General features: G+C 55.6%; 103 protein-coding genes and 10 pseudogenes (1 of these 113 running past the window's edge). 60 read left to right on the forward strand and 53 right to left on the reverse strand.

Annotated features, from left to right (window positions below; all coding sequences use genetic code 11):
- Positions 1–81 precede the first annotated feature (81 nt).
- From repA to repC, 3 genes are all read left to right on the forward strand, one after another.
- The gene (gene repA, locus AVI_RS25695) at positions 82–1,296 is read left to right on the forward strand and encodes a plasmid partitioning protein RepA (RefSeq protein WP_041699912.1); all 1,215 of its coding nucleotides are present in this window, start codon (positions 82–84) and stop codon (positions 1,294–1,296) included.
- Positions 1,293–2,306 carry a plasmid partitioning protein RepB gene (gene repB, locus AVI_RS25700; RefSeq protein ID WP_015918195.1) on the forward strand — a complete coding sequence of 338 codons (1,014 nt, stop codon included), beginning with the start codon at positions 1,293–1,295 and terminating at the stop codon, positions 2,304–2,306. Before repA ends, repB begins: the two co-directional genes overlap by 4 nt.
- 163 nt (positions 2,307–2,469) lie before the next feature.
- The gene (gene repC / locus AVI_RS25705; RefSeq protein ID WP_015918196.1) at positions 2,470–3,684 is read left to right on the forward strand and encodes a plasmid replication protein RepC; all 1,215 of its coding nucleotides are present in this window, start codon (positions 2,470–2,472) and stop codon (positions 3,682–3,684) included.
- Between the two features lie 318 nt (positions 3,685–4,002).
- Here repC and AVI_RS25710 read toward each other — a convergent pair whose 3' ends face one another.
- Entirely contained in the window at positions 4,003–5,256 is a 1,254-nt protein-coding gene (locus AVI_RS25710; protein WP_015918197.1) for a flavin-containing monooxygenase, read from the reverse strand.
- Between the two features lie 550 nt (positions 5,257–5,806).
- On the opposite strand from AVI_RS25710, the gene AVI_RS25715 reads away from it, so the two are divergent.
- Positions 5,807–7,513 (forward strand): tetratricopeptide repeat-containing diguanylate cyclase, encoded by a 1,707-nt coding sequence (locus tag AVI_RS25715; protein WP_015918198.1) that lies wholly within the window; start codon positions 5,807–5,809, stop codon positions 7,511–7,513.
- Between the two features lie 441 nt (positions 7,514–7,954).
- Here AVI_RS25715 and AVI_RS25720 read toward each other — a convergent pair whose 3' ends face one another.
- The 4 genes and pseudogenes from AVI_RS25720 to AVI_RS25740 form a co-directional block, all read right to left on the reverse strand.
- Entirely contained in the window at positions 7,955–9,118 is a 1,164-nt protein-coding gene (locus AVI_RS25720; protein ID WP_015918199.1) for a site-specific integrase, read from the reverse strand.
- 1,018 nt (positions 9,119–10,136) lie between these two features.
- Positions 10,137–10,887: pseudogene (locus AVI_RS30075) on the reverse strand (IS6 family transposase).
- A gap of 305 nt (positions 10,888–11,192) precedes the next feature.
- On the reverse strand, positions 11,193–11,807 hold the full coding sequence (locus tag AVI_RS25735; protein ID WP_041699654.1) for a helix-turn-helix domain-containing protein: 615 nt from the start codon (positions 11,805–11,807) through the stop codon (positions 11,193–11,195).
- A gap of 128 nt (positions 11,808–11,935) precedes the next feature.
- Positions 11,936–12,985, reverse strand: coding sequence for an Ldh family oxidoreductase (locus tag AVI_RS25740; RefSeq protein WP_015918201.1), 1,050 nt, complete (start codon positions 12,983–12,985; stop codon positions 11,936–11,938).
- A gap of 315 nt (positions 12,986–13,300) precedes the next feature.
- Between AVI_RS25740 and AVI_RS25745 the strand changes: the two genes are divergently transcribed.
- The 8 genes from AVI_RS25745 (at position 13,301) to AVI_RS25780 (ending at position 23,708) form a co-directional block, all read left to right on the forward strand.
- Positions 13,301–14,869, forward strand: coding sequence for an ABC transporter substrate-binding protein (locus AVI_RS25745; RefSeq protein WP_234618197.1), 1,569 nt, complete (start codon positions 13,301–13,303; stop codon positions 14,867–14,869).
- A gap of 117 nt (positions 14,870–14,986) precedes the next feature.
- The gene (locus tag AVI_RS25750; RefSeq protein WP_015918203.1) at positions 14,987–17,008 is read left to right on the forward strand and encodes a hydantoinase/oxoprolinase family protein; all 2,022 of its coding nucleotides are present in this window, start codon (positions 14,987–14,989) and stop codon (positions 17,006–17,008) included.
- Between the two features lie 2 nt (positions 17,009–17,010).
- Positions 17,011–18,726, forward strand: coding sequence for a hydantoinase B/oxoprolinase family protein (locus AVI_RS25755; RefSeq protein ID WP_015918204.1), 1,716 nt, complete (start codon positions 17,011–17,013; stop codon positions 18,724–18,726).
- A 95-nt stretch (positions 18,727–18,821) separates the two neighbouring features.
- On the forward strand, positions 18,822–19,625 hold the full coding sequence (locus AVI_RS25760; RefSeq protein WP_234618196.1) for an ABC transporter permease: 804 nt from the start codon (positions 18,822–18,824) through the stop codon (positions 19,623–19,625).
- Between the two features lie 2 nt (positions 19,626–19,627).
- Positions 19,628–20,629 carry an ABC transporter permease gene (locus tag AVI_RS25765; protein WP_015918206.1) on the forward strand — a complete coding sequence of 334 codons (1,002 nt, stop codon included), beginning with the start codon at positions 19,628–19,630 and terminating at the stop codon, positions 20,627–20,629.
- Positions 20,630–20,631: 2 nt separating this feature from the next.
- Positions 20,632–21,648, forward strand: coding sequence for an ABC transporter ATP-binding protein (locus AVI_RS25770; RefSeq protein ID WP_015918207.1), 1,017 nt, complete (start codon positions 20,632–20,634; stop codon positions 21,646–21,648).
- Complete coding sequence (locus AVI_RS25775; protein ID WP_015918208.1) at positions 21,645–22,625, forward strand: ABC transporter ATP-binding protein; 981 nt, start codon at positions 21,645–21,647, stop codon at positions 22,623–22,625. Before AVI_RS25770 ends, AVI_RS25775 begins: the two co-directional genes overlap by 4 nt.
- 54 nt (positions 22,626–22,679) lie before the next feature.
- Positions 22,680–23,708: a trans-3-hydroxy-L-proline dehydratase gene (locus tag AVI_RS25780; RefSeq protein WP_015918209.1), complete on the forward strand. Its 1,029-nt coding sequence runs from the start codon at positions 22,680–22,682 to the stop codon at positions 23,706–23,708.
- Between the two features lie 138 nt (positions 23,709–23,846).
- Here the strand turns inward: AVI_RS25780 and AVI_RS25785 are convergent.
- The 6 genes and pseudogenes from AVI_RS25785 to AVI_RS25810 form a co-directional block, all read right to left on the reverse strand.
- Positions 23,847–24,564: pseudogene (locus AVI_RS25785) on the reverse strand (IS6 family transposase).
- A 152-nt stretch (positions 24,565–24,716) separates the two neighbouring features.
- The gene (locus AVI_RS25790; RefSeq protein ID WP_015918210.1) at positions 24,717–25,697 is read right to left on the reverse strand and encodes an ABC transporter ATP-binding protein; all 981 of its coding nucleotides are present in this window, start codon (positions 25,695–25,697) and stop codon (positions 24,717–24,719) included.
- On the reverse strand, positions 25,694–26,662 hold the full coding sequence (locus AVI_RS25795; protein WP_015918211.1) for an oligopeptide/dipeptide ABC transporter ATP-binding protein: 969 nt from the start codon (positions 26,660–26,662) through the stop codon (positions 25,694–25,696). Before AVI_RS25795 ends, AVI_RS25790 begins: the two co-directional genes overlap by 4 nt.
- A 1-nt stretch (position 26,663) precedes the next feature.
- Complete coding sequence (locus tag AVI_RS25800) at positions 26,664–27,590, reverse strand: ABC transporter permease subunit (protein WP_015918212.1); 927 nt, start codon at positions 27,588–27,590, stop codon at positions 26,664–26,666.
- Positions 27,591–27,594: 4 nt separating this feature from the next.
- A complete protein-coding gene (oppB, locus tag AVI_RS25805; protein ID WP_015918213.1) occupies positions 27,595–28,518 on the reverse strand; it encodes an oligopeptide ABC transporter permease OppB in 924 nt (307 codons plus the stop codon).
- Between the two features lie 53 nt (positions 28,519–28,571).
- Positions 28,572–30,185: a peptide ABC transporter substrate-binding protein gene (locus AVI_RS25810; protein WP_015918214.1), complete on the reverse strand. Its 1,614-nt coding sequence runs from the start codon at positions 30,183–30,185 to the stop codon at positions 28,572–28,574.
- Positions 30,186–30,521: 336 nt separating this feature from the next.
- On the opposite strand from AVI_RS25810, the gene AVI_RS25815 reads away from it, so the two are divergent.
- Together AVI_RS25815 and AVI_RS25820 are read left to right on the forward strand one after the other, a co-directional pair.
- Positions 30,522–31,193, forward strand: coding sequence for a TetR/AcrR family transcriptional regulator (locus tag AVI_RS25815; RefSeq protein ID WP_139192544.1), 672 nt, complete (start codon positions 30,522–30,524; stop codon positions 31,191–31,193).
- A gap of 218 nt (positions 31,194–31,411) precedes the next feature.
- Positions 31,412–31,669 carry a hypothetical protein gene (locus tag AVI_RS25820; protein WP_041699663.1) on the forward strand — a complete coding sequence of 86 codons (258 nt, stop codon included), beginning with the start codon at positions 31,412–31,414 and terminating at the stop codon, positions 31,667–31,669.
- Between the two features lie 158 nt (positions 31,670–31,827).
- Here AVI_RS25820 and AVI_RS25825 read toward each other — a convergent pair whose 3' ends face one another.
- Positions 31,828–33,282, reverse strand: a complete 1,455-nt coding sequence (locus AVI_RS25825) for an ATP-binding protein (protein ID WP_015918217.1) — start codon at positions 33,280–33,282, stop codon at positions 31,828–31,830.
- 497 nt (positions 33,283–33,779) lie between these two features.
- Here AVI_RS25825 and AVI_RS25830 point away from each other — a divergent pair, with 497 nt between their 5' ends.
- The 3 genes from AVI_RS25830 (at position 33,780) to AVI_RS25840 (ending at position 37,509) form a co-directional block, all read left to right on the forward strand.
- Positions 33,780–35,495 (forward strand): ParB N-terminal domain-containing protein, encoded by a 1,716-nt coding sequence (locus AVI_RS25830; protein ID WP_015918218.1) that lies wholly within the window; start codon positions 33,780–33,782, stop codon positions 35,493–35,495.
- A gap of 81 nt (positions 35,496–35,576) precedes the next feature.
- A complete protein-coding gene (locus AVI_RS25835; protein WP_015918219.1) occupies positions 35,577–36,239 on the forward strand; it encodes a DUF7007 domain-containing protein in 663 nt (220 codons plus the stop codon).
- A gap of 685 nt (positions 36,240–36,924) precedes the next feature.
- Positions 36,925–37,509 carry a hypothetical protein gene (locus tag AVI_RS25840; RefSeq protein WP_041699922.1) on the forward strand — a complete coding sequence of 195 codons (585 nt, stop codon included), beginning with the start codon at positions 36,925–36,927 and terminating at the stop codon, positions 37,507–37,509.
- A 95-nt stretch (positions 37,510–37,604) separates the two neighbouring features.
- Here the strand turns inward: AVI_RS25840 and AVI_RS25845 are convergent, their stop codons facing one another.
- On the reverse strand, positions 37,605–38,432 hold the full coding sequence (locus AVI_RS25845; protein ID WP_015918221.1) for an oxidoreductase: 828 nt from the start codon (positions 38,430–38,432) through the stop codon (positions 37,605–37,607).
- 81 nt (positions 38,433–38,513) lie between these two features.
- On the opposite strand from AVI_RS25845, the gene AVI_RS25850 reads away from it, so the two are divergent.
- Positions 38,514–39,440 (forward strand): AraC family transcriptional regulator, encoded by a 927-nt coding sequence (locus AVI_RS25850; RefSeq protein WP_041699925.1) that lies wholly within the window; start codon positions 38,514–38,516, stop codon positions 39,438–39,440.
- Positions 39,441–39,857: 417 nt separating this feature from the next.
- Positions 39,858–40,169: a DUF736 domain-containing protein gene (locus AVI_RS25860; RefSeq protein WP_041699667.1), complete on the forward strand. Its 312-nt coding sequence runs from the start codon at positions 39,858–39,860 to the stop codon at positions 40,167–40,169.
- Positions 40,170–40,212: 43 nt separating this feature from the next.
- Here the strand turns inward: AVI_RS25860 and AVI_RS25865 are convergent, their stop codons facing one another.
- A complete protein-coding gene (locus tag AVI_RS25865; protein ID WP_015918224.1) occupies positions 40,213–40,491 on the reverse strand; it encodes an HU family DNA-binding protein in 279 nt (92 codons plus the stop codon).
- 100 nt (positions 40,492–40,591) lie between these two features.
- Between AVI_RS25865 and tnpA the strand changes: the two genes are divergently transcribed.
- From tnpA to tnpC, 3 genes are read left to right on the forward strand one after another with little or no spacing between them, the layout of a single operon-like run.
- Positions 40,592–41,044: an IS66-like element accessory protein TnpA gene (gene tnpA, locus AVI_RS25870; RefSeq protein WP_015914914.1), complete on the forward strand. Its 453-nt coding sequence runs from the start codon at positions 40,592–40,594 to the stop codon at positions 41,042–41,044.
- Positions 41,041–41,394, forward strand: coding sequence for an IS66 family insertion sequence element accessory protein TnpB (gene tnpB / locus AVI_RS25875; RefSeq protein WP_012650519.1), 354 nt, complete (start codon positions 41,041–41,043; stop codon positions 41,392–41,394). Before tnpA ends, tnpB begins: the two co-directional genes overlap by 4 nt.
- A gap of 45 nt (positions 41,395–41,439) precedes the next feature.
- Entirely contained in the window at positions 41,440–43,098 is a 1,659-nt protein-coding gene (tnpC, locus tag AVI_RS25880; protein ID WP_015914915.1) for an IS66 family transposase, read from the forward strand.
- Here tnpC and AVI_RS25885 read toward each other — a convergent pair.
- The 10 genes from AVI_RS25885 to AVI_RS25930 all read right to left on the reverse strand — a co-directional run bounded on the left by AVI_RS25885 (position 43,079) and on the right by AVI_RS25930 (position 52,498).
- Entirely contained in the window at positions 43,079–43,312 is a 234-nt protein-coding gene (locus AVI_RS25885) for a DUF6429 family protein (protein ID WP_012650518.1), read from the reverse strand. The genes tnpC and AVI_RS25885 overlap by 20 nt on opposite strands.
- 138 nt (positions 43,313–43,450) lie before the next feature.
- Entirely contained in the window at positions 43,451–43,663 is a 213-nt protein-coding gene (locus AVI_RS25890) for a WGR domain-containing protein (protein WP_015918225.1), read from the reverse strand.
- 268 nt (positions 43,664–43,931) lie between these two features.
- Positions 43,932–44,414 carry an AP2 domain-containing protein gene (locus tag AVI_RS25895; RefSeq protein WP_234689705.1) on the reverse strand — a complete coding sequence of 161 codons (483 nt, stop codon included), beginning with the start codon at positions 44,412–44,414 and terminating at the stop codon, positions 43,932–43,934.
- A gap of 145 nt (positions 44,415–44,559) precedes the next feature.
- Complete coding sequence (locus AVI_RS25900; protein WP_143050348.1) at positions 44,560–44,985, reverse strand: hypothetical protein; 426 nt, start codon at positions 44,983–44,985, stop codon at positions 44,560–44,562.
- Between the two features lie 52 nt (positions 44,986–45,037).
- The gene (locus AVI_RS25905) at positions 45,038–46,090 is read right to left on the reverse strand and encodes a hypothetical protein (RefSeq protein ID WP_015918228.1); all 1,053 of its coding nucleotides are present in this window, start codon (positions 46,088–46,090) and stop codon (positions 45,038–45,040) included.
- A gap of 4 nt (positions 46,091–46,094) precedes the next feature.
- Positions 46,095–47,153: a hypothetical protein gene (locus AVI_RS25910; RefSeq protein WP_015918229.1), complete on the reverse strand. Its 1,059-nt coding sequence runs from the start codon at positions 47,151–47,153 to the stop codon at positions 46,095–46,097.
- A gap of 8 nt (positions 47,154–47,161) precedes the next feature.
- Complete coding sequence (locus AVI_RS29380; RefSeq protein ID WP_015918230.1) at positions 47,162–48,556, reverse strand: DUF4150 domain-containing protein; 1,395 nt, start codon at positions 48,554–48,556, stop codon at positions 47,162–47,164.
- Entirely contained in the window at positions 48,553–49,623 is a 1,071-nt protein-coding gene (locus AVI_RS25920; protein ID WP_015918231.1) for a DUF2169 family type VI secretion system accessory protein, read from the reverse strand. The genes AVI_RS29380 and AVI_RS25920 overlap by 4 nt, the downstream gene beginning before the upstream one ends.
- A 10-nt stretch (positions 49,624–49,633) precedes the next feature.
- The gene (tssI, locus tag AVI_RS25925) at positions 49,634–51,859 is read right to left on the reverse strand and encodes a type VI secretion system tip protein TssI/VgrG (protein ID WP_015918232.1); all 2,226 of its coding nucleotides are present in this window, start codon (positions 51,857–51,859) and stop codon (positions 49,634–49,636) included.
- Between the two features lie 381 nt (positions 51,860–52,240).
- Positions 52,241–52,498: a WGR domain-containing protein gene (locus tag AVI_RS25930; protein ID WP_041699669.1), complete on the reverse strand. Its 258-nt coding sequence runs from the start codon at positions 52,496–52,498 to the stop codon at positions 52,241–52,243.
- Positions 52,499–52,855: 357 nt separating this feature from the next.
- Between AVI_RS25930 and AVI_RS30810 the strand changes: the two genes are divergently transcribed.
- Positions 52,856–53,065, forward strand: a complete 210-nt coding sequence (locus AVI_RS30810; RefSeq protein ID WP_041699674.1) for a hypothetical protein — start codon at positions 52,856–52,858, stop codon at positions 53,063–53,065.
- Between the two features lie 282 nt (positions 53,066–53,347).
- Here the strand turns inward: AVI_RS30810 and traG are convergent, their stop codons facing one another.
- Genes traG through traC form a run of 3 tightly spaced genes read right to left on the reverse strand, consistent with a single transcriptional unit; the run spans position 53,348 to position 55,818 of the window.
- Complete coding sequence (gene traG / locus AVI_RS25945) at positions 53,348–55,315, reverse strand: Ti-type conjugative transfer system protein TraG (protein WP_015918235.1); 1,968 nt, start codon at positions 55,313–55,315, stop codon at positions 53,348–53,350.
- A complete protein-coding gene (gene traD, locus AVI_RS25950; protein ID WP_041699677.1) occupies positions 55,302–55,517 on the reverse strand; it encodes a type IV conjugative transfer system coupling protein TraD in 216 nt (71 codons plus the stop codon). The genes traG and traD overlap by 14 nt, the downstream gene beginning before the upstream one ends.
- Positions 55,518–55,521: 4 nt before the next feature.
- On the reverse strand, positions 55,522–55,818 hold the full coding sequence (gene traC / locus AVI_RS25955) for a conjugal transfer protein TraC (protein WP_015918237.1): 297 nt from the start codon (positions 55,816–55,818) through the stop codon (positions 55,522–55,524).
- A 255-nt stretch (positions 55,819–56,073) separates the two neighbouring features.
- On the opposite strand from traC, the gene traA reads away from it, so the two are divergent.
- The 7 genes from traA (at position 56,074) to AVI_RS25995 (ending at position 65,404) form a co-directional block, all read left to right on the forward strand.
- Positions 56,074–59,376, forward strand: a complete 3,303-nt coding sequence (gene traA / locus AVI_RS25960) for a Ti-type conjugative transfer relaxase TraA (protein WP_015918238.1) — start codon at positions 56,074–56,076, stop codon at positions 59,374–59,376.
- On the forward strand, positions 59,373–59,903 hold the full coding sequence (gene traF, locus AVI_RS25965) for a conjugative transfer signal peptidase TraF (protein ID WP_041699929.1): 531 nt from the start codon (positions 59,373–59,375) through the stop codon (positions 59,901–59,903). Before traA ends, traF begins: the two co-directional genes overlap by 4 nt.
- On the forward strand, positions 59,824–61,059 hold the full coding sequence (locus tag AVI_RS25970; RefSeq protein ID WP_080517083.1) for a conjugal transfer protein TraB: 1,236 nt from the start codon (positions 59,824–59,826) through the stop codon (positions 61,057–61,059). Before traF ends, AVI_RS25970 begins: the two co-directional genes overlap by 80 nt.
- A gap of 11 nt (positions 61,060–61,070) precedes the next feature.
- Complete coding sequence (locus tag AVI_RS25975) at positions 61,071–61,721, forward strand: TraH family protein (RefSeq protein ID WP_015918241.1); 651 nt, start codon at positions 61,071–61,073, stop codon at positions 61,719–61,721.
- 764 nt (positions 61,722–62,485) lie between these two features.
- The gene (locus AVI_RS25980) at positions 62,486–63,337 is read left to right on the forward strand and encodes an AraC family transcriptional regulator (protein ID WP_015918242.1); all 852 of its coding nucleotides are present in this window, start codon (positions 62,486–62,488) and stop codon (positions 63,335–63,337) included.
- Between the two features lie 153 nt (positions 63,338–63,490).
- The gene (locus tag AVI_RS25985) at positions 63,491–64,354 is read left to right on the forward strand and encodes a DMT family transporter (protein WP_049777508.1); all 864 of its coding nucleotides are present in this window, start codon (positions 63,491–63,493) and stop codon (positions 64,352–64,354) included.
- A gap of 633 nt (positions 64,355–64,987) precedes the next feature.
- Positions 64,988–65,404, forward strand: coding sequence for a helix-turn-helix domain-containing protein (locus AVI_RS25995; RefSeq protein ID WP_015918244.1), 417 nt, complete (start codon positions 64,988–64,990; stop codon positions 65,402–65,404).
- A gap of 118 nt (positions 65,405–65,522) precedes the next feature.
- Here the strand turns inward: AVI_RS25995 and AVI_RS26000 are convergent, their stop codons facing one another.
- From AVI_RS26000 to AVI_RS26020, 5 genes are all read right to left on the reverse strand, one after another.
- Positions 65,523–66,239 (reverse strand): IS6 family transposase, encoded by a 717-nt coding sequence (locus AVI_RS26000; protein WP_015918245.1) that lies wholly within the window; start codon positions 66,237–66,239, stop codon positions 65,523–65,525.
- Between the two features lie 327 nt (positions 66,240–66,566).
- The gene (locus AVI_RS26005) at positions 66,567–67,739 is read right to left on the reverse strand and encodes an MFS transporter (protein WP_139192305.1); all 1,173 of its coding nucleotides are present in this window, start codon (positions 67,737–67,739) and stop codon (positions 66,567–66,569) included.
- Positions 67,729–68,835: a zinc-dependent alcohol dehydrogenase gene (locus AVI_RS26010; protein WP_139192304.1), complete on the reverse strand. Its 1,107-nt coding sequence runs from the start codon at positions 68,833–68,835 to the stop codon at positions 67,729–67,731. Before AVI_RS26010 ends, AVI_RS26005 begins: the two co-directional genes overlap by 11 nt.
- Before the next feature lie 401 nt (positions 68,836–69,236).
- Positions 69,237–69,911 carry an RraA family protein gene (locus AVI_RS26015; RefSeq protein WP_015918248.1) on the reverse strand — a complete coding sequence of 225 codons (675 nt, stop codon included), beginning with the start codon at positions 69,909–69,911 and terminating at the stop codon, positions 69,237–69,239.
- A 30-nt stretch (positions 69,912–69,941) separates the two neighbouring features.
- Positions 69,942–70,964, reverse strand: coding sequence for a hydroxyacid dehydrogenase (locus AVI_RS26020; RefSeq protein WP_234627039.1), 1,023 nt, complete (start codon positions 70,962–70,964; stop codon positions 69,942–69,944).
- A gap of 131 nt (positions 70,965–71,095) precedes the next feature.
- Here AVI_RS26020 and AVI_RS26025 point away from each other — a divergent pair, with 131 nt between their 5' ends.
- From AVI_RS26025 to AVI_RS26045, 5 genes are all read left to right on the forward strand, one after another.
- A complete protein-coding gene (locus tag AVI_RS26025) occupies positions 71,096–71,791 on the forward strand; it encodes an IclR family transcriptional regulator (RefSeq protein ID WP_015918250.1) in 696 nt (231 codons plus the stop codon).
- A 51-nt stretch (positions 71,792–71,842) separates the two neighbouring features.
- Entirely contained in the window at positions 71,843–72,802 is a 960-nt protein-coding gene (locus AVI_RS26030; RefSeq protein ID WP_015918251.1) for a tripartite tricarboxylate transporter substrate binding protein, read from the forward strand.
- The gene (locus AVI_RS26035) at positions 72,799–73,260 is read left to right on the forward strand and encodes a tripartite tricarboxylate transporter TctB family protein (RefSeq protein WP_015918252.1); all 462 of its coding nucleotides are present in this window, start codon (positions 72,799–72,801) and stop codon (positions 73,258–73,260) included. Before AVI_RS26030 ends, AVI_RS26035 begins: the two co-directional genes overlap by 4 nt.
- Before the next feature lie 31 nt (positions 73,261–73,291).
- The gene (locus AVI_RS26040; protein ID WP_015918253.1) at positions 73,292–74,800 is read left to right on the forward strand and encodes a tripartite tricarboxylate transporter permease; all 1,509 of its coding nucleotides are present in this window, start codon (positions 73,292–73,294) and stop codon (positions 74,798–74,800) included.
- Between the two features lie 90 nt (positions 74,801–74,890).
- Entirely contained in the window at positions 74,891–76,069 is a 1,179-nt protein-coding gene (locus AVI_RS26045; RefSeq protein ID WP_015918254.1) for an alpha-hydroxy acid oxidase, read from the forward strand.
- Positions 76,070–76,151: 82 nt separating this feature from the next.
- Here AVI_RS26045 and AVI_RS26050 read toward each other — a convergent pair.
- Positions 76,152–76,731 (reverse strand): annotated as a pseudogene (locus AVI_RS26050) (IS6 family transposase).
- Positions 76,732–76,851: 120 nt separating this feature from the next.
- Positions 76,852–77,577, reverse strand: coding sequence for a TetR/AcrR family transcriptional regulator (locus tag AVI_RS29385; protein ID WP_015918256.1), 726 nt, complete (start codon positions 77,575–77,577; stop codon positions 76,852–76,854).
- A gap of 203 nt (positions 77,578–77,780) precedes the next feature.
- Between AVI_RS29385 and AVI_RS26060 the strand changes: the two genes are divergently transcribed.
- From AVI_RS26060 to AVI_RS26100, 8 genes are all read left to right on the forward strand, one after another.
- The gene (locus tag AVI_RS26060; protein WP_015918257.1) at positions 77,781–79,088 is read left to right on the forward strand and encodes an ABC transporter substrate-binding protein; all 1,308 of its coding nucleotides are present in this window, start codon (positions 77,781–77,783) and stop codon (positions 79,086–79,088) included.
- Positions 79,081–79,842 carry an ABC transporter ATP-binding protein gene (locus AVI_RS26065; protein WP_015918258.1) on the forward strand — a complete coding sequence of 254 codons (762 nt, stop codon included), beginning with the start codon at positions 79,081–79,083 and terminating at the stop codon, positions 79,840–79,842. The genes AVI_RS26060 and AVI_RS26065 overlap by 8 nt, the downstream gene beginning before the upstream one ends.
- Complete coding sequence (locus tag AVI_RS26070) at positions 79,820–80,524, forward strand: ABC transporter ATP-binding protein (RefSeq protein ID WP_015918259.1); 705 nt, start codon at positions 79,820–79,822, stop codon at positions 80,522–80,524. The genes AVI_RS26065 and AVI_RS26070 overlap by 23 nt, the downstream gene beginning before the upstream one ends.
- Positions 80,521–81,390, forward strand: coding sequence for a branched-chain amino acid ABC transporter permease (locus tag AVI_RS26075; RefSeq protein WP_015918260.1), 870 nt, complete (start codon positions 80,521–80,523; stop codon positions 81,388–81,390). Before AVI_RS26070 ends, AVI_RS26075 begins: the two co-directional genes overlap by 4 nt.
- Positions 81,387–82,346 (forward strand): branched-chain amino acid ABC transporter permease, encoded by a 960-nt coding sequence (locus AVI_RS26080; protein ID WP_015918261.1) that lies wholly within the window; start codon positions 81,387–81,389, stop codon positions 82,344–82,346. The genes AVI_RS26075 and AVI_RS26080 overlap by 4 nt, the downstream gene beginning before the upstream one ends.
- The gene (locus AVI_RS26085) at positions 82,343–83,800 is read left to right on the forward strand and encodes an amidase family protein (RefSeq protein WP_015918262.1); all 1,458 of its coding nucleotides are present in this window, start codon (positions 82,343–82,345) and stop codon (positions 83,798–83,800) included. Before AVI_RS26080 ends, AVI_RS26085 begins: the two co-directional genes overlap by 4 nt.
- Positions 83,801–83,890: 90 nt before the next feature.
- Positions 83,891–84,654 (forward strand): IS5-like element IS869 family transposase gene (locus AVI_RS30090; RefSeq protein WP_139192301.1). Its coding sequence is split into 2 segments (ribosomal slippage): positions 83,891–84,206 and positions 84,206–84,654, totalling 765 coding nucleotides; the frame shifts between segments, so codons are not numbered across the junction.
- Positions 84,655–84,738: 84 nt separating this feature from the next.
- On the forward strand, positions 84,739–85,212 hold the full coding sequence (locus AVI_RS26100; protein ID WP_049777514.1) for a DUF3237 domain-containing protein: 474 nt from the start codon (positions 84,739–84,741) through the stop codon (positions 85,210–85,212).
- Positions 85,213–85,287: 75 nt separating this feature from the next.
- On the opposite strand, the pseudogene AVI_RS30815 reads toward AVI_RS26100, so the two are convergent.
- The 6 genes and pseudogenes from AVI_RS30815 to AVI_RS30105 all read right to left on the reverse strand — a co-directional run.
- A pseudogene (locus AVI_RS30815) lies at positions 85,288–85,410 on the reverse strand (IS6 family transposase); the annotation flags it as partial.
- A 104-nt stretch (positions 85,411–85,514) separates the two neighbouring features.
- Positions 85,515–86,114, reverse strand: a complete 600-nt coding sequence (locus AVI_RS26105; RefSeq protein WP_015918265.1) for a LysE family translocator — start codon at positions 86,112–86,114, stop codon at positions 85,515–85,517.
- 4 nt (positions 86,115–86,118) lie between these two features.
- A complete protein-coding gene (locus AVI_RS30095; protein ID WP_015918266.1) occupies positions 86,119–86,688 on the reverse strand; it encodes an asparaginase in 570 nt (189 codons plus the stop codon).
- A gap of 17 nt (positions 86,689–86,705) precedes the next feature.
- Positions 86,706–87,314 (reverse strand): amino acid--tRNA ligase-related protein, encoded by a 609-nt coding sequence (locus tag AVI_RS31620; protein WP_049777517.1) that lies wholly within the window; start codon positions 87,312–87,314, stop codon positions 86,706–86,708.
- A gap of 150 nt (positions 87,315–87,464) precedes the next feature.
- Complete coding sequence (locus AVI_RS31625) at positions 87,465–87,731, reverse strand: hypothetical protein (RefSeq protein ID WP_197436547.1); 267 nt, start codon at positions 87,729–87,731, stop codon at positions 87,465–87,467.
- 274 nt (positions 87,732–88,005) lie between these two features.
- A pseudogene (locus AVI_RS30105) lies at positions 88,006–88,712 on the reverse strand (IS5 family transposase); the annotation flags it as partial.
- A 217-nt stretch (positions 88,713–88,929) separates the two neighbouring features.
- Between AVI_RS30105 and AVI_RS26130 the strand changes: the two are divergent.
- The 7 genes and pseudogenes from AVI_RS26130 to AVI_RS30110 all read left to right on the forward strand — a co-directional run.
- Complete coding sequence (locus AVI_RS26130) at positions 88,930–90,174, forward strand: PEP/pyruvate-binding domain-containing protein (RefSeq protein ID WP_015918269.1); 1,245 nt, start codon at positions 88,930–88,932, stop codon at positions 90,172–90,174.
- A 47-nt stretch (positions 90,175–90,221) separates the two neighbouring features.
- The gene (locus AVI_RS26135; protein WP_139192467.1) at positions 90,222–91,325 is read left to right on the forward strand and encodes a PEP-utilizing enzyme; all 1,104 of its coding nucleotides are present in this window, start codon (positions 90,222–90,224) and stop codon (positions 91,323–91,325) included.
- Positions 91,322–91,936, forward strand: a complete 615-nt coding sequence (locus AVI_RS26140; RefSeq protein WP_015918271.1) for a gamma-glutamyl-gamma-aminobutyrate hydrolase family protein — start codon at positions 91,322–91,324, stop codon at positions 91,934–91,936. The genes AVI_RS26135 and AVI_RS26140 overlap by 4 nt, the downstream gene beginning before the upstream one ends.
- Positions 91,936–92,706 carry a phosphocholine cytidylyltransferase family protein gene (locus tag AVI_RS26145; RefSeq protein WP_015918272.1) on the forward strand — a complete coding sequence of 257 codons (771 nt, stop codon included), beginning with the start codon at positions 91,936–91,938 and terminating at the stop codon, positions 92,704–92,706. The genes AVI_RS26140 and AVI_RS26145 overlap by 1 nt, the downstream gene beginning before the upstream one ends.
- Positions 92,706–93,350, forward strand: a complete 645-nt coding sequence (locus AVI_RS26150) for a LysE family translocator (RefSeq protein ID WP_041699691.1) — start codon at positions 92,706–92,708, stop codon at positions 93,348–93,350. Before AVI_RS26145 ends, AVI_RS26150 begins: the two co-directional genes overlap by 1 nt.
- Positions 93,347–94,009, forward strand: coding sequence for a CDP-alcohol phosphatidyltransferase family protein (locus AVI_RS26155; protein ID WP_071208086.1), 663 nt, complete (start codon positions 93,347–93,349; stop codon positions 94,007–94,009). The genes AVI_RS26150 and AVI_RS26155 overlap by 4 nt, the downstream gene beginning before the upstream one ends.
- A 98-nt stretch (positions 94,010–94,107) precedes the next feature.
- Positions 94,108–94,256, forward strand: a pseudogene (locus AVI_RS30110) (IS6 family transposase); the annotation flags it as partial.
- 197 nt (positions 94,257–94,453) lie between these two features.
- On the opposite strand, the gene AVI_RS26160 reads toward AVI_RS30110, so the two are convergent.
- The 6 genes and pseudogenes from AVI_RS26160 to AVI_RS26190 all read right to left on the reverse strand — a co-directional run bounded on the left by AVI_RS26160 (position 94,454) and on the right by AVI_RS26190 (position 100,434).
- On the reverse strand, positions 94,454–95,137 hold the full coding sequence (locus AVI_RS26160; protein WP_015918275.1) for an IS6 family transposase: 684 nt from the start codon (positions 95,135–95,137) through the stop codon (positions 94,454–94,456).
- A 98-nt stretch (positions 95,138–95,235) separates the two neighbouring features.
- Positions 95,236–96,225, reverse strand: a pseudogene (locus AVI_RS30115) (IS5 family transposase).
- Positions 96,226–96,350: 125 nt separating this feature from the next.
- Positions 96,351–97,313 (reverse strand): LysR substrate-binding domain-containing protein, encoded by a 963-nt coding sequence (locus AVI_RS26175; protein ID WP_015918278.1) that lies wholly within the window; start codon positions 97,311–97,313, stop codon positions 96,351–96,353.
- Between the two features lie 115 nt (positions 97,314–97,428).
- Positions 97,429–98,733 carry an MFS transporter gene (locus tag AVI_RS26180; protein WP_049777520.1) on the reverse strand — a complete coding sequence of 435 codons (1,305 nt, stop codon included), beginning with the start codon at positions 98,731–98,733 and terminating at the stop codon, positions 97,429–97,431.
- Positions 98,734–98,741: 8 nt separating this feature from the next.
- A complete protein-coding gene (locus AVI_RS26185) occupies positions 98,742–99,611 on the reverse strand; it encodes a carbon-nitrogen hydrolase family protein (protein WP_015918280.1) in 870 nt (289 codons plus the stop codon).
- A gap of 133 nt (positions 99,612–99,744) precedes the next feature.
- The gene (locus AVI_RS26190) at positions 99,745–100,434 is read right to left on the reverse strand and encodes a cysteine hydrolase family protein (RefSeq protein ID WP_015918281.1); all 690 of its coding nucleotides are present in this window, start codon (positions 100,432–100,434) and stop codon (positions 99,745–99,747) included.
- A gap of 245 nt (positions 100,435–100,679) precedes the next feature.
- On the opposite strand from AVI_RS26190, the gene rutA reads away from it, so the two are divergent.
- Complete coding sequence (rutA, locus tag AVI_RS26195) at positions 100,680–101,783, forward strand: pyrimidine utilization protein A (protein WP_015918282.1); 1,104 nt, start codon at positions 100,680–100,682, stop codon at positions 101,781–101,783.
- A gap of 268 nt (positions 101,784–102,051) precedes the next feature.
- Here rutA and AVI_RS26200 read toward each other — a convergent pair whose 3' ends face one another.
- Positions 102,052–103,356: an amidase gene (locus AVI_RS26200; RefSeq protein ID WP_071203992.1), complete on the reverse strand. Its 1,305-nt coding sequence runs from the start codon at positions 103,354–103,356 to the stop codon at positions 102,052–102,054.
- A gap of 213 nt (positions 103,357–103,569) precedes the next feature.
- Here AVI_RS26200 and AVI_RS26205 point away from each other — a divergent pair, with 213 nt between their 5' ends.
- The 5 genes from AVI_RS26205 (at position 103,570) to AVI_RS26225 (ending at position 108,310) form a co-directional block, all read left to right on the forward strand.
- Positions 103,570–104,073: a flavin reductase family protein gene (locus tag AVI_RS26205; protein WP_015918284.1), complete on the forward strand. Its 504-nt coding sequence runs from the start codon at positions 103,570–103,572 to the stop codon at positions 104,071–104,073.
- Positions 104,074–104,166: 93 nt separating this feature from the next.
- Complete coding sequence (locus AVI_RS26210) at positions 104,167–105,462, forward strand: ABC transporter substrate-binding protein (protein ID WP_139192469.1); 1,296 nt, start codon at positions 104,167–104,169, stop codon at positions 105,460–105,462.
- A 28-nt stretch (positions 105,463–105,490) separates the two neighbouring features.
- Positions 105,491–106,360 carry an ABC transporter permease gene (locus AVI_RS26215; RefSeq protein WP_015918286.1) on the forward strand — a complete coding sequence of 290 codons (870 nt, stop codon included), beginning with the start codon at positions 105,491–105,493 and terminating at the stop codon, positions 106,358–106,360.
- Between the two features lie 3 nt (positions 106,361–106,363).
- Complete coding sequence (locus tag AVI_RS26220) at positions 106,364–107,209, forward strand: ABC transporter permease (RefSeq protein ID WP_015918287.1); 846 nt, start codon at positions 106,364–106,366, stop codon at positions 107,207–107,209.
- Between the two features lie 27 nt (positions 107,210–107,236).
- Positions 107,237–108,310, forward strand: a complete 1,074-nt coding sequence (locus tag AVI_RS26225) for an ABC transporter ATP-binding protein (RefSeq protein WP_015918288.1) — start codon at positions 107,237–107,239, stop codon at positions 108,308–108,310.
- On the opposite strand, the pseudogene AVI_RS26230 reads toward AVI_RS26225, so the two are convergent.
- The 4 genes and pseudogenes from AVI_RS26230 to AVI_RS30825 form a co-directional block, all read right to left on the reverse strand.
- Positions 108,307–109,218 (reverse strand): annotated as a pseudogene (locus tag AVI_RS26230) (IS481 family transposase). The gene AVI_RS26225 and the pseudogene AVI_RS26230 overlap by 4 nt on opposite strands.
- 176 nt (positions 109,219–109,394) lie before the next feature.
- Positions 109,395–109,688 carry a type II toxin-antitoxin system RelE/ParE family toxin gene (locus AVI_RS26235; protein ID WP_015918290.1) on the reverse strand — a complete coding sequence of 98 codons (294 nt, stop codon included), beginning with the start codon at positions 109,686–109,688 and terminating at the stop codon, positions 109,395–109,397.
- Entirely contained in the window at positions 109,685–109,927 is a 243-nt protein-coding gene (locus AVI_RS26240) for a type II toxin-antitoxin system ParD family antitoxin (protein WP_041699959.1), read from the reverse strand. The genes AVI_RS26235 and AVI_RS26240 overlap by 4 nt, the downstream gene beginning before the upstream one ends.
- A gap of 293 nt (positions 109,928–110,220) precedes the next feature.
- A pseudogene (locus AVI_RS30825) lies at positions 110,221–110,400 on the reverse strand (IS6 family transposase); the annotation flags it as partial.
- 100 nt (positions 110,401–110,500) lie between these two features.
- Between AVI_RS30825 and AVI_RS26250 the strand changes: the two are divergent.
- Positions 110,501–110,992 carry an AraC family transcriptional regulator gene (locus AVI_RS26250; RefSeq protein ID WP_417884089.1) on the forward strand — a complete coding sequence of 164 codons (492 nt, stop codon included), beginning with the start codon at positions 110,501–110,503 and terminating at the stop codon, positions 110,990–110,992.
- 353 nt (positions 110,993–111,345) lie between these two features.
- The gene (locus AVI_RS30830) at positions 111,346–111,663 is read left to right on the forward strand and encodes a nuclear transport factor 2 family protein (RefSeq protein ID WP_049777523.1); all 318 of its coding nucleotides are present in this window, start codon (positions 111,346–111,348) and stop codon (positions 111,661–111,663) included.
- A gap of 513 nt (positions 111,664–112,176) precedes the next feature.
- Here the strand turns inward: AVI_RS30830 and AVI_RS26260 are convergent.
- Entirely contained in the window at positions 112,177–113,175 is a 999-nt protein-coding gene (locus AVI_RS26260) for an OmpA family protein (protein ID WP_015918294.1), read from the reverse strand.
- Positions 113,176–113,697: 522 nt separating this feature from the next.
- Between AVI_RS26260 and AVI_RS26265 the strand changes: the two genes are divergently transcribed.
- Together AVI_RS26265 and AVI_RS26270 are read left to right on the forward strand one after the other, a co-directional pair.
- Positions 113,698–114,129, forward strand: coding sequence for a Ros/MucR family transcriptional regulator (locus AVI_RS26265; protein WP_041699702.1), 432 nt, complete (start codon positions 113,698–113,700; stop codon positions 114,127–114,129).
- A gap of 231 nt (positions 114,130–114,360) precedes the next feature.
- A complete protein-coding gene (locus AVI_RS26270; RefSeq protein ID WP_015918295.1) occupies positions 114,361–114,690 on the forward strand; it encodes an HNH endonuclease in 330 nt (109 codons plus the stop codon).
- Positions 114,691–114,766: 76 nt separating this feature from the next.
- Here the strand turns inward: AVI_RS26270 and AVI_RS26275 are convergent.
- Positions 114,767–115,343, reverse strand: a pseudogene (locus tag AVI_RS26275) (IS6 family transposase); it runs 147 nt beyond the window's last position.

The raw sequence follows: 115,343 nt of genomic DNA on the forward strand, positions 1-115,343 counted from the left end.
CCGAATCGGCGCTAATAATCAATGGCGAAATTTTACTGGTTTCGCGGAATTTAGCGCCGATAGCAAAAAATGGGTTTTGACATGGCGAAAATCGCCCCGAAAACTGATGCCGTGATTGAGGGGTTGACTGCCTTGATGGAGCGTCACGCTGACGCGCTTTCCAGCCAGTTGCAAGCACATCATTTGAAAGTTTTCCCGCCGACCTCCGAAAAGGGGATTAGGTCCTTCGGCCCGTCTGAAGCGTCCAAGTTGCTTGGCGTTGGGGAGTCTTATCTACGACAGATTGCTTCGGAAATGCCAGAGTTGAATGTCAGCATGAGCCCTGGGGGCCGGCGCATTTTCTCGATTGAAGATATACACGTGATCCGCAAACATATGGACCAGATTGGTCGTGGAAACCGTCGCTATCTTCCGCATCGTCGAGACGGGGAGCAGCTTCAAGTCATTTCTGTTATGAATTTCAAAGGTGGCTCGGGCAAAACGACGACCGCTGCGCATTTGGCTCAATATCTCGCAATGCGTGGTTACCGAGTGCTTGCTATCGATCTCGATCCTCAGGCAAGCCTGTCTGCGCTCTTTGGCAGCCAACCGGAGACGGATGTCGGTCCAAACGAGACTCTCTATGGCGCCATCAGATATGATGATGAGCAAGTGCCGATCGAACAGGTCGTTCGGGGAACATATATTCCGGATCTTCATCTCATTCCCGGCAATCTCGAACTTATGGAATTTGAGCATGACACTCCCCGCGCCTTAATGAAGCGCAAGGAAGGCGATACGCTCTTCTATGGCCGCATCAGTCAAGCGATTGAAGACATTGCAGATAATTATGATGTCGTCGTCATCGATTGCCCTCCGCAACTTGGTTACCTCACGCTTTCAGCATTGACGGCTGCAACATCTATCCTTGTTACGGTTCATCCCCAGATGCTCGATGTGATGTCAATGAACCAGTTTCTGGCAATGACCTCGAACTTGTTGAGGGAAATTGAGAGCGCCGGCGCTGAGTTCAAGTTCAATTGGATGCGTTATCTTATCACTCGTTTCGAGCCGAGTGATGGACCACAAAATCAAATGGTTGGCTATCTCAGGTCTATTTTCGGTGAGAACGTCCTCAATTTTCCAATGCTCAAAACGACGGCTGTCTCAGACGCGGGCCTGACAAACCAAACCCTTTTTGAAGTGGAACGCGGTCAGTTTACCCGATCAACCTATGATCGCGCCTTGGAGGCTATGAACGCTGTCAATGATGAGATTGAATCTCTTATCAAAAAAGCATGGGGTAGAACCACATGAGCCGGAAGCACATCCTTGGCGTCTCGACGGATGCCCAAGACGCAAAGCCCTCTGACAACCGGGCAGGTAAAACGCGGTCAATGCCTCTTCTTGGGGTCGCCAGAAAGGAACGCGACCCGGCAACAAAGCTGACTGCGAATATCGGAAACGCACTGCGTGAGCAGAATGACCGGTTGAGTCGCGCTGAAGAGATAGAGCGGCGTCTTGCTGAAGGCCACGCGGTTATCGAATTGGATGTCTCGACGGTAGATCCATCCTTCGTGCAGGACCGAATGCCTGGCGACATCGACGGACTTCTCGAATCGATTCGAGAGCAGGGCCAGCAGGTGCCAATCCTCGTGCGCCCTCACCCGGATCAGCCGGGCCGATATCAGGTGGGCTTCGGTCACCGTCGGCTTCAGGCCGTTTCAGAATTAGGTCTTCCGGTCAAAGCGGTTGTTCGCGATTTGACGGATGAACAATTGGTCATTGCACAGGGCCAGGAGAATAATGAACGCCAGGATCTCACCTTTATTGAGAAAGCACGTTTTGCACATCGCCTGAATAAGCAATTTTCACGCGAAATCGTTATTGCCGCGATGTCGATCGACAAGAGTAACCTGTCGAAGATGCTTTTGCTGGTCGACACCCTCCCCCCGGAGCTGATCGATGCAATCGGCCCCGCACCAGGTGTCGGCCGACCAAGCTGGCAGCAACTAACGGAACTTATCGAAAAGGCCCCCTCGCCTTCTGACGTATCGAAATACGCGCTATCGAATGAAGTGCAAGCGCTGCCATCTGCGGAGCGGTTCAAGGCTGTGTTGGTCAGCCTTAAGCCTCCGCGGGTCTCTCGCGGACTTCCGGAGATTATGTCGACCCCTGATGGGGATCGATTGGCTCAGGTTTCGCAAAGCAAATCCAAATTGGAAATCACGATAGACAGAAAGGCGACGCCTGATTTCGCCGCCTTCGTCATTGATCACTTGCCTGCGCTTTATCAGGCGCACCGAGCACAAAACCAGAAGAAATAAGGAGAGTAGTCAGCAAAAGAAAAGAGCTCCCCCAACGTCGCCGTCGTGGAAGCCCTTCTGTCTCTCTAGCAAGAACAGAATCGCATTTCCTCGAATCCTCGTCAAGAGTTTTTGCGCCATTTTGGTGAGTGATTTTCTTTTGCCTGCTGAAAGGTAAAAGATGATGGAGACTGGAAATGTAACGACGCCCTTCGGGCGGCGGGGTATGACGCTTGCGCTGGTGCGTCGGCAGGTCGCCACAAGCGACATTAAGCCGGGCAAACGTGCGGATAAATGGAAAATATTCAGGGATGCTTCAGCCGCAATGGACTTGCTTGGGATACAATCCAACAGTCTTGCGGTTCTCGATGCCTTATTGAGCTTTTATCCGGAGAATGAGCTGCGGCAGGATGCACAGCTTGTTGTTTTTCCCTCAAATGCTCAACTTGCTCTTCGGGCGCACGGTTTGGCCGGGGCGACTTTACGCCGGCATATTGCCGTGCTTGTCGATGCAGGCCTGATCGTTCGTAAAGATAGCGCCAATGGAAAACGCTACGCGCGTAAGGATAATGCCGGTCAAATCGAGGAGGCATTTGGCTTCGATTTATCACCCCTTCTCGCGCGCTCAGAGGAGCTTGCGATTATGGCGCAACAGGTGATGGCTGATCGCGCCACCTTTAGAAAAGCCAAGGAAAGCCTTACCATTTGCCGCCGAGATGTCCGCAAGCTGATCACGGCTGCGATCGAGGAGGGCGCGCAAGGTGACTGGCACGAGATCGAATGCGCTTATATCTCTCTCGTCGGCAAAATATCCAGAACCCCAGCTCTTTCTGAGGTCGCATTGGTTTTAGATGAGATGAATAGTCTTAAGAGAGACATCATTAAGCGACTGGAAAATCAGGTTAATTCAGAAAAAAATAGCGCCAATGCCGCTCAAATTGAGCGGCACATACAGAATTCAAAAACCAACTACATAACTGAATTTGAACCTCGCTCTCGAAAAGAGCAAGAAGCGACTGAGGAGCAAAACAATCCGCCTAAAAGACTGCCGATAAAGTCATTTCCGCTTGGAATGGTTTTGAAGGCTTGCCCCTCGGTTTGCGATTACGGACCAGATGGAAAGATCGCAAATTGGCGTGACTTAATGACAGCTGCGGTGGTGGTTCGATCTATGTTGGGAGTAAGTCCGTCCGCCTATCAGGAAGCCTGCGAAATCATGGGGCAAGAGAATGCGGCAACCGCCATTGCATGTATTTTAGAGCGTGCAAATTTTATCAATTCGGCAGGAGGTTATCTGCGCGATCTAACCCGTCGGTCACAGCAGGGAGAATTTTCTCTAGGGCCTATGATGATGGCTTTGTTAAGGACCAACGGAGAAGCGGGTATGAAGACCGGGTAAAAGATTGAATGAATCCTCCAAAAGGAGGCGGATTGGAGTCAAAATGCGTGCAATTGAGCGGGTGATTTGGTGGTCAGCTGACCACAAACATAAGTAATTGAAAGTGAAAGGTTTTTTCAATGCCGTTTGGAAACCCAGATTGTGAGTGATTATTTACACGGAAATGCGGATTGCGGCGAAATTGGTCGGTATAAGCGGGATATTGGGCTTCTGCCTTGATCATCATAATAGAAAAAGAGTGCAGATTGTTTGCGGTATCTCTAATCCGGATACATCCACACCACTATTCTGGCGGCCGGGTAAGACGTCAAAATAAGATCAGGCCTGCGGCATACACCCCAGGTAGTTATCCTGAATGGTGATGTGATCGGCCAAGTGCTTGGCATCATGCCAGACGCCCCAGATGAAACTCGAGGCGCGCCCGGAAAGTCCGGGAAGACCGAGGAAGTAGAGGCCTCTCTCAGAAGAGACGCCTCGATGATGTCTAGGGCGCCCCGCTTCGTCGAAGGCCTTCACTTTCAACCAGCTATAGTCGGACCTGAAACCGGTGGCCCAGATGATGGTGGTGATGCCTGCCGCGGTAAGATCCAGTTCGAGAATCGGATTAGTAATACAATCGGCCGTTGGACCAAGAATGCGGGCTTCCGGCTCTTGCGGAAGGTTGAGACCGTTCAATGCAACGAAAGCATCCGCCTCGTCGAGCAGTGATAGATAGGTCTGGTCACCACGATCGAGATTGTTGGCAAGGTCTTCAGCGAAGGATAATTTGCCGTTCTTAAAATTTTCGGTCATGCCAACCAGAACCATTCCTTGTGCTGCAAGCCGACGGAAGTCGATAGTTTCTCCGCCTCGCGCACCACTGACAGCGACCGTAACATGGTTGCTTGTCTGCAATTCCTGCACCTGGGCATCCCATTTGCCGAGAACACCAAGCCACCAGGCGCAGTCATACCCGCGATAGGTGCGTGGAGGACGATCATGCGGACCAACCGAAAGATAAGTTTTGCGGCCCACTCGCATGAGTTCCTCCGCAATCTGCACTCCCGACGAGCCAGCGCCAATCACGAGAACGGCCCCCTCCCCGAGCTGGTGAGGATTGCGGTATTCGCTGGAATGTATCTGGTTGATATTGGCGGTCGGCGGAACGATTGGCGGGATATTCGGCAACTGGAACGGACCGGTCGCCACAACGACGTAGCGTGCTTCGATCACTCCGTTAGCTGTCTCCACACGGAAACCCGGGCGACCGCCTAGACGCTCGACGTGAGTTACCTCGGTTCCACTGCGTATTGGTGCGTTGTACTTTTTTGCATAGGTCTCAAAATAGTCAGCAACGCCTTCTTTGGGAACAAACGCATCGGCATTGCCGGGAAAGGTCAGGTTTGGAAAACGATCGTGCCAAGCCGGACCATTGGCGACCAGAGAATCCCAACGCATGGAACGCCAGCGCTCTGCTATCCTTCCTTTTTCAAGGACAAGGTGTGCCACATTGTTCCTGGTCAGATGCTCACTCATCGCGATGCCCGCCTGGCCACCGCCGACGACGAGTGCATGTATTTTTTCGACAGGCATTGTTTCGTCCTTTCTATAAATTGAAGTGTGTGCTGGCCCCTGGGGTGTTGCCGAAAGCCGAAGAATAGGGGCAGGGCCAACGAGAATTTTTATTGCTGTGGCTGTAGGAGTAAATTTGGCTGCATTATTCGTTTTTCTCGGTCGTCGGGCACCTCATTAAGTCGGCATCCCTCGCCTCTACGGATGCTCGCCAAGACAGTCTCCATCTCTTCTTTGGACGTTAACTGTTTAAGAATAGTCGGTCGATGCGGGCTGTCTACAACTCTATGATGATAGTGGACCGAAATCTCAATCTGGTAGAAGCTCTTAGGTTGGTATGAGCGATATACAAAGAGAGGAAATTTTTGGCGAGATTAACAACGCAGTAAAAGACGAGGGGAGGAAAAGTCTGCGCGCCGGTGAGCAGCCGATGCTTACGTAAGTTCGCAATGGCCAATTGCAAGGAACTTGAGAAGGGGCCTTGGGAAAAACAGTGGCTTTAGGATTCCCTTAAATCGATCTCTGCTAAATTTGCTGGATATTCTGTCTGATCGTTGCGCAAGATGAGCTGATGATATTGAACCACCAGTTTGGCAATCGTAAAAATAGTTTTGATTTGGACGCTGCAGCCGCGCTGGATGAAGCTTGGGACCTCGCTTGCAAGGGGCGTTCCGTTCGCGCATTTTCTTTAGCAAATTCAGTTTTGGCTTCGGCAGAACAGCGCGGTGATCAAGGTCTTATAGCGGGGAGTTCTCAGCAATGTGCCTGGTATTGCTTTCAACTTGGTGAGACAGAGACGGGGCTAGTATACGTGGAGAAAGCAATTTCTCTGTGGAAGTCCCTTGAAGAGCCAATGCTTGAGGCACAAGCTCTTAGTATCGGTGCTTGGCTGCATCTGGAACTCGGTAATCTAGAGCAGGCTGTCGAGTTTGCCGCAGAAGCACTCAACATTGCCGACCAAAGCCGTAATCTCCGATCTCGGTCTTTGGCTATAAATGTGATTGGCGTGATATTCTGGATGACGCGTCAACCATCTCTTGCTGTTGACTATTGCAGTCGTGCCGTGGAGCTAGCCCGAGAGGCATACGATATTACATTCGAATGTTGGTGGTTGATTAATCTCGGTGGAGCGCATGCAGAGGATGCTTATCTCGCTCAGGAAGCCGATAATCAAAAATTCGAAACGTCGATAAGCAGCGCAATAGATATTACGAAACAAGCGCTCAGCCTCGCTCAATCACTTAAAGACGCCTGGGCCGAGAGGTTGTGTATCGCAAATTTAGCAGAGTATTTTAATGCGGTTGAGGCTTTTTCCGCCGCCGAAATGTTATTGGAGCGGTACCGTGACATTCCGGGAGACGATTATGTCCGCGGTGAGGGGCATTATCTGGTTACACTGGGAAGCACGCTCGTTTCGTTAAAGCGCTACGAAGAGGCATTGGTACCACTTGAGCAGGCCCACTTGCTTGCCGGGGAAAATTTCAATCTTGAGACCTTAATGCATGCCTGTCTGTCTCTTTCAAAGGCTCATGAATATCTTGGAGCATTCGAGTCTGCGCTGGATTTTCATAAAAAGTATCACAAGCTCCATCAGCAGTTCACTGCGGAGCGGATCCAGCGAAATGCCCGTATGGCGGAGATCCGTTATGAAACGAAAAAGCTCAAAGCAATGCTTGATACAGAGGCAGAGCGCTCTGCAGAAATTGCCCGGTCATTAGAGGCCCTGCAACAGCAAACCAGTGTCCTGACCGAAGCGGCGAATACGGACCCGTTGACAGGACTTTCCAATCGGCGGCATTTGGAGACGATAATATCTGACATTAATACTCAAAGCGCGAGTTATGCGCTGGCGATCCTTGATGTCGATCACTTCAAGAAAATCAATGATACGTTTTCCCATATTATTGGTGATCGTGTGCTTGTGCAAATCGGGACGCTGGTCAAAGTTGTTGTTCGTGAAACAGATATCGCAGTTCGCTTCGGTGGCGAAGAGTTCGTCATACTTATGACGGACCTAACACTCGCCCACGCGGAAAGGGTTTCCGAAAGACTGCGAATGACAATTACCAACTTTGACTGGTCCGAAATTGCCGATGGGCTGAATGTGTCCGTCAGTATCGGAGTGGCAATGTCAGACGATGCAGTCGACGCCGAAGCGGTTTTGCAACTGGCGGATCGGCGCCTTTATTGGGCAAAGCAGACCGGTAGAAATAGAGTTGTTTGTTTTCTGCCGTCTGGAAATCGGTTTGAACAAACGACCAGCGCGATTACGGATTGAGGAAGCGATCCGATTCTGCGGACTGCCTCTTAGCCTTCGCGACGTTGCTTTTCTCTTGCCATGAATCTCCGCTTCCGCCGGAGTGAAAATGCGTACGGAATCCCGTACAAAACCCGCCATGGCGCACTCGATTTTATGTCATCAATAACCGAAACCGCTAATCCGCTATCATGCAAGGCTAAAAGCTCGGGGTGTGGCGTGGAAAGGGATTTCGACGCGATGAGCGGGATAAACCATTATGATCTTCGGTCGTGAGGGGACTATGCCGAGGCGCATTTTGACAGGTGGCAGAATTGGACCAGCAGTCGCAATTGCAATGCAAAATCCTGGTGAAACAACCGGTCTGAATCGGGTTCGTGGCCGAAAAATCCTATTTTCACGGGCTAAATATTGTGATCAGCAATTCACGGGATGCGAATTTTCTGGTTCAAACGAACAAAATTAAAGTCCCGCGGCTTTGGTCAAATTGACCCTGAAACGATCCCTTCTCCGCTGGTACCTACGGGTCATCTCGGCTGAGGCATGACCGAGTTGCTTCTGGATATAGCGTTCGTCGACTTCGGCGGAGGAGGCGAGACCGGCGCGCAGGGAATGGCCGGAGAATTTGAAGGCGCGTTCAATCTCGCTGAGATCGCCACGAACCCCGGCAGCCATGGCAGCCCGCTTGACCAGCCTTGCCACTTCCTTATCGTTCAAACGGTTTGGCCCAATGGACTTGCCTTGTCCTGTGACGCGGCGGAAGAGGGGGCCATGGGCAAGTCTGGCAAAGGTGATCCAGCTTTCGACAGCGACCACCGGGCAGGTGGTATCGGAGGATCCGCGGCCGATTTCGACCTCGCGCCAGCCCGTCTTGCCGCGCAGGGTGACGAGCATGCCTTTGTCGAATATTTCGATCCAGCCGCGCCCGTCTTCGGTTTGGTCAGGTTTGATGTCGAGACCGACAATCTCGGACCGCCGCAGACCACCGGCATAACCGATCAGCAGCATGGCCCGATCGCGCAAACCTCTCAGCGTTCCCCGATCGAGTGTCTCGATCATCGCGATGATATCCTCGGCCAACACCGCTTCCTTCTGCACGGGCGGGCGGGCGTGGCTGTTTCGAATACCGGCCATGACGGTGGCGATATGCCGATCCTTGCGATCGAGCGTGAGTCCGCGCTGCGCGTAGTTCCAAGACAATGAGGAGAGGCGACGTTCGATGGTCGAAACCGCGTTTGTCTTGGCGCCACGCGTCGGTGTTCCAACGGCATTGCCTGAGGCGCAGGCGGTGATATAGAGGCCAACGGTCTGCGGGTCCGGGGGGAGGGGCCGCAAATTCAACCGTCGGCACCAGGCGCTAAAATGCTTCCAATCGCAGGCATAGGCTTTACGCGTGTTGGCAGAACGTGCCGCCTCCACATAATCGCGGGCGCGGCTCGCCAGGCTGGTGAGATGCGTCGGCGTTTGGTCCTCGTTGACTGGAGAGAGCAGGGGAGGGGCCTGCAGCGAGAGGCCGGCGGCCGACAGCGGCGGCGCGCAAACATTACCCTCAACCGCCGTGCTGAGCGGCGGCGCTGAGGTCTGCTCGACGTGAATTTCGGTGTCTTTCTCGACGATCTGGGCCATTTCTCTATAATGACAATAACGGCCGATAATGCAAGATTATTGGACGTATTTATGTGGTGACGATATGCGCGGTTTGTTGCGATATTTCTGATATATACTGCGCACCAGATTTGGAAACATGCGTATGGGTTTGGTGCTGGCTGTTGATTTCTGCGCCAAATTTATCACGTTTGTCGTTACGTAATGAGCCGAGACTTGCGTTGAATTGATCAATCGTTTCAGATCAATAATGATGGCAGGCCGGATCAGGCCGAAGCGGAAATACGGCTCATTTCAAAGCGAAATTCAACAGACGCCCACAGACCGTCTGCTGGAGGCGCTGTTCGATATCGGCCTTGATCTACCGCTCGACGTGTCGGAACAGCGCGGGTCCTTCTATAATGCGATGCTGGAATTCTTCCTGCGGCTGCGGCGCTATGAAGAAGCCGATGGCATGGCTGACAAGGCGATGGCAGCCTATCTTGAGGCCGAGTGCCCGATCCTCTGTTTCTATATCGCGCTGCATCAGTCGGTACTCAGCCTTCTGACATCTGATTTGGATCGGATGGGGCGATCTTTGCTGCAGGCTGGGGCGATGCTAGCCAAGGCCGGCTTCGATAGCCCCTGCGATCAGCGGCTGGATCGTCTTCTTGAAGCCTGTCATGCCTATGAACAGGGTGAACCGGAAGCGCTACTTGCTTTTCTGGACACTGAAATGGCTGTGTTGATGGAGGGCGAGTTGTGGCCAAGCATTGCCGATATCGTCATCTATTACGGGAGCTATGCGCTCAGCGTTCATATGTCGACCCGCGCGGCTCTCCGGTTTCTCGACCGCTGGAAGGTCTACCAGCCGCTTAATCGGCAGTTTCGCCTGGCGCTCGAAGTGCCCAAGGCGCAGGTATGGCAAAACGGCAATGGCTGGGGCGATGCCGCTCGTCTGTTGATGCCGCTCAGGGCCGGCTTCGATCTGGTATGGGTCGAAAGGGGCGTGTCGCAAAGCTGGTGGTGGGTCGCGTTGAGGCGAAATAGGCCCTTGCGTTTACGCTCTGTTAACCTTTTGCAGTCCGAAGAGGCGCGCGAGCAGATCGTTCTGATCGTTGATGGTCCAATCACTGGTGAAACCGAGCCCTTCTTCAGCCAGAGCATAGCCTCAAAACCCGCAATCGTTCGTCGCGCCGTTTTGAACGATTGAAAGCCCCCGATCTTCGGCATGTTCTTCTTCACTCTGAAATGGTCGCTCTCGATCCTTTGCTGTAGATGCTTGGTGACATAATGGACCGGGTCTGGACGCAGGAGCCCATCATCGACGGCCGTTTTGATCGTTGAGGGGAAGGTATTGGCGCCATCGGTGCCGATCTTTTCCGGCGACAGCAGGGGCTCGTCCTTCAGGATCTTGCGTAAGAACCGTTTAGCGGCATCGAGGTCGCGCTTTGTGGTTAGCAGGAAGTCGACCGGATTGCCGTGCTTATCAATGGCGCGGTACAGGTAGCGCCACTTGCCGCGGATCTTGACGTAGGTTTCGTCAATGCGGACCGAACCGCAATGGGGTCTGCGAAACTGGCGCAGCCGCTTCTCGATCATTGGCGCGTAGGCAAGGACCCATCGGTTGATCGTGCTGTGATCCACTGCGAAGCCGCGCTCGTGAAACATCTCCTCCAAATCGCGATAGCTCAGAGGATAGCACACGTACCAGGCAACGGCCTGAAAAATGAGCATGCCTCGAAATGGCGCCCTTTGAAATCGTTCTTTGATTGGCGCTTCAGCTTTTCGGCAATGGCATTCAGAATCATGGCTACTCTCCACAAGATTGGGAGCGGCAATTTCTCCGCTGATGTTCAACAGGCCGTTAACCAAGAAAATTTGCGACATACCCCCAAAAAAATCTCAAATCATTCGACGACGTACAGATGCGCTTGCCGGAGAGTTGGCAGATGATGGGGGTAAGCATCCTATCTTAGGCGCAGCTTGCAAAGTCATCGCGAGTCGGGCTGGTTCGCTGCAGAGAGTCATGCAGCAGGCTCTTTAACTCGTTGATTGATAAACATTTATCACTCGATCTTTCGGCCAGCGTGAGCTGCGGTTCCGATCCTTCAAGTCAGCCGATCAATGGACTTATGACATTTGAACAAACCCAAAGGATGGTGGCAGGATCGCTGGAGGTGCTGACCAGCGCATGCCCCATCATACTGTCGAAATAGCAGCTGTCGCCGGCATTGAGGACGGTGGGGGCGTAGAGATCGGTATGCAGAGTGACGCTGCCCTCGAGAACGTAGACGAATTCCTCTCCAGGATGGACGACCAATGTCTCGAATTCCTGTACCGAATGCGCGTTGATCCGCGTCAGTAGCGGAATGATCTTTTTGTTGGCAATGTCTGCACAGAGGAGCTCATATTCGTAATGACTGGTTTTCAGCTTTGAGCCTTCGCCGACACGGGTGACGGCACGGCGTCCGCTGACTGGTGAGCTAGGCTTGTGGGCGAACAGTTCAGATACATCGACACCCAGGCCGCTTGCCAGACTGAGGATCGTCTCATAGGTCGGCGACATCTGGGCGTTCTCGATTTTCGAGAGCGTCGAGGGTGCGAGAGTACTCCTTTCGGCGAGTTCGCCGATGCTGAGGCCCGCGTTCTTTCGCAGTTTGCGCAAAATTACCGAAAGAGATTTCGTACCCGCTCGCGGCGAGCTGCGCTGAGAGGTCTCCGTCTCCATATGCGATCTTCCCATTGTCACGTCTCAGGTGCATCACTTGTAGACATTGTTTCTTATGTAACTTCCGATGGCCCATGCCACAGAGCCGCAACTTCTGCAAGGATCAACCTGATCCCCGCTCCGCGACATCAGGTTGATGCCCATCTTTGCTGCGCTAGAAGTTCCATTCTCTCCAGATCGCTCTTTTGTAGGCACACGCCCTCCCGCATCGAACGCTCGCGTGTGACCAGCCGGCGATCGCCTGGCAGGCGAGAGACCTTTGCCAGTCGGAGCCGTTCGACCAGATGCCGGACGCGGCGGCTGAATTGCGCATTGCGGCCAACATCCGGATCGATCAGAATAACGAGCTGGCCCGTATGCGGCGTCTGTGCCCCGGGATAGTCGGACCAGTCCACTTCGTAGGAAAACTTGCCTCCGGTCAAAGCGGCGCTCATCACTTCCACCAGCATCGAAATGGCCGAGCCCTTATAGCCGCCGAATGTCAGCAGTGCGCCGCCATCCAGCACCGCATGCGGATCGACGGTTGGCTTTCCGCTCCGGTCGATGCCTAGCCCAGGCGGCAGGCTGAAGCCTTCGCGCGCGGCAATCTGCACATCGCCATTGGCGATGGCGCTCGTGGCCATATCGACGACCATGGGGACCATGCCGTCACAGGGCGCGGCAAAGGCAACCGGATTGGTGCCGAAAACCGGCACCTTGGCATCGAAAGGCGCGGTACAGGCAAAGCTGTTGACCATCGCGATGGCCAGTAGCCGCTCTTCGGCGAAGGGCACGACATCCGGCCAGAGCGCGCTGAAATGATGGGAATTGCGGATCGAAAGCAGCGCGATGCCTTCCTGCCTTGCGCGCTCCTTCAAAGACTGTGCCGCAAAATCGAGCGCGACCTGCGTAAATCCGTTACGGGCATCAACCCGCAGGAAGCCCGAGCCACCGGTCTCCAGAACCGGCACGGCGGCAGGATCGACCCAACCGCTGCGGATGGAACTTACATAGCCGGGCATTCTGAAAATGCCATGTGAAAGCGCGCCATCGCGTTCGCATCCAGCACAATTGGCGCTGAGGATGTTCGCCACGTGCTCGCTGGCTCCAGCCGCCAGGAAAATGCGCTTGAGGAGGTTCTGAAGGGCTTCGAACGGCAGGCGGCAGGTTCCCGCTGCGAAATTCGTTTTCAATGTCATAGGGCAACTTCGCAAATGTTTCTTATAGGAAAGATAGGCGCGAAATGATGTAATCACAAGCGGATTATTCCTTGACCGCCTATGAGTAAAGTTTGTTCGATTTATCAGCACCTAAAATGTTTTTCTTAGAATGTTATTTTTTATCAGTAGTATAGCGCTTTGATCGAATGCGAAAATCATGATTTTAAGAAATTTTTATTGACAATATGCTCTCTTAAAATACGATAGGAAATTAATTTCTGATCAGAAAAACATAAGGCCTTCCTAAAAGGGTGACATAAAAAAGGGAACTGAGTAATGGGCATGATGAGCAGAATGTCATCGCGATTGTTGGGAATGACGGCTGCCGCCGCACTTTTGGGCGCTGGTATGGCTTTTGGCGCCTCGGGCGATCTCGTCGTTAATGCGCCGACCGCACCATCCACCCTTGATCCAGCCTGGGCCTGTGGTGTTCCGGATATCGGGTTTCTGCAGAATTTCTATGTGCGGCTGGTCGATTTCGGCATCAAAAAGAATGCTGCGGGCAGCGAGGAAGTAGATTACGGCGCGGTTCGGCCCTATCTGGCAAAATCTTGGACGATCAGCGATGATGGAAAGACCTATACGTTCAAGCTCAACGACAATTACAAGTTCACCTCCGGAAAGCCAGTCGACGCGGCTGCTGTCAAATATTCCTTCGAGCGCGGCCTCAAGATGGGCGGCTGTGGCCAGTATTTCCTGACCGATGGGTTCCTCAGCCCGAGCATTATCGAATCGATCGAAGCGCCTGACGCGACCACTGTCGTCATCAAATTGATCCAGTCCAATGCCAATTCCCTCGCCGACTGGGCGACGGGAGCGGCTTCGATCGTCGATCCGACGGTCGTTGAAGCCAATGGTGGCGTCGTTGCTGGCAAGCCGAACGAATACATGTCGTCGCATGTTGCTGGCTCCGGGCCATATGTGCTGGATTCCTATTCGCCTAACCAGTCGGCCCATGCCACGGCCAATCCTAATTTCGGCGGCGAGCCGCCGCTGGCGAAGTCGATCCAGATGAACTGGATTTCCTCCGCTCCGACCTTGCTGCTACAAGCCCGAAGCGGGCAAGCGGATGTCACCTATGGTCTCTCCAAGCAGGCGGTATCGACGCTTAAGTCTTCGCCGGATGTCAAGGTTGAGGCCTTTTCCAATCCCTTCGTCCAGCAGATGATGTTGCCAAACACAAAGGCGCCCTGGGACAACCCGAAGGTGCGCGAGGCCGTCGCCCATGCCGTCCCTTACGAGGATATCGTGAAGAAGGTCGCGTTCGGATACGGAACGTTCTATTTCGGCCCGGTGCCACCAAGCATGGCCGGCTTCAATGCCGAACTGAGCAAACCAATCCAGTTTGATCTTGCCAAGGCAAAGACATTGCTGGCGGAGAGCGGTGTGAAACTGCCGGTCGACGTCGAAGTCCTCGTTCAGGAAGGCGACACTACGCAACAGCAGATTGCCACCGTCTTGCAAAGCACCTGGTCGAAGCTTGGCATCAACCTGAAGATCCGCATTGCGCCAGGTGCCGAATATCAGGACCTGACGCAGGGCCATAAGGTGCAGTCGCTGATGCGGCTCGATGGTCCTGGAGTCTTCGAGGCCGGTTACTACTTCGGCTACGACGTCATGTGCAAGACGCCCTATAACCTGACAGAATCCTGCAATCCGAAAATCGACGAGTTGGTCGTCAAATTGCGGGCGACGTTGGACAAGGTCGAGCATCAGAAGATCCTTGACGAGATCACCACGCTGTGGCGAGCAGACTATCCGAAGCTCCTCTTCTTCGAAGACCAGCCGGTCATTGTCTTGAGCAACAACGTCAAGTCGTTCCGTTTCGCGCCGCTCACAGACTTCCGCTTCATGGGTAAGTAAATCGCCTCTAAGGCAGTTGTTGAACGCCGATATTTCCCTCTCGGCGAGCGACAGAAACAACGTCGTGTCGGGCGCACAGAGACGAAGCCTTCTGCGGCACATCAGGAGAAAATACGCATGGCTACCCGAATTGGTGTCGATATCGGCGGCACCTTCACAGACCTTGTTTACTTCGATGAAGAAAATGGCAGAACGGTTGAAGGAAAAGTTCCCACCGTTCCATCAGCGCCGGAGGAAGGTGTTGCACATGCGATCCGTGCTCATGTGCCCCAGGACATTATCGACAGCGCTGCGTATTTCCTGCATGGAACAACAGTGGGCCTCAATGCTCTGCTTGAGCGCCGTGGCGCCAAAGTCGGCCTGATCACGACACAGGGCTTCCGCGACGTCCTTGAAATCCGGCGCGGCGACCGCGCGGAAATGTACAATCTGTTCTGGAAGCAAACGGTGCCGCTCGTTCCGCGCCGCCTTCGTCTGGAGGTCGATGGACGCATTCGGGGCGATGGCGCGGTTCTATCCCCGGTGACGCGAGAAAGTGTTCTGGCGGCCTATGAACTGCTGGCGGCAGAAAAGGTCGACAGTATTGCCGTTTGCCTGATCAGCGCCTTTGCCAATCCGCAGCACGAGCTCGAGATCGAAGCCATTCTTCGTGATGCGGGGTATGAAGGCGGCATTTCGCTCTCCCACAAGATCTCCGGAGAATACCGGGAATATGAGCGCACGTCGACAACGGTCATCGACGCGTTCGTTCGCGGTCGCATGTCGAATTATCTCAGGCGGCTGGAAAACACGCTGCGCAATCTCGGCTTTAAGGGGCAGTGCCTGATTACGCGTTCCGGCAGTGGCTCCATGACATTTTCCGAGGCGGAAGACCGACCGTTCGAAACGATTATGTCCGGGCCTGTCGGCGGCGCTCAGGGGGCAGGTGAGCTTGCCAAGATGCTTGGGCGGAAGGCCATGATCACCGCCGATGTCGGCGGAACGAGTTTCGACACGGCCGTCATCATCAATGGCGAACCCCAGGTTCTGTTTGAGGGCATGATCGACAATATGCCGGTGCAGACCCCATGGGTCGACGTGCGCTCGATCGGTTCGGGCGGCGGGTCGCTTGCCTATGTTGATGTGGGCAACCTCATGCGTGTAGGGCCACAAAGCGCCGGCGCCGTTCCGGGGCCTGCCTGCTACGGCAAAGGCGGCACCCAGCCCGCGCTCACTGACGCTGCGGCCTACCTTGGCATGCTCGGTCCGGGTAATCTCGCCTCCGGCATCCATCTCGATATCGGCAAGGCGGAGGCTGCACTTGCCCCTGTCGCATCGGCAATCGGACAAGATATCGAAATGACGGCGGCGGGCGTTCTGCGCATTGCCAGCTCGGCCATGGCCAATGCCATGCGGGAGATTTCTCTGGACCAGGGTTTCGACCCTCGCGAGATGACGTTGCTACCCTTTGGTGGTGCGGGACCGCTGATGGCGACCCTGCTTGCTGACGAGTTGAAGATGAACGAGATCGTCGTGCCACCACTCGCTGGCAATTTCTCTGCCTGGGGACTTCTCGGGGCGGACATGGTGCAGTCGGCAGCACGTACCCGCATCCTGGATCTGACGGATGACAGCCTGAAGATCGCCAATGAGGTGCTGGAAGGGCTGTTTGTCGCGATCCGGTCGCGAAGCGAGCGTTCGTTCGCCGAAGCGGTCAATGCCGTTCGTCTCGACCTGCGCTACAAGGGGCAGGAGCACCGGCTGTCTATCGTTGCCGATAACGAGAATGGCAGGATCTCTGAGGGCGCGGAGTCCATCAAGACGAAGTTCCGCGCCGAATACAGCAGGACATTCGGCAGCACGATGAACGACGAAATCGAGGTGGTTTCCATTCGTGCCACGGTGCGCGTGCCCTTGCCGCGGCGGGAAATCCGCTTCACGCACGAGCCGGAAGCCGTTGCAGAGTTCCAGATGCTTGAGGCTTTTTCGTTCGAGAAAGGAAAGCGCATGTCCTTTGCGATCGTACAGCGCCAGGCGATCGTCGGTAAGCTCTCAGGCCCCGCCATCATCACCGAAGGAACCTGTACGACCTATCTGGACGCCGATTGGACGGCGCGGATCGGGACTGTCGGCGAAATCATTCTGGAACGGAAGAATTAATCATGAAGCGGAAAGATCCAGTCCTTCACTTGGCAGGGGTTCCCAGCAAGGGGCTTGCCGTCAACTCCGATCCAATCACGACGGAAGTCGTGCGGCATGCGCTCAATTCGGCCGCCAACCAGATGAAGCGGGCGCTGATCCGTACGGCTTTCTCGCCGATCATTTACGAGGTGCTGGACTTTGCTGTCGCCATCTATGATCGCGAGCTGCGCATGCTCTCTCAAGCGCCAAGCCTTCCCATCTTCATGGGAACGCTGAACTTTGCCGTGCGCGAGGCTGTCAAGAATATCGGCGGCGAAGACAAGATCTTCGATGGCGACATCCTGATGTACAATTGGCCTTATGGCACTGGTTCGCATCCCCAGGACATGGTCATCATCATGCCGGTCTTCTATCGGCAGGACCTGATTGGGTACACGGCGATCAAGGGCCACTGGCTCGATATCGCCGCCAAGGATCCCTATTGCACCGACACCACGGATGTCTTCCAGGAAGGCACGATCTTCCCGGGCGTGAAGATCTACAAAAAGGGCGAGCTTAATGACGACATCTATCGCATGATCCTCGGCAACAGCCGCGTTCCCAAGGCCGTATCGGGTGACCTCGATGCCCAGGTTACCGGATGCCGCGTCGGAGCCAAGAGCTTCCTCGAAGTAGTGGAGCGTTTCGGCCTCGACACGTATCGCAATGCTGTCGAGCATATGTTCGACCATGGAGAGGCCATCATTCGCAGCTTCTTCGAGAAGATTCCCGATGGCCGCTATGTGGGCAATGGGGAAATGGACGACAACGGCGTCACCAAGAACCGAATTCCCTTTGAAATCACTGTCGACGTGAAGGGCTCGGACGTCACCATCGACTTTTCCGAAACCCCTGATGCGCAGGGCGGTCCCGTCAACAGCCCCCTGCCATCGACGATCTCCGCGAGCCGTGTTGCGATTACCATGCTTGCCGGCTATGGCGAAGCGCCCCATGAAGGCCACTTCCGGCCTATCAAGGTCATCACCCGCCCCGGCAGTATGTTCGATCCCGAACCGCCGTCTCCCTGCTTTCTCTATGGCTGGTCGGCTTTGCAGGCAATCGAAGTCATCTACAACGCTATCTCCAAGGCGCTGCCTTCATCTGTTCCGGCCTGCTCTGGCGGGTGTATTTGCTCGGTCGTCTGGTGGGGAACCCGCGAGGAAACCGGCGAGGCCTGGGCGGATGGTGCCCCGCATCCGACCGGGCAGGGTGCCTGGGATGGCGGCGATGGCGGCACCATGCTGCATATCTCGGAATCGGCCACGCGCTTCACCCCGGTCGAAGTATGGGAGGCCCGCAATCCTTTCCTCGTCGAGCGCCTTGCTCTGGCGCAGGATTCCGTCGGTCCCGGCAAATATCGTGGCGGACCAGGCATCGATCTCTTCTTTGAGATGACGGAAGACACATTCATCACAACGGTGTTCGAACGCTCGAAGAGCCAGCCCTGGGGACTTGAGGGCGGCCTTGGTGGCCGTGCGAACAATGCAATGGTGGTCATGCCGGACGGCACAGAACATATCGTTCCGAAAACCACGCATTTTCTCGTCCCTAAGGGCGGCTTGCTCAAGCTGCAAACCGGCGGCGGCGGCGGATATGGCGAGCCCGCTGAGCGACCTCTGGAGAAGATCCAGGCCGATCTCGATGACGGTTATATCTCTGAGGCCTTTGCGCGACAGCATTATCCGCACGCATTCTGAATCTCATGAGCCGGAAGGGATACGATTTCTCCCGGTTCTTTTCGCAAAGGAATATTATGCGGTCCTTCTTCGGTCAAATATTCAGGGACAGTGAAATGGCAGCGGGAACGATCATTCTGGTCGTCCTATTCGCCATCGCGGTTTTCGGGCCGATGGTCTGGCATTTCGATCCGCTCGAAGTGGACATTTTGACCGCCCTTTCACCGCCGGACTGGTCGCATCCAATGGGAACGGATGATGTCGGTCGCGATGTGCTGGCCCGCTTCATGAGCGGCGCACGGGTTTCATTGGCCGTGTCGTGCGCGGTAACAGTTCTCGCCACGCTGCTTGGCGGGGGGCTTGGCCTGGTGGCCGGTTTTTCAGGCGGCTGGTTTGACCTTGCCGTTTCGCGGATCATGGATGCAATCTTATCCTTTCCGCCGTTGATCCTGGCCATGGCAGTCGCGATCGGGCTCGGTCCCGGTGTTATTTCAGCCGTGTTCGGCATCGTTCTGGCGGCGATCCCCTGGTTTTATCGCCTGCTTCGCAGCGAGGTGCTGCGCATTCGCAATCTCTCCTATATCGATGCGGCGCGCGCCCTCGGCGTATCCCGGCTCAGCATCCTGCGTCGTCACGTCCTGCCTCAGGCGGTTTCGACGGTTTTGATCCAGGCGTCGTCGGTCTTCAGCTTCGCGATCTTGACGCTGGCAGCGCTCGGCTTTGTCGGCCTCGGCATCCAGCCGCCGCTGCCCGAATGGGGAACGATGATCACGGAAGGCCTCGCCTATGCGCTGACAGGGCAATGGTGGCTCGGCCTTTTCCCCGGCCTTGGCATCTTCCTTCTGGCTGCATCCGCGAACCTGATCGCCGACCGCCTCCGCGAATATTACGATCCAAAATCCGCGAAGGGAGGGCATTAAACATGCTTCGCTTCATCGTGGAACGGGTCTTTTCGGCGCTGTTGACGCTTTTGGGCGCCTCCCTTATTGCCTTCATCGTGCTGCGCGCCGTGCCGACAAACCCCGCACGTCTCATTGCTGGCCCCTTCGCGACAGACGAGGTCATCGGGCAGGTGGAGGCAGCGCTTGGCCTCAATAAGCCGCTTTACATACAATATGCTGATTATATTGTCGGATTTGTCAGAGGCGACTGGGGGTTCTCCTATAGCGCCGGCCAGCCGGTGCTTCAGCAGATCGGGCAACGCCTGCCAGCTAGCGCGGAACTCGCGCTTTACGCCTTTCTCTTTGCCTTCATTGGCGCGATATTCCTGACGGTGTTTTCCGTCTTTGCGCGTTCGCGCTGGCTCGATCGGTTGCTGCGTGGCTCTGCTTTCGTTTTTGTTGGCGTTCCCCCTTTCTGGATCGCGCTGCTTTTCCTGATCGTCTTTTCGGAGAATCTCGGCTGGTTCCCAGGTCCTGTTGGGCGTGGCGATGCGCCTCCGGTGGTCGTGACAGGGCTCTATAGTATAGACTTCCTGCTCGGCGGCGACGTGTCCGGGTTCTTCGGCGCGCTTCACTATCTGGCGCTTCCGAGTGTGACGCTCGCGCTCGGATCGCTCGGTTATCTTATCCGGCTACTGCGCGCCAATCTGCTCGATACGGCAAACGAACCGTTTGTCACGGTGCTCCACGCCAAAGGCGTTCGGGGCCTTGTGATTGCATTTGGCCATGTGTTGCCGAATGCCTTCTTGCCAACGCTCACGGCTGGTGGGTTGATCCTTGCTCAGTTGCTGGGCGGGTCCGTGCTAGTCGAGCGCATCTATACCTGGCCCGGTGTCGGCGGGTTGGTGATTGATGGTATCCTCAGGCAGGATTATGCTGTGGTGCAGGCCTTCATCCTCTTAAGCGCGTTGATCTATATCGTCGTCAACTTCCTTATTGACATCCTTTACGGTGTTGTCGATCCAAGGGTGAGGCGCTCATGACCATGAACACTCAACCTTCCTCCACCGCCGCGCTTCTGACCGTCTCCGATCTGAACACGACCTTCGACACGGCGCGCGGCCTCGTCAACAGTGTGGATGGAGTATCGTTTTCCATTGCTCCGGGTAAGACGCTCGGTCTCGTGGGCGAATCCGGTTCGGGTAAATCAGTGACCAGCCTCTCGTTGATGCGCCTCATCGAACGCAGTAACGGCCGGATCGAAGGCGGCTCCATGCTGTTTAAAAGCCGAAACGGCGAGGTCGATCTTGTGGGGCTGCCGGAAAAGGAGATGCGGAGCATTCGCGGCAACGAAATCGCGATGGTATTCCAAGAGCCGATGACCAGTCTCGATCCTGTCTGGCGGGTCGGCAAGCAAATCGCCGAGGCCGTCCGGCTACACCAGGGGGCCAGCAAGGCCGAGGCACGCCACCGTGCCATCGAAATGCTGCGTCTGGTTGGCATTCCAGCCCCCGAGAAGCGTGTCGATGACTATCCCCACCAGATGTCGGGCGGAATGCGCCAGCGCGTGATGATCGCAATTGCGCTGTCCTGTCGCCCATCACTGCTGATTGCAGATGAGCCGACAACGGCGCTAGACGTGACGATCCAGGCGCAGATTATCGACCTTATCAAGCGCCTGCAGGTCGAGATCGGCATGTCTGTTCTTTTCATCACCCACAATATGGGCGTGATCGCGCAGGTCGCTGATCACGTGGCTGTCATGTATGCCGGGCAGATCGTGGAGCATGGCCCGGTGCGACGGATTTTTTCCAATCCCCGCCATCCCTACACGATCGGCCTGTTGAATTCGATCCCGCGCAAAGGGGCTGTGGGCAGCGACGGTCGCCTGCAAGCGATCGGAGGCATTCCCCCCAGTCCCTTCGACCTTCCGACGGGCTGTCGCTTCGCGCCTCGTTGCACATTCGCGACGGACGACTGTTCCCGCGCCAACCCACCGTTTGAAAGCGTGGAGGCTGATCACATCGTCCGCTGCTTGCACTGGAAGGAGGTCGCGCCATGAGTGACAAACCCGATCTTCTGGTTATTGAAAACCTCGTCAAGCGCTTTCCGGTGAAGCGCGATACGTTTTTCGGCCCCGCCCGCTATGTCCATGCTGTCGCGGATGTGAACTTTTCCGTGCGCAGAGGCGAGACGGTTGGCCTTGTCGGCGAATCTGGATCGGGAAAGACCACCATAGGCCGACTGGTCATGCGTCTGGATGAGCCAAGCAGTGGCAATATCGTCTTCGACACGCAGAATATTGGAAATCTTGTCGAGCGCGATACCCTGCCTTTTCGCAAGCGCATTCAGATGATTTTCCAGGACCCATTTTCGAGCCTCAACCCGCGGATGCGGGTGGGCGCGCAGATTGCGGAAGGGCTTGAAGTGCATGGCATTGGCAACAAGGCGGACCGCGTGCGCCGCGTGACGGAGATGCTGGATCTGGTCGGCCTGCCGGTGGATGCCGCAAGCCGTTACCCGCACGAGTTTTCCGGCGGCCAGCGTCAGCGCATCGTGATTGCCCGCGCGCTGATCGTTGAGCCCGAATTCGTTGTGGCCGATGAGCCTGTCTCAGCGCTTGATGTGTCCGTCCAGGCACAGGTTCTGAACCTCCTGCAGGATCTTAAAGAGAGGCTACATCTGACGATGCTGTTCATCTCGCACGATCTCGCTGTCGTGGAGCATTTATGCGACCGCGTCGTGGTGCTTTATCTTGGGCGGGTGATGGAGATTGCGCCTCGCGACGCGCTATATGAGCGCCCGCGCCATCCCTATACGGAGGCGCTTCTTTCGGCCTCGCCTGTTCCAGACCCTGACCACCAGCCGATCCGCGCCATGACAGAGGGTGATCTTCCCAATCCGATCGATCAGCCGAGCGGCTGCGTATTCCGAACACGGTGCCGTTACGCCATGCCGGCTTGCGCGCAAACCGTGCCGCCCTTGCTGGCGGTGGGTCTCGATCATGTGACGGCCTGCCTGCGCGATGATATCCTTTAGCAGAGTTATGCCGAAACCGGGTCCACCACAGATAGCAATTAAGGGAACGTTCGAATGCGTACCAACAAGGTTATTCATGTTATCGGGGTCCACGCGGAAGGGGAGGTTGGCGATGTGATTGTCGGTGGCGTCTCACCCCCACCGGGTGACACGCTTTGGGAGCAGTCGCGTTTTATTGCCAGCGACGAGACCTTGCGAAACTTTGTGCTGAATGAGCCACGCGGCGGGGTGTTCCGGCATGTCAATCTGCTGGTCCCGCCGAAAGACCCGCGCGCCCAGATGGGCTTCATTATCATGGAGCCAGCCGACACGCCGCCGATGTCAGGCTCGAACTCTATCTGTGTTTCGACCGCCATTCTCGACAGCGGCATCATTTCGATGCAGGAACCGCTAACGCATATGGTCCTGGAAGCACCAGGCGGTGTCATCGAGGTGACGGCAGAATGTGCCAATGGCAAGGCCGAGCGGATCAATGTGCTGAATGTGGCTTCTTTCGTAACACGGCTCGCCGCCGCGCTGGAAGTCGAGGGGCTCGGCACCCTGACGGTCGATACCGCCTATGGCGGCGACAGTTTCGTGATTGTCGATGCGATCGGCCTCGGCTTCTCGCTCAAGCCCGACGAGGCGAGGGAACTGGCGGAACTCGGTATGAAGATCACCGCTGCCGCCAATGAACAGCTCGGGTTCGTGCATCCGTGTAATGCGGATTGGAACCATATCTCCTTCTGCCAGATGACTACGCCAATCACGCGCGAAAACGGCATCCTGACTGGCAAGAGCGCCGTTGCGATCCGTCCCGGCAAGATCGATCGCTCTCCAACGGGAACCGGCTGTTCTGCCCGACTTGCCGTCATGCATGCGCGGGGAGAAATCGGAATTGGTGAGACCTATATCGGGCGCTCGATCATTGACTCCGAATTCAAGTGCCACATCGACTCTCTTACAGAGATTGGGGGGCTTAGCGCCATTCGCCCCGTCATTTCCGGCCGCGCCTGGATAACCGGAGTGTCCCAGTTGATGCTCGACCCGACAGACCCGTGGCCGTCAGGCTACCAGCTTTCGGATACCTGGCCAGCGATTTGAACCAAGACAGGGCTATCACGGCGTTGTTGCAGCGTTCAGCGACAGGTGATCATTCAGTCTTTGATGGGACGCTTATTTGGTTGCTCGGCACTGTAAACTTATCGCCTTGAACGCAACATCTGGGCGTGAGGAATTAGTTCATGCGGCGTGAAGGCGTGCGATTTGGTGCCATGCTTGCATGGCTTCGGTTCGCAGTTCGCGATGGTGGACGGATGGAATATCGTGGCGGGGAATGTGAAAAAGGTTGGTGATCGGGTCATGGATGGAAACGAAACGCTGAAGATGTCGTGTTGACTTGAAGCGCTTCATGATCCTCTCCCGTCGTCGGACGGGCTGATGAGAGTTTTCCGCCCGATTGTTCAATCCCTTGTGAGAACGATGCTCAATGCCGGGCATGACCTCCCGCTTTGCTGCACCATAGGATCGTAGTTTGTCGTTAATCATCACACGCGGCGCACGGCCTTGGGCTTTCAGGAGCTTGCGCATCAAACGTTTTACCGTCTTGGCATTGCGGCGGTTTTGCACCAGCACGTCGAGAACAAAGCCATACTGATCAACGGCGCGCCAAAGCCAGTGTTTCTTTCCACCGATGGTGATGACAACCTCATCGAGATGCCACTTATCACCGAGCCTGCCGGCAGATCGCTTGCGGATATCATTGGCAAAGTGTCTGCCGAATTTCTCAGCCCAGAACTGCAACGGTTTGATGAGAGACGATGATGCCACGCAGTGCCAGCAGATCCTCGACCATACGCAGGCTCAGCGGAAACCGGAAATACAGCCAAACTGCATGGGCAATCACTTCCGCTGGAAATCGGTGGCGACGATAAAGAGGATCACGGCTAGATCTGGTCATGTAGCCAGATTCCTCATTTTGATCGATGTCCGGTTAACGTTACGATGCCGTGCCGCGTCCCCTGCCGCCCGTTTTGCCCTCTTCACACCCGCCGGACCCATCCAAATTCGATGGCGGCGGCGTGCTCCGTTCTATCCGGCCCCCACAACTCCTCACGCTCCCCGAAAATGGCAGGCAACCGCGTGCACGTCGCCTTGCAAAACCGGAACCTCCGCCGCGCAGCGGTCTTCGGCGCGTGGACAGCGGGTGCGGAACACACAGCCGGAAGGGGGAGACATCGGGCTTGGCAATTCCCCTTCCAGCGGGATCACGATCTTTTCGCGCTCCAGCTTGGGATCGGGAATGGGAATCGCAGAGAGCAGCGCCTGCGTGTAGGGATGCTGCGGATTGGCATAGAGCGTATCGCGATCGGCAATCTCGACCGTGCGGCCAAGATACATCACCATTACCCGTGTTGAGATGTGTTTGACGACACTCAGATCATGGGCAATGAAAATCAGCGCCAGCCCCAGATTCTTTTGCAGATCCATCAACAGGTTGATCACCTGCGCCTGAATGGATACATCCAGCGCCGAGACCGGCTCATCGCAGATGATCAGCTTTGGCTCGACAATCAAGGCGCGGGCAATGCCGATGCGCTGACACTGACCGCCGGAAAACTCGTGCGGATAGCGGTTGATCAGGCTGGGCAGCAGGCCTACCTGATCCATGGCCGCCTGCACCCGCGCCTTGATCTCCTTGGAGGACAGGCCGTGGTGATGGGTGATCAGCGTCTCTGAAATGATCTGGCCCACTGTCATGCGCGGATTGAGGCTGGCCAGAGGGTCTTGAAAGATCATCTGGATATCAGCGCGATGTTTCAACATTTCTCGTGGTGACAGGCGCAAAAGATCCGTATTGCCCTGCCAGATCACGCTGCCCGAGGCATCCAGCATACGGATGATGGCGCGGGCGAGGGTGGATTTTCCGCTGCCGGATTCGCCGACAATGCCCAGCGTTTCGCCAGCCCGCAGCTCAAAATTCACGCCATTGACGGCATGCAGGATACGCGGCTTCTGCCATGGAAAACCGCCAGTTTTGCGCTCAAAGGTCACATGCAGGTTCTCAGCCTTGAGAAGTGGTGCTGTGCTCATACCAATTCCTCCACGGGGCGTGTGCATGCGCGGGCGCGATCTGGCGCGAAATTTTCAAGCGGAGGCGGTGCAACGTTGCACTCGGCAATCACATAATCGCACCGGGGCGAAAAGGGACAGCCACGCGGCATGTTCATCATATTTGGCGGCACGCCGGGAATGGTGCGCAGCCTCTCATCCTCGCGATCCACACGGGGAATGGCGCGCAGCAAGCCTTGGGTATAGGGATGCGATGGCGATGCAAACAGCGCTTCCGCTGGTCCCGTTTCCATTACCCGGCCACCGTAAAGCACCAGAACCCGCTCGCAGGAGCCTGCCACCACACCGAGATCGTGCGTGACCAAAATCATTGCCATGCCGAATTCGGATTGCAAATCGCGCAGCAGCCCCATGATCTGCGCCTGCACGGTCACATCGAGGGCAGTGGTCGGCTCATCGGCAATCAATAGATCGGGGCGACAGAGCAGGGCCATGGCAATCATCACCCGCTGACGCATGCCGCCGGAAAATTCATGCGGATAAAGCCGGATGCGGGATTTGGCATCGGGGATTTTCACCGCATCCAGCATGCGGATGCATTCCACCATGGCATCGCGCTTGGACATACCCTTTTGATAGATCAGCACCTCAGCCATCTGATCGGAGATGCGCATATAGGGGTTGAGCGAGGTCATCGGGTCTTGAAACACCATGGCAATGCGCGCGCCGCGAATGGGGTTGAGCACTGCGGCAGGCGCATTGAGGATTTCCTGACCGTCAAACAGCACCGAGCCGGAGGCCCTGCCATTGCGCGCCAAAAGCCCCATGATGGCAAAGGAGGCCTGACTTTTGCCAGAGCCGCTTTCGCCAACAATCCCAAGCGTTTCACCGCGATTGAGTGTCAGATTCAGGCCTTGTACGGCCTTCACTTGGCCGTCTGGCGTATCAAAACCCACAGAGAGATCGGTAATCTTGAGCAGGGTCATATCAGCGATCCTTCGGGTCCAGCGCGTCGCGCAAACCGTCTCCAACGAAATAGAAGGAAAACAGCGTGATAATGAAGAAAAACAGCGGTGCCGCCAGTTGCCACAAGGTGCCATGGGTCATGCTGCCAGCCCCTTCAGAAATCATCGCCCCCCAACTGGTCAACGGCTCTTGAATGCCAAGGCCAAGGAAGCTGATAAAGCTCTCTGTCATGATCATGATCGGCACCAGCAAGGTGGCATAGACCGTGACCACGCCCATCAGGTTGGGCAGGACATGCCGCAAGATGATCTTGATGGATGACACGCCCGTGGCCTGTGCTGCCTCGATATATTCCTTGGATTTGATGCTCAGGGTTTGACCGCGCACAATGCGGCTCATATCCAGCCACGACATCAAGCCAATGCCCACGAACAAAATGGTGGTGGAACGGCCAAACATCACCAGCAGCAGAATCAGCACAAACATGTAGGGAATGGCCATCAAAATATCGACGGTGCGCATCATGATGCTATCGACAATACCGCCCGCGTAGCCGGAGATCGCACCATACAATGTGCCAACCACCACGGCAATCAGGCTGCCAATCAGCGCCACCGACATGGACACTTGAGTTGCCTGTACGGTGCGGGCAAACAGATCGCGGCCCAGATCGTCGGTGCCAAAATAGTGACCATTTTCAAATGATGGACGGCCAAGATCAACCACCTGCCCCATCACCGAAAAATCCAGCTCATCATTCGACCAATGGGCGAGATAAGAGCCCAAAAGGGCAAAAACGGCGACAAGACAGAGACCAATCAGGCCCGCAATCGCGGCCTTGTTGCGCATGAAGCGCCGTCTTGCATCGGCCCATGGGGAGCGGCCTCTGACGGTCTCGTCTCTCATTCGTGTCGCAAGCTTTTCCATCTGCGCTCTATCAACCATCATCGCATCAGTACCGGATTTTCGGATCAATCCACGCATAGAGAAGATCGACCACAAGGTTGAACAGAATTGTCAGGCCGCCGATGAGAATGGTTATGCCCATCATCACGGCATAGTCACGGTTCAGCGCCGCATCGACGAAAAACTTGCCAATGCCGCCGGTTGAAAAATACATGTCCACCACCACAGATCCGGTGATCATGCTGACAAAGGCAGGCCCGAGATAGGAAATCACTGGCAGCAGCGCCGGAATGAGCGCGTGGCGAAAAATCACCACCCGTGCTGGTAGGCCCTTGGCGCGGGCAGTGCGGATGTGGTTGGCATTCAGCACTTCCAGCATAGACGAGCGGGTGAGCCGCGAGATGGAGGCAATGAACAAGACTGAGAGTGAAATCACCGGCATGATCAGATAGGGCCATTGCCCACCCTCCCAGCCGCCGCCCGGCAACCAGCCAAGCCAAAGGGTGAAGATCAGAACCAGAATGGGTGCCAGCACAAAGCTTGGCAGCACATGGGTGCCGATGGCGACCCCAACCGCCAGATAATCCAGCCAGCTATTGTGCCAAACGGCAGCACAGATGCCGAGGGCACCGCCAATCAAAACAGCCACCACAAAGGAGATGCAGCCATAGGTCAGGGTAACGGGAAAGCCCTGCGCGATGATCTCATTGACCGTGCGGTCCTTGTAAATAAAGGAAGGCCCGAAATCGAAATGGACAACAACGCCCCAGACGTAAGTGACAAGCTGCCGCCACAGCGGCGCATCAAGCCCGTACTTGGCATTGAGATTGGCCAGAATTTCCGGCGCTAGCGCCTTCTCTGTTGTGAATGGCCCACCGGGCGCCGCTTTCATCAGCAGGAAGGACGTAATAATCAGGATCAGCAGCGTCGGTATGGCAACCGCCAGACGCCTTAACACGTAAACTAACATTCTGGATCGCCCCGGTAAGAGGGGCAGCACATGGTGTGCTGCCCTTTACAGCATTATTTGGCCACGCGGTACATGTCTTTGGCGTACCAGTTGCCCATCACGCTTTTTTCAGGGTAACCCCGAACATCCGGCTTCAGCATCATCACGTTGGAATATTGATAGATCGGCGCATGGGGCGCATCTACCGCCAGAATTTCCTCGGCCTTGGTGTAAAGCGGCTGCGGATCGGCTGCGGTCTTTGCTTCTTTCAACAGCTTGTCATAGGCCGGATTGGAATATTTGACATAGTTGTTGCCGGAGGCGGATGTGAAGACATCCAGATAGGTCGAAGCCTCATTGTAATCACCGCACCATGCATAGCGCGACACTTCAAAATCCTGATGGTTCAGCTTATCGGTCAGAACCTTCCATTCCATATTGGTCAAGGTGAGGTTGACGCCAACTTTCTTCCAGAACTGTGATACGGCAATGGCAATCTTCTTGTGGCCTTCATCCGTGTTGTAGCTCAGTGTCAGGTTGAGCGGATGGTCAGGGCTATAGCCAGCTTCTTTCAGAAGCGCGACCGCTTTGTCGTCCCGCTCTTTCTGGGTCATATGCGCGGCAGCAATATCCGGCATCTTGAAACCAGCGGTGGCCCAATGCACCCAGTTATAAGCCGGTTTCTGGCCGCCCTGGAGAATGTTGTTGACGATCACATCGCGGTTGATGGCGTAGGACAGAGCCTGCCGCACGCGGACATCTTTCAGGGCTGCCGGTCCCTTTTCAGAGACATTGAAGAGGTAGGTATAGGTGCAGGACCTTGGTGTGGATTTCGCCTGATCCGGATAATCCTTCTTCATGCGCGGATACTGACCGGTAGGAATACCGACTTCATCAAGTTCCCCGGCAAGATAACGGGTCATGGCCTGATTGCCATCGTTGATAATCAGAGCTGTGACCGTGTCGAGCACGGTATTGGCGTTGTTCCAATAGTTCGGGTTGCGCTTCATCACCAGCTTTTCGCCGGGAACATGCTCGGTCAAAACATAGGCGCCGTTGCCAACCAGATTGCCCGGCTTGGTCCAGTCGTCGCCGAACTTATCGATCACCGATTTCTTGACCGGGGACATCGAGGCATTCACCGTCATCTTCACGAAGTAAGGAATGGGTGCGATCAGCTTGACCTGAAATGTATGGTCATCCACGGCCTTCACGCCCAGCTCCTGCGGCGGCTTCTTGCCGCCAATGATGTCTGTGGTGTTTTCCACCTGCATCATTTCAAGATAGGAGGCATATTCAGAGGCTGTCTTGGGATCGGCCAGCCGTTGCCAAGCGTAAACAAAATCGCCTGCGGTGACGGGCGTGCCATCGGACCATTTTGCCTCGGGCCGCAGATGGAATGTGTAGAGCATCTTATCGCTCGATACATCGTAGCTTGATGCTGCGCCGGGAACCAGATTGCCCTGCGTATCCTCATTCATCAGAGTTTCAAACAGATTGCGAAGAGCGTCAGACCCATCCGTGTCTGCATTTAATTGCGGGTCCAGCGTCTTGAAAGAATCCAGTACCCTATAGGTATAAGTCTGGTTTGCTGCTAGCTTCTCGCCATTCTTCGTGCCGGCGTCAGCATAGGAAAGACTGGAAAATGAAAAGGCCAGACAGGTTGTCAGCAAAAGAAGTTTTCTCAATTTTGTTCCCCTTTTTTGTTTGTCGATGAAGGCAAGGCAGAGCAGAAATATATGGACTTGCCTTTCACACGATTGTTTTCATTCGATTTATAGTACGTTTAACGCTGCGCCCAATTTACTTTAGAAACATCTTTTAAGATGATATTCCTACGGATTACAGGGGATTGTTGCGACGTGTACGAAGGTGTATGCATCGCAAAAGTTGCGCTATCGCCGCATGTATTTCTCCGGAAAGTCTTTCCACCTGCGACAGAAAGAAGGCGTTCATATAATCCGAATGATTATCCGGTTTTTTCCTTTGCGCAAGACGGATATTTATCCGATGTATGATTGCAGGTGAGTGATGACGGGGGTAACGGTATGGCAGAGGTAGGGAATACGGGCACCAAACGGAGGCCGGTTCAGGCAAGATCACAAAAAATGAAGATGGCGATTATGGAATCGACCCATGCCGTGATGCGTGAACAGGGTGTGCGCGCCGTGACCACCAATGCCGTTTCTGCCCATTCTGGTATTAAGGTCGGCTCGATTTATGACTACTTCCCCAACAAGGAAGCCATTATTGCCGAAATCTATGAGGAAAAGTTGGCGCAGGTGCGGGCTTTTCTGGAAGCCGGATCAGAAAAAATCGAGGCAGATGACTGGCAGATCCAATTGGCTGCACTTATTCGTGAGACATGGGTTTACCAGCTGTCGATCGGGCTGGACCGCACCATTGTTGATGCTGCTTATTATTATGAGACCCTGTTTCCCATTGCCCAGCAGCATGCAAGGTTGGTTGCCTCAAACTACGTGGAGCTGTTGTCCCATCTTGGCTCAACCTGGTCGCATGAGCAACTTTTTGATCTGGGTATCAGCCTTTACACGCTCGTCAACGCCAATTGGAGTTATTGGCGTTTGACAGGCACGGATGATCAAATCGCGATCGAGCGACAGATCGTGTTGACGATCACGCTGATCACGCCCACCCTGACAGCCTCGGCAAGCTCTCATAGCCCAGCGTGTTGATTTTCGCTTAGAAATGAGCCGTATTTCCACTTGGGCCTGATCCGGTCTGCCACTAGTAGTGATTTGAAAGGATTGATCAGTTCAACGTAAGTTCTGGCTCAGTGCATAACGACAAACGTGATTAATTTAGCGCGGAAATCAACAGCGAGCGTTTCGGCAAGGACGGTTATCGCTACGACACGCTGCTGCAACGTACAGGTGGCGATTACGAGATCGACTTGTCCGTGACCACGACGCCGATTGGCGCGATCTCCCGGCTCGAACATGCTCTCGGCGGGTTTGAACATGAGCGCGAGAACTATCGCAATCGGCTCGCCGATGCGAAACGTCGCCTCGCCTCCTACACACCGCGTCTGGGGGAAAGCTTCTCATTCCAAGCCGAGCTCGAACTCAAGCTGGGCCAACTGGACGAGATCGAGAGGGATCTGGCGGCAACCGCCGACGAACCAGAGGAGGATCGCCAGGAAGCCGCGTAAACAGCGGCATTTCCACCGTCACTTGAAACGCGATCGGGTCATACACATCTACCGGTCATCACGCGTTTCGACGGTTTCATGCAGTGGCGATTGCCGCGCGTTCGAAGCTGTCCGGGTTGGAAGGGCGCTCCCCAAGAGGGTCGAGCGCCCTTTCGCTTTTAAACTGCCCAGTAGGGCACGTATCGCGCATTTCTCTTTCCTTGGTCGGGATCGGCCGGTGCAATCCGCCCGAGCTTGATCGACTCGGCAATTATGGCGGAGACGGCCTGATAGTCCTCTGGGGCCAGCGAGAAGCGTTCTCGCAGGGTCGCGTTGCTCATGTAGTCGTGGGTCAACCATCGAAGAACGCAATGGAAAAAGCAGGCCCGCATCTTCTCTGCTTTTGACATCTGGGCAAATGCACGCGGAGCGAACAAAACCACCCGCATCGAGTTTTCAGAGGAAATGAAATCTGGCGCGGGCAGGTGATCAGCTTCTATTTCGATCAGCGTCTTGTCCAGACCGCCGCCACGCTCCTCACAAAGACCGAATGCGCGCATTGTCGATGCGAGTTTTTCATTGCGCGAGCGTCTCTCGTCAAGAATTCGGTCTGTGGCTATCAGTGAGTTTCCAGGATTGGTTACCTCGATACGGTTTTCGTAGATCTCGACAACCGGGCCGACGCCGCCGACTATGAAGTCCTGGTGGATCATGGCATTGGCAATCACCTCGCGGATTGCTGTTTCCGGGAAGTGCGGCACCATGCGCCGGACGCCATTGATGTATCGTTCTTCCTTGGGCAGACGTTCCATTAGGAACCTCATCATCCCAGTGAAGCCAACTGCATAGCCTTTTTTACCTTCCTGCTCGAAATCCGATTTGGATTTGTCGCGTCCGATATATTTGATAATGCGTACTGCCTTACCGGCAATGGACGGAAACAGCGTGACATCGCGCGCAAGCATGATCGCGCCAAGATTGGTGATGTCGTAGCGCCCTTCCAGGTTATCCAGCAGGAATCCATACTCAATCATTTTTCGAATAATTTCGTCCGGATTTTTCGGGCGGGGATCGCCTGTCAACTCGAAGAGGGGTTCGGGATCGAGTTGGGCGAATATGTCATCGGCGGTGGCGTTCGAAACAGCGACTGCACTCTCGAAGCGCCGACGGCCAGTTGCAATCCAAAGAGATCTCTCGTGTTCGGGAAAATCGGAGAGTTTCTTTTTGTTTTCTCCAATTCGGATGAATTCCGCATCGCTGAATTTGACCGGCCGCTCATAGGATGGCTCGATGGCTATGAGGGAATAAGTCAGCCCGTCACATTCGACATCCACGACATCGAGCATGATCCTCGGTTCAATCATGCGGCTAAGCCAATTGGTAAAGTCTTCGTTGCCATGCTTGAGTTGCTGCAGGCGCAGGTCGGTACCGACCCGTTCCCTCGTTTTGTCCCGAATGCCGAAGACCATAAATGCGCGGTCACGCCCTGCTAGCATTGCGGCATTTGCAAGCGCTGAGACGTATTCCCCGATCTCACGTGGATCCTTGTTGTTGACCTTGAATTCGAGCCATGTGCTTTCGTTCGGTTCCTGCAGCAGGCGGTCGAGCAGGGCGCAGGGATTGTGGATCGGCATTCATGATCTCCTTTTATCCCCCTTATATCAGATTCGATGCGTTTCGTCCTCGTGCCGACGATTTCGCTTAGGGAAATGTTGAACAAAAACAGCGGCATCTGACCGGCGCAAATTGCCAAGTTTTTATCTAGGTTTTGTCTGAAGGGCAGTCTGGACTGAATACCCAACTCGGGTCTCACAGTGGATTTTTATATCCCCTTTTTGTCGGAATCGACACACACAACAAGCTTCCAGCTTAAAAAAGTGAAATTAAAACAAAGATTTGGAGGGGAGAATGATGAGGGCCTTATATCAGAACCCCTTCGCAGGTCGACCCAACGGCTGCCGGTTCCCTCAATCGCGCCGGTCGCCGAGACCGGGCCAGCTTGCCTCGCAAGCCAGGTCTGCTCCGGCGCAATTGCAGCCGCCGGCCCGTCCTGCGGTTCGGGAGATGTCTTCGAAAAGAAGATGAGGAGGCAAGGACAGTCCGTCCGCCCGAAGCTCAAGAGGTCATTCCCATGCAGTTGATTACAGCCGATCCGCGCAGTCTGAAGGACAATCCCGACCGGTCGCGCCAGTCGAAATCCTCACCACAGTCCGACGCGCTATTGTGCGCATCGATCAGGGCTATCGGTGTCGTGCAGCCACCGATCGTCAAACTCGATCCGGAGGGCGGCAACAGTTACATCATCGTCTTCGGCCATCGACGTGCAGCACAAGCCATCGCCGCGGATCTCGTGGAAATCCCGCTGCTGCTGGCAGATCCCTCCGACGATCTCGGCGCCATGCAGTCTTTTGCCGAAAACATCGCCCGCGAACCGCTGAATCCGGTCGATCAATGGTGCGCCATCGAGCGGCTGGTAGCTCTCGGATGGACCGAGGAGTCGATCGCCATGGCGCTGGCACTTCCGAGCCGGCAGATCCGCAAGCTGCGGTTTCTGGCCAATATCCTGCCCGCGATGCTCGACCAGATGGCGCGCGGTGACATGCCGAACGAGCAGCAACTGCGCACAATCGCCGCCGCCGGACAGGATGAGCAGGCCGAGGTGTGGAAGAAGTACAAGCCGAAGAAGCAGGACCCGCAGGTTTCGTGGTGGGAGGTTGCCCGCGCACTGACCACGACCCGGATGCTCGCCAAACATGCAAGCTTCGGCGACGATCTGGCACAGGCTTACGGCATCACCTGGGTCGAGGACCTGTTTGCTCCCGCCGATGAGGACAGCCGCTATACCACCGACGTCGAGGCGTTTCTCGGGGCGCAGCAGGAGTGGCTGGCCAACAATCTGCCCAAGCGCGGTTCGGTCATCGAGGCCAATGAATACGGCCAGGCCAAGCTGCCTGCCAAAGCGCAACAGGTCTACGGCAAGCCGGGCAAGGGTGACCTGACCGGATGGTACATCAACGCGCGAGACGGCTCGGTTCAGTCGGTTGCCTACCGCATGCCCGAGGCTAAGAAGCCCAAGCTGGTCAAGGATCTCGATGGTGTCGAAACCATCGTCGAGGAGGTTGAGACGCCGAAAGTGCGGCCCGATGTGACCCAGAAGGGTCTCGACATGATCGGCGACTTGCGGACGGACGCTCTGCACGAGGCGCTCGCGCGTGCACCGATCGAGGACGACACGTTGATGGCTTTGCTCATTCTCGCCTTCACCGGCATGAATGTCACGGTTGCCAGCGGTGCATCGGACAATCCCTATGGTCATGCGAAATGCGGCCCGCATGCTGCTAGGCTGATTGGCGAGGACGGCAAGCTGTCCTTCGATCGTGAGACACTGCTGCAGGCTGCGCGCTCGGTCCTGGTCGAAGTCCTGTCTCTTCGGCGTAATCGCTCCGATAGCGGCCTGATCGCGCGTATTGCCGGCGACGCCATCGGGGCTGATCAATTCCTGCCAAATATGGCAACCGAAGACTTCCTTTCATGCCTTTCACGCACTGCGCTGGAGACGACCGCAGAAACGGCGGGCGTGCCCGGTCGGATCAAGGTGAAGGATACCCGCGCGGCTCTGGTCGAGCATTTTGCCGAGGACAAGCTGGTGCATCCGGCAGCGCTGCTCGCGCCTTCCACGGACGACGTGCGGTCCTGGGCTGGACGTTTTGCCAGCGTCGATAGCGGATCGGAGGATGTCCGCGACGATCTCGATGCGCTCGAAGATCAGCTTTCGGGTGGTGACCTGGTTGACCATTCCGCCGTCGAGGAAGAGGCCGGCGAGGGTTTCCGCGAGGCCGCCGAATAGCACAAGGCACAAGGATCTGAACCAACGCCGCTGGCTGATGCCGGCGGCGTTTTTGTTTCCAGCAATCAGAAGGAGTTTGTCATGGCAGAGATCCATGATGACATGGCTGAAGATACGGCCGCAGAAAAAGCGGCGCATGAGGCCGAGCTACGGACATTGAAGCGGCCGACGATACCAGCGGGAGCCTCGACACCATGGGGCAGGGCGCAGGTTTCGCGGCAATTCGCCGACGGGATCATTCTGCATTCTACCGCCAGTCACGGCGGTTTCCATCTGGCCGAGAAAGCCAATTCGGCCGTCCATGCTCTCTTCCGGAATGACGGCGAATTTTATGAGGAGGATTGTGAATGGGCGAAGGTCGCCCATGCTTTCCCGCATCTATTCACCGCCTATGAACGTCGGGTGGCCGATCGGACGCTTCGAGACTATTTCCCTGATGCCTACGAGCGCGTCATGGGTGTCATACTGAACGGCAGTCAGTCTCACGTGCGGGACGCCCAAGATTTCGAAAAGCGACATCGCCACGACTGGGTGGTCATCGCAGCCCTGAATTCCGATCACCAGCCAGGTCTCGTCGAGTGTCTCGCGACTTTGGGTGGGATCCGAGGCGAGGTCGGCGAACGACGGTTTATGGTTCCACGCTCCGACTACGTGATCGGCCGACATGGCTTCGTCATCGATCCAGCCAAGCACGAGCCATATGATGGCCCGTCCAGCTTTGTGACCTGGGCGGCGCGGCGATGACGGTCGCGCCTAGCGACAGTGACCTTCCGGAAAATCAGGTGATCGATTTCATCGAGCTTTATCGCAGGATCTGGGCACGGCAGCAGGATTGCCGCTCCCGGCGGGCAGAGCGGACGACGCGAACGAAGGCGCGGTGGAAATGCAAGCACCGCATGGCCGCGTTCCGATCACGGCACGTAGATCAACCGAGCCGGGTGAGAGCGAAAAGTCTGTCCAAGTCGAGGGCGCGGTGACGCTTCGATCGAAGGCGGAAGCCAAGGCAAGGGGCAACTCGCTTGCACTGGAGTGTGGTGTGGTCGAGATTTGTCGGGCCCCTTGTGAATGACGCGGCGGTGCCAAGGTCGGATCGCCATGGCGATTGCATCATGCTGTCGTGGACCAGATTGTCGGCCGGCACAGCACCTCGGTTTTGCTGCGGTCTGACATGGGCGCGTCCCGGTCAAAGGCCGCTGGCGCGCCGCGTTGCGGCAGGATCCTCGCCTCGTCGCAAGGCAGGTCCGCGTCTGTCGCAGCCCGCAAGTGCGGGCAGCACCATCCGCAAACCATCCTCGCTCCTCCTGGCGATGCCCTGACCTTGGGCCGGGCCGCTGGTGCCCATGTCCTTTTGCCCGCACCCAAGGGGCTGAGCCGGACGACGACCGGCACCCCGGGCTTCGCTGAAACATCGCTCGTAAAGGATCCGATCATGGCACCGCTCAACCGCTCCACCCAGAAGAACCGTCCGGTAAAATCCCAGCGCGCCACCACCCTCGAAATGGTCAGGCACGCCTGCCCCGACGCGACCCAGGCGCTGCGCATCTCCGAAAGCTTCGGCCTTGCCCTCATCGACAGCGACGGGATCCGCGACCTGCACCGCGGCCAGTTGATCGAAAGCGCCGATGCGCTGAAGGACGGCCTCGCCGAAAAGGCCATGCAGATCCACATGCAGCGCATCGTTGGCTCCTTCGTCGGCTCCGCCTACGGCGCGGGGCAATTCTACAGCCGCGCGGTAACCGAAGCCCGCGATCTCACCACGAAGCTCTCCAACGATACCAGAGACGAGGACCTCGACGGCCCGGTCGGCTTCGACAGCCGCGCCCAGCGAAAGCGCGAGTTCGCAGCCGACATGGGACTGCAGGCCCATGTGCTTCGCATGGCAGCCGAAGGCGCCGTCTCGGCTTACGAGGACATCACCGGCGAAACCTGGAAGCCCTACGAGCGTACGGTCGAGCAGCCCGCCAACTCAGTCGACCAAAAGGCCGCAACGGCCCAGATGGCAGCATTCGAATAGGACGATCGCGGGGCTTCGGCCCCGCCTGAGGCCTCATTTAGGAAAATCATAAATGGGTAAATGCGCCGTAGGGTCCGAGCGCCCTCTTTCTCCGGTCAGCCGTCCGTCGATACCGTCACGGACGTCCACGCATCGATTTCTTCTTGAAGACGCTTGAGTCTCGCCGATACATGCTTGAGAGCGTCGCTGCCAAGAAGAAGCTGCGGTGGCGGGTTATCGGTCTCGACTAGGATCAAGACGGCTGCAGCGAGTTTCTCTGGATCACCAAGCTGCTTGCCACTGACTGCCTGCCGGGCCTCGCGTATCGGATCAAAAAGGGAATCGTAATCCGCGATCGACCGTTCCGTGCGGATCATCGAACGTCCGGCCCAGTCTGTGCGGAAAGAGCCGGGGCATAACGTCGTCATATGCACGCCGAACGGCGCCATTTCTGAACGCATCACTTCTGATATGCCTTGCAGCGCAAACTTGCTGCCACAGTAATACCCGATACCGGGCATGGTGATCATGCCGCCCATCGACGTGACATTGACGATGAAACCCTGGCGGCGTTCGCGGAACCTGGGAATAAACGCCTTGGCGACAGCTACAGCGCCAAAGACGTTCACGTCGAACTGTCTGCGCATCTGTTCGAGAGGCGATTCTTCGATGACGCCCTCGTGGCCGTAACCGGCATTGTTGATGAGCACATCGACCGGCCCGTGCTTGTCTTCCGTATCACGGACGACATCCGGAATCTGGTCGAAGGCGGTGACGTCGCAAAGGACGGGGTGAATGGCGGGTACGGCTGCGGCAAGCGCCGAGCGTGCTATCTCGGATCGGACGGTGCCGATCACCTGATGGCCCATCTGGGCAGCAGCTGTAGCGATGGCCAGGCCGAAACCGGAATTTGCGCCGGTGATGAAAAAGGTCTTTCTCGACATGATGTGCGAACTTCCTTGATTGCAGAGACGTTTGACCGATAGTATTAATCGTCCGGCTGAACGATTGCAGATCCGATGAAGTTGTTGCCAAATCCTATGATTGACGGACATCGCCAATCGATGCGAGACCAGCTGGTAGAATTGGCCGGCGGTCTAGCCACGCGTCACGGATACAATCCGACCGGACTCGATCCCGTTCGCATTCTGCGCACTGAGGCCGTGCTCCACGATGTCCCGGTCCTCTATAACCCAGGCGCGGTGTTCGTCCTTCAGGGCAGCAAGCAGGGCATGCTGGACGGAGAAATCTTCCGCTACGATGAAGACCACTATCTGGCTGTTTCTGTCCCCGTGCCTTTCCGGATGGAATCGACCGCCAGTCCGAAGCGGCCATTGCTTGCGGTCTATCTCGAATTCGATATGCAGTTGGCGGCTGAGATCGCCCTGCAGGTCGAAAAGCGCAGCGAGCTTGCTGGTCATCCGCCACGCGGTCTGATGTCGAACAAGATGGATGCTGACATCGAGGACGTCCTGTTACGCCTGTTGAGGGCGCTTCGCAGTCCGGTCGAAAGTGCCGTTCTGGGTGCGGGCATTCTGCGCGAACTGCACTATCGGGTGCTGGTCGGTCCGCAAGGCGGCGCAATGATTGCCGCGCTTCAGCACAGTGGGCCATACGGGAAAATCTTCCGGAGCCTGGCCTGGCTGCGGGAGCACTACAGCACTGAAATCTCCATCGCCGACCTGGCAGGCAGGGTGGGCATGAGCGTGCCGTCCTACCATGTGCATTTCAAGGACCTGACTTGCACCAGTCCGATGCAATACGTGAAGGCCATGCGGCTGCACGAAGCAAGATTGATCATCGCCCGCCAGGAAAAGACGATTGCGATGGTCGCGACGTCAGTCGGTTATGCAAGCCCGGCCCAGTTCAGCCGAGACTTTAAGCGACATTTCGGTCGCACAGCGTCGGAGGAGGCCAAATGGGTCAGACACCACCTTGGCGAACTCGTCTGAGCCTAAGCGAGGAGGCATAGTGCTCGTTCCGGCAATCTGTCACATGTGGGCGTTCGCTACGACCATTCGATTGGGAGTTGTGGCCACTATGCAACCTGTTCCCATTCGGCACCTCCCGATAATGCCATAGTCGTACCACTTGATCTGTCAGCCGGCACGTCCACTGCGGTCTCGATGGGGCATGTCTGACCAAAGACCGCCTCGCGAGGCTCGGCTCGATCGGCATCCGCAACGGCCGGCTCGTTTTCTTCCCCTGTGCGCTGAAGCGCCCATTCCTCGCGAGGCAAGAAAGCCTCTCCCTGGCCGTCCTCCACTCCGTTTCGGTCCGTTGGATGCAGGCCGATCGTCCCCGGTCCTATCGACTGCCATCGAGGCCGCGATGGACGCGGCCCGAACAACCGTAAAGGGATTACGACAATGGCAACCATCGGCTCTTTCACCGCTTCCGGCAACGGCTTCTCCGGCACCATCAAGACCCTCAACCTCAACGTCAAGGCAACCATCCGCGCCGTCGAGCGCACTTCCGAAAAGGGACCGGACTACCGCATCCTCGCCGGGGCTACGGTCGAATTCGGCGCCGCCTGGAAGAAGACCTCGAACGAAGGTCGCGATTACCTCTCCGTCAAGCTCGACGACCCGAGCTTCCCGGCTCCGATCTACGCAACGCTGATCGAGGTCGAAGGCGAGGAAGGCCTCTCCCTCATCTGGTCCCGGTCGAACCGGGACTGAGACTGGATGCCCCGCCTCGCGGCGGGGCTCTCCACGTCAGGGATCACTTGTTCAGTGCATCCTTGAGGGCCTTGGCAGGCGCGAAAGTCAGCTTCTTCGAAGCTGCAACAGTCATTTTTTCTCCGGTCGCGGGATTGCGACCCTCGCGCTCAGGTGATGTTTTCACCTTAAATTTGCCGAAACCGGGGATTGACGTTTCCGCGTCGGAGCCTGCGGCGTCGGCGATGGCCTTGAACACGGATTCGACGATGCCCTTGGCCTGAACCTTTGTCAGGCCGTTGTTGGCGGCGATCTTGTCGGCGATTTCATTGGTGGTGGTCATGGGATTCCTCGTACGTATCCGAGGAAGGCCGTCTTGTGGTTATGAGTGAAGGTGAAGATTCTGTTTGTCGCGATTAACAGCGAGAGACAAGGAGCGTCACGTGAGTTCTCACAGGATCGATTTACCGCGTAAGGCGGCAGGCACCCGACACTGGCCTGCGGCGTTAAAAGAAGAGATTGTTCTGGCAACGCTTGAGGCTGGCGCGACGGTGGCATCGGTGGCGCGGGGATACGATCTGGACCCATCTCAGATTTATCAGTGGCGCAAGGCTCTGAAGGTTTCGCGGCTCTCATCTCAGGAGGTTGCAACGTCACCGGAATTTCTGCCCGTGCAGATTTGGGCAGCAGCTGATGGTGAGCAAGCGTCGGTCCAGGAACATGCAGGCCAAGAACAGGCGGAAGCTCTGTCTTGCCCTGAGCGTGGGTCAGTGACATCTTCGATTTCGGGAGCGATCGAAATTCAGGTTGGACCGCTGCACCGGGTTCGGGTTTGCAATGATTTTGCCTCCGACACGCTGGAGCGCGTGCTTGATGTTTTGCGGCGGCAACAATGATCGCGCTTCCGTCTGGCCAGGATGTGCGTGTCTGGATAGCGACAGGTTATACGGACATGCGGTGTGGATTTCCATCGTTAGCGCTTCGGGTGCAGGAGGTGCTGAAGCATGAACCGCTCAGTGGACATTTGTTTTGCTTCAGGGGTCGGCGCGGCGACCTGATCAAGTTGATCTGGCATGATGGCCAGGGCAGTTGCCTGTTCACAAAAAGGCTTGAGCGGGGCAAGTTCATCTGGCCTTCTGCGGACGGTGGCGCGGTGGCGATCTCGCCTGCGCAACTGTCTTATCTGCTGTCTGGGATTGACTGGCGAAATCCGCAACAAACATGGCGTCCAACAAAGGTTGGATAGCAATATTCAATTGAAAATGCAGGGAAAATCTGATCGAATAGTGTCATGGCTTTGAAACCTGACGCTCTTCCCGAAGACCTTGCCAGCGCCTATTTGGCGCTACTGGCCAATCACGATGTCGTCGTCAACGAGCGGAACATTGCAGTCGCGGAGGCTGCCAATGCGCAAGCCATGCTATCTGATCGCGATGCGCGGATCGCCAGTCTTGAATTGCGGATCGACAAGCTCAAGCGCGAACTACACGGCCAGAGCAGTGAACGCTCAGCGCGGCTGATTGATCAGTTGGAATTGCAGCTCGAAGAGCTGGTGACGGCAGCGAGCGAAGATGAAGTTGCAGCGCAGGCAGCGGCGGCCAAAACGGCAAACGTGCGTCCGTTTGTGCGCAAGCGTCCAGTTCGCAAGCCTTGGCCGGACGATGTCGAGCGCGAGCGCGTGGTCATTGCCCCTCCGAGCACCTGCGCGTGTTGCGGCGGGTCGCGCCTGTCGAAACTGGGTGAGGACGTTACCGAGACGCTGGAAGAAATTCCGCGCCGCTTCAAGGTCATCGAGACGGTGCGCGAGAAGTTCACCTGCCGTGACTGTGAGGCCATCAGCCAGTCGCCAGCCCCTTTCCATGCCACCCCGCGTGGCTTCATAGGACCCCAACTGCTGGCGACGATCCTGTTCGACAAGTTCGGCATGCATAGCCCGCTCAATCGGCAGAGTACCCGGTTCAAATGCGAGGGGATCGATCTGTCGACCTCAACGCTTGGCGATCAGGTCGGGCTTGGAACATCGGCTCTCATGCCACTGTTCGATCTCATCGAGGCCCAGGTCTTTGCGGCTGAGCGCCTCCACGGTGACGACACCACCATTCCCATCTGGGGCAAAAGCAAATGCACAACTGGGCGCATTTGGACCTATGTGCGTGATGATCTGCCCTTCAAGGGGGATGCACCCCCGGCTGCGGTTTATTACGCCTCGAGCAACCGCCGAGGCGAGCATCCGCAAAGACATCTGGCCAGATATGGCGGCATTCTGCAGACGGATTGTTACAACGGGTTCGAGCCGATATCGATTGCCGCACAGAAAGACGTGCCGATCACGTTTGCTTTTTGCCATGCGCATGCACGACGAAAATTCTTTGAGTTGGCCGATCTCGAAAAAAGTGCGCGCGACAGCAAGCGCAATGGCAGGCCGATCTCCCCGATCGCGCTTGAGGCCGTCAAACGCTTCGACGCGCTGTTTGACATCGAGCGGCAGATCAATGGGCTGAGCGCTGAAGAGCGATTGGCGGTGCGACAGCACAAAAGCAGGCCGCTGTTCGACGACATGCATGCGTGGCTGCAACGCGAGCGCGCCACGCTCAGCAGATCATCCGACCTCGTCAAAGCCATGGACTATATGCTCAAGCGCTGGGACGGCTTTGCGCTATTCCTGGAAGACGGCCGAATTTGCCTCACAAATAATGCCGCCGAGCGCGCTTTAAGAGGTATTGCATTGGGACGCCGCAACTGGACCTTCGCCGGGTCCCAGCGTGGGGCCGAGCGCACTGCCGTCATGCTCACACTCATCACAACCTGCCGTCTTAATGATGTCGACCCAAAGGCATGGCTTGCCGATGTGTTCACCCGCATCGCCGATCTCCCCGTCACCCGCCTGCACGAACTGCTGCCTTGGCAATGGAAGTTGCGCAAAGGGATAGCTATAGCGCCGGTCGGGTGAACAACTCTCGGAACAACGCCTCCGAACGCTCCAAGCCTTCATCGGTCAGGATCAACGACTTTGACGTGTTAACCGGGTCGCCGATCATGCCCTTCTTATGAAGTCGATCCGTCGTTGCCCAGTCGAAGCCTTTCCACGCACAACCCTCGTTATGCAGCGTCAGCCATAGCAGTGCCAAAACCGCGTCATCGATCTTGTCCTCATCAATCTCCATGGACCCACATTATCACGCGCGGCGAGCAAAATCCCGCGGTTCTGCTCGGATGGATACGATTCCTCGTATCTTCCTGTCAAAGATAAAATCCGTGTCAGCTTATGACCGGGTTGTCATCGGCGACGATGGGGACGAGGGTCAGATCCGCTGGATGTCCACAGGTCGTTTTGGCCGATAACCTCGTTTGCGCTTCTCGCGAAGCACGTCGAGGAACAGGTTGGTGGCCTGGTTCTCATTGTCGAACAGAAGCAACATCTGCTGTCCGCGCGTTCCGATCCGGCCCCAGGCGCGCGCAAGCGACACCTCTCCGAACAATGTCGGCTGAACAGCAAGCGCATAGAACCGCGCCATGTTCTATTCCGGCGGATACGCTCGACATAGACGTGGTAGCGCGTTGGTACGGGGATCAAATTCCAATGTTCTGCGTCTATACGGCCCGGATCAAAAACAGATCGCTTGATCCCGGGTGCCGCACAAACATAACGCCGCCCGCCGCCATCACATCGGTAAGATGAAGTTCAAACGGGTTTTCTTGTGATTTTCTCACACCAATATCGGTCTATTCACGACCACCAGAAAAGCGGCCGTTTTTCTGGTGGTGCTGAAGACAACGCCTTCTCTAATCGTCGTTGTCGTCTCGGGTAAGCTTCTCATGAAGTTTCAAAGCTTGCGGGCTGCGTAAAGCCGGATCTTCGCCATTTTCGACAGCCATGACCATGCGAATGCGTTCTTCTTCCGCCATACGGCGGGCTTCCTCATAGCCGAATTTGCTGACGTTGAAGGTGCGCGTAAACTGTCGGCGGCGGCGCTTTCCCGCAGGGACCGGCGTGTTATCATCAAGGGCGATCTCAATACGAGCCATCCAGATACCGGTTTTATGCGCCCCGGTGGGTCCGATATAATAGACGCCCGGCACGCTGCTGCCTTCTGAGCGATTTTTGCGCACCAACATGCGCATATCATTGTTGCTCAATGGGGGTACGACCCGGAGAACGGCATCGCGGTAGGCTTGCGCCACTTCCAGCGCCTGATCCTTCCCACCATAGGTGCTGTCGCTGAAGGTCATGTGGATCGATTTCCCGCCGCGAGAAAGATTGACCATCCAGGCATCTTGTCTGTGCTTGTCGATGTCCAGTCGGTGAATCGCATACATAGCTTCGTCATGGAAGCGCTCCTCTGGAGCAAGTTTAGGTCGTGGTCTGATCATTGTTATTGCCGTCCGATTTCGCGCATTCGACCAATCAGCCTCAGGCTGGCTGCCATTCTTGCGGCTCCCCAAGGCGGGCCATAATGATCCGATCAAAACCAATCATGCCCTCATTAAACCGCAACTCGATAAGGCGTCCCCCTTCCATGAAGAATGAAATCCGGCGCTCATCGGCATCGCCCCTTGCATCGCCTGGTCCGGCTATATTATCGGACAGTTTCATGGTGGCGCTGGCTGGCGTCTCGTTTATCGGATCCAGGCCAAAGGGCATTGGCGAGGTGCTATCGCCTTCGGCGCTGACCAAGATGATTTCGTCTTGCCAGTTATCCAGCGATGTCCCAACTCGGCCGAAGGTCAGGATGAGACCCCAGGATCGATCCGACCTGGAAAATGCTCCGGGCTGCAAAGCAGGGTTCGGCATAGGCCGTCCAAGCTTCAGCATCGTCTCTTGGAGCCAATCGGCCATGTGATAGCAATTAATGCGTTCGAAAAATGCGTCCGCCAAACCCGCCATCGTCTCACCTCAACAGATCATTGCCGGGAAAATCGATGCGCTCCCAGTGCGTGCCGTCATAGCGCAGCAAGTCCTTGCGGCCCATGACCCACAGCACACCATCAACTGCCTCGACGGCGGAGACATCGTCGATGTCGGGTGTAAGACCGGAGCGCACTTGTTCGACATGGTGGCCGTCGAACACGAACAGCCCTCGAGGATCGACATAGCTGGAGAGATAGAGACGTTCATTGAACATAGTCATACCGTTGAAGCTTGGCCAACCATCGATGCCACGAAGCGCGTCGAGATCCCGAAAGCCCGTCTTGTGGTTGCCTATCAGGAAATTTCCATCACGGCCGGCAACCCAGACTCGATCCTCGCTTTCCACGAGGATAGAAAGGAGGCCACGATCCGCCTCGGTTGGGATTTCAGCGATTTTCTCTCCGTCAAACCAATAAACGGTTTCTTTTTCTCCGGTGAAGTAGATGCTGTCTTCGGAGAGGCCGGAAAGGTCCCATAACGTTTTTGACGAATTTTCTTTTCTTAGCTTTTTAATTTTCTCGAAGTTTTCGAGGGTTCTATTTGCTTTCTGATCCAACAGAGCGTCCAGTTTGCTCAATTCCGACGTGGGATCCATGATCGCATCCGGTCCATCATAGAACTCCACATCCAAGGCTTCCCATTGTCCATTCGATGAGCGTCGATAGGTTTGGCCGCCGTCACCACAAACATAAAGGTGATCGCCGATCTGCCTGATCTTGACCAGATAACCAAGCCTATGTTTTGTGCGAGGAGCCTTGGAAAGATCCAGGATTGTCTCGCGGTCCTTCGTGTGGAAATTGACGACTGTGCCAGTCTCACCCAACACATAGAGGACGCGGTGAGGACTGCCTGGCTCGCGATACAGCGTCAAGCTCGCCAGTGCAAAAGCGAATGTCTCATAAGACCATTCCCCCGCATTGTACTGGCAGATGGCCGTGAACGGCGTAGCCATTTCCTGGTCATCGGGCGTGGTGCCGAGATAGACGATGTCCCTGTTGACCGCGCAAAGACGCGTGAAGCTGGCCTTTTTCATCGGCTCACCTCAGCGGATCATTGCCAGGGAAATCGATGCGCTCCCAGTGCGTGCCGTCATAGCGCAGCAAGTCCTTGCGGCCCATGACCCATAGCACGCCGTCGATCGCCTCGACGGCGGAGACATCGTCGATGTCGGGCGTAAGACCGGAGCGCACTTGTTCGACATGGTGGCCGTCGAACACGAACAGCCCGCGAGGATCGGCATAGCTGGAGAGATAGAGGCGCCCGTTGAACATGGTCATGCCGTTGAAGCTCGGCCAGCCATCGATACCCCGCAGCGCGTCGAGATCACGGAACCCTGTCTTGTGATTGCCGACGAGGAAGTTCCCATCACGGCCAGCGACCCAGACGCGGTCCTCATTTTCCACCAGGATGGAGAGGAGGCCACGATCCGCCTCGGTCGGGATTTCGGTGATTTTCTCTCCGTCAAACCAGTAGACGGTTTTCTTTTCCCCGGCAAAGTAGATGCTGTCTTCAGAAAGGCCGGAAAGGTTCCAAAGGGTTTTGGATTGGTTCTCTTCTCTTAGTATCTTTAGCTTGGCGTAATTTTCTTCTGTTCGATTTTCTTTTATGCGGGTCAAACTACTCATTAATCTCAGCTCTGACTTCGGATCCATGATGGCGTCGGGTCCGTCGAAGAACCCCAAATCCAGGGCTTGCCATTGCCCGTCCGACGAGCGTCGGTAGGTCTGGCCACCGTCGCCGCAAACGTACAGATGATCGCCGACCTGCCTGATCGATTGCAAATAGCCAAGTCTGTGCTTTCTCCGAGGAGCATTTAGCAGATCCACAATTATTTCACGTGTCTTCGTGTGGAAATTGACCGCTGTTCCAGCCTCGCCCAGCACATATAGGACCCGCTGCGAACTGCCGGGCTCGCGGTACAACGTCAGGCTTGCCAATGGGAAGTCGAACGTTTCGTAAGACCACTCTCCCGCGTCATATTGGCAAATGGCGGTAAATGGTGTCGCCATTTCCTGATCATCGGGAGTAGTTCCGATGTAGACGATATCCTTGTTGACAGCGCAAAGACGCGTAAAGCTAACCTGTTTTTTTGGCATATTGCCTCTCAGTGAACTGTCGCGTGAGCACCGGTCGACAGCAGATTATAAGGGTCCGTTCCTTCAGCAGGTGGCATAATGGTCGTTCTTCCTAGAATATTGGAATCTAGAGAAGGCTGGGCATCTAGTGCCGTATTGATTTCGTCTTCACATTCCCCTCCAGTCGCGGCGACGGCAGCATTTCGTGAAATTTCAGTAATGCTCGAAATATCTGCTGTTCCCTGCGGCGTACTCCAACCGGAGCCCAAAGCATTAACTTGTACATCCGCTAGATGTGCCAACCCATGCTCACTGCCTGCATCGGCAGAATAACCTTTTAAGCAGATCGCTGGTCCCTGTCCGAACGTTGGCAATCCAGGAATTCGTTTCTGCCCTTTCTCGGCCTCTGCACGATTACCGTAACGCAGTGTGTAATCCGGCACGATATGGTGCGCCTGATAATCAGAACCACATTCGACACCGCAGACATTCTTGATATCATCATAGGCGCCCGTGACGCACCGGCACTCCCTTTTGCGCTTCTGTTGCCCCGTGATCTTGGTGTTTCCGTCCGTCCGCCCATTGGCCGGCGCCGTCGTTTGCTTTTCCTCAAGTTCCTGCTTCTTTTCAGGTTCGGTTGGGGCCGTGTTGGTTGGGACACCATTATCGATAGGAGTATTCGTGTGAGTTGGTTGCGTCTTTAGAAAGCCATGACTCAACCAGTCCGTCGGCTCATTAACGTTCTGCTTCAGATAATAGTCAGCCGCCCCCATCAGCTCCATAGCGCCTGCACCGCTCGGATTGATCGATCGGATGTTTTTGAGCCCGTTGATGATGGTCCACCATCGCGATCCATCCGACGCTGTCTGCTTCGTATCGGTCGGCTGGGTTTGGGCGGGTTTTGTAAATTGTCCGGTCGTATCGTTGAAAGCGTATTCCTTGCCAGGTTCGAAGGTCATGGGCGTCGCATCGCTCATGACCAGACCTTCCTGGCTCCGGCTAGCGGACGGTTGTTCTAAAGGAGGCGTTGGCTTAAAATCCTTCGACCCCGTGTACCAAACCAGTTTACCGACGGTATTCTTGTTGTTCATATACCATTCGTCGGTGTCGCGGGTGGCCCATTGGCCTTCGATACGGACATTGCGCGAATGAGTTTTGCGATGGCACACAGAGCCAACAGTATTCGATTTGACGCCAAGACCCACGCCCGGCTCGTCGCCGAAGCATTTCGTGACAACCGAATTTTGCTTGTGGGCGCGCTGCCCAGTCATATGCACTGTCGCGGCCGTGCCGGCTGCGTCGGATTGGTAGGCTATAATATTGTATGGCACGCAGGCATGCGGCGAGCGGCAAACATCAGGATATTTCGAGATGATCAGACCCAATCGCGTCTCGCGGCTTGCCTCTTGCGATGGATAGCTCATGCCAGCACCTCCGTCAGTCCATGCAGGCTGGCGCGTGGCAGGCTGGCCGCTTCCTGATCCGCAAACGGCCTGTCTGACAGGTTGATACATAGAAAATTCGGGCAGATCGGCAGCCAGGCGCGCCAGGTCAAATCGACGTTCCGGGCGCCATTGCGAAAGTCGATATGCACGCCGTCGAGGTTGAGCTGCACCACAACCTCGCGGCCATCGCGCCACCGATAGCTTGCAACAGGGCGCAGCGCAGGGAGCGCGAACTTGAACGTCCCGCCGCCAGGCGTCAGTCTCGCCATCTCCACCATCTCGTCGCCCGCCAGAAAACCTGGATAGATCATCGACGGATGGGCCGAGTGATAAAACCGATAGTCAAAATCCGTAGGAAGCTGCGGATGTCGATGCGCCTGCCACGTGTCGTCATAGGTTCCGGCATATCTCTGGCGAAAATACCAGAATGGTGCCACCGGTCCGAAGCCTAGGGGCTTGCGTGCAAAAAACGGATCTGAATAGTCTTCTTCGGCGTCATCGATGCGTGGTGCTGGCACTGATGCGGATGACAACGCCTGTTCGGGCGTCGGCCTCGATACGCCTATCGGATTGCCGGGAACGCTGGGCGAGCCCAGTCCTTCGATGTGGCCATCGCCGGCTGCCAATCGATAATCAATCGGAACCTCGGTCGCCTCCTGTGGATCTGACAAGCGCCATTTGCCTGCGGTGCAGACCCAGGACCGTGCTCCTGTCACCCGAATGGCATGAGAAAGCTGTCCAACCTTGATGGCAACGAGCCAGTCCTGTTTGGCGCGCCCGTCCGGCGCATAGGCTGCACCGAGAAACGTGATGTCACTTGCCGGTTTGAATGGAATGAGATCAGCAGCTTTGATCAGAGGCGAGGTATGGGGATTGCCGTCATACTCATCCACCAGCACGATATCCTGCCGGTCACTGAGCTGAAGAGAGCCGTCCGCGTTGACCTGATACCGTCCTCGCACCGCGATCACGCCCATATCCTCGCCATCGCGATGGGCTTGCTCGAAACCGATGGCAGCAAGACGCGTGAGATTTTTTCCCAGCATGCACGCGCCCTCAGTTCAGATCGATGACTTCGCCATTGATCTGGACATGTCCCGATGCGGCGAAATTGAACTTCGTGCCGACGATCGTCACATTGCCAGCCTTGTCCATCATCAGCTTGGATTCGCCACATTTGATGATGAATTCCTCGCCAGCGTTGATGGTCATGGTGTGACCGACGGTGGTGTTCTTGTAGAGACCGATCTGTTCGGTTCGGGCAATTCCAATGGTGTCGGAGCGAAATTTTTCGATCACCGTGTTGACGATGCCGCTGATCGGCAGAATTTTGCCCAACAGTCCGCCAAGGGTCGATCCCGTCGATGCCTGCTCCGTGCCGGCCGCCGTTCTGAAATTGCCGGCATTGGTGACATCCGCATTCGCCGATAAAGACGCAACCTCCGCCGTTACTCCCGCCGAAGCCATGGCCCCGGCGAATTCCTGCAACAGACCGTGACCGATAGCAGACGAACCGTTCTTGCTGTCTATGCCACCGGCCGCCGCGATACTGGCAAGAGAGGCGAACAGAGAAGAGCTTGCACCTCCACCAACGGTGACATTTTTAGACCCGCCGATCTTTTCCTGATGATTCTGACCGACATCGATCGATTTATTCTGCCCGATACTCTCGACCTGATGAGCATCAACCCGTTTGACGCGATTATTCAACACCTTAATGGTCTGATCCTTCTGGGCATGGAAGAACATATTCTCCTGGCCGTTCTCGTCCTCGAAGGTCATCTCGTTGAAGCCGCTGCCCTTGTGGGTGTTGGAGCGCAGCACCATCCGGGTCTTGTTGGCGGGCAGCTCATAAGGCACCGGGTTTTTCGGGTTCGGCACCACGCCAATCACCAATGGCCGGTCCGGATCGCCATCCACGAATGACACCATCACTTCCATGCCAATCCGCGGAATAACCTGCGCACCCCAGGTGCCACCACCCCAGGCCTGGGCGACGCGCACCCAGCAGGTATCACTGCCGTCCTTCTGTGCTTTTCTATCCCAGGGGAACCATAATTTTAATCGCCCGTATTGATCCGTGTGGATCTCCTCGCCCGATGGTCCGGCGACAATCGCCACCTGTGTCCCCTCGATACGCGGACGTTTGGTCTCTCGGTGCGGCGTTAGTGGAACGCGTGAGGGAATGGCCTCGAATGCGTTGGCATATTCCATCTCATTGCTGGCCGTCTCATAGGATCGGTCCACCACCCGATGCACAATTCGGGTAATCACATGCTCTTCGTATTTGTGTTCCGGATGCGGTTCCTCATAGGGCGTGAACCGGCGACCGGCTTCCAGAAAGCGCACATTGGACTGGCCCGTCACCCTCTCATGATCAGCCTCCACGGCCTGCATCCGAAAGGTTTCGGCCACTTCGGCTTCTTTGACATCGGAGATGCGGGCCGGATATTCGTAAAGCTCGCGCTGCTTGGCGCCCGGCATCTGGATTAGTGACGGCGTGACATTCAGCGGTACAGTGCTGGGCGTCTCAAAATTCCAGTCCGCACCGGCACGCTGGCCAGGGACATAGGAGAATTGCCGCATCCATTCGTTGATGTGGTTGCGGTCCGACGAGCCCTGGGCAAGACGTACATTCTGTTCGCCTTCTGCCGCAGCCGATGGCGAGCCCCAGGCTACCTTACTGTCGCTGACCTTCAGGCGGTGAACGCCTGTCTCGTGTTCAAACCAGTAGAATAACCCTTCTTGTTCGAATCGGCGCAGCAGATAGTCAAGATCGGTCTCGTTCCACTGCGTTGAATATTCCCGCGACGGCGGCGTTCTATGCAGAGGAGCATATGCGGGGGCCGGAATGCCATGCTCGGAAAACAGGGTTTCCATCACCTGGATGGCCGTCATATTCTGCCAGATCCGGCAATCGGAGCGGCGCGACAACAGCCACAATTGCGGGCGGATGGTCAGTGTGTAGGAGCGAAGCCCGCGGGTCACCGGCGGTCCCTCGGACAGATTGGTCACCAGTCCATTGAACGGCCGGCGCACGCCATCACCGTCCAGTTCACCCTGCCGGATTTCCAGGGAGACATCTACCAGCTTGCCGATCAGTTCTTCAGGCTTGACTGCCTCGCGTTTGGCCCGAACTGACACAGTGATTTCGAACAGGCGATTGACGCCTTCATCCACCGTCATCCGCTCAGGCAGCAACTGGTCTTCACCCAGGGGCGAGGATAATTTTAGCACACGGCTGGCCTGGATGAAATCGGCGGGTGACAGAACGTCGTCCATGGAAGCCCCCAAATGTCGTTTTCAAAATCAACAGATCGTATTGCTGGCCACGCAATGGCTATTCTAATATTCACTCATGAAGTGTCGCAATCACGACATCGAATTTGGAACGTAGATCACCCTACCAAAAGGTCAAGGTCTCGGTTGTAGATTTTTGTCTGGTTGTGCTTGCGCAGCAATTCGCTTTAAACAGTCGCTTTTTGTTGAGCAACAGGCCAAAACCCAAGCATCCTGACCCATCAGTGCCATCAAAAACTGCTCACCCCTGCCGGAGTAGGTTCGAGGATCAATGAGCATGATACTCGAAATCAATCATGTGCGTTCGTCGCAACGAATGTGATTTCATTCTCATTTATGGCGCGCCACTACAATAAGGGGCAGCTATTCAGTGCGATTGACCTCGGAATAACCCCGTCGTTTCTTTGCGCGCTCGAGGTGGGAAACGGCCCAATCCGCGTCTTCCTGGCGATCGAAGGTTTCAATCATCGTCTGGCCGCCTGAGCCGATCCGGCCCCAGTTGCGAATGACTGATACGCCACCAAACAGTGTTGGCTGGATTGCAAGCAAGTAGAAGCGTCGCATGTTCTGCGTCGTGTCAATGCGGTGAAGATGAACCAGGTCTTTCGCGTCTTTTTCCATGACTGCATTGTTGTTTCCTATTGGAGTTGCGTCCAACGACTTTTCAGAATCGATATGGCTTGATTGATTCAAAGCCGTGATGAACCGCCGCTGTTGGACAATACCGAAATGGGCGAGGTGGTGTTGTCCCATTCGGGTTGCAGCGCGATCCCGCGGGCAAATTCGCAATGACGGCCAATGTGCTCTTTTGCGGTCGTAAGATCATCCGTTGAAGATGGCACCAAACGCGCGGTGTCCTGGAATCTCTTGATAAGATGCACGTCGAACATGCAATGGGGATCTTCGATATGTCGTGTTGAGGCTTGACGTTCTCTATCGATGATGAGAACATAAAGTGAACATTGATCGGAGGCCATCATGAACACAGCCGACATTGCAATTCAAAACGCCAGGCAGGAAATATCCAAGATACGAGCCGCCCGTGAGGTCCACATGGCTCAACGCTTGGAAATGCAACGCAAGGCAGAGGCCATGATACGTCGTCCTCCGACATATATGGTAAGGAAATACGGTGGCCAGCAACTCACTCTCAACATCGGGGCGGGCTATGCAAACAAAATCAATTGAACCACAGGTTCATGATGAGGCGGCTCACCTCATCGCTTGGCACGATGGGGACGCGACGGCTGCCATCCGGACTTTGCTCAAAGATTGTCGCCATCTTCATGAACAGTTGCGGCTGGCGGCGGTTGCAATAGGCTGCGGATATACACGAGGCTGGATGCCAACAGCCGAGCCGAAACACCTCGACGTCGAAGCGGCCTCGACTGGTTGCAAAGAAACGTAGCCGCGCCCAATTTGAACAAAACGTATAGGTATGGATCGCCCTGTTGACAGGAGCGTACCACGTCAGTCTTCATCCGACTTCGTCACTTTGGGTGCGGCAATGGAGGTTGTTGTCGTATGGGGGTGATGGAACCTATTCTCTCCGACGCAGGCTTTCATGTCTTCGCGTCGAAACCAGATGGCGCGTCCGCAGCGTAGCGGTGCATTGCCAGCAGTAAAGACGATTTGCTCGTCGCTGCGCATGCGCAGAACCTCATGCGGCATGATCAGTGGCCGGCGGCTGAGCTGTTTTGATCGCGACCGTGACGATCCCTTCATGCCGGAGGAGCGATTGGTTTGGTCGACCTCAACCGTGGTGTCACCACAACGTTTCGAGATATAATCTGCGGTATCAGGATCGTTGATCGCCGCAAATGATATCCAGGATGCGGACTCGAACCATTTGGACGTCGCGTCCCGACCCCCATAAGCCTCGCGCATCTGGCCCAGCGACTGGAAGATCAGCGTCAGCGTGATGCCGTATTTGCGCCCGGCATCGCGTGCGGTTTCTAGGATACGCAGGTATCCGAGCCGGGCGACCTCATCGAGCAGGAAGAGCGTGCGTCCCTTCACATCACCGTTGCGATTGTAAATGGCGTTGAGCAGCGAGCCGATGACGACGCGTGCCAGGCCTGGATGGGCTTCCAGCACCTTCAGATCGAGTGCAATGAAGATATCCGTTCCACCGTTGGCTAGATCGTCGGTCGAAAAACTGTCACCAGATACGAGGCCAGCATAGTTCGGGTAGGATAGCCAATGTGTTTCCTTCACGGCGTTTGCATAGACACCGGAAAACGTCTCCGGCGTCATGTTGACGAAGACAGCGACGTTCTCTTTCACGAAGTCGGATTCCGACTGTTCATAAATCTCGGTCAAACGTCCCCGCAGCTTGGGCTCCGGTTCGGAGAGATTGGCCCGGACACGGCGTAGTGTCTGGTTCTTCGCGTCGGTGTGGCCGGAAAGACAAACGTCGGCGATGAGGGCCGTCAGAAGCTGCATGGCCGAGGCCCGAAAGAAGTCGTCGCGGGCGGACGCGGTGCGCGCATTGTCTGTCATGATCCAGGTGGCCACGGCGACAATATCTTCTTCCTTCGTATTGCCGTGACGGCCGATCCAGTCGAGCGCGTTGAAGCCCACTCCCTGTCGGGTGGGATCCAGCACAATCACCTTCTGCCCAGCCTTGCGTCTGTGATCGACGACCATCGGTGCGACCTCGCTTGATGGATCAAGCACAACCAGCCCGCCACCCCATTTGAGCGCTGTTGGGATCGTCACCGACGTCGTCTTGAAACCGCCGGAGCCCGCAAAAACGATGCCGTGCGAGGAGCCAAACGACCCATCGAAGCAGAGCAGCTGCGACTTGCCGCCCGCACCCCAGCTCTGTGGCTCATCGGCCCGAAAAGGCATGGTGGCCACGCTGTCCTTGTCGACTCTATATCGCTCGCCAATAACGATGCCGCCGGGTTCGGGAAAGAGCTTTGCCGCCTCCTGCAACTTCATCCAGTCGGCTTCGCCATGCACCGCTCGCTTTCCGCCGATCCGCTTAGGTCCGGTTTGAGCAAAAGCGGCATTGCCCTTGATCGCGACGCGCAGCGCAAACATTGCACTGACGAATGCGACGCCCGCACCGACCATTGTCGCTGGATCGGCATAGGTGAGAACCGATTGTCCTGCCGGTACGTTGCCCGCGATGCCGGTCAGACGGATCGTCTCGCCTATGGTCGCGATAATGATCGCCGTACTGTTTGCGGCTAGGACGCTCACACCTGCCGTCTTGATGTTGGCTGATCCATTTGCTGCAAACAATGCTATGGCACCAATTGCGGCGACGGCGATGTAGGGCAGGGCAAGGCCAGTTCGTCCTAGCATCAGCTTCGCCTGGGTCGAGGAGCCGAACTCCGCCAGCCGATGTTCCATTCCGGATGTCATTACCAACGCGGCAAGCATGATTGCCGCCAGCAGAACGAACAGCAAAAGCCTATTCACCGTCATGGCCAAAAGCCTCCACGCCGATGGACGTCAGGCGCGATCGCTCCGCCTCATTGCCTTTGATCCTTTTGTTCGCATCGATCAGAAGACCGAGCAGCAGCGCCCGCTTCTCATAGCGCAAGCCCGCTTTGACGATCAGGGCACCGAGCTCGATCTTTTCGCGCGTGTCCTTTTTGCGCGCTTCTGTCGTCATCGCCTTCGCCATCCGATCAAGCCTCACCAGGCCCGCCCGCATCCGCGCCAGGCGTGAACGACGGGCGGGTGTCGCGATCTGGCTTGTCACCATGCCCATTCTCTTTTCCGGTCGCAGGTCCTTTGCCTCCGCGAAACCGTCGTGCAATCTCCTCGAAAGCCGCCTGAAGCTCTGCCTCGTCAATCTCGATCTCCCCAATCCCGGCCTTCAGTGCGATCCGGCCGATGCGTTCGGCCTCGCGTGTTTCAGCCGCTCTCAGTTGGTCCTGTAATTTGGCGATTTCTTCCCTGATCTTCGATGACGGCTTCTTCATTCCGGTTGCTCTCCTTGGCGTCGTGGCGTTGCATTTGCGACGCCAAGTCTCCCCCGGATGCTCGAAAAATGGAATCTGCAGATCTGCAGATCGCCAAGGGCGATGCTTTCGTGAATGATCCCGCCGTTCCGAAGGAGCGGTTCCAAGGGCGCAATTATACGTCGCTGATGCGACGTGGTTGCTTTCCGCCCTGGCGGGGCCGTCGTGGGGTCGTCGCCCCCGACGAACGAGATTCGAACCGGGAGTGTTTACGCGGTGGCCATCGCCCATTTCTCAGCCAGCATCATCAGCCGCGGCGACGGCCGCAGTGCCGTGCTGTCTGCGGCCTACCGGCATTGCGCGAAAATGGAATATGAGCGAGAGGCGCGCACGATCGATTACACACGCAAACAGGGCCTGCTGCATCAGGAATTTGTTCTGCCAGCCGATGCCCCGAATTGGGTCCGCTCCCTTATCGCCGATCGCTCTGTATCGGGAGCGGTCGAAGCCTTCTGGAACAAGGTCGAGGCCTTCGAGAAGCGCTCCGATGCCCAGCTCGCGCGAGACCTGACAATCGCACTTCCGCTGGAGCTGACGGCCGAGCAGAACATCGCACTGGTACGGGACTTCGTGGAAAAGCACATTCTCGCCAAGGGCATGGTTGCCGACTGGGTCTATCATGACAATCCTGGAAATCCGCACATCCACCTGATGACGACATTGCGGCCGCTCTCCGAAGATGGGTTTGGGGCAAAGAAGGTTGCAGTCATTGGTGAGGATGGCCAGCCTGTCCGCACGAAATCTGGTAAGATCGTCTACGAACTCTGGGCCGGTTCGACCGAAGATTTCAACAAGCTGCGCGATGGATGGTTCGAACGCCAGAACCATCACCTGGCGCTCAGTGGTATCGATCTCCGTGTCGATGGCCGCTCCTACGAGAAGCAGGGCATAGACCTGGAGCCGACCATCCATCTCGGCGTCGGCGCCAAGGCGATCGAGCGCAAGGCGGAAAGCCAAGGCGTGCGTCCGGGGCTCGAGCGGATTGAGCTGAATGAGAAGCGGCGAAGCGAGAACACCCGTCGAATTCTGCGACGCCCGGAGATCGTGCTCGACCTGATCACCCACGAGAAAAGCGTCTTTGACGAGGGTGATATCTCCAAGGTGCTGCATCGTTACATCGATGATCCCGGCATGTTTCAGCAGTTGATGGCGCGCATCATCCAGAGCCCTGATGTTCTGCGCTTGCAGCGCGACACGATCGATTTTGCAACCGGCGACAAGGTGCCGGCCCGTTACTCAACACGGGCGATGATCCGGCTGGAAGCGAGAATGGCGACGCAGGCGATATGGCTGTCAAACCGGGAGGGACGTGCGGTTTCCCCAACCATACTGGATGAGACATTCCGGCGGCATGTGCGACTGTCGGATGAGCAACGGATTGCAATCGAACGTATCGCTGGCCCGGCTCGCATCGCGGCTGTCGTAGGCCGTGCGGGCGCGGGCAAGACCACGATGATGAAGGCGGCGCGTGAGGCATGGGAACTGGCCGGCTATCGCGTTGTCGGCGGCGCGCTTGCGGGCAAAGCGGCCGAAGGCTTGGAGAAGGAAGCTGGCATTCAGAGCCGCACGCTCGCGTCCTGGGAATTGCGCTGGGGCCGTGGCCGCGACATGCTCGATGACAGGACCATCTTCGTCATGGACGAGGCCGGAATGGTCGCCTCCAAACAGATGGCGGGCTTTGTCGATGCCGTGGTCAAGGCAGGGGCAAAGATCGCGCTGGTCGGTGATCCCGAGCAGCTTCAGCCGATCGAGGCGGGGGCTGCCTTCCGTGCCATTGTTGATCGCATCGGATATGCCGAACTGGATTCGATCTATCGCCAGCGCGAGGACTGGATGCGCAAAGCCTCGCTTGATCTGGCGCGGGGCCGCGTCGGAGATGCGCTCGCCGCCTATCGCTCTGAGGGCAGGGTGCTTGGTTCCGAGCTGAAGGCTCAGGCTGTCGAACACCTCATCGCGGACTGGTACCGTGATTATGACCCTGCGAAGTCCACATTAATCCTCGCTCACCTGCGCCGTGACGTGGGCATGTTAAACGGCATGGCGCGTGACAAGCTGGTCGAAAGCGGCATCATCGGCGAAGGCCATGCCTTTAGAACTGCCGACGGCATCCGCCAATTTGACGTAGGTGATCAGATCGTCTTTCTGAAGAACGAAGGATCGCTCGGCGTCAAGAATGGCATGATCGGTCATGTCATCGAAGCGGCGCCGAACCGGATCGTCGCTGTCGTGGGGGAAGGCGATCAGCGCCGCCAGGTGACGGTCGAACAGCGCTTCTACAGCAATCTCGATCATGGCTACGCGACAACGATCCACAAAAGCCAGGGAGCGACCGTCGACCGGGTGAAGGTGCTGGCTTCGCTGTCGCTCGATCGGCATCTGACCTATGTGGCGATGACCCGCCACCGCGAGGATCTGCAGCTTTATTACGGGAAGCGGTCCTTTGCCTTCAATGGCGGTCTATCGAAAGTCCTTTCCCGCAGAAACGCCAAGGAAACCACGCTCGATTACGAGCGCGGAAACCTCTACCGCGAGGCACTGCGGTATGCAGAAAACCGTGGTCTCAACATCGTCCAGGTGGCGCGTACGCTGCTGCGCGACCAACTCGACTGGACACTGCGCCAAAAAAACAGACTTGCCGATCTTGCTCAGAGGCTTCGTGCAATCGGTGAGCGCTTTGGCCTCCAACAATCCCTGAAAACCCAAGCGATGAAGGAGACAGCACCTATGATCGCAGGCATCAAGACATTTTCCGGTTCCGTCGCCGATACGGTGGAGCAAAAGCTCGACACTGATCCAGCCCTCAAAAAACAATGGGAAGAGGTCTCGACCCGCTTTGTTTACGTCTATGCCGATCCCGAGACTGCCTTCCGGGCGATGAACTTCGATGCAGTGCTGGCAGATAAAGATAGCGCCCGCCAAGTGCTTCAAACGCTTGAAGCGGAGCCGGCATTCATCGGACCATTGAAGGGTAAGACCGGTATTCTCGCCAGTAAGGCCGACCGCGAGGACCGTCGCGTCGCAGAACTGAACGTCCCCGTGCTGAAGCGCGATCTTGAGCATTATCTGAGGATGCGCGAGACTGCCGTGCAGCGGCTGCGGGCTGACGAGCAGGTATTGCGCCAGCGCATATCGATCGACATTCCAGCGTTGTCGCCGACGGCACATGTGGTGCTGGAGCGCGTGCGCGATGCGATTGACCGTAACGACCTGCCAGCGGCCATGGCGTATGCGCTCAGCAATCGTGAAACCAAGACTGAGATCGACGGGTTCAACCAGGCCCTCGCCCAGCGGTTTGGGGAACGCACGCTGCTCACCAATGCCGCGCGGGAACCCTCCGGAAAGCTGTTCGACACACTCTCTGAAGGAATGCAGCCGGAGCAGAAAGAACGCCTGAAGGAAGCTTGGCCGGTCATGCGCACAGCCCAACGGCTTGCTGCCCACGAACGCACCGTGCAGTCATTGAAGCAGTCGGGGGAATTGCGTCTCACCCAGAGCCAGACCTCGGTGCTCAAGCAATAACGCGGCGGCAGCTACTCTTGTCTCTGGCGGGTGTCGGCGTGGTCATCTCCAGTCTTGTCGCGACCGGGTGGATTGGCGGCTATCGACTGAACCTGACGCCAAGCGAGCCACTCGGGCTGTGGCGTATCGATGCGCTTTTCCGCGACGTCGATGTCGGAGATCTCGTGTTCGTCTGCCCGCCGGCTACAGCCACATTCGAAGAGGCATGGCAGCGCGGCTATCTCCGGCGCGGACTGTGTGCCAGCGGCTTTGCACCGCTCATCAAAACTGTTGCAGCACTCCCTGGCCAGCACGTCGCCATTGGCGAAACGATCGAAGTCGATGGCGTGCCGCTGGGCGCATCCCGCCTCCGAAAAAGTGATGGGCAACGGCGGGTGATCGTCCCGTATTCCGGTGGTGTTGTGCCGCGAGGATACCTGTTTCTCCACTCATCCTTTGAGAGCTCCTATGACTCACGATATTTTGGACCGATCCCCGATAGCGGGCTCCTCGGGCTTGCCAAGCCGATCCTCACGTTTGATCCCTGAAAGCTGGCGCGGACCGGTCCTGGTCGGGCTGTCGATCGTGGCTGGGACGGTCGGCTGGAGTGGAAACATCATGACCTTGCCGGTCGTGATGCTGTTCCCGCTACTCTGGGCGCAATCGCCGTCACGTTTGGTCGCTGCTGCCGTCTCAGCTGGTTACTTCCTCGCCGCTTCCCGCGGCTTGCCCCAGGGCGTCGCCAATTTCTACGCCGCTGATCTTTGGCCCGGCCTGCTACTTTGGGCGGTTGCCTCGCTTGCTTTCGTTGTCGTGCATGCCGTCCTCTGGGCAAGGCAAACGGAAAGGTTACGGGCGGTACGTTATGTGGTGGCCATGGTGCAGATGGCTCTGCCGCCATTTGGGATCATTGGCTGGGCGCATCCATTGACCGCGGCCGGCATCCTGTTTCCAGGATGGGGATGGTTTGGTCTCGGTGCTGCCGCGATCCTGTTGGTCGTCATGACCGGTCGAAGGTGGAAAATCGCGGTTGCGGCCCTGGTGGGACTACACGCCTGGTCCGCCACGAACTGGACGCAGCCCAAGGCACCCGACAGATGGAAAGGGGTTGATCTCGCGCTCGGGCAGAGGCTCGGTCGTGACAGCTCGCTCACCTATCAACGCGGTCTGATCGCAACCGCGCGTGCGATGGAGGACGGGAAGGCTCGTTTCGTCGTTTTGCCGGAGAGTGCGCTCGGCTTTTGGACGCCGACCGTGGCGCGTCTCTGGCAGGATGGCTTGCAGGGATCCAGCGTCACCGTGATCGCCGGTGCAGCGGTCATCGATGCGGCCGGTTATGACAACGTCATGGTGGCTATCTCTGCCAGCGACGCCCGTGTTCTCTATCGAGAGCGGATGCCGGTCCCGGTCTCCATGTGGCAGCCGTGGCTCGATTGGACAGGGCAGGGTGGAGGTGCACGCGCTGACCTTTTACGAAATCCGACCGTCGATATCGACGGCCAGAAGATCGCGCCTTTGATCTGCTATGAGCAGCTTATCCTTTGGCCGGTCCTGCAATCGATGATCCTCTCCCCCGCCGTCATTGTCGCCACGGGCAATGGATGGTGGACTGTCGGCACCTCGATCGTTGCCATCCAGAAGGCAAGCGTGACTGCCTGGGGCAGGCTGTTCGGCGTGCCCGTCATCGTGGCGTTCAACACATAGGATATTTCCCGATGGTCGATGCTGCCCTTATCCAGCAATGCGCCGATCCTGCTCTAAAACCCGCAATCGTCGAGCAGTTCATCGAACGGGCAGGGTCCCAGGATCCACTCTTTATTAAGGTTCGCTCTGGGAGCCGAGTCATTCTGGTACCTAAGCCAGCGACACCGGATGATGCCCTGACGCTGATCCGTAACAACCTCGGTCGAAACACCGTGCGCGTTGGGATAACTCAATATCCCGCTGGCCTCGGCATCCTGGAGGCCGGGCAACTGAAGCCCGACCTCGTCGATGCATGTACGAACATCCGCATGGGCACGGCGCTGTTTGCCAAGGTCTACCGGATCGTCACCAAATGGTATGGCAATCCAACCAACAAAGATGTGCTGCCACAGGTACTCGATGATGCCATCATTGCTTGGCAGACGGGGTATTTCGAGGGGGTGGCGGTGTTTCGGGCAGAGGATCCCGTGGACGGGAAGATTGATGAGTTCGAGCAAGACGGAAAAGGTTCCACCCGTAGAGAGGATGAGAATGAAATCAACCATACGACAGCACCGGCTGGCAATGATACAGACGACCCAAACAGCGCAGGCATTCGGATTGACCTTTCAGGTATTGGTGCTCGTTCGCAATACAACGGCTTAGCAGGCGATCCCAATTAGGCTTGACGGCGCCGATCTTCCAAAATGTTCTCGGTAACGTCTCCCCAGCGAGCGAAAATGCCAAGGATAGATACCTCTTCATCCTTGACAATAAGGGCTATGCTGATGCGACTTCATACTGAAGGGTGACCGGAAGAGCGCTGCTGAACATCGCAAGTTGCAAAACGCCACCATCAAAGCGGCGCGCGAAATTACGTTGGGGTTTGTGAGAAAGACCAGGCTGGAACACGACCAATCCTGTGTCCGGCTCAAGTTAAGGCGACGCGACTATGCCGTTGGCCTAGTGGCTTTCCCGTAACGAAGCGTATTCAGTTGCACTCGTCTTGTTGCGCCTTTCATACTTCTGGCCATGCGGCCATTTCAGGTCTTGCGGGATGCCCCAATATTGCGTTTATCAATCAGATATTACAAGGCTTCGGAACGGTAGAATGCCATGAAATTTCGCGATTTAGAGATAAAATCCTTTCGAAAAAAGTCGAAATCTGGTCCACCTACGTGCTCATATATACGATGCTCATTGGAACGTTTCTTTCGATTTTTATGCATCCATATAAACTATGCTAATGATAGGAATAATCTTGTCTATTATATAAATAAATTCAAATATTTATATTTTATATCGCAATAATTATTGGCCATTGGACTGCACTTTCGTTCAATCTTTCGTTTTAGTGTTTTTCTTCTATCGTGAATAAAGGGGTGTCAGAAACAGATCGCCCGAGGCTGGCGTGTGGCTATTGGCCGAAACGATTGGGGAGCGAAGATTGAACGCACAGGAAGAAAGATCACGTGACTGGGTATCGATCCGTCGCCCGTTCGCAAAGGCTGGTCTGGAAACGATGACGGCGCGATATATCCAGCAATCCTTTAAACCGCATGCACATGATGAATATGTCATAGGGATCATTGAGGGAGGTGTTCATTCTGTTTGGTGTCGTGGCATTCATCATAACATGCCGTCAGGCACTGTGGTCACCATGCATCCAGGTGATGTCCACTATGGCAATGCGGCAATTGCCGAGGGCTGGAAGCAGCGGATGATTTACATCAGTGAAAATGAAATTGGAAAATTCATTAGCGACATTGCAGGTGGAGACAAGTTTTTGCTACCTGATTTCAAACAAACGTTTCATGATCGGCCGGATCTCGCCCATTCCTTCGCGCAGTTTCATGAAGTCTTGCATAGCTCACCCTTGGCATTGGCACGTGATGTTGCGCTTGATTCGATTATGCGCGTCACAATTGGTGCCTTGTCGCCAGATTTCGTGAAGGCAAAAGACGCAAAGCAGCCGTCCGGTCGCATTGCAGATGCCGTTGAGTTCTTGCACAATCGCATCGAAGATGATGTCACGCTGGACGAACTTTGTGATGTCGCTGGTTTGAGGCGGCGGCAAACCATTGAAGCATTCAAGCGGTGTACCGGATTACCCCCGCACGCTTATCACGTTATTCAAAAAGTGAAGGCCGTCAAAACTATGCTACGTGATGGTTTTTCGGCAACCGAGGCGGCCGCACGAGCTGGATTTGCTGACCAAAGCCACATGACGCGCCACTTCGTTGGGGTGGTCGGAATGACACCTGGTGCCTACGCTCTGGATTGCCAAAAAAAATATTAACCCGCGTTTTCATTCTATCCGATTCATGACCGGCTCTCTTAGCTTGGTTGCGTAAAACCCGCTCATCTTGCGGGAAATGCAGTCAAAAAGGAAATCCCTATCGTGGTTGGGTTTAGAAATGCCTCATTATCGAGAAGACCTGTTGCTGTCTCCATGTGGGCAGACTTGGCAGTCCTCGGGGTCGCTGTCGTGTGGGGGACTAGCTATCCCGTTGCAAAGGGAGCGCTACTATACGCTCCAGTCTTGATCCTTATTCTTTATCGCTTCCTGATCACGACGATTATCATGATGATCGTAGCGCGTCGCGAGATTGTGGCTATGTCGCGGGGAGATATTCTACGGGGATTTTTACTTGGGTCGATCCTGTTTTCAATTTTCCTTGCAGAAACCTATGGGGTCGCTTTGACGAGTGCGACGAATACGGCGCTAATCATCTCCCTTTGTGTGATCTTTACACCAATTCTGGACTACGGGTTGTCACGGAAACTTCCGCCGCCTGCCGTTATTGCGAGTGCCATCGTTTGCTGCGTTGGCGTCGGTATCTTGACCGGTGGTATAAACGCCTTCGGTGCAGGTGACTTGCTCGTTTTGGGTGCAGCAGTATTACGAGCCATTATGGTTGTCTCGACAAAGCGGCTTATGTTCGGTCGCCAGATTTCCTCTGCGGCACTCACTGCAATCCAGGGTTTTTCGGTCACAACGCTGACCTTGGTTGTCGTGATCGCTCAATTTGGTGTCGGCAGCATTGCGGTTGATGCCGATCCCCAATTTTGGTTTGCAGTCGCATTCCTTTCGCTCTTTTGCACCATCGCGGCATTCTACATACAGAATGCTGCGGTCAGGAGAACAACGCCAACGCGTGTTGGATTTCTGATGGGGACTGAGCCCTTTTTTGGCTTCCTCCTCGCACATCTTTTGCTCGCCGAACCGATCAGCGCGACAAGCGTATCGGGTGCTGCCCTCATCCTCGCAGGGTCCTTTGCCGGAATTCTCTCCGAAAACAGGAAAAGATCATGAATTTCGTTATTTTCATAATTAGCGCAATGTCGTTCTTGTTTACGGTACGAGAACAGAGAAAAGCTATAGGGCAGCCGCGACTAACCCTACGCTCATCGGCAATAGGGCGCGTTACCGCCTATCTTTGACGTCACGGAGACGGATAGGCGCAACAGGGCCGGACAGCGAATTATTTCAGCCGAGTCAATTTCGTCATGGTCAATGAGTTCTGCTGCTTCCTCCGCCTTATACGAAGAGTCATTGAAAGTGACTCTTCGTATTCCCTTTGAAAATATCTCAAGCCTCTGATGCATTTGAGATATTTTCAATTTCTCAAGTCGAGGATGCGTCAGCATGTCAGAGACTTGGTATTATGCGACGCTTAAATGACAACCGCACAAGTTTTATCGGTTCACCCATCACAGCGAGAATATGAAGACAAGCAATGAAATATTGTTTTTAAAAACTGTTCTTTTCTTAAAGCCAAAGTCAAAGAGTTACTATTTTGCGCGCTGATTGACAGCCTAAGACTACACAAAATGATTGATTTTTCGCGTTGCATAACCGCGGACAAATTAACAACGGAGGAAGGCACTAACGTCACTTTCCTAAGCCGTGGCAACGTTTTACCTGCGCAATCCTATTGGAGATTATATGTCCTATAAAGTACATATTAAGGCATCGGATGTAATAGATGTTCATGTCGGCTGCCGTATCCGTTTACAGCGTGTGCTCAAGGGAATGAGTCAGAAGGCGCTCGCCGAAGGGGTCGGTGTAACCTTTCAACAGGTCCAGAAATACGAAACTGGCACAAATCGGATTGGCTCAAGCCGGCTTCAGGCCGTCGCCAGAATTCTCAGTGTCCCTGTCGCGTTCTTTTTCGAGGATGGCCCTCAGAGTTCTTCCCCTTCGCAATTGCCCGAGGCCGGCATCGGCAAGGAAATCACGCGGTTTATTCGTTCAGAGGAGGGGTTGGCCCTCAATCTTGCTTTCACAAAAATCCAGGATGCCAATGTCAGGCGAAAGGTCATCGGACTGGTGAAGACGCTGGCAAAAGAGCATGCAGAGTGAGACCGGAATGCGTGCCCAGATGATTGCCGCGAATACGCTGATGGCTTGCTCGGCTGCATCCGAAAGGGCACCGTAAAGTTAAAGAACTACGGCCAAAGCTGGCACTCGCCGCTTCCTCTCACGCAGCCTGCAGGCGCGCGAATTCACTCCACATTTGCATGGCTGCGGTTCTCAGTTCACGGTGATGGTGGGACAGGATATCGTGGCGTGGAATGTGGAAGAGATTTGCGACCGGGTCATGGATGGAGACGAAACGCTGGAGATGTCGAGCTGATTTGAAGCCCTTCATGATGCGCTCTCGCCGTCGTGTCGGTTGATGTGAATTCTCCGCCCGGTTATTCAATCCCTTGTGTGAACGGTGTTCGACGCCGGGCATGATGTCGCGTTTGGCCGCGCCGTAGGATCCGAGTTTGTCGATCATCATCACTCTCGGTGCTTGACCCTGTCCTTTCAGAAGCTTTCGTATCAGACGTTTGGCGGCCTTGGTATTAGGGCGGCTCTGCACCAGCACATCGAGAACGAAGCCATCCTGATCGACGGCTCGCCACAGCCAGTGCTTCTTGCCGCCTATGGAGATGACGACTTCATCGAGATACCATTTGTCGCCAAGCTTTCCGGCTGAACGCCGCCGGATTTCATTGGCAAAGCGGCGACCGAATTTCTCGGCCCAAAGGCGGACTGTCTGGTGCGAGACAATAATCCCGCGCGCCGCCAGTAAGTCTTCGACCATCCGCAAGCTGAGCGGGAAACGAAGATAAAGCCAGACGACATGAGCAATCACTTCAGCTGGGAACCGGTGGCGGCGATAAAGGGGATCACGAACGGTTTGGGTCATGTCGCAAAAATCGCACACGCCAATCGCCGCGGGGTTAACGTTACGATGCCTGCGTTCGGCCTTAGCGTGTTTGTGAGGACAGACCTTGTTCCAGCCCCGAGATGCTATGTGGCCAAATGATGGGTGAGAATAAAGCGCGCTTCAGGAGTGCCATCGCAGACATCATAAGCGGCTCCTGCCGATCAACTGCATCATCGCGACGGCAGTTAATCTGAGAATTTTCCCGGGCAGGTTCTCACGTTAAATACCAAACCGGCTAGAAGCACCCGCATCCTCAGGGTTCACTGCCAACCGACAACTCTTGGTGATTTTGGTAAACAATTCCAACTACGCCTTGGCCACGCTGCGCCTGTAGGCCTCGAAAGTGATCGCCATAATTAAGATGATAGGTACGGTCGCAGAAAAGGCGGTCGTTACCCCGAACCGATCGGACAAAGCGCCCAGAGCAAAAGACGCGACCTGCCCCCCGAGAGTCAGAGAGACAACCATCAGCATAGACAGAGCAGCACTGGATGAAGGATTATGATCCATAGCGCGCCCCAGGAAGATTGGAAAAAGACCCCCGATGCCGGCGCCGAGGATAACATTTCCAAGCAACATCAAGGGCGCAGTGGCTGCTATAATGACAATCGTTTCTCCGACAAGGGCAAGCAAAAGCATCGTTCTTTGAATGGCTACGGATCGCACAGCGCCATCGAACCAGATGACGAAGACTCTGGAGGCGATCATGCCAGCGGTAAAGGCCGACAAGCCGAACCGTGCCAGGTCCTGCGGCAATCCTTCTTCCAGCGCGTAGCTTACGAACCAAACATTTTGTGTCCACTCGGTCGCGCCGAGGGCAAAACTAGCGATGGCGAGCGAAACGAGACTGGCGAGAGGTAAGATGTTGAGACCGGTGCGAGCATCCATGGTACTATCAGCACGTTCATGGAACACTTCTGCATTTCGACCAAGGAGTTGAAGAGCGAATAACCCGGTTATCAACGTGAAGCCAAAGGTGAGGAGCAAATAGAAGCTCTGCCAACTTATTTTCCAAGAAAGAACCGCCACGATTAAGAGCGGTGCAGCCATGTTGCCAACACTGAAAACAACGTCGAGGACCGCCAGCGCCGATGACCGACGATCGACAAAGAGTTCACCAAACAGTGTATGAGACGCCGTAAAGATCGCGCCGCCACACAGACCCAGTGCAAGATAAATTGCATAAAAAAGACTTGGCACTGTGGCTGTAAACTGTAGCAACGAGAAGACGGCGGTCAGAGCTGAAAGGAGCGTCAGAACAATGATCGTACCGTAGGCTCTGAGGAGGCGTTCAGCGGCGAAGGACCCGACGCTGAATCCGATCGACCAGATTACGAAGACCATGCCCGCCATGAAGGGCGATAGCGAAAAGGTCTCCATGGCATTAGGGAGAAGTGCGCCAATAGAGACGCCCAGCATACCCCAGAAGAAAAATGATATGCTGGCCGATACTCCAAGCAGTAAACGATTATTGGTCAAAGTGAATTACCGTCTTGAGATGAGGAGTTGTGTAATATTCGGCGAAGAACTGAATGACCTCCTGCGGACGCCAAAAGGACATATGGTTCGTCATCATCCAGCCCGGATCGATAATCCGTCGGAGCAACAGTTCCTTTGCGGTCTTCATGACGAATGCCGTCTTGTACATCGGAAAATGGTCAACGTCGAAAGCGGCCGAGGCAAGCGTAATGCCCTTCGCTAGCAGCAACCATGTATCGAATTGCTGGAGCGTCTGGGACGCACCATAGAGTACATATTTGGAACCCGGCTTGGCAGCCCGCATCGCCGCGCGACGAGGGCATGAGTCTGCTTCTATGTTGACCAAAGGCGGTAGAGCGTCAAACACATAATCAAATGCATCGTCATCCGACTCTCGTAACTCTTCTGCAGAACCGAATACGAAATTTGCATACTGGCTTCGCGCAATTTCCTGGCGTGCCTGATTGCGTTCAAGAACAGCAACCGACTTCGTTGCATAGAGGGTCTGCAATATAGCGCCGGCGATCGCACCGCACGGTCCACCGCCAAGAACTAACACTCGGTTTCCAACGGCGGGTGGATGGGTAAGGATCGATCTCAAGACCGCTGTAATCGGCTCGATCAGGGGCGCATCACTGTCCGAGATCTCGTCTGGAAGCGTAATCGCCGCCGCCCGTTCATCATCTTTGAAAAAGCGGCCTGTCTTGAAAGGTGATGATCGCAGATCTCCGGCGAAAAGGGGACGCAAAGCCCGGTATTCTGCCATCCCGCCGAAATCTGTTTGGCCGAAATAAGCAAGGCGTTGTCCTTGGAGGGAGGACGGGCATTCGGGACCGACATCAACGACGATACCGCTATATTCGTGGCCAAGGATCACCGGGTAGTCCTCGGCAAGGAGATTGCCATGATAATGCGAGATGTCAGTAGAACAAATCGAGACGGCCGATGTCTTAAGCAGAACGCCATCTACAGGGGTCTCTGGCACTTGGCGCTGTGAGATCGAGAGCCGATTAGGGCCGTTGAGTTCGATGACTTGCATAGTAGTTGACATTGAGGAACTCCTTTTTGGGAAAAAATTTCCTTGGATGTCCATCATGTGTGCGATCTCTCTTGGATCGCTTCTAGTGCAGTGCAATATCTGGGGAGATGGGTGCAGCCTAGGAGATTTCAAGCCCCAGGTAATCAACTTTTGATAGACTGTCGAATAACCCGCTGTAGTTGAATATCATTTTCAGATGAACGGCTATGCTTCAAGGCGATTTCGGCTGGGGGACGACCTCCACCAGAGGAGCACAATTGACGTCTAGCTCTTCAAGGATCCACCATGCACTAGGTGTTTGGTCCCAACATATGGAGGGGCAATGCCTTAGCGTAACCAACAGACTGCAGGCTTTTGTTTTAGAATATATTTTTCTATCGGGGTCATTGGTTCGGTTCCCATCAAGGCGAGACAACTCGGGCTGAACGAGGCGTGGACGAATCCACGCCTCATGTTGCTTAGGCTTCGATAACACAGCCGAGCCGCGTGAGAGACGCGTCGACCCAGGCGCGGTCGTTCTTCCCGAGCTTAATGTTTTCCATCTGCTTTATTTCTGCCGCGTGCTTCTTCGATGCGGCTTCGAATACAGTCTCGACCGAGGACAGCGGGACCGACAGAAGGCCATCAGCGTCGCCGCAGATGAGGTCGCCCGGCTCGATGACCATGCCGTTGATGGCGATAGGCACGTTCACTTCGCCCGGGCCATCCTTGTAGGGGCCGCGGTGGGTGACACCTGCTGCAAAGACGGGGAATGATCCGGCCAGCAGTTCTTCGCTGTCGCGGATGGCGCCGAAAATAACGATGCCGCCGAGACCGCGCTGCGCTGCATGCGCAACCATCAATTCGCCGATGATCGCATTGCTGAGGTCACCACCAGCATCAACGACGACGATGTCACCGGGCTCGGCAATGTCGAGTGCCTTGTGGACCATCAGGTTGTCGCCGGGGCGCGCTTTGACCGTCACGGCGGCGCCCACCATTCTCGGGCCCGTATAGAACGGGCGCAGCGGCGCGCCGCCCGCTGTCATACGGGACATGACATCGCTCACATTGGCGACAGGCAGAGTTCTGAATTTCTCCACCCATTCCGCGCAGACATTTTGCTTACGCTTGCATACTCTGAAACCCAACATTTCGATTCCTCCGTTTTCAAATTTGGTGGTTTAGTTCTGGGCGAGGTTCTGGTTGGCGAGTGCCCGACGATCAAAGGGCGCGCCGGTGAGGACATCGACGATGTGCTGCGCGCTCTGTAGCGCCATGTTCCTCAGCGCTGATCGGCTTGCCCCGCCCACGTGAGGGGTGGCGATCAGGTTTGGCAGCGCCCAGAACGGGTGATCGGCAGCCGGTGGTTCCTGCTCGAAACTGTCGAGTGCCGCACCTGCGATGCTGCCGTCCTTCAGTGCATCCAGAAGAGCCGCCTCATCGATGACGGCGCCGCGCGACGTGTTGACGATGAAGGCCGTGGATTTCATCACCTTCAGCCGCTCGGCATTGATGAGGTGATGGGTCTGCGGTGTCAGCGGGCAATGCAGGCTGACGATATCGCTTTGCGCGAGGATGTCCGACAGGTCGCGGCTCACGCGCGTGCCATCTGCGTCCTCCGCAAACGGGTCGTATGCGATGGTTTCCATACCGAGGCCTTGCGCAAGTTTCGCCGTCCTGCGCCCGATCTCGCCAAAACCGATGATGCCGAAGCAGGCGCCCGCGAGGTCGCGTCCGACATATTTCGTCTTCGGCCAAGCGCCGCCCTTCACGGTGTCGCTCAGGCTGCCGATGTCTTTCATCAGCGTCACGGACAGGGTGATCGCAAGTTCTGCGACCGACTGTGCGTTAGCGGCGAGGGCGCGCAGAACCGGGATGTTGTGGGAAGTGGCGGCGTCGAGATCGATATTGTCCACGCCGCTGCCGTGTTTTGCGATCACTCGAAGACGGGAGGAAGACGCGATGACCTGATCGTTTATCTGGCCTTGTCTGACGAGGATCGCATCAACCGCGTGTGTTTTGGCGATCTCAGCGAGATTTTCCGAGCCGCTGTAGCCATCCGCATAAACGATCTCGATTGCATGTCGTTTAAGAAGTTCTGTTGCTTCAGGTGCCAATTCCGCCCCAGTCACAAGAACTTTGAGACCTCTCGCAATCGCCGTTGATAGGTTTGCAGCAGCTTCCGCTGCATTGATTTTGTTCACTAAACCCTCCCGAACTCCGGTGCGTCGCCTGACAGGTAAGCGACGGTTGACGAATCCTTATTATCGGTTATTGTACTAGATGAAAAGATGTTGTACCTAGTACAACATCTTTTTGAGGGAGGTTTGATCCAATGCCAGGCAATTCTTCAGGTGTCGCAGCTGTTGAACGCGCTGTTTCGATGCTGGAAGCTTTTACCGATGTCGACTATTCGTTGACGCTCGGAGAGCTTGCGCGTCGCACGGAACTCGACAAATCCACGGTGTTGCGCATCGCGCGCTCGCTTGCGAAATCCTCCATGCTCGTTCGCAATGATGATGCCAGCTGGCGGCTAGGGCCGAAGCTCGTGCGTCTCGGCGGGCTGTATCAATCCACGTTCAAGTCATCTGCGATCGTTGAGCCTTTGCTTGCCCAGATCAGCGATGAGAGCGGCGAGAGCGCTGCGGTTTACGTGAAAGAAGGCGTTGTCCGCGTCTGCCTTCATAGGCACGATTCCACACAATCGATCCGCCACTCGGCGCGTGTTGGCGATGCGATGCCGCTCGATCGCGGGGCGCCCGGGCGTGTCATTCTGGCTTTCACCGGTTCCAGCGGAAAGCTCTATGACGATATTCGCGCGAAGGGGTTTCATGTCACCATCGGCGAGCGCGACCCACAGGTCGCGAGCGTCGCCGTCCCGGTCTACCGCGACGGACAAGCCCTCTTTGGCTCTTTGGCTTTGACCGGCCCGCCATCGCGTTTCAACGAAGAGGCCGTGTCGAAAAATCTCGAAATTCTCCGCGTTGCCGCGCGCAAGCTCAGCGCTGCGCTTGGAGGAGACCCCGGCTAGTTCCAGAGCGGGTGCCGGGCCCGCATAGCGTTCCTTGGGAGGAGCATATCGATGAATATGATGAGAACAGCGATCTTGGCGGCCAGCAGTTTGCTTGCAACGATTGGCTCGGCCCATGCCGAGTGGCCGAAGGATCGACCCATTCAGATGATCGTTGCTTTCGCGCCGGGCGGCAGCACAGACGTCATGGCGCGTGCCATGCAGCCCTATCTTGAAAAGGAACTGGGCGCAGACATCGTCATCGAAAATCGCCCCGGCGCATCGGGCGAAATCGCCTATACGGCGTTGGCAAAGGCCAAGCCGGATGGCTACACCTTCTCCTACATCAACACGCCCGGTTTCTTGTCCATGCAGGTGCAGAGAAAGCTCGGCTATGATCCAAAGACCATCAAGCCGATTGCCCGTATCGTAGACGACCCGGCGGCTATCGTCGTTCCTGCGGCGTCAGAAATCAAAACCATCGCGCAATTCATCGAAGCAGCGAAGGCAAAGCCCGGTGCGGTTTCGTTCGGCTCATCCGGCATCGGCACGGATGATCACCTTGCCATCATCATTCTCGGCGCTGAAGCCGGCACCAAGATCACGCATATTCCGTTCAACGGTGCTGGCGAAACCCGCACCGCGATCCTTGGCGCACAGGTGACCGGCGGCGGTCTCAACGTTAGCGAGTTCGGCGGAAACGATACGTCCGGCCTGCGGATGATCAATACCTTCGGCAAGGAGCGCTCGCCTGAGCTTCCAGACGTGCCGACAGCCATCGAATCCGGTTTCAATGTCGAGATGACATCCGAGCGCGGCATCGCTGCTCCCCGCGAAGTGCCGGCTGAAATCGCCGACCGTTTCGCTGCCGCCGTCAAGGCAACGCTGGATAACCCTGAGTTCCAGAAGCAGGCCAAGCAGATGGCGCTGCCACTGGCTTATCTCAGCGGTCCTGACTGGGAAAAGGAAATGCCAACGCGTCTCGCTCGCTTCCAGAAGATCTGGGACACTACTCCTTGGGTGCAGCAATGAGCGTTAAGCCTGTAGCAAACGGTCGGGACTTTCCCGATATTCTTGCGGGTGGCGTACTGATATTTCTGGGAGCGCTTGGCCTTTGGGCCGGGCGCGACCTGACATACGGCACTCCGGCAATGATGGGCCCCGGTTTCCTTCCGAAGTCCCTCTGCGCCATCATCGCGCTCATCGGCGTGATCGTCCTTATCAAGGCACTTTCCAAGCCGCATGAGTCACTGGATGCGGTTAACCCCAAGCCGTTGCTTATTCTGGTCGCCGCCATCGCAGGATTTGCGTTTGCAGCCGAACGCTTCGGCTTTGTCGCTGCAACCATCTGGCTTCTGGTTGTGGGAAGCCTTGCCGATCCGGAATCGCGCTGGAAGGAGATTTTCATCTCGACCGCAGTGCTGACGACGCTCGGCGCGCTTCTCTTCGTTTACGGACTTGGCGTCCAGATGCCGATTTGGCCCTTCTGACGACCTTTCCTGATTTGATCGGATTATTTCGATGGCTTTTCTCGACGTCCTTATGCTCGGATTCTCCGAGGCCCTGACACCAACCAACTTAATGTTTTGTTTCATCGGCGCGCTTCTGGGAACCCTGATCGGCGTCTTGCCGGGTATCGGCCCGACCGCAACCGTGGCGATTCTTCTGCCGGTGACGTTCTTCCTGCCGCCGCTTGGGGCTTTGATCATGCTGGCCGGCATTTTCTACGGCGCGCAATATGGTGGCTCGACAACGGCCATTCTGGTCAATCTTCCCGGTGAAGCCTCGGCGGTGGTAACCGCGATCGACGGGTACCAAATGGCACGAAAGGGCAGGGCGGGTGCCGCCTTGGCCATTGCAGCGCTTGGCTCCTTCTTCGCGGGCACGGTCGCAACGATCGCGCTGGCAGTTGCCGGACCGACGCTGTCTGCCTTCGCACTGTCCTTCGGACCGGCCGAGTATGTAGCGCTATGTATCTTCGGTCTGCTCGCGGCCACCATTCTCGCCCATGGTTCTGTCGTGAAAGCCATCGGCATGGTCTGCCTCGGTCTCGTGCTCGGCATGGTTGGCATTGACGTCAACAGCGGCTCGGCCCGCATGACGTTCGGCTCGACCGACCTTTATGATGGCATCGATTTCGTCGTGATAGCGGTCGGTCTGTTCGGGATCGCGGAAATTGCCACCAATCTCGAATCCAAGGAAATCCGCGGCGTTCTGCAAAGCAAGATCGGTCGGCTGTGGCCGACGCGGGAGGAATTCAAGGACAGCTGGGCCGCAGTTCTGCGCGGCACCGGCGTTGGAACGATCCTCGGCGTTCTCCCGGGTGGCGGCGCGACGTTGAGCGCCTTCAGCGCCTATTCCGTCGAAAAGCGCATTTCGAAGACGCCGGAGAAATTCGGTCACGGTGCGATTGCAGGTGTTGCCGGACCGGAGGCTGCGAACAATGCCGGTGCGCAGGCATCGTTCATTCCGCTTCTGACGCTGGGTATCCCCTCCAATTCGATCATGGCCATGATGCTGGGCGCGATGACGATCCACGGCATCACCCCCGGCCCATCGGTCATCCAGAACCAGCCGGAACTGTTCTGGGGTCTGGTCGCATCGATGTGGCTCGGCAACGCCATGCTGCTCGTCATCAATCTGCCGCTGATCGGACTGTGGGTGAAGCTGCTGCAGATTCCGTACCGCCTGATGTATCCGGCTATTTTGCTGTTCTGCTGCGTGGGTGTTTACAGCGTCAGCAATCGTGGCTTCGACGTGGCACTGGTCATCCTCTTCGGTATCCTTGGATACGTCCTGCGGAAGGCAAAATGCGAGCCGGGTCCTCTGCTTCTTGGCTTCGTTCTGGGCCCGCTTCTGGAAACAAACCTGCGCCGTGCAATGCTCTTGTCGCAGGGTGACTGGCTGGTTTTCTTCGAGCGACCGATCAGCGCCGTCCTCCTGGTCATCACGGTCGCGATGCTGCTGACGCTGATCCTTCCCACCATTCGCAAGAACAGAAAAGCCGCGTTCGAAGCGAGCGAAGACTGACATAAAAGGGCGCCGAGAGGTGCCCTTTTTCACTGTCTTCGAGGCAAATCAAAAGGCCCCCTCGGTGGTCATCGGTGAAGGCTGAAAATCATGGTTTCCGCTCTTTTTGCTTCGGCGGGGCATCGCTTGCGCGATGTCCTATCTCTTGATGATTTCGAGGTTCTGGCGAAACGTCATTTGCCGGGGCCGCTCTTTGGATACATTGCCGGGGCAAGCGAGACCAATGCCTCGTTGCGCATGAATGCCGAGGCGTTCAGGGACATAAGCCTCACGCCACGGGTTCTCAGAAACGTTTCGACCAGAACCACAAAGACAATCTTGTTCGGCGAGGAATGGAGCGCACCGTTTGGGATCGCGCCGATGGGTATAAGCGCCCTGATGGCCTATCGCGGCGATCTCGTTCTTGCCAAGGCTGCGCAGGATGCCGGGATTGCCATGATCATGAGCGGCTCATCCCTGATACGGTTGGAGGAGATTATCGAAGCTGCACCTCGATCATGGTTTCAAGCCTATCTACCGGGCGAGCCGGACCGGATCGATGGATTGATAGATCGCGTGGCTTCGGCAGGCTACAAAACTCTTGTTCTGACGGTGGATACCGCCGTACTGGCCAATCGCGAAAACAATATCCGCGCTGGCTTCTCGACACCTCTTCGGCCAAGCCTTCGTCTTACCTGGCAGGGAATGACCCATCCGGCATGGACGATTGGGACTTTCGCACGAACGATACTCACTCACGGCATCCCCCATTTCGAGAATTCGTATGCGACACGCGGCGCGCCGATCATTGCGTCGAACGTCATGCGAGACTTCGGCAAGAAGGATCATCTGAGCTGGGGCCATTTCAGCCGTATCAGGCAAAGATGGACGGGGAACCTGGTCGTGAAGGGGATACTTCATCCCGAAGATGCAGCCATGGCCGCAGAGCGTGGGGCAGATGGTATCATCGTGTCCAACCATGGCGGCAGACAACTTGATGGCGCTATAGCCCCGATGAAAGCTCTGCCTGCGATAGTGGATAGAGTAGGATCAGACACGGTCGTCATGATCGATGGTGGTATTCGTCGGGGGACAGATATGGTAAAAGCCCTCGCGCTTGGTGCAAAATTTGTGTTCGTAGGCAGGCCGTTCGTCTACGCCGTGGCGGTAGGTTCAAAAGCGGGTGTCGCGAAAGCCACCAGCATTCTTTCAGATGAATTGCATAGGGATATGGGGCTGTTGGGTGTGACAGAAATTATTGAGCTTCCATCAATTCTTACTCGCATCTGAAATTTCGTTCCGTCGCCAAAACTGGAAAATGGGCTCTGTTGCAAAGATTTCAAATCGAAACGAAATTCCCTAACCTACTTCGTCAAGCGGCCTGACTTTCTCGGTTCTGGGCGAGCAGTGCCGAGGCTTCCGTGAGAGCGTTTGGCCCGATACCGAAAGTACGCTCATCGATCCTTGCTTCTCCACAAATGTCGCCCGTCAGGTTGAAAATGGCTGCCTGACCTTTGCGCACAGCGCGCATGACCTCAAAACCCTTGATCGTGGCGTAGGCGGTTTTCAGCGTTTTGAACCCTCTCACCGATCTGATCAACTGCTTCAGCTTGCCGTGATCAGCCTCAATGACGGTGTTCAGATATTTGACCTGCCGGTGCATGAACTCTGCGGGGTATTTGCCTTTAGTCTTCAGTTGCGAAAGCGCGATACGGTAGGTCGGTGCCTTGTCGGCGTTGATGACGGTCGGTGTCTCCCAATCCTTCAGGTCATTTAAGGCTTTGTCGAGAAAGCGCTTCGCCGCTTTGGCATTGCGGGTCGGGGAAAGATAAAAATCAATCGTGTTGCCGAGTTTGTCGACAGCCCGGTAGAGATAAGTCCATCGTCCGCGAACCTTAATGACAGTACCAGCGTACCGCCCAAAGGATAACCTCACCCTGAAAATGGCGCACTTGAACCGAAGGTCCACGTCGTTTCGCAAACGCAGGCACCGGACATCGACGCTTGCGGCCAGTGTTGCGGCGCTGGCTGTGCCCAGCAATAGGGGTCGGTTCCGCTATCAGTGCAGTTGTTCAAAAGATGCTATTGACCAGCGCACGTACATCTTGCTCCGAATAGGGCTTGGTGAGGAATGGCGCGAGGGTGAGCCGAAAGACTTGTGTTGCGAGTTGATCAAGCGTCATGCTTGTTTGCAACAGATGTGTCAGATGGCCAATATTGTTGAAATGGGCAAGTCCATGCGGTGACAGAACAAGATAGGTCGCAATGGCGCGTGGGTCAGCATCAATGATGTCTCCCTCAGACTGGCATTGGCGCACCAGTCCTACGAGGTTTCCAAAGGCTGTCCGTTCACCCTTGCGGGCTTCTTCCCATTCACCCGCCAGATTTACATCAAACATCACGCGGAAGAAGCCAACGTTTTCCATGGCAAAACGCACATAGGTTGCCCCCATTTGTTCCAGCCTCGCCAATGGAGGCAGGTCAGGGGCCTCAATCGTGCGATTTTGATAAAGGGCCAACTGGCGAAAACCCTCACTCGACAGTTCGGCGAAGAGAGACGCCTTATCGGAAAAGTGGCGATAGACAGCGGTGTGGCTTACCTTTTCGCGCATGGCAAGCTCCCTGAGGCTGAAGGCTGGGCCGTCCCGTTCCACAGTCAGTTCAAGTGCTGATCTAAGCAAATCCTCACGCAGATTTTTGCGATGATAAGGCTTGTCCGCCGCGACGGCGGGAACAGACTTTGCAGCTCCTGCCAAAGGTTTTCGCTCGCTGCCCGCGTTATCCTCGATATGCTTCATGGTCCCTCTTGGGGCGATCGTTTTTTGATGTCGCTCGCCGTTTTCTCTACTACGCGCGTTCACACAACACACCAACCCTTTTTACGCAGCCAACGCATGCAAGGCAAAGGCCTGCTTGACTCGGGCTTTGTTTGCTGCTCATTATGTTTACAGTGGAAACATAATAATCCATAAAAAATAAACTCAACCGAGTGGGAACGACAATGAAAAGCTTAACAAGCGCGGACCGGCTGTCGCGCACCATCAGCCGTCGCACGATTGTCAAAGGCGCGGGCGCTCTCGCCCTTGGTACGCTCATGAGCCCCCATGTCGTGCGGGCCTCATCGGGTAAAATCAAGATTGGCTATATCGGTTGTCTGTCTGGCCTGCGGGCAGAATTCAGCGTTGCCGATCTGTGGACCATCAACCAGATGAAGGCGCTGGTGGCCAAAGGCCTTGATGTCGGCGGCAAGACCTATGAGGTCGAATTTGTCATTCGTGACAATCAGTCAGACGTCAATCGTTCCGCAAGCGTTGCCAGCGAACTGGTTTTGCGCGAGCGTTGCAATCTTGTGCTTGTGGCGGATGGTGATGGTGCCTTGGCAATCGGTGAATTGGCCGATACGCGGCGCGTGCCGGTGATTTCCACCATGATGCCGTGGGAGGGGCTGTATGCGGCACGGGGAAGCACACCCGAAAAAGGTTTTCCCTACACCTTTCACTTCTTTCCGTCCTCTGCATCCATCTTGCAAAACTATGTGGGCATGTGGAACGCGGCCGGAACCAATGGCCGTGTCGGCACGATCTATCTCGATCATGCCGTGGGCCGTGCCCTGATGGACCCTGCCCACGGCCTGCCCGCCCAGATGAAACAGGCGGGCATGACCGAAGTTGCCGCCGGGGCCTTTCAGCTTGGAACAACCGATTTTTCCAACCAGATTGCCCGCTTCAAGGATGGAAACTGCGACGTGCTGGCAGGGTATATGTTCCAGCAACATTTCGTCACCTTCTGGAATCAGGTCCGGCAGGCGGGATTGACGCCCAAAGTCTGTACGTTTGCTGCGGCTTTTGCCTTTTCAAGCACGATGGAAGCGCTGGGCAAATCCGGCGACGGCATGACAACGGATGTCTTCTGGACGCCGAGCTATCCCTATAAATCCTCGCTGACCGGCATTGGTGCCCGTGATCTTGCCAATCAATGGCAAAATGAATCGGGCAAACAGTGGTTGCAGCCACTTGGCTATATCCATGCGCTGTGGGAGGTGGGTTTTGCGGCCTTGAAACAATCGACCGATCCGCGTGATGCCAATGCTGTGCGCACCTCCATTGCCAATCTGGACATTGAAACCATGGCGGGCCGGGTGAACTTCAAAACCACGACCAAGAAAAGTATTGCCGATATGCCGATGGCGGCCGGGCAATGGCGCTTTGATGCGGCAGCGAAATTTCCGTTTGATCTGGATATTGTTTACAATGCTCTGGCCCCGGAAATTCCAGTCACAGCACACCTCCGGCGCCTTCAAAATGCATAGGTCGTCTGAGGCTCAGGACAATGTCATTCTGCGCATCGACAATCTGAACAAGAGCTTTCAAGCCCTCCATGTCACTCGTCAGGTGACATTTGATTTGTTGAGCGGAGAATGTGTCGGCCTCATTGGGCCGAATGGTGCGGGAAAAAGCACTCTGCTGGGCCTGCTTTCGGGCAGTCTCAGGCCGGATTCCGGAACACTCACGCTGGATGGTGCCAACGTAACCCCGTTTGCGCAATTCAAAAGGGTTCGCAGCGGGATTGCCAAGGCAAGCCAGATTCCCCAGACGTTTGATCGCCTGCTGGTGTTCGACAATGTTCGGGTTGCGGCGCTGTATGGGGCTGGAATCCGTGAAAAGGAAGCGGCAGACTGGACAGCGGATGTTCTGAGCCAGTGTGGGCTTGGCGATAAAGCGCGGCGCGAAACCCGCACCCTTGGCCTTCTGGATCGAAAACGGCTGGAACTGGCAAAGGCCGTGGCCGCACGTCCGCGCGTGTTGTTACTCGATGAAGTGGCAGCCGGACTGACGGAGCCAGAAATTCTCGAAATCGTGAAGCTGGTCGAGCGGTTAAAGCCGGGTCGTGCGACGGTTTGGGTTGAGCATATTCCCTATGCCCTTCGAGATGTCTGCGAGCGCCTCATCCTGATGGATGCCGGGGCCAAGCTGCTCGATGGTCCATTCCACACCGTCTGGCAGGATCCGAAATTGCATCAGATCTACATGGGGGTTCCCGATGGCACCACTTTTGACGTTTGACGATCTGGTTGTGCGCTATGGCGACATTCCTGCGCTGGCGGGGGTCAGTTTTGCCATGGATGAGGGAGAAACCCTTGCACTTGTCGGGGCCAATGGTGCCGGAAAATCAACCCTTCTCAAGGCGCTGTGCGGCCTTGTTGATCGTTGGGAGGGCGGAATTTCGCTGGATGGCACAGTGATCAAGCCGGGGCAGGTGGAAAGCACCACGGCACGGGGCATTGCCCTTGTTCCTGAAGGCCGCCTGTTGTTCAACTCTCTGACCATAGAGGAAAATCTCAAGATCGGACAAACCGGCCGCCAAGGCCGCTGGAGTCTGGATGAGATCTACGCACTCTTCCCGATCCTGCATGAGCGACGGCGGCAAAATCCGGGTCATCTTTCGGGAGGGCAACAGCAGATGGTGGCCATCGGCCGTGCCCTCGCATCCAATCCGCGCCTTTTGCTCTGCGATGAAATCTCCCTCGGCCTGTCTCCCAAAGTGACTGAGGATGTGTATGCGGCTCTCGCATCCATTCGCGCCTCCGGCGTGTCCTTGTTGATTGTCGATCAGGACATTGCGCGCGTGTGTTCACGCGCAGACCGGGTGGTCTGCATGCTGAAAGGCCGCGTGAGCCATATTAGCCCGGCAGCGGGTGTGACCGCCCATACGCTGAGAGATGCCTATTTCGGAGCGGCCCAATGACCCTGTCGGATATGCTGGAATTGTTAATACAGGGTTTGACGCTGGGTGGTCTCTATGGCCTCGTGGGTGCTGGCCTTGCCTTGAACTTTGGCGTGCTGAAGGTGGTTAATCTCGTTCATGGCGAGTTGATTACCTGTGGTGGTTTTATCGCAGCCTTTTGCTTGTCCATGGTGCCCAATATGCCTTTTCCGCTCATTCTGGTGCTGGCGATGGCTGGCACAGCACTGGTGGGGGCGGGCCTTCAGGCGCTTGTTGTCGAGCGGGCCATGACAACGCGCGATCCCATGGTGACTATGCTTGTCACCTTCGGACTGGGCATTGTTGCACGCAATGTGATGGTCGAGCTTTTCGGCGCGGACCTGCGGGGACTTGATGTGGGCGGTCTCAGCCATGCCCGCCTCCAGATCGGTACGGTTTCCGTGGGCGTTTTGCCCTTGATGACCTTTGCCTTCGCTCTGGCGGCCTTTGCGGTACTGCATGTTCTGGTCAACATGACGGCCTTTGGACGCGCGGTGCGCGCCACATCGGATCGGCCCGACATTGCAAGGTTGATGGGGGTTCGGGTGCGAACACTCCACATCAAAGTCGCGGCCCTTGCCGCCGCGCTGGCCGCGTTGGCGGGGATGTTGCTGGCGATGCGGGCGTCAATCTCGCCCTATTCCGGGGTTGAACGTTTGATCGTGGCCTTCGAGGTGGTGGTGCTCGGCGGGGTCGGGTCTATTCGTGGAGCGCTGATCGCCGGTCTTGTGCTTGGAACTGCACAGGTTGTTACCGCCCGTTTCGATGGCAACGCGGGCCTGCTTTATGTCCACCTGACGTTTCTTGCAGGTCTTGGTCTGCGTGCTTTCCGGGGGAAACTCTCATGAAACTGCTTGTTCAGAGCATGGCTCTGGTTGCCGTTATCGGTTCGGTCGCTTTTTTCGCCAGCGGATATATCGATCCCGGATTGCTCTATCTGCTCTCTGAGGCCCTGCTTTTGCTGTTCATGGCGCAGATGTGGAACCTCCTTGCCGGATATGGCGGCATGGTCTCGATGGGTCATCAGGCGTTTGTCGGGCTTGGAGCCTATCTGTTTTTCGCCTTGGCCAATTTTGGCGTTTTGCCAGTGGGCGCTGCCTTGCCGGTGGCCGCCCTTGCTGTAGGGCTGATGGCCCTGCCTTTAGGCCTGCTGCTCTTTCGGCTGCGCAACGCCTATTTCTCGGTGGCGATCTGGGTTGTGGCCGAAATTCTTGTCATCCTGTTCAGCAAATTTAGTGCGCTGGGCGGAACGGGGGGCATGACACTGCGCCCCGACGGGGGCAATCTTGACCTGCCGCTTGAGCAATATGTCTTTGCCATTGCGCTGTTTAGCTGCGTGGGCTTCACGCTGGCCATGCGCTGGGTGCTGGCCAGACCGACAGGCCTTGCCATTCTGGCGGTGCGCGATAACGAGGATGCGGCACAGGCCGCTGGCGTGAATGTGCAAAAACTCCATCTGGCCCTGTTTGCCATCTCGGCGGCGGGCTGTGCCTGGGCGGGCAGCCTTTACTACGCCAATGTTCTTTATCTGACACCCACGGATGCCTTTCAGATCAACTGGGTGATCGGAATGATGTTCATTGCCGTGGTCGGCGGAATTGGAACTCTCACAGGGCCTGTGATTGGCACGGTGATTTTCATCGGCTTGCGCGAGTTTCTCACCAGTTTCGGCTTCTCCGGCAGCATCTATTGGATTGTCATGGGGCTGATTGTGATTGTCACCCTTGTTTATGCACCGCGTGGCCTTTGGCCTGCGCTGCACTCTCTCTTCAGACGAATGAGCATTGAAAGGAAATCCGCATGAATGCGTCGAACGATCCCACAAAATGGACGGCATCGGAGGCCAGTCTTGCCCTTGCCGCTAAACAGATCGGCGCTGTGGAGCTTCTGGATGCCTATCTTGCCCGACAGGCCGCTCTGGATGGTGAGATAAACGCCGTTTGTGCGCTCAATCCAGACCTCGCCCGCACGGTTGCGCAGCAGGTCGATGCGGATCGCATTGCAGGAAAAAGCCTGCCAATTTTGGCAGGCCTGCCGATGACCATCAAGGATTGCTTCGACGTGGTGGGTTTGCCGACCACGGCGGGCATTCCGGACATGGCATCCTACCGACCGCAGACCGATGCGGATGCTGTTGCAAATCTTAGGCGTGCTGGTGCCGTGTTTTATGGCAAGACCAATACGCCGCTCGCGGCTGCCGACCATCAAACCTATAATCCGCTGTTTGGATTGACCCGCAATCCCCATGATCTCTCCAAAACCGTTGGAGGCTCCTCAGGCGGCGCGGCAGCCGCATTGGCGGCAGGCTTTACCGCGCTTGAACTTGGGTCCGACATTGGCGGCTCCATTCGCATTCCAAGCCATTATTGCGGCGTATATGGCCACAAATCCTCATGGGATACTGTATCCATGCGCGGGCATATGCCACCACCGCCCGGTCATCTGGCGAAAAACCCCTTGCTGGTCGCAGGCCCGATGGCGCGCTCGGCACAGGATCTTTCTGTGGCGTTCGAGATTTTGTCATCCGATTGCAATCGCATTTTAAAACCTGCGCGACACAGCGCATTGGCGGATTTTCGCTTTGGCGTCTGGGTCGATGACAATCCTGTCGATCCCGTCTATGCATCGGCAATTCTGGATTTTGCCGAAAGTTTGCGCAAACAGGGCGCGAAAGTCGTCGAAATACCCGGCGGTCCCAGTGGCGCTGATAGGCTGTTCGATACCTATATCAAGATGCTGTTTGCCACGATTGGCAGTGAACTGGATGACGATGAAATCGCGCGCTACACACAGGCTGGCAACGACCCGGCAACAGGCGAATTTGGCCCACTTCTCGCAGGCGCTGTTGTTGAAAGCCATCGCAAATTTGTGGAACAGGCGCAAATGCAGGCCCGCTTTCAATCGGTCTGGGCCAAGCAGTTTGAGACGCTCGACGTTCTTCTTTGCCCGGTTTCAATGGGCACGGCCTTCCCCCACGATTGCGACGATGGCCATGGCCCTGTGCCGCAGATGAAAAGAACAATTCAGATTGGCAACATAAGCCAGCCTTATCTCGACAATTTGCGTTGGCCCGGCATTGCCACACTTTTGCATCTGCCAGCCACGGTCCGCCCGTTGCCCCATCCGGTCAACGGCATGCCTGCTGGCGTGCAGATCATTGGCCCTTATCTGGAGGACCGCACCACGCTGACATTCGCAAAGCTGTGCGATGAGGCCTTTGGCAGATCAGAAATGCCGCTCCTGCCGCGCAAATCATAACAGTTCATTCTTCTAGGCCGCACACTCATAAACCGGGTTTGCAAATCGGCCTGATTTTGATTCACTGAGGCCTTGATTTGGAGGCCTCTCATGACCCGTCGCCGGTTTGATCTCACCGATTTCGAATGGACTGTCATCCAGCCCTTGTTGCCCAACAAGCCGCGTGGGGTGCCACGGGTTGACGATCGGCGGGTGATCAACGGCATCTTGTGGCGGTTTCGGACAGGTTCACCCTGGGCAGACGTTCCTGATCGATATGGTCCATATACAACCTGCTACAACCGGTTCGTGCGATGGCGAAAGGCGGGTGTCTGGGATCATGTTCTGGGCGAGATTTCCAAGGCTTTCGACGGCGATATCGTTATGATCGACAGCTCCTGTGTCCGTGTTCATCAACATGCGGCCACGGGAAAAAGGGGGATCAACACGATGGCTGCATGGGACGTTCCCGTGGCGGCTTGACCACCAAAATCCACGCCGTTGTCGACGCCGATGGCCGACCGATCCGTCTCGCACTCACAGCCGGTCAAGCCCATGATGGTCGCATGGCAGAACCATTGTTACAGACAATCTCCAAGGGTGCGATCCTGCTGGCGGACAAGGCCTACGATACCAACGCGATCAGAGCATTTGCAAAGCAAAGGCAGGCATGGGCCAATATTCCTGCCAAGAGCAATCGGAAGGGAAGCTTCCCTTTCAGCCAATGGGTTTACCGACAGCGCAATCTCGTTGAGCGTTTCTTCAGCAAACTCAAACAGTTCAGAGGCATCGCAACCCGTTACGACAAAGACCCATTGAACTTTCTCGCCGCTGTCAAATTGGCAGCAGCAAGAATTTGGATCAGATCGTTATGAGTCTACGGCCTAAAAGATGCTGGCGATGATCCACAACGAATGATCACCCGGGCTCCAATCTCTGCAACCAAAAGGCCGATCCCTATGGACACTTCTTTTGCTTTCGATCAGCTGCGTCTTTTGCCGGTCTGGGAGGCCAGCGTGCTTCTTGAACCCACGCAGGTGCGCGGCCCCGGACCTCTGGGAGTCCGCAATATCGTGCCCATTGTCGGCGGAGATTTTGAGGGCGTGATCGCGCCAGAGACAGACAGCCCCCGCCGCTTCTGCGGCACCATTCAGCCCGGTGGTTTTGATTTACAGCGAGAGCGGGCCGACGGCATGCTGGAGCTGGAAGCGATTTACCACATGCTGACGGACGACCATGTTTCCATCGAAATTCGCAATTATGCGCTGCTGGAACCGAAGCTGGACGGGTCTATCGGCTATTCACGCTGCCGCATCTTCGTCGATGCCCCCGATGGGGATTATGCATGGCTCAATCGGCGAATCTTTACCGGCTCTGTCGAAGTCATCCGCCCCCAAAAGCAGGTCTTGATCCGATCCTTCACGGTCGTCTAGCGATTCCAGCGGCGTACGCTCTCCTTCAGGCTGCGAAAATGGCCAACGCGGAGAACGCCCCCTGAATGCGGCTTGGGTAAGCGGGTAACGCAAGTACCAGGCAACTGCCTGTACAATAAGCCAAGCCTCGAAATGCCTGCCTTTGAAATCATCTTTCGACTGGCGCTTCAGCTTCTCGGCAATGGTATTCAGAATCATGGCTCGCTCCGCAACTTTCGGAGCGGCAAATTCCATACCTATGGTCAACATGCGGTTAAGCCCGAAAATTTGCGACAAGCCCGGCTATGTATTTTCGGCTTCAATTAGCGAATAGCAAAACTTGCCACGAATACTAGGCAAATTGCCGAGGCATACTTAAACAGCACGTTGTTTGCGCCAGATTGCCTTAAGAAGTATTGTCGTGTATATCCTGAAGTCAGAACCAACGAAATATCAAACAAAAACGCGATTATAACGAAAGTAACCGCAAGAAAGCTGGTTTGCACGAAATAACCTTGGCTTGGATCAATAAACGTCGGGAGGAACGCCGCAAAGAAAAGTGTGACCTTGGGATTCAGCAATGACACGATGACGCCTTGGCGAAAGAATTTTGTCTGGTCGGAGTCAATTTGTGTTGCCGATGATGCACCAGGGGAGACGGCCTTATATGCAAGAAATAACAAATAGGCTGCGCCCAAATATTTCACGACGGTCAACGACGCAGGAATTGTCTTGAATATCAATGAAAGCCCCACAGCGGACGCAAGCGCATTCGCCAATGCGCCGACAGCGATACCTGATGCTGATAAGAAGCCTGCGCGGAAGCCACCTTCGACGGTTCGGGACAGAATGTAGATAAGCGCTGGTCCTGGAATGGCGATGATGGCGAGGCACGCACCTACGTATATCCAAAGGTTTGTCATAGAGTTAGCTTTTCCGAGGTTCTAAAGTGGATTCAAAAGAGAGAACGTTTGATGCAATGATGAATTGCAGGTGACTCGCAAAATCGTGCATCAAAGTGGCCCTGGAAGGAACGTATTGCTTGATGGCTATGATGACGGCGAAGTAAAGGTGCTCGTCGCGAGCTGCTTGCGACATCTTCACGAGGATTGTGACCGGTGGTTCGCCTTTTTTGCCCGTGGCATGAAGGAAAAGCAGCCCATCAGCACCTTCTTTAGCAAACAGCCGCCCTTTGCCAAATTGAAGGATTGTCGTATCAACGCGGTTACTTCCACCAATCAAAATGGGATTTGCCGTCCACAACTCCTTGATCGCTTCCATCGCACTAGCATTTGAATTGGAAAGAGCATTCCAAAGCCGCGCATGCTGGTGCATCGGCGCAACCCAACAAGGCATGCCGCAACTATCATTTACCCAATATCCATCATCGCCAGCGAGTTCAGAAAGCCACGCGCGTAGAGCTCTATGCTTGATAGATGAAACCAGAGTATCAATTTGATGATATTCTTTTGAATCAAGTGTGTAGCGATCAAACATATATGTTTCGAGCCTGTTTACTTGACGCCGGAGATTTTACGGTTTGGTCCATGATCGTGCGGCTGTACAAAGCCTAGGACAGTGCGGGACCCCGAAATGAAGCGAAGCAACCGCTCAAAGCCGATACCAAATCCAGCCGTTTGAATTTTGCGGGTACGTTTCCACTCAGCGTGACCGTGAGTGAGAGTGCCTTCTGGTTCACCAAGATTGCCGACTGACTGCGCCAGTATTGCATCACCAGTTTTAGGACGAACGCCGCCCGTAGAGATCTCGCCGTAACCGAACGGCAACATCAGATCGTAGGTATCATAGTTGCCCTCAGCATTCTCGTGGTAGACAGCATCGCGTACACCCTTCGGGTAGTTGTGAATCCAGAATGGACGGTCAAATAGCCTGCTAAGCGCTTGATCTTCCTCAAAGGTGAGGTCTGTCTGGCGGGTTGGGTCAGCATCGACCATCTTGAGCGCTTCAGCAAAGGTTATCCGGGGATAATTGCCGAGCATCATTGCTTGTATGTGTTTTTCAGCGTCTGCTGTATTCAGATCGATAAGGGACTTTGCTTTATTAAGAAGACGGCTTGCAACACCTACCAGAAGCTTTTCGGCAATTCCGAACACAACTTCCATCGACTCAGTTTTTAATTCGACTTCGATCTGAAAAAAGTATTTAAGTGCTTTCGCGATTGCGCTTCACCGTCTTGCAGAAGACGCATACACGGTGCGAGGCAATATACCATATCCAGATATTCAGTCGCTTGTTGCTTTTCAAAGTTATGACTAACTGGCAGGTAATAAGCCTCTTTGCCCGTTACCGATACTTGATGCTCGACATTCGCTTGAAATGAGATTTTTTACCTCTGGGCGGAAACGATCACCAATAACTGCATAGGAATGAAAAGCACCTGGCTCAAGCTCACTAGACAAAATGGCAGGAACGATTTCATTGAAATTGAGCTCGTCCATTGTCGAGCGAACCGCCGATAGAACAATGGTCGTCCATTGGTATGTCTGATTATCCGTAAACCGTCTCTTTTGCTCAATCATTGGCAGGATAGCTCCCGATAATAGGTTGTTAAAATAAATCGACGCCCTGATAAGATGCAATCTTTAAAGTTGTCAAGCAACATAAAGCTCGAAAAGGTGTGCTTGCGTAGATTGAATAGATTTTGCTCAAAATCAGAATACAAGCAAGAGTTGCCACGGGCGCTGGTGCATCGGTCGTAGTGTGACTGGATTTCGGTCTTCGATGATGCGGCTATGCGGTAGCTTTTCTACACCGACGGATTTCGAGTGCGCGCAGGCCAGCATGCGATTGCGGACGGTCTCGTTGACTGGGGGGATCGTCGTGCTGGCGTTCCACCGCATTGGCGGGCAGCGGGATAACCACAGCAGCATCGGCGCTGTGGCTTGGGACGGTGTCGTAGTTCGTCTCACCGTCATAGGCTCCATCAGCCGTGAACTGCCAGATCGGCATATCGATCTGCTCGAGTAGCGGCCCCACCTGCGAACCGTCGCCGACCTCTTGATTGTTCATGACGTGTGCGATGATGTCGCCAGTGTTGGCATCCAGCGCCAGGTGCAGTTTGCGCCAACCCCTGCGGAATTTGGCACCGTGCTTTTCCTCCAGCCACTGCCCCGCGCCGTAGACCTACAAACCTGTGCTATCGATCACGAGGCGGACAGGCTCTTTTGAGGGATGCGATCATCGTACTTCTTATCCGGCGCGCGCGGCTTGCTGCCACGACGGCTCAGGATCGTGTGATCGGGAACGGCGAGATCAAGGCTGATCAACTTCAGCACAGAGGTAACCAAGTCCTCCGTATGACGCAGACGCAGGCCGAACACCAACCCCAGCGTCAGAGCGGTCTCGATCGCCAGATCTGAATAGTGCGGCTGGCCACCACGCGTCCTGCGCTTCGGTGCCTCCCAGCACGATAAGGCATCCGGCGTCATTCAGAGCGTCAGACTTCCGCACCGACGAAGGCCTGCCTCGTACTCAGGCCAGTTCGTCAACTTGAACTTCACCTAGTTGATATGATAGCGGCGAGAGGCATTGTGTTTGAAGGGCATCGTGCTGGAGACCAGCTATCGGGCGGGCCCAGCATCTATGATACCGCGTTTAACATTCATCCATGCACCAACTCCACCTTTTGGCTATTTTTTTATGTTTACAACTTGCAGGATGATTCGATCCATATTATGTGACATTTTTATGACAAAGCATTTATTTAGAGTTGCATAGATGAATTTCGAAGCCAGAAGTTCAAAGCATTTCGACCGCGTGTCTCCTAAAGGTTGCTTTGGGCAGCAAAAGCAAGACGCAGGCCCCTTCGCGTTTGGGACGAAAAGTGAAACACTATTTAAAATCAATAAAATATCAAAGAATTTTACGATTCTACCGATAGCGGTCGTGCAATATTCGGACTGGCAGGAAGATAGGGATCGCACGGCACGCAAGGTTTGGTCAGACCTGGAGATGGCACAGACATTAATTGTGCGCTCAAGCTGCGCCGTCGAAGATTCCGAAGTCGCCTCGCACGCCGGGGAATTCCTTTCTCTTCTCAACATCAAAAGCCTGGCGGATTTGGATCGCGCCATTGATGACGTATTCATGTCCTATGGCAAACCAACACCGGGTGAGCAGGTGCTTGTTCAACCCATGGCGCGTGAGGTTGTCTTGAGCGGCGTCGCCATGACTGCGGACGCCCAAAGTGGTGCGCCCTACACGATCGTCGACTATGCCCACGGAGCCGACACCGAAGCCGTTACGGCCGGAACATCAAACTCGGGCATGGCGATCTGCGTGACGGGCTACGAAAGCCATCTGCCGCCTTGCTTGCAACCTTTGGCACCCGCTCTTCGCGAACTGGCTGAGATCACGGGCGGCAAGCCTGTCGATATCGAATTCGCGATTACCGCGACAGGGACCGTCATCATCTTCCAGGTGCGCCCAATCGTGATGAAATCACCAAGGCATAAGGTTGTCGGCTTTGGTTTCCCATATCTGATCGAGAACGTGCGACGTTGCTATAAAGATATCGTCAAATTCAATGCGCGCAACGGGCTAGCGAATGCCCTGTTTGGTGTTATGCCGGATTGGAATCCAGCAGAGTTAATCGGCATCAAGCCGCGTCCCCTGACGTACTCTCTGTATCGATATCTGATTACAGATGTGGCCTGGACCAAGGGGCGTGCGCCGCTTGGGTACACCGACATGAGCGGCGACGGGCTGATGCGCCTCATCGGCGGAACACCCTTCATTAATGTGAGTGCTAGCCTTAGTTCATTTGTGCCCAAATCGGTACCTGCGCTCATACGTAGCAACATCGTTGCAGATGCGTCTCGCGCGCTGGCAGCAGCACCGCAATTTCACGACAAGATTGAATTCGAGATCATGCCAACGGTGTTCACGCCGGACTTGACGCAGCCCCACTGGAGGGCTCGCTTTCCGACGCGGAGTGGGCTGGGTATTTGGAAGATCTCCTGAAACTCACTAACGGCGTCGTGGCCGAAGGCGGTGCCTATGACAGCATCATGGCCGACGTGGTGCGTCTGGAAGCGATGTATGAGCAAAAGAGCGATCTTAAGTCTGCAAACCTGATGGACGCCACACGGCTTCTGTCATGGGTGCGGCACAACGCAGCACCGTTGTTTTCCGGCGCTGCGCGGTCGGCATTTATTGCGACTTCTATTCTGAGGGTCCTTGCACGTACCGGTTATATCCACGAAGCCGTGATTGAGGATATCTCCCGTAGCGCGCAGGCGATTGGTTCGGAACTGGTTCGCGATTTCCAGAGACTGGAGCGCGACGTCTTCATGGCGCGATACGGGCATATTCGCCCGGGAACCTTCGACATCACCGTGCCGCGATACGATCAAGAACCGGAGAAGTATTTTTCATTTCTTGATGCCACCCAAGCGCAACCCGACGTGCGAGACACAGGAAGCTTTGTAGAGCTTTCGGCGAGTGACATCGCGCGGATTGATGCGCATTTCGCCGCGCTTGGATACAACTTTAACTGGGCGCGCTTCCGCACTTTTGCAGCGAGTGCCATTCATGCGCGGGAATATGTAAAGTTTCTCTACACAAAACAGGTTTCAGATGCGCTTGAAATCATTTCGAATGTCGGGGTGCAGTACGGTTGCAACAGGGAAGAGATGTCGTTTCTAACGCTCTCGGATATCGAGAACATGCTCGACTTCACATCCGACATAGACCGGCGGATCCGCGAAATCTCGGCGTCGAACCGGGTCTCGTGGCAGCAGAGCCTGCCGGTGCGATTGCCTGATTTGCTGACCTCACCTGACGATATTTTCGGTTTTGAGGTGGAAGCTTCGGCACCAAATTTCGTGACCTATGAAACGGTTCAGGCCCCGGTCGCGCTGTCTCTCGACAATGACCTGAGGGGCAAGATCGTGTTCATCGAAACCGCTGATCCGGGATACGATTGGGTGTTTACTCGAGGTATTGCGGGTTTCATCACGCGATATGGAGGCGAGAATTCTCATATGGCGATCCGTGCTCGTGAATTCGGGATTCCGGCGGTGGTTGGGGCCGGGCGGCATTATGACAAATGGAAGACCTTTTCGGTGTTGCGGTGTGATTGCCGCGCCCGTCGGGTTGAGCCAATCATATGAGCCGCTTTGTGGCAATCACCATGCGTGACGCCGTGTTGCCTGAGCGGAACGAGCACCGGGACTGCCTTGAAACCGGGTGGTGGACTTTCCTGGAGGCCTGCGAGTTTGTGCCAGTTTGTCTGCCCAACCATCTCGGGCAAGCAGAACTCATTCTCGACAGCGGTATCCTGAGCGGTGTGATCCTGAGCGGTGGCGGTAATGTCGCGCGCTCACTGGAGCATGTTCGGGCCCGGGACAGAGTTGAAGATATCGTTCTGGCCCGCGCGAAAGAGAAGGGGCTCCCGGTTCTCGGGGTGTGCCGGGGTTTGCAAAAACTCTGCCACGCGTTTGGCGGGACTCTTGTGGAGCGTGCAGGCCATACCGTGACCAGGCATAGGATTGCGGGCAACTGGGGGGAGCGCTGCGTGAATTCCTATCATGACTACGGGATTGATGAGGTGCCGAGCCAATGCCACGTTTTGGCAGAGGCGGAGGATGGTTCGCCGGAATGGTTGGCGCATGACAGCCTGCCTGTATCAGGGATCATGTGGCACCCCGAGCGCAATGTGGTGCCGGATCAAGCCGATATTGCCTTGTTCAGGGCTAGATTTTCAACCATAGGATGCTATTAATGCGCGCCATCATGCTTGTAGCCGGTCGAGGTTCACGACTTCGTAATCTTACGGACATGCGACCGAAATGCCTCGTTCCTTTCCGGGGCAGGCCGCTTCTGGAGCTTTCAGTTGAGCGCCTGAAGGCAGGCGGTGTGGAAAAATTCACGTTTGTGGCGGGATACCGTTCCGAGGCAATCGAGGCGTTCATCGAGACGCATGAGATTGATGCCGAAGTCGTCTTGAACCGTGATTGGGACAGTACGAACATGGTGCAATCGCTGTTTTGCGCGGCGGATCGTCTGGCGGCGGAACCGTGCATCGTCAGCTATGGCGACATCTTCTTTGAAAGTGGCATTGTGCGGAATCTCATTTCCGCCCAGGGCGACCTTGTACTGGCCTATGATCATAATGGCCGTACCCTTTGGGAGCGACGCTTCAAGGACCCACTTTCGGATATAGAGAACTTCCGCATTGGTACGGAGGGACGCCTGATCGCGATTGGCGGGAGGGTGCAAGATATCACGACGGTGCAGGGCCAATACATGGGCCTATTCAAGCTTACGCCGACCGGTCTCGCCGAGATGCAGGATTTTTGCGCAAGCCTTAGTGCAGATCGTCGCCGTTCGATCGATGTGACGAGCACGTTCTCGGCTCTTCTGGGGCGCGGAACGCTGATTCGATGCGTACCCAACCTCGATCCGTGGGGCGAACTCGACTCTCCCGAAGATATTCACTTCTTTGAAGCCTCCACCCCCCTCAACACTCCTGCTTTAGAAAGATCTTACTGATGGATCCCGCACTCTGGCTACTTTTCGCGCTTGCCTATCTCGGAATCACCTTTTCGCCCGGTCCTAACGTCCTGATGGTTCTGAACCATACGGCAAAATATGGCTATCGCCACGTTTTCGTGACAATGGCCGGCAACCTTTCATGCCAGCTTTTGATTATCGTCGCGATTGGTGTCGGCATCGGCTCGTTGCTAACTGTAGAGAGCGCAGCCTACCACTGGATGAAGATTGCGGGCGCACTTTATCTGATCTATCTCGGCGCGCGTATCGTTTATGATGTTTTTATCCGGGGTCGGCTGAAAGCGGTAAAAGCACCGACGCAGCTGAATCAGGTGCATGCGCTGCCCTCGGCGCGCAAACGCTTTCTTGAGGCTTTCGCGGTTTCGGCCAGTAATCCCAAGACGGTGATTTTTCTATCGGCGTTCCTGCCCCAATTTATCTCGCCGGAATGGCCAATCGTGCCGCAATTCGCAATCATGTATCTGACAATCGCGATTATCGTCATCTCCGTGCATTATATGTACGCGTTCTTGCTCATCAGAGCTCAGCGTCGCTTCTCAGGCATGTTTTCCAGCCGTTTGTTCCCCGGGCTCAGCGCCGCGATTTATCTCTTTTTGGGAGTCACGTTGGGGGTTTCTGCGTGAATTTGGGGGACGATAAACGAGGGGAAAGCCTCCGGGTTTCGGATGAGCCGGGCCATATCACCGCTCTGATGCGAGACCCGGCCAATGCCGTAACGTTGGCGGGACTGGGGTTTGCCGTTGCCGGGCTTCATGCGTCAGTGGTGGGCGAGGTGCATCTCGGAGCTGCATGTTTGGCTCTGGCCCTGTTCGCCGACATGACAGATGGCTGGGTCGCGCGTCGTTCCGGGCTGCGCCGCGCGGCTCATATGTCGCGTGCGGGTATGCAACTCGACTCGATTGCGGATCTGATGCATGGAGCGATCCTGCCTGCGGCGCTCATGGGGGCGTTGAGCGACTGGAGCGCGATCAGCCTATTACTTTCCGTGCTTCTGGCGCTATGTGCCGCGACACGGCTAACATATTTCTCTGTGTTTGGCGGCAATCCTGACGGCAGCTATCGCGGCGTTCCGGTAATCTACACATCGTTCTTGACGAGTCTTCTTATTGGGCTTTTGCCGATGCCTTTTGCCGCGCAAGTATTGCCGTGGTGCATCGCCACCATTGCAGTATTCAACGTGAGCTCCCTAAGGGTACCAAAAATGACGGGAGGAGGGCTGGCAGCGTTCAATCTACTGTCCGTGGGCGTCGTTATTCTCAATCTGTTGAAGAGCATTACCTGATGTAGGCCATACGCAATTCACCGTGTACTGTAAACTTAAAGCCTTGATGCGGCATCGTAACGTTAACCAGACATCGATCAAATGTGGGATCTGGCAGGATGACGAGATCTCGCCGTGATCCTCTCTATCGTCGGCATCGATTTCCCGCGGAATTGATTGCCCATGCCGTTTGGCTGTATTCCGGTTTCCGCTTAGCCTGCGTATGGTTGAGGATCTGCGGGCAGTGCGTGGCATGACGGCCGCGTTCCTGCAGGACACCACCGAAACGAAATCCTTTGCCATTTGGTAACAAACGCCCGTAGGGCATTTTCCGATGCATTGGTGTGCAGCGGGATGTCGGGATGTTCCCACGCCCACCCACGAGCTGACAATCGCCCTTGAAGTCCTGCGGGTTTTGTCGCAAATTTTCTGGCCGATTACGGAAGTGGCTATAGCTGGACACAGTTATGTGGCGAGTGCCGAGAACTGTTGAAATGGCGATTGGACGCTGGTGGAAAACTGTTTCTTGCGGATCATATGTGCGACTTCGATGCCGTCCAGTGTCGCTGATGCGGACTGAAAGCGTTTGAAGCCCTTCATTGGCCTGGTCAGTTTCTTAATAAAGCGGTGATCCTGCTCAATCATGTTGTTGAGATATTTGACTTGCAGAACTTCGATCAGCCAGAACCAGCCATGCAATAGCAGCAGAATATTCATGTTTTGCAGCCCTGCCAAGTTCGCCCCGCTTTTGTCGATGACAACCTTTTCGGGCCAACCATTGTTCTCGATGGTGCGGGCGAAGAAATCGGTAGCGGCGGCCTCATCGCGATGCTCGGATAGCATGAAATCAAGGGTTTTGCCATGCTTGTCAACGGCGCGATAAAAGTACATCCACTGGCCTTTGACCTCGATGTACGTCTCACCCATTCGCCAGGAGCCGCTGGGTTTGGATTTCCGGCGCTTCGCTTGCAGGGCAATCAGCGGCGCGTATTTCACGACCCATCTATTCAGTGTCGCGTGGTCGAGATTGACCCCGCGTTCGGCCATAATCTCTTCCAGGTCGCGGTAGGAAACTGCATATCGGACATAGAAAAATAAGGCGTATAAAATCACTTCTTTCGGGTAGTGACTGCCTTTGAAATCGACCATGATCGCTCAATCCTACCTGCCTGCTTTCGTCAGGCCACATCTATCGGCGTTGTTGCATCGATCGATGACTGAGCGGATTTCAGTCTTTGATGCTGTGTTTATGCGGTATCTGTCTCGCACCGGACGGATTTCGGGCGCGCGCATGCCAGCATTCGATTGAGGCTGGAGCAGTTGATAGCGACTTCCGTCTGTTGCGTGGCGAATGAGCGTGCCCTCAATCGATGTCCGATGATCGACTTATAGCGACCGATCGCGGTCTCGACCAAAGATCTCTTGCCGTAGTCGGTAGCGGCCTGCCATTTCATCCGCCCATCGGCGTTGATCGCCGCGATATGATGGTCTCGTTGAGAGAAGAGATCGGCGTCTGGCTGTTCCACCGCATTGGCGCGTGGCGGAATGACCACCGCAGCGCCCGCGCTACGTTTGGTAACGGCCTCATAGGTTGGGTTGCCGTCATAGGCGCCATCGGCCGTAAATTGGCCGATGGGGTCGTCGATTTGGTCGAGCAGCGCCTCCACCTGCGTGGCATCGCCAGCATCCTGGTCTGTCATGACGTGAGCGATGATTTCGCCGCTGTCGGCATCCAGCGCCAGATGCAATTTCCGCCATCGCCGACGGGACTCGGCACCATGCTTCTCTTCCAGCCGTTGGCCAGCGCCATAGATCTCCAAACCGGTGCTATCGACGAGGACATGGACGGGCCCTTTTCCTGGGTGTCAATGACATTGCCGTTTGTCCGGCGATTGCCAATTTTTTGCCCGACGGCTTAGCGTCGTATGGTCCGGAACGGCGAGATCCAGTCCCATCAGCCGCAGCACTGACATCAGAAAGCGCTCCGCCTGGCGCAGGCGTAAGCCGAATACGAGGCCCAGGGTCAGGGCAGTCTCAATCGCCAGATCGGAATAGCGCTGCTGGCCACCTCTTGTCTTGCGTCGTTGCGCCGCCCAACCGTCAACAACCTCCGACGTCACCCAAAGGGTTAGACTGCCACGTTGTCGCAGACACGCATCATACTCGGCCCAGTTCGTTACCTTGAACTTCATCTTGCCGATGCGATGACGGCGAGCGGCGTTATGTTTCTGTGGCATTGATGATCAATCAAGCTGTTTTCGATCGCAGCCACATAGGCGAGAACTGTTGGAATTTGGTCCGTGCACCAACGCCAAAATAATGCACAACTAGATGCCGGGATCAAACACCAGGATCGTTGGGATTAAACGGTCAAACGGAAATCTGATCCTCTCCGGTTTTTATGGGGCAACTCAACATAGGTGCTAGTTCTGGTCTTGGCCTGAGCAAAAATCCAGTCCTTGAACATCTTGACGGCGTTTGAGGCCGGCTGCAGGGGTGAAATGAGATAATAAGGATTGCGAATTGGATAAGGGTCGCCCAACCGGATCAGTTCTCCAGTTTCCAAGGCACGCTCAATCAGAATCGAGCGCCCAAGCAGCGCCCCCATTCCCGCTTTGGCAGCCTCAATCGCCGGGCCAGCCTGATTGAAGCGCGGCCCCTTGGCGATATCGTTGCGGCTGATGCCATATTCACGCAAGTAACGGTCCCAATCGGGATATTGACCATTAATGCTCGCCTTGGCGCGGTCCACATGCACAAGTGGTAACTCTCGCAAGGAGTCAAAGCTCAACTCACCAAACTCCTCAGCCATCTGAGGCGAGCAAACGGGGATAATATCCTCTTCCAATAGGAGTTCCACGCGCCGATCCAGATTGGTGTGCCAGTTGCAGATCCAGACATCGGAGGTGTCCGTTTCAATCGCTGAACGCTCAATGAAGGTGGTCAGCGAAATATCAATTTCTGGCGCTGTACGGTAAAAATTCCGCAATCTTGGCATGAGCCACAAAGAGCCAACGGAGGCTGATGCGCCAACCACCAGACGCTCCGGCATGTCCATCGGTTTGTGAAGTGCGGCAATTGCATCGTCTATAATGTCCAGTGCTTCGGTAAGTTTGGCAAGGCAAGCACGCGATTCCGGCGTTAGCTCCAGACGGCTGCTGCGGCGCAGAAACAGTTTGGTTTGTAGGAAATCTTCAAGTTGCCGGATCTGATGACTGACCGCCGTCGGCGTCACACACAATTCGTCACTGGCCTGCACAAGGCTCATGCGTCTTGCTGCTGCTTCAAAGGCCCGCACGGAGTTGAGAGGTACACGTCTTCTCATGCCAACGTCCCCTATTGATTGTCCTCCCAATCAAAGAAGACCATGAGCGCAGAAGAACGGCAAGTCTAAAAATTGATCAAAATCAATATTGTTCAAAATATAGGCATAATGCAACTTACTCGGCAGGTTGTGCCGTCGCGATAGGCTGTGCAGCGCTATCTGGTGCGGGACGGGTGAGATCGAAAGGAAAATTCCGCCGCATCCTGTGGAAATAGAAAAACGCAAAAGCCGTACCGATGCAGCACAGCACACCATTGGTGGATATGGCAGCGGGTACGCCAAAATGTTCGGCGAGCACCCCTGTCATCATCGCCCCAATCGGCGATGAGCCGGTAATCAGCAGATGGACCATCGATGCAAAGCGCCCGCGCATCTCGGGCGGCGATTGGATCTGCAATGAACCGGCGACTGATGTGGAAAAGGTGACTGCTGCGGCACCCACCAGCAAAAACAACAGGCAGCTGACAATGAGGGAGCCACAAAAGGCAATGGCAATCAGCACCAGACCAAAGCTGAGACCGGCAACCAGGATCAGCCCAACGGTTGGCTTTCTACGCCCCGTCAGCATAAACGCGGAGAAAAATGACCCCATACCAAGGCTGGAGTTTAACAGGCCGAATTCGGCAGCACCCGCATGTACTAGATAATTGGCTGCCAAGGGGACAATGGTCGTGAAGTTCTGTCCGAACATGCCAATAAAGGCTGTTGCGATCAGCAGAAACAGAATGCTCGGGGTTTTACGGGCATAGCTCAACCCTTCCGCGATCTGAGATATCATAGTGTAACGGCCGCTGAACCGGATGGGTTGCAGATCTGCGGCGCGGATAGATGCCAGCGCAAAGAGGATCGTGCTGCAAGTCACCGCATTGATCAGGAACGCTGGCCCTACCCCGAAAGCCGCAATCACCACACCGCCAATGGCCGGGCCAATGATGCGGCCAAGATTTTGCATCATTGACACAAGCGCAATGGCATTGCCAAGCCTTGGCACATCAACCAGTTCGCTGACAAATGCCTGCCTTAACGGATTATCGAGTGCATTGATCACGCCCAGGCTGAGAGCCAAAAGATAGATATGCCAGAGCGCGATCGTATCTGTCATCACCAGCACACCCAGCACCAGGGCCTGCACTGCCGCAAGGCTCTGGGTAATGGCCATCAGCCGGCGTCTTGGAAACCGGTCGGCAACCACGCCGCCCACCAATGCCAATAGCATGATCGGTAGGAATTGCAGGGATGTGACCGTGGCCAGCGCGAGCGAGGAATCGCTGAGTTTCAACACCAGCCAGGCCTGCGCGGTAGTCTGCATCCATGGACCGGCAAGAGACAAGAGCAGACCGAGATAGAAGATGCGGAAATTGCGGATCTGCAAGGCTGGAAAACGGTTTGCCAGCATCAAACGGAGTGTCGTGAAAGCCATTGGCGCCGTCAGACCGCTGCGCTCATCAGGTAGCTATCCGGTCGGCGGTTGGCATGGAAGTCCCATCTATCCCGAATGAGCTGCTGTCTTTGCAGATCGATGTCAGCCACCACCAATTCGTCTCCCATGGTTTTGGCCTTGCTGAGAAGACGTCCGTCCGGGCCTATCACCACGCTGCCGCCGATGTAGCGTAAACCGCCTTCCATGCCCGCTTTACCCGCCGCGACCACATAGGTGCCGTTTGAATAGGCCCCGCCACACATGGCAAGTTCCGAGGCATGGCGGCTTGCGGACAGCGTGCTGGCGGGCATGACGGGCGTGTTGTAACCAATACAGATCACATCTACGCCCTGCAAAAACAGCGAGCGATAGGCTTCGGGAAATCGCCGATCATAGCAAATCAATCCACCCAGCTTCCAGGGTTCACAGTCATGCACAGCAAAGCCCTTGTCTCCAGGTACGAAGTAGCGCTTTTCCAGAATGGTGACTTCGCCACTTTCCTTCTGCTCCACGAAGCCTGGAATATGCATTTTGCGAAAGGTGCCAACATGCTCGCCTCGGCTATTGATGAAGGCCATGGAATTGTAGATGCGATTGCCGTTCTGCTCGGCAAACGGCAGGATCACCGTCATTGCGCAATCGCGGGCCTTGGTTGTTATTGCCGAAATTGCTGCATCATTCTCCTCCTTGTCGGCATATTGAGCAGCGCGGTCATGAATCGTGGCAGCAAAATAAGGCGTGAGCGCCAGTTCCGGCAACACCGCCAGCGTGATTTTTTGCTCTGCCGCCTTATCCAGCAAGGTTAGAATGCGGGCAAGCGTGGCTTTGATCGTGGCACTTGCGGGGCCAAGCTGCACGGCGGCGGCGCGGAAGGTCATGATGGCATTCTTTCCAGCAAAAGCATTTCCAGAAGAAGCGGGAACCAGTTTTCCTCTGGAGAGACATAAACGAAAGAAAGAGCATTTCCGCGTTTCCGTGAAAAGTTGAAATGCTCACTGTTGAACATGGAGATCAGGCAGCCTGGATTTTGCGTGCACCATGACTGCTAAACTGGCTCAACGCCTCGTCTTCGCTGATCACATCACAGATTTTAAACTGCATATCGAACAAGGCGGCCGCATGGGACATTTCGATGCGATCAAACACCGCCTCTTCGATGACCTGAATTTTATAACCAAGAGCCGTACCATCCACAGCGGTGGCCCGCACGCAGCCGCTGGTGCTATTGCCTGCCAGGAACAGACCGTCGACATTCAGATTGCTCAACATCAAATGTAGGTTGGTGAAGGCAAAACAGCTTGGGGTCTGTTTTTCCACCAGAAGATCGCCAGACTGCATGGCAACCTCTGGCGGAATATCGGATTTTGCATTGCGGGCGCTGAAGTTATTGTCGGACCGCGCTTCGGGAAGGCCACTGATGTCGTAGAATACATGCTTGGAGTAAATCACGGGCATCTGCGCGGCGCGTGCCGCCGCCAGCAAGCGTTGTTGCACCGGTATGGCTTTCCAGGCGTGAGGACCGCAGGCACCCGAGTAAAGATCAAGCTGCTCATAAATCGGCTTGTCGAGACCGCAGGCCGTGACCTGCATATCAATGATCAGCAGGGCATTGCGACGGCCCGGTCCATTCAATGGGCGCCGCGCACGCCGCGCCACCACAAGCTTGTCATCGTCAGTCAGAAATCGATCCCACACAGCCATGCGCCTGTCCTCTTTTCCTTACAACTCTGCGCGACGGTAGAGGCAAGCGACGCTATTGGCGATTGCGATTTCCTGATGGTGGTGATGAGAAATGTTCAGCCTATCATTTTCACGCCTACCTGTTTTTAGGGTCATCTCTTGCGGGCATGAGTTTTTCTCAAGGTGCAGCTTCGAATTCGTCGCTTGGCATTGCACGCAAGCCGTTCAACTCTTGCTTCATAACAACAGAAGAGAGGAACGCGCTTATGACGAAGATCGGAGTCTTCATTCCCATCGGCAGCCGCGGCTGGCTTATTTCCACCACTTCGCCCGCAACCATGCCGAGTTTTGAGCTCAACAAGGCGGTGGTGCAGCAGGCAGAACATTACGGCCTCGATTTTGCCCTGTCGATGATCAAGCTTCGTGGCTATAATGGCCCGAGTGAATATTGGGTCCATAATCTGGAATCCTTCACCCTGATGGCCGGCTTGGCCGCCGTTACCAAGAAAATTCAGCTGTTTGCATCTGTGGCCATGTTGACCATGCCGCCCGCAGTGGTGGCACGCATGGCGGCGACGATCGATTCGATTGCGCCGGGCCGCTTTGGCATCAATATGGTCACCGGCTGGCAGCCTAAAGAATACCAGCAGATGGGCCTTGAGCTGACACCCGAGCATTTTGCCCGCCGCTATGACTATGCCTCGGAATATGTGCAGGTGATGCGCGATTTGTGGACCAAGGGCGTCTCCAACTTCAAGGGCGAGTTCTTCCAGATGGACGACTGCAAGCTGTCGCCACGTCCATCCGCCCATATTCCAGTGGTTGGTGCGGGCCAGTCGGAACGCGGCATGCGGTTTGTGGCGGAATATGGCGACTACAACTTCATTGGCGCTGGCGGGGATATGAACCAGACCGATGGTGCCCGCACCATGGTGGCCAAGGTGGAAGCCGCGGCAAAGCAAAGCGGACGCGACACCGGCGCCTTTCTGCTTTTGATGGTGATTGCCGACCGTACTGACGAGTTAGCCTTTGCAAAGTGGGAGCTTTACAAGCAGGGTACCGACATCGAAGCGCTGGAATGGCAGGCCAGTCAGGCCGGGCAGGATACGGTGGCCAAGGAAGGCTCAACGGCCGCCGCCCTGGTGCGCCAGATCAAAAATCCGCAGCCAACCGGCATGCTGAAGCTGATCGGCTCCTATGAAAAAGTCGCGGCAATGCTGGATGAAATTGCTTTGAGCACTCCAGGCCTGAAAGGCATCATGCTGACCTTTGATGACTTCGTCATCGGCATGGAGCAGTTTGGCCAATATATCCAGCCCTTGATGCGTTCCCGCAATCCCAACCTCAAACGCAATCTGGATGCAGCGTGAGGTGAACAGATGCTTAGGTTCTGTCAGGTTCAGGTTGAACCAGACAGAACCTAGTTTTGTGTTTTCGTGTGTCTTTTAGGGAAAACCGGTTTCCACTTTTCCCTGACAAACTCTACAGCGCCGTGCGCCTTATATAGCGCACAAAGGTTCGCTGTAGCGCTTTATATCTGCTGCATAATTTTCTCTTTAAACCGATTCCGGTTTAAAGAATTATGCAGTAAGCGCCGTGCCTTGCTTATGCGGCACGGCGCTTTTTTGTGGAAGACAGCTATTCTGCCGCCATGCTCTGTCGGTTTTGCAGGGCTGCACCCAACAAATCAGCGTAGGCGATCACCTTGCGATCCTGATAGCGCTGCGCTGTCAGGGACACTCCGACGGGCCTGCCATTTGGCCCGTATAGGCCGGGAACATTGACGACAGGCACCTGCATCAACGTCCATATCGAATTGAATATCGCATCTCCGGTTGTCTCAATCCCCCTTGGCGCTTCGCCCGTGGAACTCGGCGTGAGGATCACATCATAGGACGCAGCAATGTCGTCGAAGGCGGCACGGCATTGATCGGCCAGCCGGTAGGCATCGCGGGCCTGAGATGGGGTGATGGCCTGGCGATTTTCAACAATGGCTTTCAGTTCGTCGTGAAGGTCGGGTGTCGCATTCGCCTCGTTGAGGAAGGCCGAGCGCCCCTCACGGCGCAAAATGATATGGTGGGCGGCCAGAATGCCATCGAACATCGCGGGCAAGGCAATATCCGAAACCACGGCCCCTGCCTGTTTCAGGGCATCGATTGCCGTGTTCATCGCCTGTTGCGTGGCAAGCTCTGCTTTTGGCCAGGCCGGTGAGAGGCACACGCCAATCCGCTTTCCGGCAAGGTCATCGGCAAGCGCCGTTTCCGTTGCATCAAGCGCAAAAACATCAGCCAGAAGGGCAAGATCATCAGCCGAGCGGCCGTAAAGGCCAAGGGTATCGCAGGTGGCGGAATACATTTTCAACCCTTCCCGGCTGATTGCATTCCAGGTTGGTTTGAACCCGTAAATCCCGCAAAAAGAGGCGGGTCGTATGGTGGAGCCTCCCGTCTGGGTGCCAAGCGCCAATGTGGCCTGAAAATCGGCAACCGCTGCAGCCGATCCACTGGAGGACCCGCCCGGCGTGCACGCAAGATCGTGCGGATTGCGTGTCACGCTTCCCCGGTTTGTTGTGGCAAATTCGGTCGTGACTGTCTTCCCGATCAACAACGCTCCGGCTTGGCGCAGGGTATCGACGCAGGCGGCATCCATTCCCGGCTGGTGTCCATGATAGCGGGCTGAATTGTGCTGCGTCGGCATATCCTTGGTGTTGATAACGTCCTTGATGGCAATGGGTACGCCATGCAGCGGCCCTTTATGGGGTGCCGCATCCAGCATCTGCGCGGCAGCCAGAACCTGGGTGGGATCGAAATGAGCATAGGCACGAACGGCACTGTCGCGCTCTTCAATGCGGCGGATGATCGACGTTGCGATGTCGGTGACCGAAAGTTGCCCACCGTGGGTAAGGGTCGTGAGCGTGCAGGCATCCAATTGATAAGGCAATGTCATTCCCATGTCCTTCTTGGTGGGTGCGATCGTGGCGCGCAGGTTACCGTTACTCTTGTTCTATGACACGGCAGATTTTCTCACGACGCGGCTGAGAAATGGTCATTTGGCGTCTGCACTCTCGGGCAACATAGTTTCCACCGAAGGCTGATGCGCATTTTTAACGTGTGTTTTGGCAAGAACCATCAAAACAGCATGAAACGGAGATGGAAAACCATGGATATTGCCCGGTTCAAGCTTGGCATGCGCCGTCTGGCTTCTGGCGTGTCACTGATCACCACGCTCTCTGACGGTGTGCGCCACGGATTGGTGGCAACGGCGGTCAGTTCCGTCAGCGGTGATCCACCGTCGCTGCTGATCTGCGTCAACAAAAATGCCTCAGCGCATGGGCATATCGAGCGCTCCGGAATCTACTGTGTCAACATCCTGTCGGAAAGCGCCCAGCCGATTGCCGCCAGCTTTTCCAGCGCCATTGACCGGGACAAGCGGTTTTTGCGTGGTGAATGGCAGATACTAAAGACCGGCGCACCCGCCCTTGTCGATTCACTGGCCAGCTTTGATTGCGAGGTGCGCCACGCACTCTCCTACGCCACACATACGATCTTCATCGCTGACATCGTCGCAACAGAGCTTTGGGACAGTACCGATGCACCATTGGTCTATCTGGATGGCCGCTATCGGCAGGTGCTTGTCGAGCCGGATATGACACCCGCTGAGTGAGATTTTCATGAGGCGCGAGGCACCAAGTATAGTTCGTACTGATCATAAAAACGGGAACAGAAGCACGGCAAAAGCCGGCATATGGAGCATCAGATGAGCAACCAAAAGCGCAAGGGGATAACACGGCGCGGATTGATCAAAGGCGCGGCAGCGGTGGGCGGCATGGCCGCCGGGTCCGGGGCCATATCTGGATTTCCAACAATCTGGGCGCAGAATATCAAGGACATCAAGCTGGTCCATGTTGGCCAGTCCTATTCCACCATCAAGAATATTCAGGAACAGGCCAGCAAGGATCTCGGCTTTACCATTGAAATGCAGACGGCAGACGTCGCCACCCAGATGAACCGGATGCTGACCCAGCCGGAATCGATGGATGTCGCCGACCTTGCCAATACGTCTGTACGCTATCTGCTCGGCCGCAATATTGTTCAGCCTGTCACCACCAAGGAATATAAATGGTGGGATAAGACCATTTCCCTGTTTCAGACAGGTAAATACCCCAATGGTAAAATGGCCTCGCTGGAAGGATTTGCACCGATCAAGGCGCAATATTATGCCAATAAGACCGCCAGCGCCTATTCAATGACGCCGACAGAATGGCTGGTGGGCATTCCGCTCTATTATAATGCCGATACGCTGGGTGTGCGGCCCGATCTGATCGGCTCCACCAAAATCGACAGTTGGGCACGCCTGCTGGACCCTGCCTTCAAGGGCCATGTGGCGCTTCAGGAGGGGGTCAATGTCGGCTTGCCGGATGCCGCCATGGCGCTGTCCGCCCTGGGCGAGGTCTCCTATGTTGACAAGGGCAATATGACCCGCAGCGAAATCGACAAAACCATCAAGAAACTGATTGAATACAAAAAAGCCGGGCAATTCCGCTCCTTCTGGCTGAATTTCGATCAATCCGTGCAGCTGATGGCCTCCGGCGAAGTGGTGCTGCAATCCATGTGGTCGCCTGCTGTGACGGAGGTGCGTACGCGCGGTATTGCCTGCACGTTCCAACCGCTGAAAGAGGGCCATCGCGGCTGGTACATCATGATGTTCCAGATGCAGCATCTGACCGGGCTGAAGCGCGAATGCGCCATCGAGTATATGAACTGGTACAATTCCGGCTGGGCCGGCGCCTTCATTTCCCGCCAAGGCTTTTACAATACCGTACCTGAAAATGTGAAGCCGCTGATGAGCGCCAATGAATATGGCTATTGGTATGAGGGCAAGCCCGCGTCTGAACCTATTCTCAACCCCTTTGGCAAGGTGATGGAAAAGCCGGGTGCGGTGCGCGACGGCGGCTCACTCTGGGATCGCATGGGCAATATCGGCATCTGGAACACGCTAATGGATGAGGATCGCTATCTGGTGCGCCGCTGGCAGGATTTCATCGCCGCGTAAAATTTCATTCCAACCAAGGACATTTACGATGTCACTCTCCTCGGCAAAGCGGGTATCGCTTTTGCAAATCGCGCCTATGGCGCTGGTTCTGGTGTGTTTCGTGATCCTGCCATTGGCGATGATTATTGCTGTCAGCTTCATGGATTACGGTTTTGCCGAGGTGATCCCGGAGTTCATCTGGGAAAATTATCTTGATATTTTCACCTCTGAACTGACGCTCAGGCTGTATCTCCAGACGTTCAAATTCCTGGCGATTGTCTGGGCGATCACGCTGTTTCTCGGCTTTACCATCGCCTATTATCTGATGTTTCATGTCCGCAGCCCAATCGTGCGGGCGCTGTGCATTGCGGCCTGCGCCATACCGTTCTGGACATCAGGGCCAATCCGCATGGTGTCCTGGGTGCCGCTGCTGGGGCGCGAAGGGCTGGTCAATCAGGTCTTGCTGCATCTGCATATCATAGAGCAGCCGCTCTCTTGGCTGCTCTATTCGGAATTTTCCGTCATCGTCGTCTACGTCAATGTGCTGACGCTGGCCATGTTGGGACCGATCGCCAATTCCATGGCAAAGATTGATAAAAACCTTCTGCATGCCGCCCGCGATCAGGGGGCAAGTGAGGGACAGATCATCCGTCTGGTGATTATCCCACTGATCAAACCCGGCATCGCCATAGGCTCGATTTTTATTGTGACGGCGGTGATGGGCGATTTCTTCATCGTCAAACAGATGGGCGGCGGCCAGATCAACACGGCGGTGGGGGCCATCGCCACCGAGCTGAACGCCTTCCAATACCCGCCCGCTGCGGCAAAATCGGTTGTGATGCTGGTCATTGTGCTGGGCTTCGTCGCCTCTCTGCTGCGCCTCGTTGATATCCGAAAAGAACTGGCCAATCAGGAGTGAATGATGCGCGAGCGTGGACAACCAAGACCTGCTTCCTTCTATCTGCTGTTGGGCATTTTCGCTGTCTATCTGGCCTTTCTCTATGGGCCGATGCTGTGTGTGTTCATCCTGTCCTTTCAGGGACCAAGCGGCGGCATGAGCTTTCCCATGGTCGGGGTTTCAACCCATTGGTTTCAGGTGCTGCTGGGCGGCACGGGCGGCGAAGGGGTTGGCGATCTGCATGATGCCTTCTTTCGTTCCATGCGCCTCGCCGCTATTGTAGCGGTGCTGACCATGACGATATCGGTGGCGGCAGGCATGGCCTATCGGCGAAAGTTCCCTGGGGCCAATCTGGTATTTTACTCTGCAATAGCGGCCATGGTGCTGCCGGGGATTTTTGTTGGTTTTGGCATCGCGCTGGCCTTCCATCTGCTGGGCTACAAGATCCAGTGGTATTCGTCGGGTATTGGCGCGCAGCTCACCTGGTCACTGCCTTTTGGCCTGTTAATCATGTTTATCGTGATGGGGCGTTTCAACCGGTCCTATGAAGAGGCCGCCACGGATCTTGGTGCCACCAGCTGGCAGCGCTTCAGCCAGGTAATCTTGCCAATCATTCTGCCAGGCGTCGTTGGGATCTTCATGGCCGGTTTTACCTCCTCCTATGAAGAATTGGCCCGCACGTCACTCAATGTCGGCTCGGGCAATACCATGCCGATGGAAATCACCGGATTGCTGACGGCGGCCACATCACCGGTGCTGTTTGCCATTGGCACGCTGACGACCGCGGTGTCCTTCATTCTCGTCATCGGCATGCTGCTTCTGGCGACGACGCTGGCCAAGCGGCAACAGTCGAGATTGCAACCGCATTGATGCGACCCATTCCATGAGGATGTAATAATGAGACATGAAACACAGCTGACAACAGTTCCGACGGATAGCGTTGCGAAGAATGTGATCCAGAAAACCGCCCCTTCATCCTCTGCCCACCATAATGATGTTGAGCTGGTGGCCGTGACCAAACGCTATGGCTCCAGCACTGCCGTTGACACCATTTCGCTGCGTATTCCGTCCGCCAGTTATTGCTGTTTGCTGGGACCAAGTGGCTGCGGAAAGACCACAACCTTGCGGATGATCGCCGGACATGAAATTGTCAGCGATGGTGATATTCTGGTGCAGGACCGCAACGTGACACTGGCACCCGCCGTTCAGCGCGGCACCTCGATGATGTTTCAGAATTACGCGCTGTTTCCCCATCTAAGCGTGGTAGATAACGTCGCATTTTCGCTCAAGCTCAAAGGTGTGGCCAGGTCTGAGCGACGCCGCCAGGCGATGGACTATCTGGCGCTGGTGCAGATGGAAGTACTGGCAGAACGGCTCCCGGCGCAATTGTCCGGTGGCCAGCAGCAGCGCGTAGCACTTGCCCGTTCGCTGATCACCCGGCCAAAGGTTTTGCTGCTGGATGAGCCGCTATCCGCGCTTGATCCATTTTTACGTATTACCATGCGCTCGGAATTGAAACGTATTCAACGCGAGCTGGGCATTACCTTCGTGCATGTCACCCACAGTCAGGAGGAGGCCATGGCTCTGTCGGACATGATCGTGGTGATGAATGGCGGTGCAATCATGCAGGCAGGCCCTGCCCGCGAGGTCTTTGCCCGGCCCCTCAACGCTTTTGTCGCCCGCTTCATTGGCGGACATAATGTTTTAAACCTTGGCGGTCGGCAATTTTGTGTGCGGGCTGACAAATGCCGGATCGCAGGGGCCGAGGATGACAGACATACCATCGCGGAGGTGGTCGGAGGCGAATATCAGGGCGCAATAGGCCGCCTTTCTTTGATGACGGCCGACAGACAACCGATCTCCGTAATGGTCAGCGATAACGACTATTTTGCCTTTAGCCATTCCATCGGTGATCGGGTCAGCGTTTCATGGTCTGTGAAAGATGAATGGGGCCTGGAAGTGGTGGGCTAAACGCTGGGACGTGTTGCATGTTCAGTCCCGGCATGTGATTGGATTGGATTTATGATGAATCTTCCGGCTCCAAAGTCCACCGTTTGCAGATGAACTCATAGGGCGTGAGGCTCTTTAGGGTCTTGCGCCTTCGCCCGAAATTGTAGGCGTCGTTGTAGTGGACACGCTTGACGGTCGCTTCCTTGATCGTGCTTTCCAGTCGCTCGACCTGCCCATTGGTCCAAGGGGGGCTTCACCTTGGTCAGACGATGCTCAATGCCGTTCTCGTCACAGACCCGGTCGAAGATGTGATGGAAGGCGTAGAGATCGCAGGCCCGATTGGTGAACTGAATGCCGTTGTCCGTCAGAACCGTATGGATGGCATAGGGTACAGCCTTGACCAGATTGCGCAGGAATTGGGCTGCATTCATCTTTCCGGCTTTGGCGTAAAGCTCGACGAAGGCAAACTTGGACGTTCTATCAATGGCCACAAACAGATAGAGCTTGCCCTCAGCGGTCTGGACTTCAGCGATATCGATGTGAAAGTAGCCAATGGGGTAACTCTTGAACTTCTTTTTTGGCTCCTTGTCGCCCTCGACTTCCGGCAGTCGTGAAATGTCATGGCGCTGTAGGCATCGATGTAAGGACGAGCGCGTCAGATGCGGGATTGTTGGCTGAAGGGCATAAAGGCAATCATCCAAAGGTAGAAGCGTGTGCCTGCGGAAGGCGACAATCACGGCCTCCTCCTCGAGGATCAAGACTGTCGAATGCGGTTCCTTCGGCCCGGTCGCCAAATCGGCAACCGATGTGCGCTTCTTCCACTTGGCAACGGTCTTCGGGTTGATCCCATACCGCTTTGAGAGCGCTCTCAGGCTCTCTTGACTATTTTGTATTGCTCGACGGACCGTCTGCGCGGGAAAACAGTCCACTGGACTGTTTTCTAATCCGCTTGACCTATCGTTGTGGCGCGACCGTATAGAGCCTGGCCCATAGTGCTTCCTTCCATTCGAGGGAAAATAATGCACCATTAAAGCCTGGGATCAAACAACTAGCCACTTTCGCCTGAACCTGCGGCACACCAAACCCCACAGCTCCATCCGTGGCGCTACATTGAAATACTTACCCAATCTTCATGCCCGTGGCGAATTCGCACTACGAAAATTTTCTCATCGTCTTCAACCCGATAGACGATAAGATGTGCTTTGAAGGGATGAATTCTGACGGCCGGTTCGATCTCATTCCGTTCGCGTGCGATGCGTGGATTAGCAGCGATCAGATCAAATAGTGCGAAAAGTTCATCATGGTAGCGTTTTGCCTGGTCTACTCCGAACATACGGGCACCCTGCTCGGCGATCGTAATGATGTCTTCTTCTGCCTCGACAGAAAGTTTAAAACTCATGACTTGCTGGCACGATCCATCGCCTCAGCAAAGAGTTCATCCTTTGATCGAATGCCAACGCCACTTTGGAGCCCGGCCTCGACGAAACCTTGCATGGCGGCAATCTTGTCGTTTCGTGTCTGGTCGCGTCGGATCAGGTCGCGCACGTAGTCGCTAGCGTTCGAATATCGCCCAGTCCTGGCCTGCGCCTCCACCCAATCCTTCATCGGGTCTGGAAGAGATACGTTCATTGTTGCCATGGGAAACCTCCATTTGAAGGAATCATATTCGATTTTGGCAAAGTTTGTCAAATTTTCCTACATCTGCATGGGATCAGAACCGTCCCCCATTCTCTCTGCCGGTGGGATAACGCCTGTTTATAGAACTATCAGGTGGACAGAGCATCGGTTTCTCGTTCTGCAGCGAGCGCTAACCTGGCTAGAGCGGGCAATGATCTTCAGCCTGTCTTGGTCACGAAGGACGCCCTATGGTTTTCCAGGGCCTGTCGCAAACATTTTCGGAGCGCGCGATTATCCCCTTAGCATCTTCATTTTCATGCTTTATTAACTTTTGGCAGTCCGAAGAGGCGCGCAAGCAAATCGTTCTGATCATTGATGGTTCAGCCTCCGGAAAAGCCAAAGCCTTTCCTCAACCACAGCATCGCCTCGAAACCCAAGATGGTTCTCCACGCCGTGTTGAAGGATTTGAAGCCACCGATCTTTGGCATGTTTCTCACGAGTTGGGGGCTCCGGTAAGTCCGGGACGGTTCAACCGCGAGATTGGTCTTCAAAAAGCCAAAGCTGCGCGTCTTGGTTCCCATTTCCGATAGTCACATGAAATCGCACGGCACAACGGCAACCGATACCTTCGGATGTCCACTAAAACAGTTGTCGATCAATCAAACGCTGGCAGGTTCCGATATTGTGGTCTTTCGCAAGGGAACAAGTGTCGTGAGGCTCGATCAGGTCAAGACATCGTCAAGCAATCGAGGTCTTGTTGTTGGTGTCTCATCGATCGGTGGTCATACGCGACGCATCCATCATCAACATCGTGTAAATATTAACGACTTTGCGGGAAAATCAATTTACATTCGTGAGCTCGCCGAGGCCTACAAGGCAGATTTCGGCGGCTCCTTTGAGTTCCTCTTATTTGAAATCTCGCCTGCGGATCTCATCCGTATTGCCGAGGGTGCGGAACTTTCAGGCATCACCTCGCTCGCGGCCGAAACTGCGTCGAAAGACATCGTGCTTGCCAATCTTGCGCGCGCCCGATTCCGGCGCTTGAAAAACCGGAGGACGCAAGCGCGCTGTTCGTCGACCAGATGACAACCGCCATCGGGACCTACTTGGTTCAACGTTATGGCGGCCGATCCGTTGCAACCTCCAACAGACCACGAAGGGCTCTGTTGCAAAAACTCTTTGTCGTAGAATGAAATTTCAAACGACGTCTGCGTATGGACGGAAAACCTCTCGCTCGAACGACAATCATCCAGTCATGCACCATCTTATTTGGCTTTTCAAAACCGCTTCAGATTGAATTATGGAATATTTTTCTTCGATCCAGAGACACCACAAATTTTTGCAACAGAGCCGGTTCCAGACACCCGCAGTGCTATTTGGCTACGGGTTCGCGGAAACGATCGCAGACACCGCGATCATCGATATGTAAAGACCACATCATGCAGGAACTTGCTGCGAATTTTATCAAGACTGCAAACGCTTTCGACATTGAGGGTGTGATGTCCCTGGTCGCCCCAGATGCCATTATCGATGACGTTTCGGTCGGCGACGCCTTCATTGGTCCGGAGGGCATCAAACAGTATCTCAATCAGTTTTTCGTCGGCTACCACACACAGAGCCGGCTTCTGTCGGTTGGAAAACAGGACGATCATACTGCTTTCGTCAGACTCGATTTTGCCGGCGATTTTGGCCACGAGATCGGCGTCCTCAAGATCACGATCAATTCCGATGGCTGGATCCACGCCGATCTCGAATGAGAAGTCTGAGTAACCGGACGACAGCCGCGCTCGCAGGGCGGATTTGTGAAGCAGAGCGGAAGGTTGACCCCGTTCGAGGACGCGGTAAGCGCCTGACTTTATCTGCAAAATTTCCGCGCGTGCGAGATCTTCATCGCCGCCGAGCTTGACCCCAGCCGATCTCCATTTTGTTAAAGCAGGGTATTACGAGACCGGTCATAGGGGTCAACCTCCGACGCGGCTTCATAGTTTGTCGTTCAGCAAGGACTCACAGCCCTTCGCCTCGTTCGCTATCAGAATGCTTGGCTTCTGGGTCATGATTGCTCACGTGGTAAGTAAGGTCCGGCGCTTCATAATTGAAATGATTTTCGCGAGTAAAGCGACCACTTAGGATCAGGATCTGGATCGAAGACAACGGTCGTCACGCTATGACAACCGACGATAAGAAACAAACGGGTACAGAATCTCAACGAGATCATCGATCGAGAGTGAGAAGGCTCCCACGACCCCTTTAAAATCCTCAACATCATTCATCTATCTCTCGACCATTTCAACCCGGCGGTTCTTGGCCCGACCCGCGTCGTTTGCATTGCTGGCCGCCGGCGCATAGGGACCGATGCCCTTGGGCTGAAGCCGATCAGAGTCGATACCGAATTTGGCTGTCAAAGCTTTCACGACAGCCGCCGCACGCGCCTGCGAAAGGTTCATATTGCGCTCCAAAGCCCCTGAACTGTCGGTATGGCCAACGATATAGACCTTTCGGCTCACGTCCTGCGTCAGAAACTCGGCCATCTGTGCCAGCGTTTTGTCCGATTCCGCCTTCAAGGCTGCGCTATCAGTTTCGAACTGGATGCCATAGAGCGCGATGTGGCCGGTTTTGGCCAGACTATCACTCATTGCCTGGGCGTCCGCAGTGACCTCACCCGTCTCCATAGCGCGGCCTTCCAGGATTTGTAGCAGCAAACCGGGCTGTCTACCGCTATCCTGGCTTACCAGCAAGGAAACGTCGACGGGCCCTTGGGGGCGCTCCAGATGAGCCGTCATCGCCCGCACGTTTCCATCGGTGGCGTTGATCAGATCAATCCTGAGATTGAAAAGGTTGTCACCCATGGCGTGATTGATCGGGTCGGCAAGTGCTGCGGCAAAGTCATAGCCACCGCAGGCGCTGCCTTCACACTGGTAGGCCGGCTGAAAACCAGCTGCCCTCAATGTCTGTTCGTAATTGCGATAGACTTCTAGCGCCGTTTTTCCTTCGGGGATGGCGTATGCGATGCTGGTCAGGCGGCCTTCAACGGTCTTGCTCTTGGCAAAGTGGCTTTTCTGGCTGGCGTCATACGGTCCCAGTGGCAAGGTCAGCGCTGCGTAGTCCTGCTGTTGGTAACCAATAATCACCGCACCAGAAAAACGCGACACAATCGGATTGTCCTTGCCGCCTTCAATATCCTGCGACGGCGCTTCGGCCGCGGCGAATTTCGGTAAGCCCAGGACCGTGATGAGAGCGAGGGTCGCGAGGCCTGTTCGGAATCCAGACATGTTAAGGTCCTTTCGTTGGTGCGAAACTGACAATGCTCACAGGGGATAAACCGCAAGCAAGGAAAGGCAATTAGTACTCTTGTGCTAATTGCCCGGCCCCTATCGTCACCGCAACCAGGACGAGGCCCGACCTCAATCTGCCCGTTGCTGCGGTGGCAAGACCGCAGCCATTGTTCGCCAGATATCGAAAAAGGCCGGAGGAACGGTCGTCCGGCCTTCTCTTTCAGTTTCGGAGCGAGGCGACGCCACCAACGAACGTCCTCATGAGCTTCTTCACGGCATTTGATGTTGTAGGTGTCAGCAGCGAGCGGCACCTTAGAGTCAATCGCATAGGAAAATCTGCCGTAATAAGCTTGCCTGCGTGACAATCTCGCCATCAAAAAGATTTCGCAACGGCCTCAAAGACGCCAACGCCCGGGGATACGGGAGGCTGTTGCCCGCCTGGGATTTATATGGGAAACAGCAGAAATATTTTTTGGCTTGCCTGACCGCTGAATGCGGCATTAGAAGAAGATTATATTCATGGACAAATTACCGAAGACCCACAGTGAAAGCCTGCTGGTTGAACTGACGTCCGATATCGTATCAGCCTACGTCAGCAACCATGTCATCCCCGTGAGTGAACTACGTTTGCTGATAGCCGATGTCCACGCAACATTGACGTCGACGTCGATACCTGCCGCAGCTGAAGTCATTGTCGAGAAGCAGAAGCCGGCTGTTTCGGTCCGCAAGTCTCTCCAGGAAGATCAGATGACGTGTCTGGAATGCGGGAATGTCTTCAAGTCCTTGAAGCGTCATCTTATGACCCATCATTCGCTTTCCCCTGACCAGTATCGAGAAAAATGGGATCTGTCGAGCGACTACCCCATGGTCGCTCCTGCATACGCGGAAGCGCGTTCGCGTTTGGCAAAGGACAGTGGCCTAGGGCAGAACCGACGGCGGAAGGTGGCCTAACAAGTTTCAGGGGTACCCCCACGCAGTAGCCCGCATTCGAGATGAAGCGGCCTACTCGCTCTCGTGCGAGCGACGTCAGGACAACCACTCCACGGATGTCCTGACCTGACAAATGGACGAAGATAAGGAAGGTCGGGTGCGATTTCGCTGCGGCCTTTTTTTGTTGTCGACAGGTAGAGGATGATCTACCGAAGCCGAACGGACGAGGTCCGACCGCCGACGGAGAGACAGATGGCACGCAAAATCAGAGACAATTTCGCTTCGGACGATATGCAGGCGGAGCCGGTCATCTGCCCGCTGTGCGAGCGCGTGATACCGGACGACCAAATGGAGGACCACCATCTGGTTCCCAAGAGCAAAGGCGGCAAGCTCAAGTTGCCCCTGCATCGCATATGCCATAGCCACATCCACAGGGTTTTCACCGACGCGCAGCTGGCGAAGAAGTTTTCCACGATCGCCGCTATTCTCGAGGACCCCGCGATCCAGAAATTCGTGGCGTGGGTGAAAACCAAGCCACCCAGCTTCGAGGACGAGGCAGAGGAACGTACCCGACGTCGCTGAAAATCTGCGACGGGACAGCGAGCAGGCAGCGTCGCCTTAACTTGAACAGGACGTCAGATGGCAGCGGCGGTCGACTTTATGTGGCGTGTGGCAGCGTGATTTCACGCCAGACGGCCATAGCCTCGGTGCGAAGCGTTCGGTGATCGGCGGCAATTTGATGTTGCGGTGAACCAGAAAGAGATTGGAATCGGTCCGTGGGTTGAAACGAAACGTTGGCATTGCGCGGCAGACTTGAACCGCATCATGATCCGTTCTCTCCGCCTTATGGGTAGATGGGAATTTTCGGCCCGATTGTTCAGCCCCTTATGCGAACGATGTTCAACGCCGGGCATGATATCGCGTTTAGCGGCATCGTAGGACCGGAGTTTGTCGGTCACCATCACACGGGGTGTGAGGCCCTGGCCTTTGAGCAATTTGCGCATCAATTTCAGAGCTGCCTTTTTGTTGCGACGGCTTTGCAAAAGGGCTTCAAGCATATAGCCTTCAGCATCGACGGCGCGCCAGAGCCAGTATTTCCGGCCTTTGAAGGTTACCACCATCTCATCGAGGTGCCATTTATCGGCAAAGCCGCCCTTTGAGCGCCGGCGAAGCAACGCAGCAAACTCGGAGCCAAATTTGGCGGCCCATTCCGATACTGTCTGGAACGAAACGTC

The sequence above is a fragment of the Allorhizobium ampelinum S4 genome (genome assembly GCF_000016285.1).
GTDB lineage: Bacteria > Pseudomonadota > Alphaproteobacteria > Rhizobiales > Rhizobiaceae > Allorhizobium > Allorhizobium ampelinum.

Excerpts from the sequence above, each read along its gene's own strand:
- repA (WP_041699912.1), top strand. The coding sequence starts at position 82 with ATGGCGAAAATCGCCCCGAAAACTGATGCCGTGATTGAGGGGTTGACT.
- repB (WP_015918195.1), top strand. The coding sequence starts at position 1,293 with ATGAGCCGGAAGCACATCCTTGGCGTCTCGACGGATGCCCAAGACGCA.
- repC (WP_015918196.1), top strand. The coding sequence starts at position 2,470 with ATGGAGACTGGAAATGTAACGACGCCCTTCGGGCGGCGGGGTATGACG.
- AVI_RS25710 (WP_015918197.1), bottom strand. The coding sequence starts at position 5,256 with ATGCCTGTCGAAAAAATACATGCACTCGTCGTCGGCGGTGGCCAGGCG.
- AVI_RS25715 (WP_015918198.1), top strand. The coding sequence starts at position 5,807 with ATGATATTGAACCACCAGTTTGGCAATCGTAAAAATAGTTTTGATTTG.
- AVI_RS25720 (WP_015918199.1), bottom strand. The coding sequence starts at position 9,118 with ATGGCCCAGATCGTCGAGAAAGACACCGAAATTCACGTCGAGCAGACC.
- AVI_RS25735 (WP_041699654.1), bottom strand. The coding sequence starts at position 11,807 with ATGGAGACGGAGACCTCTCAGCGCAGCTCGCCGCGAGCGGGTACGAAA.
- AVI_RS25740 (WP_015918201.1), bottom strand. The coding sequence starts at position 12,985 with ATGACATTGAAAACGAATTTCGCAGCGGGAACCTGCCGCCTGCCGTTC.
- AVI_RS25745 (WP_234618197.1), top strand. The coding sequence starts at position 13,301 with ATGTCATCGCGATTGTTGGGAATGACGGCTGCCGCCGCACTTTTGGGC.
- AVI_RS25750 (WP_015918203.1), top strand. The coding sequence starts at position 14,987 with ATGGCTACCCGAATTGGTGTCGATATCGGCGGCACCTTCACAGACCTT.
- AVI_RS25755 (WP_015918204.1), top strand. The coding sequence starts at position 17,011 with ATGAAGCGGAAAGATCCAGTCCTTCACTTGGCAGGGGTTCCCAGCAAG.
- AVI_RS25760 (WP_234618196.1), top strand. The coding sequence starts at position 18,822 with ATGGCAGCGGGAACGATCATTCTGGTCGTCCTATTCGCCATCGCGGTT.
- AVI_RS25765 (WP_015918206.1), top strand. The coding sequence starts at position 19,628 with ATGCTTCGCTTCATCGTGGAACGGGTCTTTTCGGCGCTGTTGACGCTT.
- AVI_RS25770 (WP_015918207.1), top strand. The coding sequence starts at position 20,632 with ATGAACACTCAACCTTCCTCCACCGCCGCGCTTCTGACCGTCTCCGAT.
- AVI_RS25775 (WP_015918208.1), top strand. The coding sequence starts at position 21,645 with ATGAGTGACAAACCCGATCTTCTGGTTATTGAAAACCTCGTCAAGCGC.
- AVI_RS25780 (WP_015918209.1), top strand. The coding sequence starts at position 22,680 with ATGCGTACCAACAAGGTTATTCATGTTATCGGGGTCCACGCGGAAGGG.
- AVI_RS25790 (WP_015918210.1), bottom strand. The coding sequence starts at position 25,697 with ATGAGCACAGCACCACTTCTCAAGGCTGAGAACCTGCATGTGACCTTT.
- AVI_RS25795 (WP_015918211.1), bottom strand. The coding sequence starts at position 26,662 with ATGACCCTGCTCAAGATTACCGATCTCTCTGTGGGTTTTGATACGCCA.
- AVI_RS25800 (WP_015918212.1), bottom strand. The coding sequence starts at position 27,590 with ATGATGGTTGATAGAGCGCAGATGGAAAAGCTTGCGACACGAATGAGA.
- oppB (WP_015918213.1), bottom strand. The coding sequence starts at position 28,518 with ATGTTAGTTTACGTGTTAAGGCGTCTGGCGGTTGCCATACCGACGCTG.
- AVI_RS25825 (WP_015918217.1), bottom strand. The coding sequence starts at position 33,282 with ATGCCGATCCACAATCCCTGCGCCCTGCTCGACCGCCTGCTGCAGGAA.
- AVI_RS25830 (WP_015918218.1), top strand. The coding sequence starts at position 33,780 with ATGCAGTTGATTACAGCCGATCCGCGCAGTCTGAAGGACAATCCCGAC.
- AVI_RS25835 (WP_015918219.1), top strand. The coding sequence starts at position 35,577 with ATGGCAGAGATCCATGATGACATGGCTGAAGATACGGCCGCAGAAAAA.
- AVI_RS25840 (WP_041699922.1), top strand. The coding sequence starts at position 36,925 with ATGGCACCGCTCAACCGCTCCACCCAGAAGAACCGTCCGGTAAAATCC.
- AVI_RS25845 (WP_015918221.1), bottom strand. The coding sequence starts at position 38,432 with ATGTCGAGAAAGACCTTTTTCATCACCGGCGCAAATTCCGGTTTCGGC.
- AVI_RS25860 (WP_041699667.1), top strand. The coding sequence starts at position 39,858 with ATGGCAACCATCGGCTCTTTCACCGCTTCCGGCAACGGCTTCTCCGGC.
- AVI_RS25865 (WP_015918224.1), bottom strand. The coding sequence starts at position 40,491 with ATGACCACCACCAATGAAATCGCCGACAAGATCGCCGCCAACAACGGC.
- tnpB (WP_012650519.1), top strand. The coding sequence starts at position 41,041 with ATGATCGCGCTTCCGTCTGGCCAGGATGTGCGTGTCTGGATAGCGACA.
- tnpC (WP_015914915.1), top strand. The coding sequence starts at position 41,440 with ATGGCTTTGAAACCTGACGCTCTTCCCGAAGACCTTGCCAGCGCCTAT.
- AVI_RS25885 (WP_012650518.1), bottom strand. The coding sequence starts at position 43,312 with ATGGAGATTGATGAGGACAAGATCGATGACGCGGTTTTGGCACTGCTA.
- AVI_RS25890 (WP_015918225.1), bottom strand. The coding sequence starts at position 43,663 with ATGGCGCGGTTCTATGCGCTTGCTGTTCAGCCGACATTGTTCGGAGAG.
- AVI_RS25895 (WP_234689705.1), bottom strand. The coding sequence starts at position 44,414 with ATGGTCAATCTTTCTCGCGGCGGGAAATCGATCCACATGACCTTCAGC.
- AVI_RS25900 (WP_143050348.1), bottom strand. The coding sequence starts at position 44,985 with ATGGCCGATTGGCTCCAAGAGACGATGCTGAAGCTTGGACGGCCTATG.
- AVI_RS25905 (WP_015918228.1), bottom strand. The coding sequence starts at position 46,090 with ATGAAAAAGGCCAGCTTCACGCGTCTTTGCGCGGTCAACAGGGACATC.
- AVI_RS25910 (WP_015918229.1), bottom strand. The coding sequence starts at position 47,153 with ATGCCAAAAAAACAGGTTAGCTTTACGCGTCTTTGCGCTGTCAACAAG.
- AVI_RS29380 (WP_015918230.1), bottom strand. The coding sequence starts at position 48,556 with ATGAGCTATCCATCGCAAGAGGCAAGCCGCGAGACGCGATTGGGTCTG.
- AVI_RS25920 (WP_015918231.1), bottom strand. The coding sequence starts at position 49,623 with ATGCTGGGAAAAAATCTCACGCGTCTTGCTGCCATCGGTTTCGAGCAA.
- tssI (WP_015918232.1), bottom strand. The coding sequence starts at position 51,859 with ATGGACGACGTTCTGTCACCCGCCGATTTCATCCAGGCCAGCCGTGTG.
- AVI_RS25930 (WP_041699669.1), bottom strand. The coding sequence starts at position 52,498 with ATGGAAAAAGACGCGAAAGACCTGGTTCATCTTCACCGCATTGACACG.
- AVI_RS30810 (WP_041699674.1), top strand. The coding sequence starts at position 52,856 with ATGAACACAGCCGACATTGCAATTCAAAACGCCAGGCAGGAAATATCC.
- traG (WP_015918235.1), bottom strand. The coding sequence starts at position 55,315 with ATGACGGTGAATAGGCTTTTGCTGTTCGTTCTGCTGGCGGCAATCATG.
- traD (WP_041699677.1), bottom strand. The coding sequence starts at position 55,517 with ATGGCGAAGGCGATGACGACAGAAGCGCGCAAAAAGGACACGCGCGAA.
- traC (WP_015918237.1), bottom strand. The coding sequence starts at position 55,818 with ATGAAGAAGCCGTCATCGAAGATCAGGGAAGAAATCGCCAAATTACAG.
- AVI_RS25970 (WP_080517083.1), top strand. The coding sequence starts at position 59,824 with ATGACTCACGATATTTTGGACCGATCCCCGATAGCGGGCTCCTCGGGC.
- AVI_RS25975 (WP_015918241.1), top strand. The coding sequence starts at position 61,071 with ATGGTCGATGCTGCCCTTATCCAGCAATGCGCCGATCCTGCTCTAAAA.
- AVI_RS25985 (WP_049777508.1), top strand. The coding sequence starts at position 63,491 with ATGTGGGCAGACTTGGCAGTCCTCGGGGTCGCTGTCGTGTGGGGGACT.
- AVI_RS25995 (WP_015918244.1), top strand. The coding sequence starts at position 64,988 with ATGTCCTATAAAGTACATATTAAGGCATCGGATGTAATAGATGTTCAT.
- AVI_RS26000 (WP_015918245.1), bottom strand. The coding sequence starts at position 66,239 with ATGACCCAAACCGTTCGTGATCCCCTTTATCGCCGCCACCGGTTCCCA.
- AVI_RS26010 (WP_139192304.1), bottom strand. The coding sequence starts at position 68,835 with ATGATGGACATCCAAGGAAATTTTTTCCCAAAAAGGAGTTCCTCAATG.
- AVI_RS26015 (WP_015918248.1), bottom strand. The coding sequence starts at position 69,911 with ATGTTGGGTTTCAGAGTATGCAAGCGTAAGCAAAATGTCTGCGCGGAA.
- AVI_RS26025 (WP_015918250.1), top strand. The coding sequence starts at position 71,096 with ATGCCAGGCAATTCTTCAGGTGTCGCAGCTGTTGAACGCGCTGTTTCG.
- AVI_RS26030 (WP_015918251.1), top strand. The coding sequence starts at position 71,843 with ATGAATATGATGAGAACAGCGATCTTGGCGGCCAGCAGTTTGCTTGCA.
- AVI_RS26035 (WP_015918252.1), top strand. The coding sequence starts at position 72,799 with ATGAGCGTTAAGCCTGTAGCAAACGGTCGGGACTTTCCCGATATTCTT.
- AVI_RS26040 (WP_015918253.1), top strand. The coding sequence starts at position 73,292 with ATGGCTTTTCTCGACGTCCTTATGCTCGGATTCTCCGAGGCCCTGACA.
- AVI_RS26045 (WP_015918254.1), top strand. The coding sequence starts at position 74,891 with ATGGTTTCCGCTCTTTTTGCTTCGGCGGGGCATCGCTTGCGCGATGTC.
- AVI_RS29385 (WP_015918256.1), bottom strand. The coding sequence starts at position 77,577 with ATGAAGCATATCGAGGATAACGCGGGCAGCGAGCGAAAACCTTTGGCA.
- AVI_RS26060 (WP_015918257.1), top strand. The coding sequence starts at position 77,781 with ATGAAAAGCTTAACAAGCGCGGACCGGCTGTCGCGCACCATCAGCCGT.
- AVI_RS26065 (WP_015918258.1), top strand. The coding sequence starts at position 79,081 with ATGCATAGGTCGTCTGAGGCTCAGGACAATGTCATTCTGCGCATCGAC.
- AVI_RS26070 (WP_015918259.1), top strand. The coding sequence starts at position 79,820 with ATGGCACCACTTTTGACGTTTGACGATCTGGTTGTGCGCTATGGCGAC.
- AVI_RS26075 (WP_015918260.1), top strand. The coding sequence starts at position 80,521 with ATGACCCTGTCGGATATGCTGGAATTGTTAATACAGGGTTTGACGCTG.
- AVI_RS26080 (WP_015918261.1), top strand. The coding sequence starts at position 81,387 with ATGAAACTGCTTGTTCAGAGCATGGCTCTGGTTGCCGTTATCGGTTCG.
- AVI_RS26085 (WP_015918262.1), top strand. The coding sequence starts at position 82,343 with ATGAATGCGTCGAACGATCCCACAAAATGGACGGCATCGGAGGCCAGT.
- AVI_RS26100 (WP_049777514.1), top strand. The coding sequence starts at position 84,739 with ATGGACACTTCTTTTGCTTTCGATCAGCTGCGTCTTTTGCCGGTCTGG.
- AVI_RS26105 (WP_015918265.1), bottom strand. The coding sequence starts at position 86,114 with ATGACAAACCTTTGGATATACGTAGGTGCGTGCCTCGCCATCATCGCC.
- AVI_RS30095 (WP_015918266.1), bottom strand. The coding sequence starts at position 86,688 with ATGTTTGATCGCTACACACTTGATTCAAAAGAATATCATCAAATTGAT.
- AVI_RS31620 (WP_049777517.1), bottom strand. The coding sequence starts at position 87,314 with ATGGAAGTTGTGTTCGGAATTGCCGAAAAGCTTCTGGTAGGTGTTGCA.
- AVI_RS31625 (WP_197436547.1), bottom strand. The coding sequence starts at position 87,731 with ATGATTGAGCAAAAGAGACGGTTTACGGATAATCAGACATACCAATGG.
- AVI_RS26130 (WP_015918269.1), top strand. The coding sequence starts at position 88,930 with ATGAATTTCGAAGCCAGAAGTTCAAAGCATTTCGACCGCGTGTCTCCT.
- AVI_RS26135 (WP_139192467.1), top strand. The coding sequence starts at position 90,222 with ATGGCCGACGTGGTGCGTCTGGAAGCGATGTATGAGCAAAAGAGCGAT.
- AVI_RS26140 (WP_015918271.1), top strand. The coding sequence starts at position 91,322 with ATGAGCCGCTTTGTGGCAATCACCATGCGTGACGCCGTGTTGCCTGAG.
- AVI_RS26145 (WP_015918272.1), top strand. The coding sequence starts at position 91,936 with ATGCGCGCCATCATGCTTGTAGCCGGTCGAGGTTCACGACTTCGTAAT.
- AVI_RS26150 (WP_041699691.1), top strand. The coding sequence starts at position 92,706 with ATGGATCCCGCACTCTGGCTACTTTTCGCGCTTGCCTATCTCGGAATC.
- AVI_RS26160 (WP_015918275.1), bottom strand. The coding sequence starts at position 95,137 with ATGGTCGATTTCAAAGGCAGTCACTACCCGAAAGAAGTGATTTTATAC.
- AVI_RS26175 (WP_015918278.1), bottom strand. The coding sequence starts at position 97,313 with ATGAGAAGACGTGTACCTCTCAACTCCGTGCGGGCCTTTGAAGCAGCA.
- AVI_RS26180 (WP_049777520.1), bottom strand. The coding sequence starts at position 98,733 with ATGGCTTTCACGACACTCCGTTTGATGCTGGCAAACCGTTTTCCAGCC.
- AVI_RS26185 (WP_015918280.1), bottom strand. The coding sequence starts at position 99,611 with ATGACCTTCCGCGCCGCCGCCGTGCAGCTTGGCCCCGCAAGTGCCACG.
- AVI_RS26190 (WP_015918281.1), bottom strand. The coding sequence starts at position 100,434 with ATGGCTGTGTGGGATCGATTTCTGACTGACGATGACAAGCTTGTGGTG.
- rutA (WP_015918282.1), top strand. The coding sequence starts at position 100,680 with ATGACGAAGATCGGAGTCTTCATTCCCATCGGCAGCCGCGGCTGGCTT.
- AVI_RS26200 (WP_071203992.1), bottom strand. The coding sequence starts at position 103,356 with ATGACATTGCCTTATCAATTGGATGCCTGCACGCTCACGACCCTTACC.
- AVI_RS26205 (WP_015918284.1), top strand. The coding sequence starts at position 103,570 with ATGGATATTGCCCGGTTCAAGCTTGGCATGCGCCGTCTGGCTTCTGGC.
- AVI_RS26210 (WP_139192469.1), top strand. The coding sequence starts at position 104,167 with ATGAGCAACCAAAAGCGCAAGGGGATAACACGGCGCGGATTGATCAAA.
- AVI_RS26215 (WP_015918286.1), top strand. The coding sequence starts at position 105,491 with ATGTCACTCTCCTCGGCAAAGCGGGTATCGCTTTTGCAAATCGCGCCT.
- AVI_RS26220 (WP_015918287.1), top strand. The coding sequence starts at position 106,364 with ATGCGCGAGCGTGGACAACCAAGACCTGCTTCCTTCTATCTGCTGTTG.
- AVI_RS26225 (WP_015918288.1), top strand. The coding sequence starts at position 107,237 with ATGAGACATGAAACACAGCTGACAACAGTTCCGACGGATAGCGTTGCG.
- AVI_RS26235 (WP_015918290.1), bottom strand. The coding sequence starts at position 109,688 with ATGAGTTTTAAACTTTCTGTCGAGGCAGAAGAAGACATCATTACGATC.
- AVI_RS26240 (WP_041699959.1), bottom strand. The coding sequence starts at position 109,927 with ATGGCAACAATGAACGTATCTCTTCCAGACCCGATGAAGGATTGGGTG.
- AVI_RS26250 (WP_417884089.1), top strand. The coding sequence starts at position 110,501 with ATGAAATCGCACGGCACAACGGCAACCGATACCTTCGGATGTCCACTA.
- AVI_RS30830 (WP_049777523.1), top strand. The coding sequence starts at position 111,346 with ATGCAGGAACTTGCTGCGAATTTTATCAAGACTGCAAACGCTTTCGAC.
- AVI_RS26260 (WP_015918294.1), bottom strand. The coding sequence starts at position 113,175 with ATGTCTGGATTCCGAACAGGCCTCGCGACCCTCGCTCTCATCACGGTC.
- AVI_RS26265 (WP_041699702.1), top strand. The coding sequence starts at position 113,698 with ATGGACAAATTACCGAAGACCCACAGTGAAAGCCTGCTGGTTGAACTG.
- AVI_RS26270 (WP_015918295.1), top strand. The coding sequence starts at position 114,361 with ATGGCACGCAAAATCAGAGACAATTTCGCTTCGGACGATATGCAGGCG.